The 109,152-nt window shown below is 67.5% G+C and carries 113 protein-coding genes (1 of these 113 only partly in view); 54 read left to right on the top strand and 59 right to left on the bottom strand.

The annotated features are described in order from the left end of the window. The 4 genes in view from RKE40_RS03350 to RKE40_RS03335 are tightly spaced (at most 35 nt apart) and all read right to left on the bottom strand, a layout consistent with a single transcriptional unit that may run on beyond the window. Positions 1–1,765 carry the 5' portion of a hypothetical protein gene (locus tag RKE40_RS03350; RefSeq protein WP_316016823.1) on the bottom strand. 323 nt of this gene lie to the left of the window's left edge, so the window shows 1,765 of its 2,088 coding nt (coding positions 1–1,765); its start codon is at positions 1,763–1,765; its stop codon lies off the left edge, out of view. 35 nt (positions 1,766–1,800) lie between these two features. Further along, positions 1,801–4,623: a DUF4159 domain-containing protein gene (locus tag RKE40_RS03345; protein ID WP_316016949.1), complete on the bottom strand. Its 2,823-nt coding sequence runs from the start codon at positions 4,621–4,623 to the stop codon at positions 1,801–1,803. Positions 4,624–4,639: 16 nt separating this feature from the next. After that, complete coding sequence (locus tag RKE40_RS03340) at positions 4,640–5,554, bottom strand: DUF58 domain-containing protein (RefSeq protein ID WP_316016822.1); 915 nt, start codon at positions 5,552–5,554, stop codon at positions 4,640–4,642. A 10-nt stretch (positions 5,555–5,564) separates the two neighbouring features. Next, positions 5,565–6,593 carry an AAA family ATPase gene (locus RKE40_RS03335; RefSeq protein WP_066471049.1) on the bottom strand — a complete coding sequence of 343 codons (1,029 nt, stop codon included), beginning with the start codon at positions 6,591–6,593 and terminating at the stop codon, positions 5,565–5,567. 184 nt (positions 6,594–6,777) lie between these two features. Here RKE40_RS03335 and RKE40_RS03330 point away from each other — a divergent pair, with 184 nt between their 5' ends. The 4 genes from RKE40_RS03330 to RKE40_RS03315 all read left to right on the top strand — a co-directional run bounded on the left by RKE40_RS03330 (position 6,778) and on the right by RKE40_RS03315 (position 9,610). Then, entirely contained in the window at positions 6,778–7,359 is a 582-nt protein-coding gene (locus RKE40_RS03330) for a DUF1285 domain-containing protein (RefSeq protein ID WP_449248302.1), read from the top strand. After that, complete coding sequence (locus RKE40_RS03325) at positions 7,359–8,036, top strand: CoA pyrophosphatase (RefSeq protein ID WP_316016820.1); 678 nt, start codon at positions 7,359–7,361, stop codon at positions 8,034–8,036. Before RKE40_RS03330 ends, RKE40_RS03325 begins: the two co-directional genes overlap by 1 nt. Before the next feature lie 70 nt (positions 8,037–8,106). Further along, a complete protein-coding gene (locus tag RKE40_RS03320; protein ID WP_316016819.1) occupies positions 8,107–8,373 on the top strand; it encodes a DUF6111 family protein in 267 nt (88 codons plus the stop codon). Then, a complete protein-coding gene (locus RKE40_RS03315; protein ID WP_316016818.1) occupies positions 8,360–9,610 on the top strand; it encodes a CCA tRNA nucleotidyltransferase in 1,251 nt (416 codons plus the stop codon). Before RKE40_RS03320 ends, RKE40_RS03315 begins: the two co-directional genes overlap by 14 nt. Positions 9,611–9,681: 71 nt before the next feature. Here RKE40_RS03315 and hemF read toward each other — a convergent pair whose 3' ends face one another. The 3 genes from hemF to RKE40_RS03300 are packed head-to-tail and all read right to left on the bottom strand — an operon-like array spanning position 9,682 to position 11,600. After that, entirely contained in the window at positions 9,682–10,605 is a 924-nt protein-coding gene (gene hemF, locus RKE40_RS03310; protein ID WP_316016817.1) for an oxygen-dependent coproporphyrinogen oxidase, read from the bottom strand. A gap of 20 nt (positions 10,606–10,625) precedes the next feature. After that, on the bottom strand, positions 10,626–11,096 hold the full coding sequence (locus RKE40_RS03305; RefSeq protein WP_316016816.1) for a tRNA (cytidine(34)-2'-O)-methyltransferase: 471 nt from the start codon (positions 11,094–11,096) through the stop codon (positions 10,626–10,628). Between the two features lie 45 nt (positions 11,097–11,141). Beyond that, entirely contained in the window at positions 11,142–11,600 is a 459-nt protein-coding gene (locus tag RKE40_RS03300) for a RidA family protein (protein ID WP_316016815.1), read from the bottom strand. Positions 11,601–11,877: 277 nt separating this feature from the next. On the opposite strand from RKE40_RS03300, the gene RKE40_RS03295 reads away from it, so the two are divergent. The 9 genes from RKE40_RS03295 (at position 11,878) to RKE40_RS03255 (ending at position 21,531) form a co-directional block, all read left to right on the top strand. After that, positions 11,878–13,743 (top strand): ABC transporter ATP-binding protein, encoded by a 1,866-nt coding sequence (locus RKE40_RS03295; RefSeq protein ID WP_316016814.1) that lies wholly within the window; start codon positions 11,878–11,880, stop codon positions 13,741–13,743. Between the two features lie 194 nt (positions 13,744–13,937). Beyond that, positions 13,938–14,489 carry a ubiquinol-cytochrome c reductase iron-sulfur subunit gene (petA, locus tag RKE40_RS03290; RefSeq protein ID WP_316016813.1) on the top strand — a complete coding sequence of 184 codons (552 nt, stop codon included), beginning with the start codon at positions 13,938–13,940 and terminating at the stop codon, positions 14,487–14,489. Between the two features lie 60 nt (positions 14,490–14,549). Further along, positions 14,550–15,833 (top strand): cytochrome b, encoded by a 1,284-nt coding sequence (locus RKE40_RS03285; RefSeq protein WP_316016812.1) that lies wholly within the window; start codon positions 14,550–14,552, stop codon positions 15,831–15,833. A 13-nt stretch (positions 15,834–15,846) separates the two neighbouring features. Then, the gene (locus RKE40_RS03280) at positions 15,847–16,713 is read left to right on the top strand and encodes a cytochrome c1 (RefSeq protein WP_316016811.1); all 867 of its coding nucleotides are present in this window, start codon (positions 15,847–15,849) and stop codon (positions 16,711–16,713) included. Positions 16,714–16,863: 150 nt separating this feature from the next. Further along, positions 16,864–17,745 carry an S-methyl-5'-thioadenosine phosphorylase gene (locus RKE40_RS03275; RefSeq protein WP_316016810.1) on the top strand — a complete coding sequence of 294 codons (882 nt, stop codon included), beginning with the start codon at positions 16,864–16,866 and terminating at the stop codon, positions 17,743–17,745. A 121-nt stretch (positions 17,746–17,866) separates the two neighbouring features. Beyond that, complete coding sequence (locus tag RKE40_RS03270; RefSeq protein WP_316016809.1) at positions 17,867–18,412, top strand: adenine phosphoribosyltransferase; 546 nt, start codon at positions 17,867–17,869, stop codon at positions 18,410–18,412. Between the two features lie 7 nt (positions 18,413–18,419). Further along, on the top strand, positions 18,420–19,529 hold the full coding sequence (mtnA, locus tag RKE40_RS03265) for an S-methyl-5-thioribose-1-phosphate isomerase (RefSeq protein WP_316016808.1): 1,110 nt from the start codon (positions 18,420–18,422) through the stop codon (positions 19,527–19,529). Continuing rightward, positions 19,526–20,170, top strand: coding sequence for a class II aldolase/adducin family protein (locus RKE40_RS03260; RefSeq protein ID WP_316016807.1), 645 nt, complete (start codon positions 19,526–19,528; stop codon positions 20,168–20,170). The genes mtnA and RKE40_RS03260 overlap by 4 nt, the downstream gene beginning before the upstream one ends. Before the next feature lie 53 nt (positions 20,171–20,223). Then, a complete protein-coding gene (locus RKE40_RS03255; RefSeq protein ID WP_316016806.1) occupies positions 20,224–21,531 on the top strand; it encodes a sensor domain-containing diguanylate cyclase in 1,308 nt (435 codons plus the stop codon). A gap of 102 nt (positions 21,532–21,633) precedes the next feature. Here RKE40_RS03255 and RKE40_RS03250 read toward each other — a convergent pair whose 3' ends face one another. Continuing rightward, the gene (locus RKE40_RS03250; RefSeq protein ID WP_316016805.1) at positions 21,634–22,656 is read right to left on the bottom strand and encodes a MaoC family dehydratase; all 1,023 of its coding nucleotides are present in this window, start codon (positions 22,654–22,656) and stop codon (positions 21,634–21,636) included. A gap of 66 nt (positions 22,657–22,722) precedes the next feature. Next, positions 22,723–23,820: a redox-regulated ATPase YchF gene (gene ychF, locus RKE40_RS03245; protein WP_316016804.1), complete on the bottom strand. Its 1,098-nt coding sequence runs from the start codon at positions 23,818–23,820 to the stop codon at positions 22,723–22,725. Positions 23,821–24,021: 201 nt separating this feature from the next. Between ychF and RKE40_RS03240 the strand changes: the two genes are divergently transcribed. Beyond that, positions 24,022–24,624, top strand: coding sequence for a hypothetical protein (locus RKE40_RS03240; RefSeq protein ID WP_316016803.1), 603 nt, complete (start codon positions 24,022–24,024; stop codon positions 24,622–24,624). Between the two features lie 6 nt (positions 24,625–24,630). Here the strand turns inward: RKE40_RS03240 and pth are convergent, their stop codons facing one another. The 8 genes from pth to RKE40_RS03200 form a co-directional block, all read right to left on the bottom strand. Next, on the bottom strand, positions 24,631–25,242 hold the full coding sequence (gene pth / locus RKE40_RS03235; protein ID WP_316016802.1) for an aminoacyl-tRNA hydrolase: 612 nt from the start codon (positions 25,240–25,242) through the stop codon (positions 24,631–24,633). An 89-nt stretch (positions 25,243–25,331) separates the two neighbouring features. After that, the gene (locus RKE40_RS03230) at positions 25,332–25,940 is read right to left on the bottom strand and encodes a 50S ribosomal protein L25/general stress protein Ctc (RefSeq protein ID WP_316016801.1); all 609 of its coding nucleotides are present in this window, start codon (positions 25,938–25,940) and stop codon (positions 25,332–25,334) included. A 136-nt stretch (positions 25,941–26,076) separates the two neighbouring features. After that, complete coding sequence (locus tag RKE40_RS03225) at positions 26,077–27,927, bottom strand: bifunctional diguanylate cyclase/phosphodiesterase (RefSeq protein WP_316016800.1); 1,851 nt, start codon at positions 27,925–27,927, stop codon at positions 26,077–26,079. Positions 27,928–28,028: 101 nt separating this feature from the next. Continuing rightward, a complete protein-coding gene (locus RKE40_RS03220) occupies positions 28,029–28,592 on the bottom strand; it encodes a VUT family protein (protein WP_316016799.1) in 564 nt (187 codons plus the stop codon). Further along, positions 28,582–29,325 (bottom strand): 7-cyano-7-deazaguanine synthase QueC, encoded by a 744-nt coding sequence (gene queC / locus RKE40_RS03215; protein WP_316016798.1) that lies wholly within the window; start codon positions 29,323–29,325, stop codon positions 28,582–28,584. The genes RKE40_RS03220 and queC overlap by 11 nt, the downstream gene beginning before the upstream one ends. Positions 29,326–29,335: 10 nt before the next feature. Beyond that, entirely contained in the window at positions 29,336–30,280 is a 945-nt protein-coding gene (locus RKE40_RS03210; RefSeq protein ID WP_316016797.1) for a ribose-phosphate pyrophosphokinase, read from the bottom strand. Between the two features lie 184 nt (positions 30,281–30,464). Then, positions 30,465–31,028, bottom strand: a complete 564-nt coding sequence (locus tag RKE40_RS03205) for a hypothetical protein (RefSeq protein ID WP_316016796.1) — start codon at positions 31,026–31,028, stop codon at positions 30,465–30,467. Between the two features lie 202 nt (positions 31,029–31,230). Beyond that, the gene (locus tag RKE40_RS03200; RefSeq protein WP_316016795.1) at positions 31,231–32,382 is read right to left on the bottom strand and encodes a M24 family metallopeptidase; all 1,152 of its coding nucleotides are present in this window, start codon (positions 32,380–32,382) and stop codon (positions 31,231–31,233) included. Positions 32,383–32,560: 178 nt separating this feature from the next. On the opposite strand from RKE40_RS03200, the gene RKE40_RS03195 reads away from it, so the two are divergent. From RKE40_RS03195 to RKE40_RS03170, 6 genes are all read left to right on the top strand, one after another. Continuing rightward, positions 32,561–32,815 carry an accessory factor UbiK family protein gene (locus RKE40_RS03195; RefSeq protein ID WP_316016794.1) on the top strand — a complete coding sequence of 85 codons (255 nt, stop codon included), beginning with the start codon at positions 32,561–32,563 and terminating at the stop codon, positions 32,813–32,815. A 296-nt stretch (positions 32,816–33,111) separates the two neighbouring features. Next, positions 33,112–33,618: a type III secretion system chaperone family protein gene (locus RKE40_RS03190; protein ID WP_066471096.1), complete on the top strand. Its 507-nt coding sequence runs from the start codon at positions 33,112–33,114 to the stop codon at positions 33,616–33,618. A gap of 151 nt (positions 33,619–33,769) precedes the next feature. Then, entirely contained in the window at positions 33,770–34,585 is an 816-nt protein-coding gene (proC, locus tag RKE40_RS03185) for a pyrroline-5-carboxylate reductase (protein WP_316016793.1), read from the top strand. Between the two features lie 65 nt (positions 34,586–34,650). Next, positions 34,651–35,391: a TetR/AcrR family transcriptional regulator gene (locus RKE40_RS03180; protein WP_316016792.1), complete on the top strand. Its 741-nt coding sequence runs from the start codon at positions 34,651–34,653 to the stop codon at positions 35,389–35,391. 103 nt (positions 35,392–35,494) lie between these two features. Continuing rightward, positions 35,495–37,483: a methyl-accepting chemotaxis protein gene (locus tag RKE40_RS03175; protein WP_316016791.1), complete on the top strand. Its 1,989-nt coding sequence runs from the start codon at positions 35,495–35,497 to the stop codon at positions 37,481–37,483. Between the two features lie 2 nt (positions 37,484–37,485). Further along, positions 37,486–37,839: a tRNA-binding protein gene (locus tag RKE40_RS03170; RefSeq protein WP_316016790.1), complete on the top strand. Its 354-nt coding sequence runs from the start codon at positions 37,486–37,488 to the stop codon at positions 37,837–37,839. A gap of 3 nt (positions 37,840–37,842) precedes the next feature. Here RKE40_RS03170 and RKE40_RS03165 read toward each other — a convergent pair whose 3' ends face one another. Next, positions 37,843–38,760 (bottom strand): pyridoxamine 5'-phosphate oxidase family protein, encoded by a 918-nt coding sequence (locus tag RKE40_RS03165; RefSeq protein WP_316016789.1) that lies wholly within the window; start codon positions 38,758–38,760, stop codon positions 37,843–37,845. Positions 38,761–38,765: 5 nt separating this feature from the next. Next, positions 38,766–39,389 (bottom strand): glutathione S-transferase, encoded by a 624-nt coding sequence (locus RKE40_RS03160; RefSeq protein WP_316016788.1) that lies wholly within the window; start codon positions 39,387–39,389, stop codon positions 38,766–38,768. A gap of 68 nt (positions 39,390–39,457) precedes the next feature. On the opposite strand from RKE40_RS03160, the gene RKE40_RS03155 reads away from it, so the two are divergent. Next, positions 39,458–40,393, top strand: a complete 936-nt coding sequence (locus tag RKE40_RS03155) for a LysR family transcriptional regulator (RefSeq protein ID WP_316016948.1) — start codon at positions 39,458–39,460, stop codon at positions 40,391–40,393. Positions 40,394–40,407: 14 nt separating this feature from the next. Here the strand turns inward: RKE40_RS03155 and RKE40_RS03150 are convergent, their stop codons facing one another. Beyond that, positions 40,408–41,331, bottom strand: a complete 924-nt coding sequence (locus RKE40_RS03150) for a transcriptional regulator GcvA (RefSeq protein WP_316016787.1) — start codon at positions 41,329–41,331, stop codon at positions 40,408–40,410. 105 nt (positions 41,332–41,436) lie between these two features. Here RKE40_RS03150 and RKE40_RS03145 point away from each other — a divergent pair, with 105 nt between their 5' ends. After that, on the top strand, positions 41,437–41,661 hold the full coding sequence (locus tag RKE40_RS03145; RefSeq protein WP_316016786.1) for a DUF1127 domain-containing protein: 225 nt from the start codon (positions 41,437–41,439) through the stop codon (positions 41,659–41,661). 86 nt (positions 41,662–41,747) lie between these two features. Here the strand turns inward: RKE40_RS03145 and RKE40_RS03140 are convergent, their stop codons facing one another. From RKE40_RS03140 to RKE40_RS03130, 3 genes are all read right to left on the bottom strand, one after another. Then, a complete protein-coding gene (locus tag RKE40_RS03140; protein ID WP_390893218.1) occupies positions 41,748–43,148 on the bottom strand; it encodes an ATP-binding protein in 1,401 nt (466 codons plus the stop codon). A gap of 53 nt (positions 43,149–43,201) precedes the next feature. After that, positions 43,202–43,930: a response regulator gene (locus RKE40_RS03135; RefSeq protein ID WP_316016947.1), complete on the bottom strand. Its 729-nt coding sequence runs from the start codon at positions 43,928–43,930 to the stop codon at positions 43,202–43,204. Between the two features lie 62 nt (positions 43,931–43,992). Beyond that, the gene (locus RKE40_RS03130; RefSeq protein WP_390893217.1) at positions 43,993–44,511 is read right to left on the bottom strand and encodes a MarR family winged helix-turn-helix transcriptional regulator; all 519 of its coding nucleotides are present in this window, start codon (positions 44,509–44,511) and stop codon (positions 43,993–43,995) included. A gap of 176 nt (positions 44,512–44,687) precedes the next feature. Between RKE40_RS03130 and RKE40_RS03125 the strand changes: the two genes are divergently transcribed. Further along, on the top strand, positions 44,688–45,575 hold the full coding sequence (locus tag RKE40_RS03125; protein WP_316016784.1) for a branched-chain amino acid aminotransferase: 888 nt from the start codon (positions 44,688–44,690) through the stop codon (positions 45,573–45,575). 57 nt (positions 45,576–45,632) lie between these two features. On the opposite strand, the gene RKE40_RS03120 is transcribed toward RKE40_RS03125, so the two are convergent. The 5 genes from RKE40_RS03120 to uvrC form a co-directional block, all read right to left on the bottom strand. Then, a complete protein-coding gene (locus tag RKE40_RS03120) occupies positions 45,633–46,712 on the bottom strand; it encodes a DUF1176 domain-containing protein (protein WP_316016783.1) in 1,080 nt (359 codons plus the stop codon). 2 nt (positions 46,713–46,714) lie between these two features. Continuing rightward, positions 46,715–47,170 carry a molybdenum cofactor biosynthesis protein MoaE gene (locus RKE40_RS03115; RefSeq protein WP_316016782.1) on the bottom strand — a complete coding sequence of 152 codons (456 nt, stop codon included), beginning with the start codon at positions 47,168–47,170 and terminating at the stop codon, positions 46,715–46,717. Positions 47,171–47,332: 162 nt separating this feature from the next. Then, entirely contained in the window at positions 47,333–47,584 is a 252-nt protein-coding gene (moaD, locus tag RKE40_RS03110) for a molybdopterin converting factor subunit 1 (protein ID WP_316016945.1), read from the bottom strand. Positions 47,585–47,607: 23 nt separating this feature from the next. Next, complete coding sequence (gene pgsA, locus RKE40_RS03105; protein ID WP_316016781.1) at positions 47,608–48,219, bottom strand: CDP-diacylglycerol--glycerol-3-phosphate 3-phosphatidyltransferase; 612 nt, start codon at positions 48,217–48,219, stop codon at positions 47,608–47,610. A 138-nt stretch (positions 48,220–48,357) separates the two neighbouring features. Continuing rightward, positions 48,358–50,472 (bottom strand): excinuclease ABC subunit UvrC, encoded by a 2,115-nt coding sequence (gene uvrC, locus RKE40_RS03100; RefSeq protein WP_390893203.1) that lies wholly within the window; start codon positions 50,470–50,472, stop codon positions 48,358–48,360. A gap of 382 nt (positions 50,473–50,854) precedes the next feature. On the opposite strand from uvrC, the gene RKE40_RS03095 reads away from it, so the two are divergent. From RKE40_RS03095 to RKE40_RS03060, 8 genes are all read left to right on the top strand, one after another. Next, positions 50,855–51,064: a cold-shock protein gene (locus RKE40_RS03095; RefSeq protein WP_066471138.1), complete on the top strand. Its 210-nt coding sequence runs from the start codon at positions 50,855–50,857 to the stop codon at positions 51,062–51,064. Positions 51,065–51,205: 141 nt separating this feature from the next. Next, a complete protein-coding gene (gene rpsU, locus RKE40_RS03090) occupies positions 51,206–51,481 on the top strand; it encodes a 30S ribosomal protein S21 (RefSeq protein ID WP_316016780.1) in 276 nt (91 codons plus the stop codon). A 33-nt stretch (positions 51,482–51,514) separates the two neighbouring features. Then, positions 51,515–51,772 (top strand): hypothetical protein, encoded by a 258-nt coding sequence (locus RKE40_RS03085; RefSeq protein WP_316016779.1) that lies wholly within the window; start codon positions 51,515–51,517, stop codon positions 51,770–51,772. A gap of 149 nt (positions 51,773–51,921) precedes the next feature. Further along, complete coding sequence (gene lgt / locus RKE40_RS03080) at positions 51,922–52,764, top strand: prolipoprotein diacylglyceryl transferase (RefSeq protein ID WP_316016778.1); 843 nt, start codon at positions 51,922–51,924, stop codon at positions 52,762–52,764. Next, entirely contained in the window at positions 52,761–53,867 is a 1,107-nt protein-coding gene (locus RKE40_RS03075; RefSeq protein ID WP_316016777.1) for a class I SAM-dependent methyltransferase, read from the top strand. Before lgt ends, RKE40_RS03075 begins: the two co-directional genes overlap by 4 nt. A 17-nt stretch (positions 53,868–53,884) precedes the next feature. Then, positions 53,885–54,649, top strand: coding sequence for a peptidoglycan editing factor PgeF (pgeF, locus tag RKE40_RS03070; protein WP_316016776.1), 765 nt, complete (start codon positions 53,885–53,887; stop codon positions 54,647–54,649). A 100-nt stretch (positions 54,650–54,749) separates the two neighbouring features. Further along, positions 54,750–55,034 (top strand): hypothetical protein, encoded by a 285-nt coding sequence (locus tag RKE40_RS03065; RefSeq protein WP_316016775.1) that lies wholly within the window; start codon positions 54,750–54,752, stop codon positions 55,032–55,034. 155 nt (positions 55,035–55,189) lie between these two features. Continuing rightward, complete coding sequence (locus tag RKE40_RS03060) at positions 55,190–55,819, top strand: 2-hydroxychromene-2-carboxylate isomerase (protein ID WP_316016774.1); 630 nt, start codon at positions 55,190–55,192, stop codon at positions 55,817–55,819. A 13-nt stretch (positions 55,820–55,832) separates the two neighbouring features. Here the strand turns inward: RKE40_RS03060 and RKE40_RS03055 are convergent, their stop codons facing one another. Together RKE40_RS03055 and RKE40_RS03050 are read right to left on the bottom strand one after the other, a co-directional pair. Next, complete coding sequence (locus RKE40_RS03055; RefSeq protein ID WP_316016773.1) at positions 55,833–56,582, bottom strand: SDR family oxidoreductase; 750 nt, start codon at positions 56,580–56,582, stop codon at positions 55,833–55,835. After that, complete coding sequence (locus RKE40_RS03050) at positions 56,572–57,369, bottom strand: glycosyltransferase family 2 protein (protein ID WP_316016772.1); 798 nt, start codon at positions 57,367–57,369, stop codon at positions 56,572–56,574. The genes RKE40_RS03055 and RKE40_RS03050 overlap by 11 nt, the downstream gene beginning before the upstream one ends. 398 nt (positions 57,370–57,767) lie before the next feature. Between RKE40_RS03050 and RKE40_RS03045 the strand changes: the two genes are divergently transcribed. Then, entirely contained in the window at positions 57,768–58,418 is a 651-nt protein-coding gene (locus tag RKE40_RS03045) for an outer membrane protein (protein WP_316016771.1), read from the top strand. Between the two features lie 211 nt (positions 58,419–58,629). On the opposite strand, the gene RKE40_RS03040 is transcribed toward RKE40_RS03045, so the two are convergent. From RKE40_RS03040 to RKE40_RS03005, 8 genes are all read right to left on the bottom strand, one after another. Then, complete coding sequence (locus RKE40_RS03040; protein WP_316016770.1) at positions 58,630–59,235, bottom strand: glutathione S-transferase; 606 nt, start codon at positions 59,233–59,235, stop codon at positions 58,630–58,632. Between the two features lie 35 nt (positions 59,236–59,270). After that, positions 59,271–60,122: a 23S rRNA (adenine(2030)-N(6))-methyltransferase RlmJ gene (locus RKE40_RS03035; protein ID WP_316016769.1), complete on the bottom strand. Its 852-nt coding sequence runs from the start codon at positions 60,120–60,122 to the stop codon at positions 59,271–59,273. Positions 60,123–60,271: 149 nt separating this feature from the next. Then, on the bottom strand, positions 60,272–60,952 hold the full coding sequence (locus RKE40_RS03030; RefSeq protein ID WP_316016768.1) for a ribonuclease T2: 681 nt from the start codon (positions 60,950–60,952) through the stop codon (positions 60,272–60,274). 9 nt (positions 60,953–60,961) lie between these two features. Next, positions 60,962–61,465 (bottom strand): hypothetical protein, encoded by a 504-nt coding sequence (locus RKE40_RS03025; protein WP_316016767.1) that lies wholly within the window; start codon positions 61,463–61,465, stop codon positions 60,962–60,964. Between the two features lie 130 nt (positions 61,466–61,595). Further along, positions 61,596–62,729 carry an iron-containing alcohol dehydrogenase gene (locus RKE40_RS03020; RefSeq protein WP_316016766.1) on the bottom strand — a complete coding sequence of 378 codons (1,134 nt, stop codon included), beginning with the start codon at positions 62,727–62,729 and terminating at the stop codon, positions 61,596–61,598. 179 nt (positions 62,730–62,908) lie between these two features. Further along, positions 62,909–63,820 (bottom strand): DMT family transporter, encoded by a 912-nt coding sequence (locus RKE40_RS03015; protein WP_316016765.1) that lies wholly within the window; start codon positions 63,818–63,820, stop codon positions 62,909–62,911. Positions 63,821–63,993: 173 nt separating this feature from the next. Further along, positions 63,994–65,076 carry an autotransporter family protein gene (locus RKE40_RS03010; RefSeq protein ID WP_316016943.1) on the bottom strand — a complete coding sequence of 361 codons (1,083 nt, stop codon included), beginning with the start codon at positions 65,074–65,076 and terminating at the stop codon, positions 63,994–63,996. Beyond that, positions 65,019–67,604 (bottom strand): beta strand repeat-containing protein, encoded by a 2,586-nt coding sequence (locus tag RKE40_RS03005; RefSeq protein ID WP_316016764.1) that lies wholly within the window; start codon positions 67,602–67,604, stop codon positions 65,019–65,021. The genes RKE40_RS03010 and RKE40_RS03005 overlap by 58 nt, the downstream gene beginning before the upstream one ends. Positions 67,605–68,223: 619 nt before the next feature. Here RKE40_RS03005 and RKE40_RS03000 point away from each other — a divergent pair. The 3 genes from RKE40_RS03000 (at position 68,224) to RKE40_RS02990 (ending at position 70,265) form a co-directional block, all read left to right on the top strand. Then, entirely contained in the window at positions 68,224–69,183 is a 960-nt protein-coding gene (locus RKE40_RS03000) for a helix-turn-helix transcriptional regulator (protein ID WP_316016763.1), read from the top strand. 231 nt (positions 69,184–69,414) lie between these two features. Continuing rightward, the gene (locus RKE40_RS02995; protein ID WP_316016762.1) at positions 69,415–69,723 is read left to right on the top strand and encodes an ArsR/SmtB family transcription factor; all 309 of its coding nucleotides are present in this window, start codon (positions 69,415–69,417) and stop codon (positions 69,721–69,723) included. Beyond that, positions 69,723–70,265 (top strand): SRPBCC family protein, encoded by a 543-nt coding sequence (locus RKE40_RS02990; RefSeq protein WP_316016761.1) that lies wholly within the window; start codon positions 69,723–69,725, stop codon positions 70,263–70,265. Before RKE40_RS02995 ends, RKE40_RS02990 begins: the two co-directional genes overlap by 1 nt. Positions 70,266–70,283: 18 nt before the next feature. Here RKE40_RS02990 and RKE40_RS02985 read toward each other — a convergent pair whose 3' ends face one another. The 4 genes from RKE40_RS02985 to RKE40_RS02970 form a co-directional block, all read right to left on the bottom strand. Beyond that, positions 70,284–70,835 (bottom strand): winged helix DNA-binding protein, encoded by a 552-nt coding sequence (locus tag RKE40_RS02985; RefSeq protein ID WP_316016760.1) that lies wholly within the window; start codon positions 70,833–70,835, stop codon positions 70,284–70,286. A 105-nt stretch (positions 70,836–70,940) separates the two neighbouring features. Then, positions 70,941–71,936: a TRAP transporter substrate-binding protein gene (locus tag RKE40_RS02980; protein ID WP_316016759.1), complete on the bottom strand. Its 996-nt coding sequence runs from the start codon at positions 71,934–71,936 to the stop codon at positions 70,941–70,943. Between the two features lie 41 nt (positions 71,937–71,977). After that, positions 71,978–73,285, bottom strand: a complete 1,308-nt coding sequence (locus RKE40_RS02975; protein ID WP_316016758.1) for a TRAP transporter large permease — start codon at positions 73,283–73,285, stop codon at positions 71,978–71,980. Between the two features lie 3 nt (positions 73,286–73,288). Then, a complete protein-coding gene (locus tag RKE40_RS02970; protein WP_316016757.1) occupies positions 73,289–73,837 on the bottom strand; it encodes a TRAP transporter small permease in 549 nt (182 codons plus the stop codon). A 246-nt stretch (positions 73,838–74,083) separates the two neighbouring features. On the opposite strand from RKE40_RS02970, the gene RKE40_RS02965 reads away from it, so the two are divergent. Both RKE40_RS02965 and RKE40_RS02960 read left to right on the top strand, forming a co-directional pair. Then, positions 74,084–77,683: a hydantoinase B/oxoprolinase family protein gene (locus RKE40_RS02965; protein ID WP_316016756.1), complete on the top strand. Its 3,600-nt coding sequence runs from the start codon at positions 74,084–74,086 to the stop codon at positions 77,681–77,683. Positions 77,684–77,810: 127 nt separating this feature from the next. Then, a complete protein-coding gene (locus RKE40_RS02960) occupies positions 77,811–78,506 on the top strand; it encodes an SDR family oxidoreductase (protein WP_066471190.1) in 696 nt (231 codons plus the stop codon). A 16-nt stretch (positions 78,507–78,522) separates the two neighbouring features. On the opposite strand, the gene RKE40_RS02955 is transcribed toward RKE40_RS02960, so the two are convergent. Then, positions 78,523–79,140: a LysE family translocator gene (locus RKE40_RS02955; protein WP_316016755.1), complete on the bottom strand. Its 618-nt coding sequence runs from the start codon at positions 79,138–79,140 to the stop codon at positions 78,523–78,525. A gap of 94 nt (positions 79,141–79,234) precedes the next feature. On the opposite strand from RKE40_RS02955, the gene RKE40_RS02950 reads away from it, so the two are divergent. From RKE40_RS02950 to RKE40_RS02930, 5 genes are all read left to right on the top strand, one after another. Beyond that, positions 79,235–79,819: a GNAT family N-acetyltransferase gene (locus RKE40_RS02950; protein WP_316016754.1), complete on the top strand. Its 585-nt coding sequence runs from the start codon at positions 79,235–79,237 to the stop codon at positions 79,817–79,819. A gap of 87 nt (positions 79,820–79,906) precedes the next feature. Then, positions 79,907–80,710 carry a 4-hydroxy-tetrahydrodipicolinate reductase gene (gene dapB, locus RKE40_RS02945; RefSeq protein WP_316016753.1) on the top strand — a complete coding sequence of 268 codons (804 nt, stop codon included), beginning with the start codon at positions 79,907–79,909 and terminating at the stop codon, positions 80,708–80,710. A gap of 123 nt (positions 80,711–80,833) precedes the next feature. Continuing rightward, positions 80,834–81,592 (top strand): hypothetical protein, encoded by a 759-nt coding sequence (locus tag RKE40_RS02940; RefSeq protein ID WP_316016752.1) that lies wholly within the window; start codon positions 80,834–80,836, stop codon positions 81,590–81,592. Further along, on the top strand, positions 81,532–82,509 hold the full coding sequence (locus tag RKE40_RS02935) for a methyl-accepting chemotaxis protein (RefSeq protein WP_316016751.1): 978 nt from the start codon (positions 81,532–81,534) through the stop codon (positions 82,507–82,509). The genes RKE40_RS02940 and RKE40_RS02935 overlap by 61 nt, the downstream gene beginning before the upstream one ends. A gap of 69 nt (positions 82,510–82,578) precedes the next feature. Next, positions 82,579–83,670 (top strand): ATP-dependent DNA helicase, encoded by a 1,092-nt coding sequence (locus RKE40_RS02930; protein ID WP_316016750.1) that lies wholly within the window; start codon positions 82,579–82,581, stop codon positions 83,668–83,670. 12 nt (positions 83,671–83,682) lie between these two features. Here the strand turns inward: RKE40_RS02930 and RKE40_RS02925 are convergent, their stop codons facing one another. Next, on the bottom strand, positions 83,683–84,384 hold the full coding sequence (locus RKE40_RS02925) for a GntR family transcriptional regulator (protein WP_316016749.1): 702 nt from the start codon (positions 84,382–84,384) through the stop codon (positions 83,683–83,685). Positions 84,385–84,623: 239 nt separating this feature from the next. On the opposite strand from RKE40_RS02925, the gene RKE40_RS02920 reads away from it, so the two are divergent. Then, on the top strand, positions 84,624–85,604 hold the full coding sequence (locus RKE40_RS02920) for a glycosylasparaginase (RefSeq protein WP_316016748.1): 981 nt from the start codon (positions 84,624–84,626) through the stop codon (positions 85,602–85,604). A gap of 48 nt (positions 85,605–85,652) precedes the next feature. Further along, complete coding sequence (locus tag RKE40_RS02915; protein WP_390893201.1) at positions 85,653–86,423, top strand: transporter substrate-binding domain-containing protein; 771 nt, start codon at positions 85,653–85,655, stop codon at positions 86,421–86,423. Here the strand turns inward: RKE40_RS02915 and RKE40_RS29745 are convergent. From RKE40_RS29745 to RKE40_RS02900, 4 genes are all read right to left on the bottom strand, one after another. Beyond that, positions 86,418–86,597, bottom strand: a complete 180-nt coding sequence (locus RKE40_RS29745) for a hypothetical protein (RefSeq protein WP_390893200.1) — start codon at positions 86,595–86,597, stop codon at positions 86,418–86,420. The two genes, RKE40_RS02915 and RKE40_RS29745, sit on opposite strands and share 6 nt — an antisense overlap. Before the next feature lie 74 nt (positions 86,598–86,671). Continuing rightward, the gene (locus RKE40_RS02910; protein ID WP_316016747.1) at positions 86,672–86,989 is read right to left on the bottom strand and encodes a DMT family transporter; all 318 of its coding nucleotides are present in this window, start codon (positions 86,987–86,989) and stop codon (positions 86,672–86,674) included. A gap of 191 nt (positions 86,990–87,180) precedes the next feature. Beyond that, complete coding sequence (locus RKE40_RS02905; protein ID WP_316016746.1) at positions 87,181–87,936, bottom strand: anti-sigma factor; 756 nt, start codon at positions 87,934–87,936, stop codon at positions 87,181–87,183. Then, positions 87,933–88,496, bottom strand: a complete 564-nt coding sequence (locus RKE40_RS02900; protein ID WP_316016745.1) for a sigma-70 family RNA polymerase sigma factor — start codon at positions 88,494–88,496, stop codon at positions 87,933–87,935. Before RKE40_RS02900 ends, RKE40_RS02905 begins: the two co-directional genes overlap by 4 nt. Before the next feature lie 200 nt (positions 88,497–88,696). Between RKE40_RS02900 and RKE40_RS02895 the strand changes: the two genes are divergently transcribed. Then, positions 88,697–89,485, top strand: coding sequence for a DUF4394 domain-containing protein (locus RKE40_RS02895; RefSeq protein ID WP_316016744.1), 789 nt, complete (start codon positions 88,697–88,699; stop codon positions 89,483–89,485). A gap of 139 nt (positions 89,486–89,624) precedes the next feature. On the opposite strand, the gene leuD is transcribed toward RKE40_RS02895, so the two are convergent. The 5 genes from leuD to RKE40_RS02870 form a co-directional block, all read right to left on the bottom strand. After that, positions 89,625–90,227: a 3-isopropylmalate dehydratase small subunit gene (leuD, locus tag RKE40_RS02890; RefSeq protein ID WP_316016743.1), complete on the bottom strand. Its 603-nt coding sequence runs from the start codon at positions 90,225–90,227 to the stop codon at positions 89,625–89,627. Positions 90,228–90,275: 48 nt separating this feature from the next. Then, entirely contained in the window at positions 90,276–90,734 is a 459-nt protein-coding gene (locus RKE40_RS02885; protein WP_291647300.1) for a metallopeptidase family protein, read from the bottom strand. Continuing rightward, positions 90,734–90,979: a hypothetical protein gene (locus RKE40_RS02880; protein WP_291638809.1), complete on the bottom strand. Its 246-nt coding sequence runs from the start codon at positions 90,977–90,979 to the stop codon at positions 90,734–90,736. Before RKE40_RS02880 ends, RKE40_RS02885 begins: the two co-directional genes overlap by 1 nt. Before the next feature lie 27 nt (positions 90,980–91,006). Continuing rightward, positions 91,007–92,425, bottom strand: a complete 1,419-nt coding sequence (gene leuC, locus RKE40_RS02875) for a 3-isopropylmalate dehydratase large subunit (RefSeq protein ID WP_316016742.1) — start codon at positions 92,423–92,425, stop codon at positions 91,007–91,009. Between the two features lie 91 nt (positions 92,426–92,516). Then, positions 92,517–92,693, bottom strand: a complete 177-nt coding sequence (locus RKE40_RS02870) for a hypothetical protein (RefSeq protein ID WP_316016741.1) — start codon at positions 92,691–92,693, stop codon at positions 92,517–92,519. A 223-nt stretch (positions 92,694–92,916) separates the two neighbouring features. Between RKE40_RS02870 and RKE40_RS02865 the strand changes: the two genes are divergently transcribed. Beyond that, the gene (locus tag RKE40_RS02865) at positions 92,917–93,315 is read left to right on the top strand and encodes a hypothetical protein (protein WP_316016740.1); all 399 of its coding nucleotides are present in this window, start codon (positions 92,917–92,919) and stop codon (positions 93,313–93,315) included. Between the two features lie 144 nt (positions 93,316–93,459). Here RKE40_RS02865 and kynA read toward each other — a convergent pair whose 3' ends face one another. Beyond that, complete coding sequence (gene kynA / locus RKE40_RS02860) at positions 93,460–94,308, bottom strand: tryptophan 2,3-dioxygenase (RefSeq protein ID WP_316016739.1); 849 nt, start codon at positions 94,306–94,308, stop codon at positions 93,460–93,462. 103 nt (positions 94,309–94,411) lie between these two features. Between kynA and RKE40_RS02855 the strand changes: the two genes are divergently transcribed. From RKE40_RS02855 to RKE40_RS02845, 3 genes are all read left to right on the top strand, one after another. Continuing rightward, positions 94,412–95,635 (top strand): aminotransferase class V-fold PLP-dependent enzyme, encoded by a 1,224-nt coding sequence (locus tag RKE40_RS02855; RefSeq protein ID WP_316016738.1) that lies wholly within the window; start codon positions 94,412–94,414, stop codon positions 95,633–95,635. 119 nt (positions 95,636–95,754) lie between these two features. Then, on the top strand, positions 95,755–97,353 hold the full coding sequence (locus RKE40_RS02850) for an AMP-binding protein (RefSeq protein ID WP_316016737.1): 1,599 nt from the start codon (positions 95,755–95,757) through the stop codon (positions 97,351–97,353). 11 nt (positions 97,354–97,364) lie between these two features. Beyond that, positions 97,365–97,616, top strand: coding sequence for an acyl carrier protein (locus tag RKE40_RS02845; protein WP_316016736.1), 252 nt, complete (start codon positions 97,365–97,367; stop codon positions 97,614–97,616). Between the two features lie 12 nt (positions 97,617–97,628). Here the strand turns inward: RKE40_RS02845 and RKE40_RS02840 are convergent, their stop codons facing one another. Further along, positions 97,629–99,155 (bottom strand): hypothetical protein, encoded by a 1,527-nt coding sequence (locus RKE40_RS02840; RefSeq protein WP_316016735.1) that lies wholly within the window; start codon positions 99,153–99,155, stop codon positions 97,629–97,631. Between the two features lie 148 nt (positions 99,156–99,303). Then, positions 99,304–99,699, bottom strand: a complete 396-nt coding sequence (rplS, locus tag RKE40_RS02835) for a 50S ribosomal protein L19 (RefSeq protein ID WP_316016734.1) — start codon at positions 99,697–99,699, stop codon at positions 99,304–99,306. A 214-nt stretch (positions 99,700–99,913) separates the two neighbouring features. Here rplS and RKE40_RS02830 point away from each other — a divergent pair, with 214 nt between their 5' ends. From RKE40_RS02830 to RKE40_RS02815, 4 genes are all read left to right on the top strand, one after another. After that, positions 99,914–100,654 (top strand): sulfite exporter TauE/SafE family protein, encoded by a 741-nt coding sequence (locus RKE40_RS02830; protein ID WP_316016733.1) that lies wholly within the window; start codon positions 99,914–99,916, stop codon positions 100,652–100,654. Positions 100,655–100,760: 106 nt separating this feature from the next. Then, on the top strand, positions 100,761–101,549 hold the full coding sequence (locus RKE40_RS02825) for an SDR family NAD(P)-dependent oxidoreductase (protein ID WP_316016732.1): 789 nt from the start codon (positions 100,761–100,763) through the stop codon (positions 101,547–101,549). Between the two features lie 385 nt (positions 101,550–101,934). Continuing rightward, positions 101,935–104,013, top strand: coding sequence for an elongation factor G (locus tag RKE40_RS02820; protein ID WP_316016731.1), 2,079 nt, complete (start codon positions 101,935–101,937; stop codon positions 104,011–104,013). A gap of 211 nt (positions 104,014–104,224) precedes the next feature. Then, positions 104,225–105,949 carry an AMP-binding protein gene (locus tag RKE40_RS02815; protein WP_316016942.1) on the top strand — a complete coding sequence of 575 codons (1,725 nt, stop codon included), beginning with the start codon at positions 104,225–104,227 and terminating at the stop codon, positions 105,947–105,949. Positions 105,950–105,977: 28 nt separating this feature from the next. Here the strand turns inward: RKE40_RS02815 and RKE40_RS02810 are convergent, their stop codons facing one another. The 3 genes from RKE40_RS02810 to dapF all read right to left on the bottom strand — a co-directional run bounded on the left by RKE40_RS02810 (position 105,978) and on the right by dapF (position 108,791). After that, complete coding sequence (locus RKE40_RS02810; protein WP_316016730.1) at positions 105,978–106,550, bottom strand: hypothetical protein; 573 nt, start codon at positions 106,548–106,550, stop codon at positions 105,978–105,980. 83 nt (positions 106,551–106,633) lie between these two features. Beyond that, complete coding sequence (gene mtaB, locus RKE40_RS02805; RefSeq protein ID WP_316016729.1) at positions 106,634–107,908, bottom strand: tRNA (N(6)-L-threonylcarbamoyladenosine(37)-C(2))-methylthiotransferase MtaB; 1,275 nt, start codon at positions 107,906–107,908, stop codon at positions 106,634–106,636. Between the two features lies 1 nt (position 107,909). Next, a complete protein-coding gene (gene dapF / locus RKE40_RS02800; RefSeq protein ID WP_316016728.1) occupies positions 107,910–108,791 on the bottom strand; it encodes a diaminopimelate epimerase in 882 nt (293 codons plus the stop codon). Between the two features lie 143 nt (positions 108,792–108,934). Here dapF and RKE40_RS02795 point away from each other — a divergent pair. Continuing rightward, positions 108,935–109,152 (top strand): hypothetical protein (locus RKE40_RS02795; protein WP_390893196.1); only part of this gene is annotated, 218 nt, incomplete at its 3' end.

The following is a 109,152-nucleotide window of genomic DNA, read 5'->3' as shown; positions in this document are numbered from 1 at the left end:
GGCCGACGCTGGCGAAGGCGGTGAGATTCTCGGTCGTGACCTTGTGCAGGCCGAATTCGGTGGTCGCGGTGCGGGCGGTGAACAGGCCGGGGCGGCCGGGCTCGAAGGGCACGGTGCGCGTCGAGCCGTCTGGCGCGGTGATCGTCGCGGGAGCCGGCGCATCCCCCAGCGTCTGGCGCTCGATCTCGAGATTGCGGCCGCGGGCGACAGCACGCAGCGCCTCCTCCTCCAGATCGGGCTCCTTCATCAGCCAGTGGCCGAGACGGCGCAACAGGTCGAGATGCGGCCCGCCATCGCGGAAGCCGCGGGCCCAGAGCCAGGCATGGTCGGAGAGGAAGAGGGCGACGCGGCCCTTCTGCTCGCGCGCCAGCATCAGCAGCGGGCGCTCGCCCGGACCGGTCATCACAGCCGAGCCGGTGCGGGCGCGGGCGCCGACCATGCGCAGCCATTCGCCCCAGCGCGGCGGCTCGACCTCGGCGCCCGGCAGGTCGCGGGTGACCGGGTGGCGGCGGCCGGGCTCGCTGACGCGGGCGCGGTAGGCCTCGTCGATGACGCTGCCATCGGGCTGCGCCGGCAGAATCTGGCCGAGCGGCGTGCGCGCGAGCGATTGCGAGCCGGAATATTCCGGGCCGGCGGCGACGAGCAGGGCGCCGCCCTCGCGGACATAGCGGACGATGTTGTCGAAGTAGAGCAGCGGCAGGATCGACTGGTTGGCGTAGCGGTCGAAGATGATCAGGTCGAAATCCTTGATCTTGACCTGGAAGAGCTCGCGCGTCGGGAAGGCGATCAGCGACAGCTCGTTGATCGGCGTGCCGTCCTGCTTCTCCGGCGGGCGCAGGATGGTGAAGTGGACGAGGTCGACATTGGCGTCGGCCTTGAGCAGATTGCGCCAGGTGCGTTCGCCCGGATGCGGCTCGCCGGAGACCAGAAGCACGCGCAGCTTGTCCCTGACGCCCTCGATGGTGATGACGGCGCGGTTGTTGGCGAGCGTCAGCTCGTTGTCGAGCGGCGCGGCCTCGATCTCGACGACGTTCGGCCCACCGCGGTCGATCCTGACCGGCACCTGCACCGTCTGCCCGGCGATGACCTCGCGGCGCGCGATGACCTCGCCGTCGCGGCGCACGGTGAGCGCGGCGCGGCCCGGGCCGCCTTTCTCGACGACGCGCAGGCGGATGTTCTGATCCTTGCCGACGATGCCGAAGCGCGGCGAATCGACCAGCACGATGCGGCGGTCGATCTCGCGCTCGCGGCCGGTGGTCAGAACGTGGAGCGGAGCGCGCAGGCCGAGCGCCTCGGCATTGGCCGGTGCATCATGGGCGAGGCCATCGGTGATCACGATCGCTCCGGCGACACGCTCCGAGGGAACGTCGGCGAGGCTGGAGGCCAGCGCCTCGAACAGCCTTGTGCCGTCGCCGGCGCCCTGCGCGTCCGTGACTTCGACGGTACGCGTCTCGACTCCGCTGACGCCGCGCAGCTGGTTCTCGACCTCGGCCTGGGCGGCCTGCGTCTGCGCCGCGCGGTCGGAAAGCCGGTTCGAGCCGGAGCGGTCGACGACGACGGCGACGACGTCCTTGACCGGCTCGCGCTCCTCGAAGACCAGTGACGGGTCGGCGAGCGCGATGGTCAGCACGGTCAGCGCCAGGGCGCGCAGGATGGCGCTGCGGCCGGCGAGCACCAGCGCCGCGCCGGCGGCTAACGCGGCCAGCACCGCAAGCCCGATCAGCAGCGGCAGCGGCACCAGCGGGGCGAAGGTCAGGCTCCACATCGGCTAGAATTCCAATCCCATGCCGGTCCGCCGCATCACTGCCCCAGCCTTTCCAGCAGGGCCGGGACGTGAACCTGGTCAGCCTTGTAGTTGCCGGTGAGGGCGTACATCACGAGGTTGACGCCGGCGCGCAACGCCATTTCGCGCTGGCGAGGATCGCTGCCCGACATCGGGACGAGCGCTTCGCCACGCCGGCCTACGGCCCAGGCCGCGGCGAGGTCGTTGGAGGTGATGACGATCGGCGAGACGCTGTCGCCGGCGCGGGCCGGGCGCCGGCCATCCTCGCCGGCCGGCGGCAGGATCTCGACCCAGGTCGTGCCGGTGTCGTAGCGACCGACGAAGCCGTCCAGGATGTAGAAGGTCTTGGTCAGGACGTGGTCGCGCGGGATCGGCTCCAGCTCCGGAATGTCCAGGGTCTGGAGCATGCGGCGGAGCTGGTCGCCCTCCGGCGTCGCGCCGCCGCCGGGCCGGGCGCTCATCGCGTCGCGGGTGTCGAAGATCACGAGGCCGCCGCCCTTCATATAGGCTTCGAGCTTGCGCAGGGTCTCGGCGGAAGGGATCGGACGGCCGGCGACGACCGGCCAGTACAGGATCGGGAAGAAGGCGAGCTCGTCGCGGGCGACGTCGACGCCGACCGCCTCGCCGGGTTCGAGGGCGGTGCGGGCGCCGAGCACGATGTTGAGCCCGGCGAGCCCGGCCTTCGACATCTCGTCGACCGATTTGTCGCCGGTGACGACATAGGCGAGGCGCGTCACCGCGCCGGCGGCGAAGAGCTCGCGCGGGATCGGCGGGCGCTGGTCGGCCGGTGCCGCGGGCACCGGCGTGGCGGTGGACTGTGCCCGCAGTCCTTCGGGCGCGGCGAGCAGGCCGAAGCCGAGGGCGAACAGCAGCGCGACCGGCGCGGCGCGGCGGCGCGCGATGTTGAGCCTGCCGCCGAGCCAGAGCGTCGCCAGCGTGTCGGCGACGAGCAGGACGAGCGCCAGCACGAGGAGCAGCGGCCTCATGTCCTTGGCGACCGGTTGGTCGACCGGCAGCAGCGGGGCGCCGAGCGAGGCAAGGTCGAGCGCGGCGAGATTGTCGGCCGGAGCGAGCGTGTTCACGGCCATGGTTCCGTCGCTGGGCCCGTAGATGCCGGGCGGGTGGGCGAGGATGGCGCGGCCGGTGAAGCTGCGCGGCACCGGCTGTGCCGTCACCGGCGGGCTGCGGAAGGCGCCGAGCCCGTCGAGAACCCGGGTCGGCGACAAGGTCTCGATCCTGACATCGCCGGCCTGCGCCTCCGCGGCGTCGGTCCCGGACAGGGCGACGATCTTGCGCAGCATCTCGACGAAGAGGCCCGAGAGCGGCAGGTTCGACCAGGTCGTGTCGGCGGTGACGTGCATCATGGCGAGCATGCCGTCGCCGCGACGTTCGCCGGTGACGACGGGCGTGCCGTCCTCCAGTGCCGCCCAGGTCTTGCGAGCGAGGTCGGGCTCGGGTTCGGCCAGGATCTGGCGGCTGACCCTGATCTCGTCGCTGACCTGCGTGCCGAAGAAGGGGCTCTCGCGGTTGAACGGGGCGAGCTTGCGCGGCGTCTCCCAGGACAGGCCGCCGCCGAGGGTGCGGCCGCCGCGGCGCAGGCGCACCGGCGTCAGCTCGTCGGAAGCCGCGGCGAGGCGTGCACCGGCGAAGCGAAGCAGCACGCCGCCACGCTCGATGAAGGCGTTGACCTTGTCGGCGGTGTCGCGATCGAGCGCGCCGATATCGGCCAGAACCAGCACGGAGAGGTTCTGGGCCAGCAATTCGCCGATCGGATCGGTCGAGCCGGCGCGCGGCTCGCGGATCTCGGCGAAGGGCGAGAGCGCCCGCGAGACATAATAGGTCGGCGAGAGCAGGGGCTGGGCGGTGTCGGCGGTGGTGCCGGAGACGATGCCGACACGGCGGCGCTTGGCGCGGTCGTCGAGCAAAGCGACGGCCCCGGCGCTGCGCTCGCCGACGATCTCGAGCCGGGAGACGGCGTTGCGGACCTCGATCGGCAGCGTCAGCCTGGCCGTGGTCTGCAATTCGGTGGTGCCGAAGACGAAGGGCGCGTCGCCGAGCGGCAGGCCCTTGAGGTCGAGCGCCCTGACCTGGCCACTGGCGGCGGCATTCACGCTCGGACGCAGCACCTTGACGGTGAGCGCGCCGGCGAGGTTCTCCGGCGCTGTCAGAGCGAGCTGATCGGCCGGGCTGGTATGGATCGACAGGCGCCCCGCCGACGCTTCCTGCCGCATCCTTGCGAGGAAGTCGTCATCGCCGCCGAGCCCGAGCCCGTCGGCGATCCAGACGGTTTCGGCCTGCGGCTGGGCGCGCCAGAAGGCTTCGAGCCGCTGGAGATGGGCGCCGCGATCAGGCGCGTGCGGCTGCAGCGAGAACGCACGCAGGCGCTCGACTGCGGCGCGCGGCTCGGACAGCGCGATCTCTGCCGGAGCTTCGGCGAGGCCGACCAGGGCGACGGCGCGACCATCGCGGGCCGCGGCGGCGACCCGGTTCTCGGCAATGGCGAGCCGCTCGGTCCAGTCGGTGGCGGCGCCGAAGCCGTTGTCGATCACCAGCAGCAGCGGCCCGCGCAGGGCGGCGGCGTCGCGCACCGGGTTCCAGACCGGGCCGGCGACGGCGAGAATGGCGAGCGCCGCCACCGCCATGCGCAGCGCCAGCAGCCACCAGGGCGTATGGGCCGGCATTTCGCGCTTGGCGACGAGGTCGCGCATGATCTTCAGCGGCGGGAAGTCGATCCGCCGCGGCCGGGGCGGCGTGACCCGCAAGATCAGCCAGAGCGCGGGCAGCAAAGCGAGCGCGATCAGGGCCAGCGGGGCGGAAAAGGCGATCGGCAGGGATGACAGCATGGCCCGCCCTCCCTCAGCCGCCCGGGCCGCGCGAGGCGGCGATCAGGCTGGCGATGCGCAGCACGCCCTCGCTGGCTGGCCGGTCGGTGCGGTGAAGGGTCAGGGTCCAGCCGGCATGGCGGCAGGCCTCGCGGATGGCGTCGCGATGCGCCTGCAGGCGCTGGCGATACTCCTCGCCCCAGGCGCCGGCATCGCCGACGCGCAGCGACAGCCCGTCCTCGAGATCGAACAGTTCGGCCTGGCCGGAGAAGGGGAAGGTCTCCTCGATCGGATCGACGATCAGGAGGAGGTGGCCCTTGGCGCCGCTGCTCGCCATGGTGGCGATGCGCCTGGCAAGGCCCTCGGCCGGCGTGAGCGCGTCGGTGATCAGGATGGCTTCGGCGAGGCGCGGCAGCGGCTGGTCCGGCGGCAGGTCGGCATCGCCGCCATGCCTGTCGGCGAGGATCGCCTGCGCCAGGGATTCGACGATGCGGCGCGAGGCCAGCGCCCGGGTCAGCCCCATATGGCCGACGCGCTCGCCGCCCTCGACCAGCGCCTCGGCCAGGGCGAAGCCGGCGACGAGGGCGCGGTCGACCTTGCTGGCCAGCGCCAGCGACGAGGAGAAACCCATCGAAGCCGAGCGGTCGATCCACAGCCAGATCGCGTGCGAGGCCTCCCATTCGCGCTCACGCACGAAGAGATGGCCGTCGCGGGCGGAGCGGCGCCAATCGATGCGCGAGGCGGATTCGCCGGCGACCAGCGGCCGGTATTGCCAGAAGGTCTCGCCCGGGCCCGAGCGGCGGCGACCATGGATGCCGTGCACGCTGGCCGAGACCCGGCGCGCCTCGAGGACCAGCCGCGGCAAGCGGGCGGCGAGATCGAGCGAAGCCTTGAGGACCGGCTGGGCCGGCTGGCGTTCGGCCGGTCCGAGGACGCGCGTGCGCAGCATCAGCTTTCCCTCATCCCAGGCGCTCGACCAGCCTGGCGACGACGCTTTCGACGGTCTCGCCATCGGCGCGTGCGGCGAAGGTCAGGGCGATGCGGTGCTTCAGCACCGGCGCCGCCAGGGCCGCGACATCGTCGATCGAGGGCGCGAGGCGGCCTTCGACCAACGCGCGGGCGCGGGCGGCGAGCGTCAGCGCCTGGCTCGCGCGCGGACCCGGCCCCCAGGCGAGCTTGTCGGTGACCGCCTTGTCGCCATCGCCCGGGCGGGCCGAGCGGACGAGGTCGAGAATCGCGTCGACCACCGCCTCGCCGACCGGCAGGCGGCGCACCAGCCGCTGCGTCGACATCAGCGTTTCCGCCGTCATCGCCTGCACCGGCTTGTGCTCGGCGACGCCGGTGGTCTCGAGCAGGATGCGGCGCTCGGCCTCGCGATCGGGATAGTCGACGTCGATCTGGAGCAGGAAGCGGTCGAGCTGGGCCTCGGGCAGCGGATAGGTGCCTTCCTGCTCGATCGGGTTCTGGGTGGCGAGGACATGGAAGGGCGCCGGCAGGTCATGGCTTTCGCCGGCGACGGTGACGTGGTGCTCCTGCATCGCCTGGAGCAGGGCCGACTGGGTGCGCGGCGAGGCGCGGTTGATCTCGTCGGCCATCAGGAGCTGGGCGAAGACCGGGCCGCGGATGAAGCGGAAATGGCGCTTGCCGTCGGCGCTCTCGTCGAGAACCTCGGAGCCGAGAATGTCGGAAGGCATCAGGTCGGGGGTGAACTGCACGCGCCGCGCCGAGAGGCCGAGCACGGTGCCCATCGCCTCGACCAGCTTGGTCTTGGCGAGACCGGGCACGCCGACCAGAAGGCCGTGACCGCCGGCGAGCAGCGTGACCAGCGAGAGGTCGACGACCTTCTGCTGGCCGAAGATCACCTGGCCGATCTCGTCGCGGGCGGCGCCGATGGCGGCAAGGGCCGCCTCGGCCGCCTCGACGACGCCGTCGTCGAGATTGATCGGGGCTCCGGCTTCCTGGGACTGTGCGCGGGCTTGCGCCACCATGGCGATCTCCTTCAGCCTCGCCGCGGCGCGGCCATGACCTGTAATCCGGAACTGTGGCCCCGGGGAGGGACCGGCTCAAGGGGCCTGTGCGTGCCGGTGCACAACACTGCGCTTCACGATTATGTAGAGTTCAAGGCGAGAAAGCGATGCAACCGGCATGCCGCAGGCAGGAAACAGGTCACAGATGAGTGAGACGGGAAGCGCCATGGACCGGCTGCTCGGCGCGTTGGGTAACGGTAAAACGCGCGGCCTGCCGCCGGTAGAGCGCTGGAATCCGCCTTTTTGCGGCGATCTCGACATGCGCATCGCCAGCGACGGCACCTGGTTTTATCTGGGCACGCCGATCGGCCGTCCGGCTCTGGTCAAGCTCTTCTCCTCGGTGCTGTGGCGCGAGGGAGGCGATTACTTTCTCGTGACCCCGGTCGAAAAGGTCGGGATCAAGGTCGAGGATGCGCCGTTCCAGGCGGTCGAGATGGCGGTGTCAGGGGAGGGCGATGGGCGCAGCATCGCCTTCCGCACGCAGGTCGACGAGGTCGTGAATGTCGATGGCGAGCATCCGATTCGGTTCGAGCGCTCAAGCAGTGCTGGGGTGAAGCCCTATGTGCATGTCCGTCGTGATCTCTGGGCGCGGGTGACGCGGGCGCTGACCTACGACCTGCTGGCTCTCGGGGAAGTCCGCGAGGTCGACGGCGCCCGCCAGTTCGGCGTCGCGGTCGCAAGAGCGTTCTACGTCGTCGCGCCGGCGAGCGAGATCGAGGGGCTGTGATGCCGGTTTCCGGACGTTTGCTGCGGCAGGGGCGGGATTGGGATTTCTCCGATATCGCCGATGTGCTGGCAGGAAGGCTGCGCGCCGTGCCTCCGGCTTTCGGCGACCTGATCGCCCGGCCGCGCGGCGACCACGACCTGCAGGAGGAGCCGGTCGAGATCCCCGACGAGGCCGCCGCGATCGAAGCGGCCGTGCTGATCCCGATCGTGCTGCATCCTGGCGAGCCGACCGTGCTGCTGACGCAGCGGGCGACCGCGCTGCGCAACCATTCCGGACAGGTCGCCTTCCCCGGCGGGCGGGTGGACGCAGTCGACGGCTCGCCGCTGATCGCGGCGCTGCGCGAGGCGGAGGAGGAGATCGGGCTGGCGCGCGACAGGGTCAGGACCGTCGGCTATCTCGACGCCTATCTGACCGGAACGGGTTATCGCGTCGTGCCGGTGGTCGGGCTGGTCGAGCCGCCGCTCGCACTGACGATCAATCCGCATGAGGTCGACGAGGCCTTCGAGACCCCGCTCTCCTTCCTGATGGATCCGGCCAACCACCAGCGCCATGCCCGGGAATGGAAGGGGCGACATCGCACCTACTATGCGATGCCGCATGACGGTCACTATATCTGGGGTGCAACGGCCGGGATGATCCGCAATCTTTACGAGCGCCTGGCCATCGGAGAGTTCTGAAGCAGATGATGTCGTTCGAAGACCAGAAGTCAGCGTTCGGCGTCATGCTCGCTGGAATAGGTCACGCCTGATGCTGCGCACGCTGATCGAGGAGTTCCTGCTCTTCGTCCTGCCCTTCTGCCTGTTCGCGGGCTACCTCGTGATCCGGCGGCGCAATCCCTTCGACGTCGAGCACTGGAGCGGCCACCTGTTCTGGCTTTCGGTGGTCGGGCTCGTCCTCGGCATCTCCGCCTTCATCTATGCCGGCATCGTCGCGCCGCGGCACACCGGCGCCTTCGTGCCGCCGCATGTCGAGGGCGGCCAGCTGGTGCCGGGCCAATTCAATGACAAGCCCTGAGCAAGGCCGGCTCGCGCCGTTGCTGGCGCGGGGCGAGGTCGCGGCGCTGATGGCGGCGCTGAACCGGGACGGCGAGGAGGCGCGCATCGTGGGTGGCGCCGTCCGCAATGCGCTGCTCGGCGAAGACGTGGCCGATATCGATATCGCGACGACCGCGCTGCCGGAGGAAACGGTGCGGCGGGCGAAGGCTGCCGGCTTCAAGCCCGTACCGACCGGGATCGAGCATGGGACGATCACCGTCGTGGTCGCCGGCATGCCTTTCGAGGTCACGACGCTGCGCCGCGATGTCGAGACCGATGGCCGACACGCCGTCGTCGCCTTCGGCCGCGATTTCCGGGAGGACGCGCTGCGGCGGGACTTCACCATCAATGCGCTCGGGCTCGATGCCGGAGGGTCGCTGCACGACTATGCCGGGGGGGTGGGCGATCTGGCGGCGCGCCGGGTGCGCTTCATCGGGCAGGCGCGCGAGCGCATCGCCGAGGATTATCTGCGCATACTGCGCTTCTTCCGCTTCCATGCCCGCTATGGCGCGGGCGAGCCGGACAAGGCGGCGCTCGAAGCCTGCACCGAGGGGCGGGCCGGGCTCGAAGGCTTGTCGCGCGAGCGGGTGCGGGCGGAACTGCTGAAGCTGCTCGCCGCCCCGCGCGCCGGCTCGACCTTGCGGGCGATGGCCGGGGCCGGGCTGCTGGTGCCGGTCATCGGCGGCGTGCCGCAGCTCTCGCGCTTCGAGGCGATAGCCGGCGACGGCGAACAGGGTGGTGATCGCGTCCATCCGGATTTCAGGCTGGCAGCCCTGGCGGTCCTGACCCGCGAGGACGCGGCGCGGCTGCGCGAAAAGCTGCGGCTGTCGAACGCCGAGTCAGGGCGGATCGAGGCGATCGCGCTGGCGCTCGAGACTGTTTCAGGGCGCGAAAGCCTGCCTGCCCTCGCCGAACTGCGCGAGACGGCGCACGGTGTCGGGACCGATGCGGTCGCCGCGGCGCTCGTGCTGCTGAACGCCACCGCGGGCGCGGCGCGGGCGGAAGAAGGGCAGACGCTCATCGCCGGCCTCGGCCAGACGCCGCGCTTCCTGCCGAGCGGCAAGGATCTGCTGGCGCTCGGCGTAGCGGCGGGGCCGCTGCTCGGACAGGTGCTGGAGCAGGCGCGGCGCGACTGGATCGCGGCCGGCTGTCCGGCCGGGCGCGACGAGCAGATGGCGCTGGTCGCAAAAGCGGCCGCTATGCTGTCGCCCGCATAAGCTTACCGGTCGCCCGGAGCGCCGCTGCTGCGGTACTCCGGGGCAAAGCCGGCCTCAGCGGCGGGCCGTGATCACGGCCACCGCACCGTCGGCGGCAGCGAGGACAGGATCGAATCGACATTGCCGCCGGTACGCAGGCCGAAGATCGTGCCGCGGTCGTAGAGGAGGTTGAACTCGACATAGCGGCCGCGGCGGACCTGCTGCTCGTGCCGGTCGGCCTCGGTCCAGGGCGTGCCGAGATTGGCGCGCATGATCTTCGGGTAGATGTCGAGGAAGGCCTCGCCCACGGCGCGGGTGAAGGCGAGATCGGCCTCCGGCTCGCCGCTCCAGACATAATCGTAGAAGATGCCGCCGATGCCGCGCGGCTCGCCCCGATGCTTCAGGAAGAAGTACTCGTCGCACCAGGCCTTGAAGCGGGCATAGTCGGCGACGCCGGCATGCGCCTCGCAAGGCGTCCGCATCGCGGCGTGGAAGGCCTGCGCGTCGGGGTCGTCCTGCTCGCGGCGCCGCACCAACACCGGCGTCAGGTCGGCGCCGCCGCCGAACCAGGGCTTGGTCGTGACGACGAAGCGGGTGTTCATGTGCACGGTCGGTGCGTGCGGATTCCACGGATGGGCGATCAGTGAGATGCCGGTGGCGTGAAAGCGCGGATCCTCGGCCGAGCCCGGAATCTGGCCGGCGAATTCCGGCGCGAACGTGCCATGCACGGTCGAGACATGGACGCCGACCTTCTCGAAGACGCGCCCGCTCATCAGCGACATCACGCCGCCACCGCCAGGGGCGCCGTCATGGTTGCGGCGCTGCCAGGGTGTGCGGACGAAGCGGCCGGGCGTCGAGCTCTCGGGCGGGTAGGGGCCCGCCGCATCGTCCTCGATCGCCTCGAAGGCGGCGCAGATGCGGTCACGCAGGCTCTCGAACCAGGCGGCGGCGCGCGGCTTCAGCGCCTCCACGGCGGCGGGGTCGAAGCTCGGGCTCGCAGTCTCTTGCTGTTGCATGTCTTTCTCGTTCGAATGCGTCAGGCGGCCGGGGCTGGATAGCCGCCAAGCTGCCGCAAGGCCTCGCCAACTACCAGCGCGGCGGCGATGGCGACATTGAGCGAACGCAAGCCCGCGCGCATCGGCACATGCACGCTGGCATCTGCCGCCGCCGCGACCTCGGAGGGCACGCCAGCCGATTCGCGCCCGACCAGCACGATGTCGCCGGGCCGGAAGGCGAATGCGCTATGGGCGACGGCGCCGTCCGTCTCGGCCAGGACCAGGCGGTGGCCGGCCTCGCGGCGCCAGCTCTCGAAGGCGCCGAAGGAAATATGCCGTGTGATCGCAGCACGTTCGAGATAATCCATGCCCGAGCGACGGAAATTGCGGTCGGACACGTCGAAGGAGGCCGGCTCGACGATGTCGACGGCGACACCGAGGCAGGCCGCCATGCGGATCATCGTGCCGGCGTTCTGCGGAATGTCGGGCTGGTAGAGGGCGAGGCGCAGCATGGGCGCGTCATCCGCGCTGCGCCTGCCGGCGTCAAGGCATCATGCTCAGGGGCGGACGGCGATGGCGACGATCTCGACCTTCGCATCCAGGGGAAGGCGCGCGACCTCGACCGTGGCGCGTGCCGGCGGGGCGGTCTTGAAATAACTGCCATAGACCCCGTTCATCTTGCCGAAATCGTTGAGGTCCTTCAGGAAAACGTTGGTCGAGACGATATGGTCCATGGTCAGGCCGTCGGCTTCGAGCACGGCCTTGAGGTTTTCCAGCGTCTGCCTCGTCTGGTCCTCGATGCTGGCGTCCTTCATGAACTGCTTGGTCTTCGGATCGATCGCGACCTGCCCGGCGAGAAACACCATGTTCCCGACCTTGATCGCCTGCGAATAGGGGCCGATCGCCTCGGGCGCGTTCGGTGTCGCGATCACCGTCTTGCCCGCGGTCTGGGCGATGGCCTGTGTGGCCAGAAGGAGTGTGCCCGCCAAAGCGAGCGCGGCGTGAAACCTGATCATCGAGCAGACCTCCGGATCGCCGCCTTCATGTACGGCGCGGCCTCATGCTCTGCTGGGTGATGATGCGCGGCAAGCGGGAAACCGGCGCGGCTGCAACTTAAGTCGGGAGTCTTTCGTCGTAGATCCCGCGGCCACTGCAGGGCGGCGCGCTTGCGCCAGGCTGCAGTCTGCTGTCATGGCATGACGGAGCCGCGCTTGCAGGCTCTGGTTGCCGCAAGGCGCACGCACCATATCGGTCACGTAGCCATTGCCTGCCTAGGAGGGCGATTCCACGTCCATGTTCGCCCCGCTGTTCCGGTTCCTCGAAAGCCGCGTCGACGTCTTCGAGCCCTTCGACGAGACCAGGACGCCGCCGCGCGGCGTCTTCCCCTTCATGTGGCACCACATCAAGGGCGTGAAGGGCTGGATGGCGCTGATCATGCTGACCGGCCTCGGCTTTTCCGGCATCGAGGCGGCGATGTATCTGATGGTCGGCTGGTTCGTCGACCTGCTCACCACCCAGTCGCCCGAGACGGTGTTCCGCGAACATGGCTGGCTGCTCGCCGGCGCGGCCTTCCTCGTGGTGGTGGTGCGGCCGCTGGTCTATTTCGCCAACCACGCCATCGTCGACCAGGTCGTGGTCCCGCAGATCACCAACCAGATCCGCTGGCGCAACCATGTCTACACGCTCGGCCACGCGCTCTCCTATTTCCAGAACGACTTCGCCGGCCGGCTCTCTGCCCGGGTGATTCAGGCCGGTCAGGCCATTCGCGGCGCGACCATCGAGGTGATCGACGATCTCTGGTACGCGCTGATCTTCGCCTCGGTGGCGATCGGCTTCTTCGGCTCGACCAGCCTGTGGCTCGCCTTGCCGGTGATCGTCTGGCTCGCGGCCTATGTGACGCTGCTGATCTATTTCGTGCCGCGCGCCAAGAAGCGCTCGGAGGCGAATTCGCTCGGCCGCTCGACCACGACCGGGCGCATCGTCGACGCCTACACCAACATCCTGACGGTCAAGCTCTTCGCCCGCGCCGACGCCGAGCGCTCGGCGGTACGCGATTCGCTGACGCGCTGGAACGATTCCTTCCTCAACCTGTCGCGGCTGATCACCGGCGTCAGCGTCATCCTGCAGACGATGAACAGCCTGCTCGTCGTGGTGACGGCCTGGCTCTGCCTGATGCTGTGGAGCCAGGGCGAAATGACCCCCGGCGCGGTGGCTGCGTCAATCGGTCTCGTCCTGCGCCTCGTGCAGATGTCGACCTGGCTGATCCATCTGGTCCGCGGCATCTTCGAGAACATCGGCTCGGTGCAGGAGAGCATGGAGACGATCGCCAAGCCGCACGATCTCAGCGACGCGCCGGACGCGAAGCCGCTGGCGGTCACCGACGGCGCGGTGCGCTTCGAGCAGGTCCGCTTCAATTACGGTCGCAAGACCGGGCTCTTCGAGGGGCTCGACCTCGACATCCGCCCCGGCGAGAAGGTCGGCCTGGTTGGCCCCTCCGGGGCCGGCAAGTCGACCTTGGTCAACCTCCTGCTGCGGCTCTACCCGCTCGAAAGCGGCCGTATTCTGATCGACGGGCAGGACATCGCCGGCGTCACGCAGGAATCGCTGCGGGCGCAGATCGGCATGGTCACGCAGGACAATTCGCTGCTGCACCGCTCGATCGGCGACAATATCGCCTATGGCCGGATCGGCGCGACGGAAGCCGAAATCGCCGAGGCTGCGCGCCGGGCGGCCGCCCATGAGTTCGTGCTCGGCCTGACCGACCAGGACGGGCGCAAGGGCTTCGAATCGCGGGTCGGCGAGCGCGGCGTCAAGCTTTCGGGCGGACAGCGCCAGCGCATCGCGATCGCGCGCGTGCTGCTCAAGGACGCGCCGATCCTGATACTCGACGAGGCGACCTCCGCGCTCGATTCGGAGGTGGAAGCCGAGATCCAGGCGCAGCTCGCCACGCTGATGGAAGGCAAGACGGTGATCGCGATTGCCCACCGGCTTTCGACGATCGCGGCGCTCGACCGGTTGATCGTGCTCGACAAGGGCAGGATCGTCGACAGTGGCAGCCATGCAGAGCTCGTCGCGCGCGGCGGCCTCTATGCGCGGCTCTGGGCGCACCAGTCCGGCGGCTTCCTGGCGTTGGCGGACAGCGACCAGATTCCGGTCTGAGCCTGCCGCAAGGCCGGGTTGCTGCGCCGCGACAGGCTGCGGCGCGAGCGACAGTAGACTTCATCAAAACTGCATGCCAAAGAGCCCCGAGCCGACAAGCTGCCTCACGGCGGCTGAGGCAGGCGTTCGCATTGCGGACGCCTGACATTTTTGTTTGAGCCGGCAGGGCCGGCGGCCGAGTAGGGAACTGGATCGTGGCGCACGCGACCGAGACGACAGGCACCGAGACCACCCGCCGTGACTTCCTGATGCTGGCGACCGGTGCTGCAGGCATTGTTGGAGCCGGCGCGGTCCTGGTGCCGCTGATCAGCCAGCTCGCCCCTGACGCGCAGACCGTCGCCGCCGGCGCCCCGATTGAGCTCGATCTGGCTCCGATTGCGGAAGGTCAGGCGATCAAGCTGTTCTGGCGCGGCAAGCTGATCTTCGTGCGTCACCGCACCAAGAAGGAAATCGACGAGGCCCGCGCGGTGAACGTCGCGACGCTGCCCGATCCGCAGTCCGACCAGGAGCGCGTCAAGGAAGGCCATGCGCAGTTCCTCGTGGTCTACGGCAACTGCACCCATCTCGGCTGCGTGCCGCTCGGCAATGCGCCGGGCGACCCGAAGGGTGATTACGACGGCTGGTTCTGCCCCTGCCATGGCTCGCACTACGATTCGTCGGGCCGCATCCGCAAGGGACCTGCGCCGCTGAACCTTCCCATTCCGCCCTATGCGTTCATGGCGGACACCAAGATCAAGATCGGCTGAGCCTGAGTAGACGGGCGAAGACGGCATTCAGCGGATTTGAGAGAGCTTGAGGCGAGCAGCATGAGCGGGCACAGCACCTATCAACCGAAGACGGGTATCGAGCGTTGGCTCGACGCGCGCCTGCCGATCGTGCGGCTGATGCACGATTCCGCGGTGTCCTATCCGGTGCCGCGCAACCTTAACTATCTGTGGACCTTCGGCGGCATCCTGATGTTCATGCTGGTGGCGCAGATCATCACCGGCATCGTGCTGGTGATGCACTACACGCCGCACGCCACCATGGCGTTCAACTCCGTCGAGCACATCATGCGCGACGTGAACTACGGTTGGCTGCTGCGCTATCTGCACTCCAACGGCGCCTCGATGTTCTTCGTCGCCGTTTACATCCACATCTTCCGCGGCCTCTATTACGGCTCCTACAAGGCTCCCCGCGAGGTGCTCTGGATCCTCGGCGTCGTCATCTTCCTGCTGATGATGGCCACCGCCTTCATGGGCTACGTTCTGCCCTGGGGTCAGATGTCCTTCTGGGGCGCGACCGTCATCACCAACCTGTTCTCGGCCCTGCCGGTGGTCGGTGAGACGATCGTCACCTTCCTGTGGGGCGGCTACTCGGTCGACAACCCGACGCTGAACCGCTTCTTCTCGCTGCACTACCTGCTGCCGTTCATGATCTTCGGCGTCGTGATCCTGCACGTCTGGGCGCTGCACCATGTCGGCCAGAACAACCCGACCGGCGTCGAGGTGAAGAACGTCGCCAAGGACACGGTTCCGTTTACCCCCTACGCGACGATCAAAGACCTGTTCGGCATGGTCTGCTTCATGTTCGTCTTCGCCTATTTCGTCTTCTACCAGCCGAACTTCATGGGCCACGCCGACAACTACATCCCGGCGAACCCGGCGGCGACGCCTGCGCACATCGTCCCGGAATGGTACTTCCTGCCCTTCTACGCGATCCTGCGCGCCATCCCCGACAAGCTCGGCGGCGTTATCGCCATGGGCGGCGCGATTGCGATCCTCGCTTTCCTGCCCTGGATCGACACCTCCAAGATCAAGTCGATGACCTATCGTCCGATCGCCCGCCAGTTCTTCTGGGCGTTCTTCGTGGTCTGCATCGCGCTCGGCTATCTCGGCGCCATGCCGGCGGAAGGCGGCTACGTCATCGCCTCGCAGATCTTCACCGTTCTCTATTTCGGCTACTTCGTCGCGCTGGCTCTGATCGGCATCTTCGAGCGGCCGCGGCCTCTGCCGGCTTCCATCGCGGACTCGGTGCTGGGCAATCTCCAGGGCGGTTCGGGCGCGCGTCTCGGCGCCGCCACCGCCTCCGCACCGAACGCCAAGGGTTGATGAGACCATGCGCATGATCCCTTTCCGTCTCTCGCTCGCCGCTGGCCTGGCCGTCATGGCCCTGGCCGGCCCGGCCTTCGGCGCCGGTGAGCGCGTCAAGCCGCCGGCCGAGACCTGGTCCTTCTCGGGCCCCTTCGGCAAGTTCGACCAGGCTCAGCTCCAGCGCGGCTTCAAGGTCGTCAAGGAAGTCTGCGCCAGCTGCCATTCGATGAACCTGATCAAGCTGCGCAACCTGTCGCAGCCGGGTGGCCCGGGCTTCACCGCCTCGCAGGTCGCGGCGCTGGCGGCGACCTACACGGTCAAGGACGGCCCGAACGAGTCCGGCGAGATGTTCGACCGGCCGGGCCGTCCGGCGGATGCCTTCCCGGCTCCGTTCCCGAACGAGCAGGCTGCGCGCGCCGCCAGCGGTGGCGCCTATCCGCCGGACCTCTCGGTCCTGGCGAAGGCGCGCACCTATGAGCGCGGCTTCCCCTGGTTCATCTTCGACATCTTCACCCAGTACCAGGAGCAGGGGCCCGACTACATCACGGCCCTGCTGCGCGGCTACACCGAGCCGCCGGCCGGTCACTCGCCGCTGCTGCCGGGCCAGTACTACAACACCTATATGCCCGGCCATCTGATCGCGATGCCGCAGCCGCTCAACGACGGCCAGGTCGAGTATCCGAAGGGGCCGGACGGCAAGCCGCAGGTGCCGGAGACGGTGGCGCAGTACGCCAAGGACGTTTCGGCCTTCATGATGTGGATGGCCGAGCCGCATCTCGAGGCGCGCAAGCGCATCGGCATGCAGGTGATGCTGTTCCTGATCATCTTCGCGGGCCTGCTCTACTACACCAAGAAGAAGGTCTGGTCGCGCCTGCCCGCGCACGCCTCGTCGCACTGAGCTTTGACAGCGTTCGAAATCGAGAGCCCCGGCAACGGGGCTCTTTTCGTTTGCGCAGCCGGCTGTGGACGCCCCTTCTGACGGCCGGTAGCGGTTGCTGCAACGTCACAAACTCCTGATCCTGATCCGGAACGATAACGGAGAACGAGCATGGCTGAAGCGGTTCTGGGGATCATCGGCGGTTCGGGCATCTACGATCTGCCGGGGCTGACCGATCTGCGCGAGGAGCGCATCGAGAGTCCCTGGGGCGAGCCTTCCGACGTGCTGCGCATCGGGCGGATGGGGACGACGAAGATCGTCTTCCTGCCGCGTCACGGCCGCGGCCATGCGATCCCGCCCTCCGAGATCAACTACCGCGCCAATATCGACGTGCTGAAGCGCGCCGGCGTCACCGATCTGGTCTCGCTCTCGGCCTGCGGCTCCTACAAGGCGGAGCTCTATCCCGGCCTGTTCGTACTCGTCGATCAGTTCGTCGACCGCACGGCGGGGCGCCAGAGTTCGTTCTTCGGCCGAGGCTGCGTCGCCCATGTCTCGCTGGCGCACCCGGTCGGCCCGGCCTTGCGGGCGCGGATCGCCGAGGCGGCGACGGCGGAGGAGCTGCCTTTCGTCAATGGCGGCACACTCGTCACCATGGAAGGCCCGCAATTCTCGACCTATGCGGAATCGCTGACCTATAAGGGCCTTGGCTACGACCTGATTGGCATGACGGCGATGCCGGAAGCCAAGCTCGCCCGCGAGGCCGAGATCACCTATGCGACTGTCGCGATGGTGACCGACTACGATTGCTGGCATGAGGAGCATGGCGCGGTCGATGTCGCCTCGGTGATCGCGGTCCTGCATGCGAACGCCGACAAGGCACGCCGGCTGGTGGCGCGGCTCGCAGCCGATTTTCCGGCGGAGCGGGTGCCGTGCCCGGCCGGCTCCCACAACGCGCTCGACTTCGCGCTGGTCACGGCGCCGGAGTTCCGCGATCCCGCTTTGCTCGCCAAGCTCGATGCGGTGGCGGGGCGCGTGCTGAAGCCGTCCAGCTGAGTCGCGCGCCCTGTCGCGGCGCCGGCGATACCGGCAAGTCGAGGGGGAGCGTCGCAAAAGCGGGTTCCCAGTGCTTCGCCTCCTGCTCTAAGAGGGAGCACCGCAGCCGATGGAAGACCTGATGGACCGGCCCTCTTTCTCCGATCTGAAGAACGCGATCCGGACGATACCCGATCATCCGGCGCCGGGAATCCTGTTCCGCGACATCACCACGCTGCTCGGCGATGCGCGGGCCTTCCGTCGTGCGGTCGACGAACTCGTCCAGCCCTTCGCCGGGTTGAAGATCGCCAAGATCGCCGGAATCGAGGCGCGCGGCTTCATTCTCGGCGGTGCGGTGGCGCACCAGCTCTCGGCCGGCTTCGTGCCGGTGCGCAAGAAGGGCAAGCTGCCCTTCCAGACCGTGAGCATGCCTTACTCACTGGAATACGGCAGCGACGAGATCGAGGTTCATAAGGACGCCGTTTCGCCCGGCGAGCGCGTGCTGCTGGTCGACGACCTCGTCGCGACCGGTGGCACGGCGGAGGCGGCGGTCAAGCTGCTTTCCTCGCTCGGAGCCGAGGTCGTCGCCGCGTGCTTCATCGTCGATCTGCCGGATCTCGGCGGTGCCGACAAGGTTCGTCGCCTCGGCGTGCCCGTGCGCACGCTGGTTTCCTTCGAAGGGCATTGAGGTCGGCATGAAGATCGCCGGCAAGGCCTATCGCACGATCTGGCTCGGCGAGGATGGCTGGAGCGTCGTGGTCATCGACCAGACCAGGCTGCCCTTCAGCTTCGAGACGGTCCGGCTCACGCAGGTGCAGGAAGCCGCAGACGCGATCCGCCACATGATCGTGCGGGGGGCGCCGCTGATCGGGGCGACTGCAGCCTATGGCGTGGCGCTCGCCCTGAGGGGCGATGCCTCCGATGCCGCGCTTGAGCGCGCGCTGGCCTTGCTCGGTGCGACGCGCCCGACCGCGGTCAACCTGCATTGGGCGCTGGCGCGGATGCGGGCGCGGCTGATCGAGCTGCCCGAGACGGAGCGCGTCGCTGCCGCCTATGCCGAGGCAGCGGCGATCTGCGACGAGGATGTCGCGCTCTGCCGCGCCATCGGCGAGCACGGCCTCGGGCTGATCCGTACGATCGCTGCGGCCAAGCCTGTCGGCGAGCGAATCAACATCCTGACCCATTGCAATGCCGGCTGGCTCGCAACGGTCGACTGGGGCACGGCGCTGGCGCCGATCTATCTGGCGCACGACGCCGGCATTCCGGTGCATGTCTGGGTCGACGAGACGCGGCCGCGCAATCAGGGCGCGGCGCTGAGCGCCTATGAGCTCGGCGCCCATGGCGTGCCGCACACGGTGATCTCCGACAATGCCGGTGGCCATCTGATGCAGCATGGCGAGGTCGACATGGTGATCGTCGGCACCGACCGGACGACGGCGACCGGCGACGTCGCCAACAAGATCGGCACCTATCTCAAGGCGCTGGCGGCCCATGACAACGGAGTGCCGTTCTATGTCGCGCTGCCGTCGCCGACCATCGACTGGTCGCTCAGCGACGGCCTCGCGGAGATTCCGATCGAGGAGCGCGCCGCCGGCGAGGTCACGCATCTGCGCGGGGTCGGCGAGGATGGCCGCCCGGGCATTTTCCAGGTCACGGCGCCGGGCAGCCCGGCCGCCAACCCGGCCTTCGACGTCACGCCGGCCCGGCTCGTCACCGGCCTCGTCACCGAGCGCGGCGTCGCGCCGGCGAGCTTCGAGGGGCTGAGCCGGCTTTTCCCTGAACTGGCGCAGGAGCGCATGAAATGACCGAGACCGAACTTCGCCAGCAGATCGTCGAGGTGGCGCAGGCGATCGACCGAGCCGGGTTCTGCCCGTCGAAGTCCGGCAATGTCTCGGCGCGCTTCGAAGGCGGCCTGCTGATCACGCCGTCTGGCCTGCCTTATGCGAAGACGAAGCCGCAGGACCTGATCCATCTGACGCTCGATGGCAGCGTGCTCTCGGGTGCCGGAAAGCCCTCCTCGGAATGGCCGTTCCATACCGAGATCTACAAGGCCCGCCCGGACGCGCAGGCGATCGTGCACACGCATTCTCCGCGCGCCACTGCGCTCGCCAGTGCGCGGCGCGGCATTCCCGCCTTCCACTACATGATCGCGCTCTGCGGCGGGGCCGATGTGCGCTGCGCCGAATATGCCACCTTCGGCACGCCGGAACTCGCGGCGAATGCGGTCAAGGGGCTGGAGGGCCGCAAGGCCGTGCTGCTCGCCAATCACGGCGTGATCGCGCTTGGTGGCAGCCTCGCTGGAGCGCACACCATCGTCGCCGAGGTCGAGAATCTGGCCGGGCAGTATCTCGACCTGCTGGCCTCCGGGCTCGAGCCGGTCATCCTCGATGCGGCCGAGATGGAGAGGGTCTCGGCGCGGTTCGCGGGTTACGGAAAGGTAGGTTGATCTTAACGGCGCGTCTTACTGGTTGTTAAGGCCTCTTCTTTAATCAAGGGAGCATGAAGCTCTCGCGCTATCTGCTCGATTCGCTCGACGCCCTCGGTATTGGGGCTTGTGAATACGACGCCGATATGCGGGCCCTGGGCTGGAACAGCACCTTCCTGCAGCTCTTCCCCGAGGATGAAGGCGAGATTTATGTCGGCGAGCCCTATGCCGACAATCTCGTGCGCTTCTATCGCCGCCGCCTGCCGCCCGAGGAACTGCCGGATATCGACCGGCATGTCGCCGAAGGCGTCGCGCGGCATGAGAATCAGACGCAGCCGTTCGAATTCAGCCATCACGGGCGGCGCCTGCGCGCCGCATCCCTGCAGGCTCCGGATGGCGGGCGCGTGCGCCTGTGGCAACGGCTCGATGTCGACAGCCAGGCGGAGACGGCGCCTGAGATGACGCTGCCGCTGATCGACGCGCTTCCCTTCATTCCCGACGGCGCGACGATTCTCGATGCGAATGACCGCATCATCGCCGCCAACAATGCCTTCCGACGTCTCTACGACCTGCCTCGCGGCGCGCCCGTGGTCGGGCGCAAGCTCGACGAGATCATTGCCCGCTGCTGGGCAGGAACCTCGCCCGTGGCTGCCTGGAGGGCGGCGATCAGCAACGGCTTGCGCTATGATGGCGTGCCGTTCGAGATCGAGCTTCCCGGCCAGCGCTGGCTCAGGCTGATCGCGCGGCACAGCGCCGGCGGCCTCAGCTTCTTCACCCATGCCGACATCACCGTGGCCAAGCGCCAGCAGATGGAACTGCTGGAGGCGCAGGAGGCGTTACGCCGGGCCAATGCGGCGCTGGCGGAGCTGGCGGAGACGGACGGGCTGACGGGGCTCGCCAATCGTCGCCGTTTCGTGGCGCGGCTGGCCGATGCTGTCGCTCTCCCGCAAACGCTTTCGCTGATGATGATCGATGCCGACCACTTCAAGTCGATCAATGACCGTTTCGGCCATCTGGTCGGCGATGCCTGCCTGCGCATGATCGGCAAGGTCGTCGCGGACCAGGTCGCGCCGGTCTCGGCGCTCGTCGCGCGGATCGGCGGCGAGGAGTTCGGCGTGCTGCTCGCCGGGGTACGCCTCGAGGCGGCATACGGCATGGCGGCGGCCATTCGCCGCTCGCTCGCCCTTGTGCCCTGGCAGACGCTCCACCCCGATCTGACGGGCGTCACCGTATCGATCGGCCTCTGCGCAGGCGAAGGACCACTGGACGCCACCAGCCTGCATGCACTGGCTGATGACGCGCTCTATGCGGCCAAGCGCAATGGCCGCGATCGCATCGAGACGGCGAGCGGGCCCGCGCTGCCACGGCGCATCGCCGGCTGACTAGAGCATTTCCGCGTTTCTCTGAATCGCCGAAATGCTCTAGCTCTTTGTTTTATCGCATTTTCTTCACGCGAACCGGTGTCCACTTCGCTCGAAAATGCTCTAGGCGTGACGTTCGACGAAGGCGCAGCCCTCGAAGCTGAACACGGTCTCGCCGTTCTGGTTCACGCCCGTGTTGTGGTGGAAGAACAGCCCCCATTGCGGGCGCGAGGCGCTGGCGCGCTTGTCGGCCAGCACCGAGTGATAGGTGATCCGATCGCCCGCATAGACCGGCTTCAGCCAACGCAGGTTCCTGAAGCCGGGGGAGGGGCCGAGGCGGGGCGCGCTGGCGTTTCCGAAGGCGGCCTTGAAGGCAGCCTCCTGGCCGCGCCGATGGACGACCATCGCCGCCATCCAGCCGGCCGCAGTGTGCCAGCCCGAGGCGCAGAGCCCGCCGAACGAGCTCTGGCGAGCCGCGTCCTCATCCATATGGAAGGGCTGCGCGTCGAAGGAGCGGGCGAAGGCGACGATCTCCTCGGCGGTGAAGACGAGGCTGCCGAGCTCATGGCTCTCGCCGACCACGAGATCGTCGAAGAAGCGGGCCGGCGTCGCTGGGCCGGCGGCCGGCTCGACCTCGCTGGTATGCGCCGGCGCGACATAGCTCGGTGAATGCGCCAGCCAGTTGCCGGCAGGAGCCTCGAAGCCCGAGCCGCGGCGGCCGAACATGATCCAGTTGGTCTGCTCCAGCACGGGCTCGCCGCGCTGGTTGAGAAGCTCGAAGCGGAACTTGATCAGGCCCATTTCCGGGCGCGAGCGCGATTCCTTGGTTTCGATGACGGTCCAGCGCAGGCTGACGACGTCGCCCGGCTTGAGGGGCCGCAGCCATTTCACCTCTTCGATGCCGGGTGCGCCCATCGAGGTTGAATCGAGGATGAAGCTTTCGGCGATCAGCCGCATCAGAAGCGCGCAGCTATGCCAGCCCGACGCGATCAGGCCGCCGACGAAGCTCGCCTTGGCGGCCTCCGGATCGGTGTGGAAGTCCTGCGCGTCGAAGCGGCGGGCATAGGCGAGGATGTCCCCCTCCGAGATGGCGAGCGAGCCCCCCTCGACGACCGCGCCCGCGACAAAATCCTCGAAGTACCGCATTGCCTGTGCCCCCTGTCCGGCGCGAGTTGCGAGCGTTCGCCCGTTGGCGGGCGAACGCAAAGCGCGTTAGTTGGCGAAGCGGAAATGCAGCACGTCGCCATCGGCGACGACATATTCCTTGCCTTCGAGCCGGAACTTTCCGGCCTCGCGCGCGCCTGCCTCGCCCTTGTTGGCGATGTAGTCGTCATAGGCGATGGTCTCGGCGCGGATATAGCCCTTCTCGAAATCGGTATGGATCACGCCGGCGGCGGCGGGGCCCTTGGTGCCGTTCTCGATCGTCCAAGCGCGGGCTTCCTTCGGACCGACGGTGAAATAGGTGACGAGGTTGAGCAGAGCGTAGCCGGCGCGGATCACCCGGTTGAGGCCGGGCTCCTCCAGCCCGACCGCGTCGAGATAGTCCTTCTGGTCGGCCTGCGGCAGCACAGCGATCTCGCTCTCGATCTTGGCGGATACGACGACGGCAACCGCGCCTTCCTCGGCGGCTCGCGCCTTGACCAGCTCCGAGAAGGCATTGCCCTTGTCGGCGCTCGCCTCTTCGACATTGCAGACATAGAGCACAGGCTTCGACGAGAGCAGGCCGAGCATGGCGAAGGCCCTGCGCTCCTCGGCGGCGACCTGCACCAGCCGCGCCGGCTTGCCGTCACGCAGCAGTACAAGGCAGCGGTTCATCAGCTCGGCCGCTTCCTTGGCCTCCTTGTCGCCGGACTTCGCCTTCTTCTCCAGCGGCTGGACACGCTTCTCGAGGCTTTCGAGATCGGCGAGCATCAACTCGGTCTCGATCGTCTCGATATCGTCGATCGGCGAGATCTTGCCCTCGACATGGGTGATGTCACCATCCTCGAAGCAGCGCACGACATGGGCGATGGCGTCGCATTCGCGGATATTGGCGAGGAACTGGTTGCCGAGGCCTTCGCCGCGCGAGGCGCCGCGGACCAGTCCGGCGATGTCGACGAAGGTCAGCCGGGTCGGGATGATCTCCTTCGAGCCGGCGATCGCGGCGAGCTTCTCCAGCCGGTCATCGGGCACCGCGACGTCGCCGACATTCGGCTCGATCGTGCAGAAGGGATAGTTCGCCGCCTGGGCCGCCGCGGTCTGCGTCAGCGCGTTGAACAGGGTCGACTTGCCGACATTGGGCAGGCCGACGATACCGCATTTGAAGCCCATTTTCGCTCGCTCATCAGGTCGCGGCCACGCTCCGGCGGCTGCGATACAGCATTTCGGTTCTCGGGGGCGTTATTGGGTGCATGGCAGCAAAAGACAAGATGGCACGCCGGAGACTAGCTCGCGCGAAAGTGCATGGCGGTCGCCGCTGGCGGGGCGCAGGACTGGTCTTATGCCATCTGTCGGCGGCCGGAGATCGGTTCGATGCGCCTCCCTTCGTTTGCCCTCGCCACTGTGCTTGTCAGTTCCGCCGTCTTCGGCGTGGCGGCGCAGACGCAGCAGGTCCGCATCCGCGGCAGCGTCGAGAGAATTGAGGGACAGATGCTGACGGTGAAGACGCCGGACGGCGTAGCTTCCGTCGCTCTGGCGCCGAACTATGCGGTCGGTGCCATCGTCAGGGCGTCGATGGCGGACATCAAGAAGGGCAGCTTCATCGGTGTCGGGGCGCGCACATCGTCAGGAGGCGAGCTTCAGGCGGTGCAGGTCGTCATCTTCCCCGAGGCGATGCGCGGCACCGGCGAGGGGCATCGACCCTGGGCGGTGCTCCCCGAGGCGACGATGACCAACGCCACGGTCGCCGAGACAGTCACGCAGGTCGGGGGCGGCAGCGTCACGCTGACCTATCCCGGCGGCGAGCAGAGGATCGCGATCCCGCCCGAGGCCAACATCGTCATGGCGGCACCAGCGCAGGCGAGCGACCTTACCGCCGGAGCGCAGGTGGCGCTGACGGCGCAGCGGCAGGCGGATGGCGGCCTGACCACCAGCCGTGTCACCGTCGCGCGGGCCGGCGCACAACTTCCGCTCTGAGCCGCGTCAATCCGCCTTCTCGCCGAGGCGCTTCACCGCGCCATGGCCGCGCGCTTCCATGAAAAGGTGCACCTTGTTCTGGAAGCCGGCATCGTCATGGGTGGCGAGGAGGGCGGCATTGTCGGCGCAGGCGCTGCAGAGATCCTCGACCCAGGCTTCCTCGGCTTTGCCGAAATCGTTCAGCACATAGGCGTGGACGAGAGCCTTGTCGCCGGGATGACCGATGCCCATGCGCACACGGCGATACTCGTTGCCGATCGCGGCGGTGGTCGAGCGCAGGCCGTTATGGCCGGCATTGCCTCCGCCGAGCTTGATCCGCAGCTTGGCGGGAGCGAGGTCGAGTTCGTCATGGAAGACGATCACGTCCGCCGGCGCGACCTTGAAGAAGCGTGCCGCCTCGCCGATGGCCCGGCCGGATTCGTTCATATAGGTCTGCGGCTTGAGCAGGAGCACCTTCTCGTTGCCGATCGTCGCCTCGCAGGCCTGGCCCTGGAATCGCACGCGCCAGGGCGCGGCGCGGCAGGCGCGCGCGATCGCCTCGACCGCCATGAAGCCGATATTGTGGCGGTTGCGCGCATAGCGCGTGCCCGGATTGCCGAGGCCGGCGAAGATCAGCATTCCTGCTCTCCAGCATCTGCCAAAAAGAAAACGGCCGGGCGAGCCCGGCCGTCTGACGGTAGTCGCACCGTATGGCGAAAGGGCCCTGATCAGGCCTTGGCGGCTTCCGCCTCGGCAGCTTCCGGCTCGGCATCGACCGTCGGCGGCAGGATCGTGACCAGCGTGAGGTTGTCACGCGAGGTCAGCGAAACGCCGGCCGGCAGCTTGATGTCGTTGCTGTGCAGGGTATCGCCGACCTCAAGGCCAGCGACCGAGACTTCGAGGAATTCCGGGATGCTCTCGGGAGCGACGTCGATCTCGACGGTGTGCTCGACGATCTGCATGGTGCCGCCGCTCTTCAGGCCGGGGGACGATTCCTGGCCGACGACGTGCACGGGGACCTGGACCTTGATGGTCTGGCCGGCGGCGACGCGCAGGAAGTCGACGTGCAGCGGGGTGTCCTTGACCGGGTCGAGCTGGTAGTCGCGCGGGATGACACGGGTCTTCTTGCCGTCCACCTCGATCTCGAGCAGCGTGGTCAGGAAGTGGCCCGCATAGATCATCAGGCGGGTCTGGTTGGCGTTGAGCGCGATGGCCTGCGGGGCTTCGCCGGCGCCGTAGATCACGGCGGGGGTGAGGCCCTCACGACGAACTGCCCGGGCGGCCCCCTTGCCGACCTGAGCGCGCGCCGAAGCCTGGATCTGCTTCACAGCGGTCATTGGTGTTGTCCTTGCTTTCAAATGACAAGGCCGCCTGGTGGCGGCCGTCTCGGTTCGCGCTCCTGCCTCCAAGGGTGTCAGTGGAGCGCAGGCAGGCTCATAGGCGAAATATCCGCCGATCTCAAGCCCGGCCGCCTCAGGCCGCGGTTGCGGCCTGCGCATCCGGCTGCGCCGCCGGTCCGCGTTGGCGCAGGTCCTGGATGAAGCTGGCGACGCCGGCGGCGGGTATGGCGCGCGAGTAGAGATAGCCCTGGCCGAAAACGCAGCCCATGGCGCGCAGCCGCGCGAGCTGCTCGGCGGTCTCGATGCCCTCGGCGACGATCTTGACGCCGAGCCGGTTGGCGATCCCGACCAGCGCCTCGACGATGACGTTGCTGCGGGCGCCGGCCTCGATGCCGCCGATGAAGGAGCGGTCGATCTTGATGATGTCGACCGGGAAGTCGAGCAGATGGGTCAGCGAGGCGAATCCGGTGCCGAAATCGTCGAGCGCCACCTGGATGCCGCGCTCGCGCAGCGCTTCCATGGTTCGGGCGACGCCGTCGCGGCGGCCGCCCATGATGACCTGCTCGGTGATCTCGACGACGAGGCGCTCAAGCGGGAGCTGGGCGCGCTCGAAAACCCGGGAGATGCGCTGGACGAGGTCGCCCTTCTGGAAATCGGCGGTGGTGAAGTTGATGCCGACATGCCGGAGCTCAAGTCCGCCGCTCTGCCATTGCGCCATGTCGGCGGCGACGGCCGCGAGCATCTGCCCCGAGATTCGGTAGGCGACCTTGGGATCGAGCATCGCCTCGTGGAACTCGCCGGCGGCGACGATGCGGCCATCGTCGAGCCGCATCCGGGCCAGCGCCTCGACGCCGGCGAGCTCGCCGGTGTCGAGGCGGATGATCGGCTGATAATGCGGCAGCACGCGCCCGCTGCCGAGGGCGTCGTCGACGGTCTGGACGATCTGGACGCGCCGCATCATCGAGGTGCGAAGCCCGTACTTGAAGCGGACATACCGGCCGCGCCGGGTCTCCTTGGCGTGATACAGCGCGAAATCGGCGTTCTGCCGCAAGGTGACGCTATCGGTGCCGTCGGCTCCGGCCAGGGCGGCTCCGATCGTGACGCTCGGGATGATGGTGTTGCCGTCATGATCGAAAGGGGCGGGCATCGCGGCAAGGATGGCTGTCGCCGCCGCGCGCAGCTGCGGCGCCTGGCCGCAATCCGGCAGCAGGACGGCGAACTCGTCGCCGCCGATCCGGAAGGCGGTACCGGTACCCGCGACCTCCGCCAGCCGCGCCGCGACGGTCTCGATCAGGCGGTCGCCGGTGGCGTGACCCATCGTGTCGTTGACCGCCTTGAGATGGTCGATGTCGATCAGCAGCAGGCCGAAGCAGGGCTCGGCCCTGGCGGTCATGCGGGCGATGGCGTCGTTGAACTGCGCCCGGTTCGGCAGGCGGGTCAGCGCGTCGAAATAGGCGAGCTGATGGTTGCGCGTCCTGACCTCGTCATGCTCGATCGCGATGGCGCAGAGATGGACGCAGGTCGCGACGATGCGGCGCTCGAGCGCGTCCGGGCCGCGCTTGCGGCGATAATAGAAGGCGAAGCTGCCGACCACGCGGCCGTCGCGCGCCTTGATCGGGCTCGACCAGCAGGCCAGCAGGCCAAGCGGCAGCACCAGCCCTTCATAACCCTGCCAGAGCGGATCGCTGGCGATGTCGGTCACCTCGACGGCACTGCCGCGATGGATCGCGGTCCCGCAGGAGCCGACGCGCGGTCCGCATGACACGCCGCGCAGGGCCGCGGCGTAGCTCGGCGGCAGGCTGGGGGCCGCCAGCGGCTGGAGGGTGCTTTCCGCATCGACGGCGACGACGGAGCAGACGACCTCGGGGGCGATGGCTTCGACCCGCAGGCACAGCGAGGTCATGATCGCCGCCAGCGGCTCGCCGCGCGCGATCGCCTCCAGGGTTGCGTTCTGCAGGGACTGGAGACGTTCGACGGAGTCCAAACAAGCCTCGAGGCAGCAACAAGCACATTTCCGCGATCATGCCCCAAGGGCATGAACCTACGGTTGCGCCGTTGTCTCGAATTGTTCGGAAAACTACCGCTTCAGGCCGGCATCAGGCCGAGGCGCTCGTCGCGCCGCCGCAGCCAGAACATCAGCGGCAGCGCCAGCAGCACCATCCAGGCCTTGCCGATGATCTGGCCCGTCAGGAAGTCCAGGCTGCCGAAGGCCAGTTGCAGGAAGACGATGCTGTCGACGACGAGCCCCATGATGCTGGAGGCGGCGACCGCGGCAACGAAATGATTGCGCTGCAAGGGCGTATAGACGGCGAAGTCGGTGAGCTCCGACAGCAGGAAGGCCGCCATCGAGGCAATGACGATGGCGGGTGGGGCGAGCAGACCGGAGAGAAGCGCACCGGCGGCAATCGCGATCAGCGCCGCCTTGGCGCCGAGCCGGCGCTGGACGATGTCGCGCAGCACGAGCGCGAGCCCGACCATCAGCACGCCGCTCGGTGCCATGATGCCGGGAGCGACCGGGACGAGACAGGGGCCGTTCGGCGCGCAGACAGTGCCGGCATTGCCGATCAGCCAATTGGCCGCCGGAATGCTCAAGCCGAAGAGGACGAGGGCGATCAGTCCCTCGATGCGCCGTTGCCGGTCAGTCGTCATAATTCGGTCCGCTGTCACCTGGCGCGGCCTCGAAGGCCGCGAAACCTTTCGAACGCAAGTCGCATGCCGGGCAGTGGCCGCAGCCATAGCCCCAGGCGTGGCGCCTGCTCCGGTCGCCGAGATAGCAGCTATGGGTATCCTCGACCACCAGGTCGAGCAGGGGCTGGCCGCCCAGCCGGCGGGCAAGGGCGAAGGTCTGCGCCTTGTCGCGCCACATCAGCGGCGTGTGCAGCACCAGCCTGCGGTCGAGCCCGAGGCCGAGCGCGACCTGCATCGCCTTGATGGTGTCGTCCCGGCAGTCGGGATAGCCGGAATAGTCGGTCTCGCAGACGCCGAGAACGATGTGCCTGCAATCGCGGCGATAGGCGAGGGCGGCGGCGAAGGAGAGGAAGATCAGGTTGCGGCCGGGAACGAAGGTCGTCGGCAGGCCGCTCTCGGCGAAGGCGATCTCGCTCTCGCTGGTCAGGGCGGTGTCCGAGATATTACCCAGCGTCGTCAGATCGAGCAGATGGTCGGGGCCGAGGCGCTCGGCATAGGCCGTAGCGAGCGCAGGCAGCTTGTCTCTGATCGTCAGCCGGGCTTCGAGCTCGATGCGATGGCGCTGGCCATAGTCGAAGCCGACCGTCTCGACGCCGGAAAAGCGCTGCAGCGCCCAGGCGAGGGCGACGGTCGAATCCTGGCCGCCGGAAAAGAGGACGAGGGCTCGGTCGCCGCCGGGCGTCGGGGCCGCCATTGCGGGCCCGTCAGTCGAACAGGCTGGAGACGCTCGATTCGCTCGCGGTGCGCTCGATCGCCTCGCCCATCAGATTGGCGATGGAGATGACCCGGATGTTGCGTGCGACCTTCACCGCCTCGGTCGGCATGATCGAATCGGTGATCACCAGTTCCTTGAGCTTGGAATTGGCGATGCGCGCCACGGCGCCGCCAGAGAGCACGCCATGGGTGATGTAGGCGTAGACTTCCTTGGCACCCTGCGCGAGCAGCGCCTCGGCGGCGTTCACCAACGTGCCGCCAGAATCGACGATGTCGTCGAGCAGGATGCAGGAGCGGCCTTCGACCGTGCCGATGATGTTCATCACCTCCGACTCGCCCGGCCGGTCGCGACGCTTGTCGACGATGGCGAGCGGCGCGTCGATGCGCTTGGCGAGGGCGCGGGCGCGCACGACGCCGCCGACGTCCGGCGAGACGACCATGGCGTTCTTCCAGTCGAGCCGGTCCTTGATGTCGCGGGCCATCAGCGGAGCGCCGAACAGGTTGTCGGTCGGGATGTCGAAGAAGCCCTGGATCTGGCCGGCATGCAGGTCGAGCGTCAGCACGCGGTCGACACCGGCATGGGTGATCAGGTTGGCGACGAGCTTGGCCGAGATCGGCGTGCGGCCGGAGGCACGGCGGTCCTGCCGGGCATAGCCGAAATAGGGAATCACCGCCGTGATGCGCCGCGCCGAGGAACGGCGCAGGGCGTCGGTGATGATCAGCAGCTCCATCAGGTGGTCGTTGGTCGGGAACGAGGTCGACTGGATGACGAAGACATCCTGGCCGCGAACGTTCTCCTGGATCTCGACGAAGACCTCCATGTCGGCGAAGCGCCGGACGGAAGCCTTGGCGAGGGGGATGCCGAGCGAGGCGCAGATGGCCTCAGCCAGCGGCCGGTTGGAGTTACCGGCGACGACTTTGATGGAGGAGTTCATGCCGGGCGCACCGTGAGGACTGGCAGTCCAAGCCGCGAGGGGCCGGCTTGGTTCGAACGGCTCTTAACAGCGGCGCGACGGTGAGTCGACCGCTGCACTGCAACAGAACTGCAACAGAATCGTGGAAAAGCCGTGACCGGGCAGGTTGCCGATAGGTCAGTTCGGCCGGTCCCGCCGCCGCTTGCTAGAGGCGCTTGGCGCCGCCCGCCGAAGCTGCCTTGGCCGTCGTCGACTTGCCCTCGGCCGCCTTGCCCTTGGCATCGGGCTTGGCCTCCGCCTGCGGCGCCGTAGTCAGGAAGCCGGCGATCGCATCCATCGAATCGGAGGCCGCCTTGGCGACGATGGTCTGGTCGATGCCTGCCCAGGGATCACCGCCGCTGCTGCGGCGACCAAGGCTCTCGCCCTGGACACGCTGCGCGCGCTTCTTGGTCTCGTCGTAGACGTCCCAGACGAAGGCGAGCGAGGTCTGGCCGTCCTCGGTCGGCTGCGCGGTCAGATAGCCGCGGACGCGGAACCGGGCCGGCTTGTCGCCGGGGACGATCTCCATCTTGCGCTCCGCCGCAGCTTCGCCGAGCAGCCCGGCGAAGGCGGCCGTGACCTGGTCCGGCGCACCCGAAATGCTCTGCACCGAGACGGGCACGCCGGGAGCGTCGACCCGAGGTCGCGCAGCGGTGGTGGTCTCCTGGCAGCCCGCAAGTGCAAGCGCAACGAGCGACCCCAGAAGGGGTGCGTAAGTACGAATCGGCATGTTGCCTCCCGCCCTGTTTGTTGTCGGGCTCGGATTGCTTGGTCTTCCCTGCGGCGTCCGTTCTAGATCATGTCGTGCGAAAGTGAAATGCGCTTTCGATGTGCAAGACTAACCGGCTCTTCATCAAACTCCTTGACGCGCTGGCGATTCAGCGTTGCGGGAAGCGCAGGCGGCCTCTCCGGCATGGCTGGCGCGCATCGGATCAACGCAAGGCCAGATGGAGATCGGGCAGGTTCAGCGCCTCGGCGCCGTCCTCCCCGACGAGATAGGTCCGCCCCAGGCACATGGCGGTCTCGCTTTCCGAATCCATCAGGATCATGTGGGCGAACATCACCATCCCGGGCTCCAGCACCCAGTCATTGCCTTCGTAGAACATCGGCCAGTCCATCCAGGACGGGGTGAACTTGGCGCCGAGCGAGTAGCCGCACGCATTGAGCCGGTGGCCCGACAGGCCATGGGCGTCGAAGCTGCGTGCATGGGCGGCGAAGACATCGCCGGCGGTGTTGCCGGGCTTCAGGGCGGCCTCGCAGGCGAGCAGCGCGTCCTTCGCCGCCTCGTGATAATGCAGGTGCAACGGACGCGGCTTGCCGATGACGACGGTACGCATGATCGCAGCGTGGTAGTGCCGGTCCGCGCCGGCGAATTCGAGCGTGATCTGGTCGTCGGGTTCGAGTTTGCGGCGGCCGCTCTTGTAGCGGCAGAGCAGCGCATCGCGACCCGAGCCGATGATGAACTCGTTGCCGGGATAGTCGCCGCCGCCGGAGAAGATCGCATTGTGCTGGGCGGCGAGGATCTCGCCCTCGTCGGCGCCGGCACGGATCAGGTCGAGCGCCGCCTTGTCGGCCGCGTCGGACAAGGAAGCGGCGCGGCGGACATGGACGATCTCCTCCACCGACTTCACCGCTCTCAGGCGCGTCACCAAAAGGGAGGCGTCGACGAGTTCGGCGATGCCGGAGAAGGCAGCCTCGAGCTTGCGGCCATTGGCGGCGACGAGACCGTAGGATTCGAACTCGACGCCGATGCGCTTGCCGGCGAGCCCCATGTTGCGCGCCAATTCCAGCAGGTCGCGGGCGGGGTTGGCGTCGCGGCCGTCCTTCCAGATCCGGATGTCGGAGAGATTGGAGGTGTGCTGGGCCTGGCGCAGATCGGCCGAGCGGGTCAGCAGCGCCATCGTGCCGTCCGCCTTCACCACGAGGCACTGGAAGAAACAAAAGCCGAAAGTGTCGTAGCCGCTGAGCCAGAACATCGATTCCTGCTGGAACAGGAAGGCGGCGTCGAGCCGCTCGCGCGCCATGGCGGCGAGCAGGGCGTGACGGCGGCGGGCGAACTCGGCGGAGGAAAAATGCAGGGCCATGGCGAAGGACCGTCCGGCGTTGCGATGCATCAGGGATAGCGTGCTGGGGTCGCCAAGGCGAGAAGGGCGCGGCCGTGACGAAAGCGTCGAGCAGGCGCATGCGCGATTGCGCCTCGCGCGCTCCTTCGCCATATCTCCGGTTCAAGGCGCACAGGGCGCCGCAGCGCCGGAGGCCGCCATGGTCAGCACCAGCAACCGCATCCTCGACGACATCGCCCGTCTGGCCACCGACGCGGCCGGGGCGGCACAGGGCGTGCGCCGCGAGGTCGAGACCGTGGTCAAGACCCAGATCGAGCGGTTGCTGCGCGATATGGACGTGGTCACCCGTGAGGAATTCGAGGCGGTGCGCGAGATGGCGCTCTTGGCGCGCGAGGAGAACGACAAGCTCGCCGCCCGCCTCGCCGCGCTCGAGGGCAAGTCCGCGAAGGAGTGAACGGCTCCCCTCGCATGGACTCGCGCTGTGGACAGCGCCGCGAGGGGATTGAGCCGGCGGTCGAATCCGCCGAGCTTGGATAGCGTGTTGGGCACGTTGACCGCCTGCGCTATCGTCGATGAAGAGAGGTGATTCGTCGGCAGGCTTCGTCTCGCGAAGCTTTCCGATGATCCGGCGGCCGCTCGCGGCCGTTCAGTCGGGTTGTGTGCCTTACGCTTTTCCCAGTCGCCGTGTTCCTGTTCTCAAACGCGTCGGACCTGCTTTGCGGGCAGGGCGCCGGCAGTTGGACCCTGGGCATGATGGACCTTGATCTGGATGCCGAGAGCGATCGGCCTTCCAATCCTCTCGACCTGATTGAACGCCTTGCCTCCCTCAACCATTGGAGCTTCGACCGCGACAGCGACGATGAGCTCTCGGTCGCCGTCACCGGCGGCTGGGCGGATTACCACGTCGCGATCACCTGGCTCTCGGAAGTCGAGTCGATCCATGTCGCCTGTGCCTTCGACCTGAGGGTGCCGGATCGCCGCCGGTCCGAAGTCCTGAATCTGGTGAGCCTGGTCAACGAGCAGCTCTGGCTCGGCCATTTCGACCTGTGGAGCAATGAGAACGTGGTGATGTACCGCCATGCGCTCCTGCTCTCGGGCGGGGCGGAGCCGACCGAGGAACAGGCTGCCGGGATGATCAAGGCCGCGATCGACGCCTGCGAGCGCTATTTCCAGGCGTTCCAGTTCGTCGTCTGGGCCGGGAAGAGCGCCCGCGAGGGCCTCGAGGGCGCGCTGCTGGAGACGGTCGGCGAAGCTTGAGCGGCCTGCCGGCGGCCGCGATCGGGCTTGACCCGGCACCCCCCATGCGCGTCATGGTCGGGCTTGACCCGACCATCTCATGCCAGAGATTCTCGGGTCTCCGCTTCGCTGCGCCCGAGGATGACGCGCAGCATCGACAAGAGAGACGCCCATGTCCAGCCAGCTTCCGCAATCCCTCGTGCTCGTCGGGGCCGGCAAAATGGGCGGCGCCATGCTCGAAGGCTGGCTCCGCATCGGCATGGCAGGACCGGGGATCACCCTGGTCGATCCGCATATCAGCGAGGCCATGTCGGCGCTCGCCGCCGAAAAGGGCATGGCGGTCAACCCGCCGAAGGTCGCTGCCGCCGAAGTGGTGGTGTTGGCGACCAAGCCGCAGATGCTCGACACCGCCGCCCCTGCCGTCCAGGCGCTGATCGGCCCGCGCACCCTCCTGATCTCGATCCTCGCCGGCAAGACGCTCGGCGATCTCGCCCAGCGCCTGCCCAATGCCGGGGCGATCGTGCGGGCCATGCCGAACCTGCCGGCCTCGGTGCAGCGCGGCGTCACCGCCGCCGCCGCCGGGCCCGGCGTCAGCGCCGCCCAGCGGGAGATGGCCGACGCGCTGCTCGGCAGCATCGGCAAGGTCGAATGGTTGGCCGATGAGGGGCTGATCGACGCCGTCACCGCGGTCTCGGGTTCCGGCCCGGCCTATGTCTTCCATCTGGTCGAAGCGCTCGCCGCCGCGGGTGCGGCCGCCGGCCTGCCGGCCGATCTGGCGGGGCGGCTGGCGCGGGCGACGGTCGAGGGCGCCGGCGAAATGCTGTTCCAGTCGGATCTGGCGCCGGGAACGCTGCGCCAGAACGTGACTTCGCCGGGCGGTACGACCGCCGCCGCGCTCGAAGTGCTGATGGCCGAGGACGGCATGCCGCTGCTGATGCGGCGCGCCGTTGCTGCCGCCAAACGTCGCGCCGAAGAGCTTTCCGGCTGAGCGGCCTTTCAACCGGCGCCCGCGAGGCCTAGATTCAAGGTATCAGCAGGCGACAGGAGAAACCGATGGCACGCAAGCCCGCTTCCCCCAAAGCCGAGCCGGCTGCCGCGAAACCGGCGGCGCCGAAGCCCGATCCGCGCCGCGCCGTGGTCGATGCGCTGTTCCGGCTCGCGGCCAATCGCTCCTGGGACGAGATCGAATTGCCCGAGATCGCACGTGAGGCCGGGCTCTCCCTTGCCGAGATGCGTGGCCTGTTCCCCTCAAAGCTCGCCATTCTCGGCGGGCTCGGGCGCATCGCCGACGATGCGGTGCTGGCGGGCAATTCCGACGATCTGATGGAGGAAAGCTACATGGAGCGCGTCTTCGACCTGGTGATGCGCCGGCTCGACGCGCTGGCGCCCTACAAGGCCGGGCTGCGCGCCGTGATGCCGGCGCTGCGGCGTGACCCGATGGCGCTGGCGGCTCTCGGCCGCAACGCCGTGAATTCCTGGCGTTACATGCTGGCCTCCGCCGGGATCCCGACCGAGGACAGTCTTGGCGGCGTCAGGGTGCGTGGCGCCGTGCTGCTGATGAGCCGGGTCGCCGAGACCTGGCTCGAGGATGACGAGCCGGAGCTGTCGCGGACCATGGCGAAGCTCGATCGCGAGCTGAAATCCGCCGGTCGGATCATGGCGCGCGTCGAGGATGTGCACCGGCTGACGGCGCCGCTGCGCGGCCTTGCGCGGGCGCTGTGCGGCGGCAGGCGGGAGAGCCGCCGCGAGCGGCTGCGCAACGAGGATGGTGACGGCTACGCGGCGGCGATCTGAGGCGCCGCGCCGAGCGGCCGGGATCGTGGCCAAACCGTGGCAGTGTTAAGCGGCCTTTAGCGATTTCTCGCAACTGTGCGGACCTCACCTTCGAGGTCCGCCAATGTCATTTCTGAAGAAGATCGCCTCCCTGTCGATCGGCCGCTCGTTCGGGCTGGTCGCGATCCTGGCCGCCGGTATCGGCGTCGCCAGTGTTGCCGTGACGCTGAACCAGGCCCGCATCGACATGATGGACCTGAAGCGTTCGGAGGTGAAGGACATCGTAGAGGCGGCCGCGTCGACCGTGAACGCCTATGTGGCACGGGTTGAGAAGGGCGAGCTCAAGGAGGCCGAGGCTCAGAAGCTGGCGCTCGACGCCATCGCCAATGCCCGCTTCGACAACGGCAACTACCTGTTCGTGGTGCGCTTCGACGGCGTCAACATTGCCCATGCCAGCCCGAACCTTGTCGGTACGGACATGATGGCGTTCAAGGACGCCAATGGCCGGTTCTTCGTCAAGGACATGGTCGAGCTCGGCAAGACCAAGGGCTCGGGCTTCGTCGACTATTTCTGGCTGAGGAGCGGCGACAAGCAGCCCTCGCTGAAGATTTCCTATGTCGCCGCCGTGCCGAAATGGCAGTGGGCGATCGGAACCGGCATGCATGCCGACAGCGTCGATGTGGCCTTCGCCGGGCTGGTCCAGGACGTCGCCATCGTGCTCGTGCCGCTCGCGCTGCTGATGTTCGGGCTGGTCTTCTATCTGAGCCGCCGTGCCTCGCGCATGCTCGCCGGGCTCTCGGAGAACATGGGCGCGCTCGCCGCCGGCGATCTCCGGGTCGCCATCGACCATCAGGAGCGCCAGGACGAGGTCGGCAACATGGCGCGTGCGCTGGTCGTCTTCCGCGATGCCGCCCTGGCGAAGCAGCAGGTCGAGGCCGAGAAGGCCCAGGCCGAAGCCGAAGCGAGCGATCAGCGCCGCGCTGCCGATACGCAGCGCAACCTCAACGAGGCGCAGCGCAGCGAGGAGGCGCAGAAGCAAGCCGTTGTCGTCGAGGCGCTCGGCGCGGGTCTCGAGCATCTGACCGCGGGCGATCTGACCTATCGTATCGATGCCGTCTTCAGCGGCGAGTACGCCAAGCTGAAGCAGGACTTCAACACGGCCATCGCCCATCTCGAAGAGACGATGCGCCAGATCGCGACCAACACCGAGAGCATGAAGGCGGGTGCCGGCGAGATCAGCCAGGCGGCCGACGATCTCGCCAGCCGCACCGAGCAGCAGGCCTCCTCGGTGGAGGAGACCGCGACCGCGCTCGACCAGCTCACCGCGACGGTGCGCCAGACCGCCGAGGGCGCGCGCCAAGCCAGCCAGGCGACCACCCAGGTCAAGGGCGAGGCCGAGCAGTCCGGCCAGATCGTCCGCGAGGCCGTCGCCGCGATGGGCGGCATCGAGAAGTCCTCCGAGGAGATCTCGCAGATCGTCGGCGTGATCGACGAGATCGCCTTTCAGACCAATCTGCTGGCGCTCAATGCCAGCGTCGAGGCGGCCCGCGCCGGCGATGCCGGCAAGGGTTTTGCCGTCGTCGCCTCCGAGGTGCGTGCGCTCGCCCAGCGTTCGGCCGACGCCGCCAAGGAGATCAAGGGGCTGATCACCGCCTCCACGATCGAGGTCGAGAAGGGCGTGGCGCTGGTCGGCCAGACCGGCAAGGCGCTCGAGCGCATGTCCGGGGAGATCACCCGCGCCACCTCGCTCGTCGCCGAGATCGCCTCGGCTGCCGGGGAGCAGGCGACTGGGCTGCAGGAGGTCAACACCGCCGTCAACGAGATGGACCAGGCGACGCAGCAGAACGCGGCGATGGCCGAGCAGTCGACTGCCGCCTCGCAGGCGCTGGCGCAGGAGGCCGACCGCCTCGCCGCGCTGGTCTCGCGCTTCAAGCTCGGCGGCGACGTCACCGCGCTGAAAGCCATGGCCGCCCGGATGGCGCAGGTCGCGAACGCTTCGACCGCTCCCGCGCCGCGCCCGGCGCGCGCCGCCGCCCCGGTCGCCAGCAATGGCCATGCGGCGCCGCGCAAGCCGGTTCTCGCCAGCAATGATCGCGGCTGGGAGGAGTTTTGAGCGTGTCTTCCGAGCCTGCCGCGCCGATCGGCTTTGAGGATTTCCTCAAGGTCGATATCCGGGTCGGCACCATCGTCGAGGCCGAGCCCTATCCCGAAGCGCGCAAGCCTTCGATCAAGCTCGTCATCGACTTCGGCGGCATGATCGGCCGCAAGAAATCATCGGCGCAGATCACCCGGCATTACCGGCCCGAGGACCTCCCGGGCCGGCAGGTGCTGGCGGTGGTGAATTTCCCGCCGCGCCAGATCGGCAAGTTCATGTCGGAAGTGCTGACCCTCGGCATTCCCGATGGTGATGGCGAGGTGGTGCTGATCGCTCCGGGGCTTCCGGTGCCGAATGGTGGGCGGTTGTACTGAGCGTCAGCCGGCGGCGGCTGCCGCTGGTCGCCAGACCCCTGTCGCGAGTGTCGTCGGAGCTGGTTCCGCGACGGACCAGCGCAGCGGCAGCGCCGCGCGGCGCCTCCAGCCGCGCTGGCTGCGGAAGTGCCAGAGCCGCTGCGCTCCGGCGATTTCGGCGAGCTCTTGCCCGCCCCAGAGGATCTCGGTCTCGCCCTGGAGCTGGAGCACATCGCCGCTCGAAAAATCGATGAAGAGCAGGCTCGCGGCTGGTTCGAGCAGCAGGTTTCCGAGCGTGTTGAAGTAGCTGTTTCCAGCGAAATCGGGGACGGTCAGGCAGTCGCCCGCGACGGCGACGAATCCCGGCCGGCCGCCGCGATGCGAGATGTCGACGCCGCCCGCCGCAGCGCTGGCGATGAACAAGGTGTCGGAGCGCAGGATCAGGGCACGAGCCTCTGTGTCGAGGCCTGCGAATGCCTCGGCCGGGGCGGTGACGGCGGGAACCCGTGCCGGTTCGCGGCTCTGGATGTATTTGGCGCAGTTGCCGAAGCTCTCGCTGACCTCAACCGTCAGGCCAGCATCGGCGAGCGCGCTGATCGTGCCATTGGCGCGGTTGCGCCGGCGCGTGCGGAAATCCAGCCCGAGCAGGCCTATCGGCGCCCCGGCCGCGAAGGCCGTGATGGCCGGGTCGTGCGGCGAAGGCCGCGCTGCGATCGAAAGCTCGGTCGGCGACGGGCTGGCGACGAAGCCTGCTTCGCCGGTCAGCACGGTCGCGATCGGGTGGCCTGCCGTGTCGAGCCCGGCGGCGAAGAGGTAAGGCAGCAGGGCGAAGAACTCCCGGTGCTGGTCCGGCATGAAGCTGCGGATGCCGGCGCCGCGCGAGCTTTGTCCGGCAAGCGCCTGCGCCTTCAGCTCGCCTTGGTGGAAGGGCTGCCCGTCCATCGCGGTCAGCCTCTTGCCGGAATCGGCGAGCGCGGCATCGGCTTGAAGAAGGGCAGGGCTTCGACGCGGGCGAGCCAAGCGCCTATTGCGGGGAACCTATCGAGCGGAATGCCGCCCTCGGGGGCGTGCGCGACATAGGAATAGCAGGCGAGGTCGGCGAGCGTCGGATGTTCGGCAGCGAGGAAGCTTCGCTGCTGGAGATGATCTTCCATGAAGCCGAGGAGGCGGGTCGCGATGCGCTCCGCCCGCACCGGCTCGTCGGGAAAGTTGAACTGGGCGATCATCCGCGCGGCGGCGGGGCCATGCATCACCTCGCCGGCTGCGATCGAGAGCCAGCGCTGCATATGCGCCGCCGTCACGGGCTCGTCCGGCATCCAGGCGCTCTGCGGCGCATAGCGCCGGACCAGATAGACCATGATCGCATTGCTGTCGGCGAGAGTGAGGTCGCCATCCTGCAGGACCGGGATCTGGCCGAGCGGGTTGAGGGTGCGAAAGGCCTCCGCCCGACGAATTTCCGCCGGCGCGGGCACGAAGTCGAACTCCAGCCCGAGCGCGCGCAGGAGGAGTTCGACCCGGTGGGTGTGACCGGAGAGAGCGGTACCGTGCAGGACGATGCGGGAGCCGGACATGGGAACCTCGTTGTTGTCCGGCAAATCTGATTGTTTCGCGCAGCGGTCGAAAGACGGTATGGTCGCAAATCAGAATTCCATCAGGGGCAACGAAGCTGGACCGTCTTGACGAGCTTTCGATCTTCGTCGCGATCATCGACACCGGCAGTCTCGCTGGAGCGGCAAGACAGCTCCGGCGTTCTCGTCCGGCGGTGACGCGTGCGCTTGCCGCTCTCGAAAGGCGCGCGGGCGTCAGCCTGATCGCGCGCACCACCCGGCAATTGATGGCGACGGAAGCCGGCCGCGAGCTGGCGGCATCGGCGCGGCGGATCCTGTCGGAGTATGATGTATCGCTGTCGGGTGTCGCCGGTGCGCCGGTGCGCGGGCTGCTGCGGATCACGGCGCCGCTCGCCTTCGGCCGACGCCATGTCGCGCCGATCGTCGCCGAATTCCTCGACCTCTATCCCGAGGTCCAGGTCGAACTGACCCTGTCCGACCGCAATCTCGACCTGATCGAGGAGGGGCTCGATCTTGCGGTCCGGATCGGGGCACTGCCGAGTTCGCGGCTGGTCGCCCGCAAGGTCGGCGAGGTCAGGCGGGTGCTGGTCGGTGCGCCGGATTATCTCGAACGCCGCGGTGTCCCGCAGCGCCCGTCCGATCTCGCCGGGCATGACACCATCGCCAGCATCGCCGCCGGCCAGACCCTGATCTGGCGATTTGCCGGCAGTGGCCGCGAGGCCGGCGTGACGATCACGCCGCGGCTGATCGTCAACGAAGTCGAGTCGGTGCTGATCGCGGCCCGCTCGGGGCGCGGCCTGGCGCGGGCGCTGTCCTATCAGGTCGCGCCGGATCTCGCGGAGGGCACGCTGGTCCGGCTGCTGCGCGAATGGGAGCCGCCGGCCGCGCCGGTTCAGCTCGTCGTCCCGGGCGGCCAGCATCTGGCGCCGAAGGTCCGCGCCTTTCTCGACCATGCGGCGGCGCGGCTGCAGCATTTGCCGGTGATCCGGCCGGAAGTCGGCGGCTGAAGCCACTGCGGCTTTCAGAGCTGCTCGTTATGGGCCCTGGCCTCGTCGCGGATCCAGTTGCGAAACGCCGCGATCGCCGGCCGGTCTGCCGACGCTTCCGGGCAGACCAGATAATATTGATGCGGGCTCCTGACCTGATGGGGAAAGGGGCGGACGAGACGGCCCGCATCCTGATAGTCGCCGATCAGGACGCTGGTTGCGAGCGCGACTCCCTGGCCCGAGGCGGCCGCCTGCAAGGCCAGGAAGGTGTGGGAGAAGCGCGGGCCCTGGCTGGCATCGACATCGTCGACCCCGGCCAGAGCGAGCCAACGCGGCCAGGTGATGTAGTCGGGGATGCCTTCCGCCGCCTCGTGCAGCAAGGTGTGATGGCGAAGGTCGGACGGGTCGCGCAGGGGGCGCAGCGGGTCGTTGAGCAGCGCGGCGCTGCAGACCGGAAAGAAGTGCTCTTCCATCAGCAGGTCCGAGCGCAGGCCGGGATAGACGCCCTGGCCGAAGCGGATCGCGACGTCGACATCCTCGCGGCCGAAATCGGTGAGGTTCACCGAAATCGAGATCCGCACTTCGAGCTCGGGATGGCGCTCCTTCAGCGAACCCAGCCTGGGGATCAGCCAGCTCAAGGCGAAGCTCGGCATGGTGCTGACCGTCAGCACGGTGGAGGCGTCGGGTCGCATCGCCTGCGCGGTGGCTTCGTTGAGCTGGTCGAGCAGGCCCGAGATCGCGGCGGCGTAGCGCTCGCCGAGGCCGGTCAGCGCCACGCCCTTGCTCGGCAGGCGGATGAACAGAGGGCGCCGCAGCCAGCTCTCCAACGCCCGGACCTGTTGGCCGATCGCGCTGGCGGTGACCGCGAGCTCCTCGCCAGCCCGCTCGAAGTTGAGATGTCGGGCCGCCGCCTCGAAGGCACGCAGCGAGGTCAAGGGCGGAAGCTGGCGACGGGACATTGGCTGGCCAAGTTCAGCTTGGGCGGAAGCCAAGAACTTCTCATTTGCTCGGCTTGGCCGCAAGGCGCAGATTCACAGGCATAATCTCCATGAGAGGAGGCCGCCATGCCGGCCAGGACCGCCACAGAAAATCTATCCCAGCTCGCTGAGAAGCACGCCGCCGCGGGCATTTCCGGCCTGCTGCTGCGCTTCGAGGACTGGCTCGCCATGCGGGCAAGCGCGCGGGCTCTCTACCGCATGGACGATCAGGCGCTTTCCGACCTCGCCTTGTCGCAAAGCGATGTAGAGCGGGTGAATCGGTCGGCGCGCAAGGCGCCCTGGCGCCAGTAAGCCGTCTGCAGCGCACAAGGACAACCAGCCCCGGGGAGCGCAGCTCGTCCCGGGGCTTAGGTGTATTCGCCGGAGAATCCGCTGCCTCAAACCGGCAGGCGCACCGTCGCGCGCAGGCCGCCGAGCGGCGATTCTCCCAGGATGATGTCGCCGCCATGCGAGCGGGCGATGTCGCGGGCGATGGCGAGGCCGAGGCCGGTGCCGCCGCCATCGACATTACGGGCCTCGTCCAGGCGGAAGAACGGCTTGAACACGTCCTCACGGAGTTCCGGCGCGATGCCCGGCCCGTCATCGTCGACCATGACGATGAGGTAGCGCGCATCATGCGTGGCGCGGATGGCGATGCGGTCGCCGAAACGGGCCGCGTTGGATACCAGATTGGTCAGCAGCCGGCGGACGGCATCGGGGCGAACGACGACGAGCGGGTCGCCGACGACCGTAAGCTCGGTCTGGTGGCCCTGGCGCTCGGCATCGGCCTTGAGATGTTCCAGCAGCGAGCGGATGTCGGTCTCGACCGGCGATTCGCCGGCATCACCGCGCGCGAAGGCGAGGTAATCCTCGAGCATGCGGCTCATCTCGTCGACATCCTTCTCGATCGCCTCCAGGTCGGGCGATCTTTCAAGCAGCGCGAGGGAGAGCTTGAAGCGGGTCAGGATGGTGCGCAGATCGTGGCTGACGCCGTTCAGCATCATGGTGCGCTCGCCGATCGAGCGTTCGACGCGGCGCTTCATCTCGATGAAGGCATTGCCGGCGCGGCGAACCTCGCGCGCGCCTCGCGGGCGGAAATCGGCGTCGCGCCCCTTGCCGAAGGCCTCGGCCGCGTCGGCGAGCCGCAGGATCGGCCGGATCTGGTTGCGCAGGAACAGCACCGCGATGGTCAACAGGATCAGCGAGGTGCCCGTCATCCAGAGCAGGAAGATGTGGCTGTTGGAGGCATAGGCCTGGCTGCGCCGGGTCAGGACGCGCATCACATCCTTGCCGAGCTTGATGCGGATCTCGATCAGGCTGGAGCGGCCGACGGTGTCGAGCCAGAAAGGCCGTTTCACCTGCTGGCTGAGCTCGGTCGAGAGCGCGCTGTCGAGCAATGAGAAAAAGGGGCGGGGCCCCGGTGCCGGCAGGTCGGTATCGGGCAGAATGTCGACGTCGAGGCCGAGCCGCTCCTGGGCGATGCGCGAGAGCAGGGCGGCGTCCTTGTCCTGGGGGTAGCTCTCATAGACGTCGATCAGGGCGGCGATATCCTGGGATACCGCCGCTGAGAGCCGCTGCGTCACGGTCTGCCAGTGGCGCTCCATGAAGACATAGGCGATGACCGATTGCAGCAAGACCACCGGCGCGATGACGATGACCAGGGCGCGCGGATAGAGCCCCTTGGGCATGATCCGGCTGATCGCCCGCGCCGGGCGCTTCTGCAGGCGCTTGAGCGGCGCGAACAGCGTGGCGCCGATCCGCGCCAGCACGGCGCCCACCGGACGCAGCCAGGCACCAATTCTCGCCGCGAGCGGGAGAAGGCGGCGCCGGAGAGAGGCGTCGGCCATGATCTTCAGCCCCGGTCGATGACGAGGCGGTAGCCGACGCCGCGAACGGTCTGGAGGTAGAGCGGGTCGGCCGGGTCGCGCTCGATCTTGCGGCGCAGGCGGTTGATCTGGACGTCGATGGTCCGGTCGTTGGCGGCGGACCCCTGATTGGCGAGCTGCTCGCGCGGCACATGTTCTCCGGCCCGCTCGGCAAGCACGGTCAGGATTTCGCGCTCGCGCTCGGTGAGGCGGATCGATTCCTCGCCCTGGCGGAGTTCGCCGCGGGCGAGGCCGAAGACGAATGGGCCGAAGCGGACATAGTCGGGCCGGGGCGGCGCTGGCGGCGGTTCGGGCTGGGCGGTGCGCTTGAGGATGTTGCCGAGGCGCAGGATGAGCTCGCGCGGCTCGAACGGCTTGGCGAGATAGTCATCGACGCCGATTTCCAGCCCGTTGATGCGGTCGCCGCTCTCGGTCCGGGCCGTCAGCATCAGGATCGGGATCTCCGAGCCGGCGCGCAGACGCCGGGCGAAGTCGAAGCCGTTCTCGCCCGGCATCATGATGTCGAGCACCATGGCGTCGAAGACGAGATGGCCGAGCCGGGTATCGGCTTCGGCGGCGTTGGCTGCAGTGGTGACGCGGTAGCCGTGATCGCCGAGGAAACGGGCCAGCAGGTCGCGCAGGCGGCGGTCGTCGTCGACCACCAGGATATGTGGGGCCTCGTCCGGAATCGGTTTGCGCTGGCCGCTCGGCGCCATCATCCCCGTCCCCTCGATTCTGTCGGAGCTCCGCTCATGCTCCTTTCGAGTAGCACGAAGCGTCAGGTCGACCCAGCCAGATGCGCCATCACGCTGCGCCGCGCAGCAGGATCGATCAGGCCGGCGAGATAGCGCGTGATGATCGGGGCGGTTTCGGGGCCCGCCGCTTCGAGTGCGCGCCCGATGCGCCTTGCCTGCAACTCGGCGAGGCGTATGGCGAGCTCGCGGCCCGCCTCGGTGGCGTGCAGTTTGCGCTGGCGCTTGTCACGGGTGCCGGGGCGCTGCTCGACAAAGCCGGTCTCGACCAGTTCCTTCAGCACGCGATTGAGGCTCTGCTTGGTGATCTGCAGGATGTCGAGCAGCTCGGCGATGGTCATGCCGGGGCGGCGCTGGACGAAGTGCAGCACGCGGTGATGGGCGCGGCCGAAGCCGTAATCGGCGAGGATGCGGTCGGGATCGCCGACGAAGTCGCGATAGGCGAAGAAGAACAGCTCGATCAGGTCGTAGGGCACCGGCTGGCTCGACGCCTCGGATGTGGCCGGAGAGACGGGATTCGGGGTGGGCGTGCTCACGTTCGTGATCTCTTTTTATGTCAGCCTTGTTGACATATCTCAGACGTAAGATTACCGGTCAAGCACGCGGAGCGACCGATTATGTCGCAAGCGCCGGTCTCGGCGTAGTTTTGATACCGCGCTTGCACCCGCTTTCGCCTTGTGGCGATGTCGGCTGCAAGAAAAGGATCAGGAGGATCTGTACCATGTCAGTCATTCCTTTCGACCAGCGCGACGGCGTCATCTGGTTCGACGGCAAGCTCGTGCCGTGGAAGGAAGCCAAGGTGCACGTACTCACCCATGGGCTGCATTACGGATCCTGCATTTTCGAGGGCGAGCGCGCATATGACGGCGTGATCTACAAGTGCACCGAGCACTCGCAGCGCCTCCAGAAGTCGGCCGAGATCATGGATTTCACGATCCCCTATTCGATCGCCGAGCTCGATGCCGCCAAGTATCTCTGCCTCAAGGAGAACGGCCTGCGCGACGCCTATGTCCGCCCGGTCGCCTGGCGCGGCTCGGAGATGATGGCGGTTTCCGGCCTGAACAACGCGATCCATACCGCGATCGCGGTCTGGGAGTGGCCGAGCATGTTCGACATGGCGCAGAAGCTGAAGGGCGTGCGCCTCGACGTCGCGGCCTATCGCCGGCCCGACCCGGCCTGCGCCCCGGTGCACGCCAAGGCCGCCGGCCTCTACATGATCGCGACGCTCTCCAAGCATAAGGCGGAGCGTGCCGGCTATGCCGACGCGATGATGCTCGACTGGGAAGGCAATGTCGCCGAGTGTACCGGCGCCAACATCTTCTTCATCAAGGACGGCGTGATCCACACCCCGACCGCCGACCGCTTCCTGAACGGCATCACCCGCCAGTCGGTGATCGAGCTGTGCAAGAAGCGCGGCTTCGAGGTGGTCGAGCGCCGCATCCGGCCGGAGGAGCTGGAAGGCTTCTCCGAGTGCTTCATCACCGGTTCCGCCGCCGAGGTGACGCTGGTCTCCGAGATCGGTCCCTACAACTTCGTCACCGGCAATATGGGCAAGGTGATCATGGAAGACTATTCGGACGAGGTCCGGCCGAAGTCCAAGGCGGCCTGAGACCGGCCTGCATGTCCGATTGAACTCGTCCCGGGCAGCTCGGCTGCCCGGGACTTTTCATTTCGTGACCTTCACATCGCTGCGGAAGAGGACCAGCCAGTCGTCCGACGGTATCTGGCGGCATTCGCCCATCGTGCTGAGCGTCGTGAGCGCGAAGTCGGAGCCGGTCCAGGCGTAGGTGCCGGAGCCGCCGCAATCGCCGATGCCGCGGCCCTTGGCGAAATAGCCGAGCTGGCCGTCCTTCGGGGTGTAGTCCGAATTGATCAGCACGTTGTTGTCGTTGCCGGCGAAAGCGACCTTTCGAGCGCCGGCCACCGCATCGCCCGTGACCAGCCAATAACCGGTGAGGATATTGTAGGCGCCGGCGCCGCAGTAGAGCCCGACCAGCCTGCGCCCGCCATCGAGCGGCCAGACCCGGTCGGGATTGTAGCGGGCGCCTTCGTCATCCTGCTCGCAGGCGTCCGGATCGCTCGTCTTCAGGTGCTTGCGCAGGGCCGCGGCCAGTGTCTTCGCCGCGCCGTCGGCCAGCGCCGGCCCGGTCGCCCTGGCGGTGATCACCGGCAGGGCCGGCGGCGACGGTACGGTGCTCGCGGCAGCGGGGCCCTTGCGGACCAGCGCCGTCGTCGTGTTGAGCCGGCCCTGCTGCTCGTCGATCCAGAGCATGGCCGCGACCGAGCCGGCGAGCGAGATCGCGTAGCTCTTCCCGGCCAGGGACGCCGAGAGCTTCGTCGCCTTGCGCGCCGCGGCAATCAGCGCCGCGGCGTCGGCTTCCGAAAATACGATGCGGGCGGTCTCGGCGTCTTCGACCGTGGCGGCCAGCGGCTTGCCGCCGGAGGGGAAGGGCGCGCCGTCGAGCTTGAGGCCGATCGCGAGCGGCGCCTTGAGCTTCTCACCCGTCAGCTTGAGCGACAGGGAGACGGCGCCGTCAGGGCCGGCGGGCCTTTCGAGCCTGAGGTAGCCCACGGTCTCGGCGGTCTCATCGGGCAGCGAGAGCGCCGTGCAGCTGCGAAGGTTGTCGCAGCCGGCGATCCAGTCGCGGAAGGTCTTGCCCTGGCTCTGCGCCGATGCCGGAGCCGTCGCGGCCATGAGGATCGCACCCCAGAGCGGGACCAGCCTCGCCACCAATCCCCTGCCCATCGTCAGCTCCAGCGTTCCGCCGCCTTGTCGTCGACTTCTTTGGCCTCGACCCAGCCGCCAAGCGTGCCATCGGCGAGGTGCTCGCGCTTCCAGAAGGGCGCGCGGGTCTTGAGATAGTCCATCAGGAAATCGGCGGCCTCGAAGGCCTCGCGGCGATGGCTCGATGCGGCGATCACCAGGACGATCTGCTCGCCCGGTCTGATCAGGCCGAAGCGGTGGATCGCGACGAGGCCGGAGAGCGGCCAGCGCGCCGCAGCCTCCGCGGCGACGCGCGCGATCTCGGCCTCGGCCATCCCGGGATAGTGCTCCAGCTCGAGCGCGGCGAGGCGGCCGCTCTCATCGCGGCAAAGCCCGGTAAAGCTGACGACGGCGCCGATATTGGCGTTGCCGCGGGCGAGCGCCGCGACCTCGGCGCCGAGGTCGAAATCCTCGCGCTGGATGCGGACGATCGGAGTCATCACGCAAGCTCCGAAAGAAAGCGTCGGTTTTCCCGAACAGTCATCCCGGCCGAAGCGAAGCGGAGAGCCGGGATCCATGCCTGAACCGTTCCGGAATGGGTCCCGGGTCTCCCTACGGTCGCCCGGGATGACCAGAAAAGTTCACTCACGCTCAAAGAACTCTCACCCACCGGTCATCGGCGGGAAGAAGGCGATCTCGCGGGCGCCGGCGATCGAGGCGGCCGGCTTGGCATGGGTGTGGTCGATGGCGGCGCGCACGATCGCCTCGTTCTCGAAGGCGAGCTCATAGCCCTCGCCGCGGGTCTTCAGCCAGCGCACCAGCTCGGCGACGGTTCCCGTGCCCGGCGGTGGCGTGACGATCTCGTCGGCGAGGCCGACGCGCTCGCGCACCCAGGCGAAGTAGACCAGCTTCAGCGATTGGGTGGCAACGTGCTGGTTCATGGCGCGCGCTCATCCATGGCGACGAGGTGCCGGATGCCGGCGTTGAGATAGTCCCAGCCGGTATAGATCGTCAGCAGGGCGGCGACCCAGAGCATGACGATGCCGATCTGCGTGTTGTGGGGCAGGACCTGATCGCCCGCCGGACCGACGACGAGGAAGCCGAGCGCGAAGAGCTGCGCCGCGGTCTTCCATTTCGCGACCTTGCTGACGGGGACGCTGACCTTGAGGTCGGCGAGGAATTCGCGCAGGCCAGAAACCAGAATCTCGCGGCAGAGGATGACGATCGCCGCCCAGATCGACCAACCGTGAATAGTGTCGGTATGGACGAGCATTAGCAGGAGCGCGCAGACCAGCAGCTTGTCGGCGATGGGGTCGAGCATGCGGCCGATCGCCGATTGCTGGCTCCAGGCGCGGGCGAGCCAGCCGTCGAGATAGTCGGTAACGGCCGCCGCGACATAGATCGCCAGGGCCGCCCAGCGGGCCCAGTCGTCGCGCGGCCAGAACAGCAGCGCCACCAGCGCCGGAATCGCAGCGATCCGGCCATAGGTCAGTAGGTTTGGCAGCGACCAGGGGCCGCGTCGCCGGATAGCGTCAGGAAGAATCGTCACGAAGGATACCAAGCCGCGCGTTTGCGACAGCGTCAACACGCAACACGGTGATTGCATGGCGAAGCTGCGTTGCGAAATCGGCAGGTCGCCGATGGAGCAGGTTCGCGGGGCGTGCGAGCGAACCTGCCGCAACGACCTTCAGCGGTCGTGAAAATGATCGTGAACGGCCTTCGCGGTCGCCGCGTTGACGCCGGGCGTCCTCATCAGGTCGTCGAGCTTGGCGCGCTGGATCGCCTTGACCGTGCCGAAATGTAGCAGGAGCGCGCGCTTGCGGGCGGGGCCGATGCCGGGAATCTCGTCGAGCGGGTTCTTGGTGATGTCGCGCTTGCGCTTGGCGCGGTGCGTGCCGATGGCGAAGCGGTGGGCTTCGTCGCGCAGGCGCTGGATGAAATAAAGCGCCGGGTCGCGCGGCGGCAGCTTGAACGGCTCGCGTCCCACCATGAAGAAGGTCTCGCGCATGGCGTTGCGATCCTCGCCCTTGGCGATCGCGACGAGCGCAATGTCGCTGGCGCCGCATTCGGCCATGATCTTGCGCGCCGCTTCGAACTGTCCCTTGCCGCCGTCGACGATGACGAGATCGGGCCGAGAGGGGAAGGGTGCCTCGTCGCTGGCCAGTTCGGGTGGCGTCAACCCGACAAGTTCCGATGCGCCTTCGGCAGTGATGGCAGCGGGAGAGGGACTTGAGGCCTCCGCGCCTTCCTCAACGGCATCAGGCAGGCCGCGTGCATTCGTCGGTGTCGGCTCCTGCGTCTCGGTCGCCGCTCCCCCCTCCTTCGCCAGCCGCGAGAAGCGCCGCTTCAGCACCTCGCGCATCATGCCGAAATCGTCGCCGGCGATGGTGTCGCTGGAGATGTTGAAGGTGCGGTAATGGCTCTTCATGAAGCCGTCCCTGCCGGCGACGACCATGCCGCCGACGGCGTTCGTGCCCATGATGTGCGAGTTGTCGTAGACTTCGACGCGGCGCGGCGCCCGCTCCATGCCGAAGGCGGCGCCGAGCGCATTGAGCAGGCTCTGCTGGCCGGCATTGTCGGCGAGCTTGCGGGCGAGCGCCTCATGCGCGTTCTTCTGGGCATGGGCGACGAGATCGCGCCGCTCGCCGCGCTTGGGCGCCGCGAGTTCGACCTTGCGGCCGGCGCGGGCGCAGAGCGCCTCGGCGATGAGGTCGGCCTCGGGCAGATCATGCGAGACCAGCACCAGCCGCGGCGGCGGCTTATCGTCGTAGAACTGGGTGACGACCGAGGCCAGCACCTCTGCAGGGCTCAGGCTCTTGTCGGCGCGCGGGAAGAGGGCGCGGTTGCCCCAGTTCTGCTTGTTGCGGAAGAAGAAGATCTCGACGCAGAACTGCCCAGCCTGCTCGTCGATGGCGAAGACATCGGCTTCCTCGACCCCTTGCGTATTGATGTCCTGCCCGGCCTGCACGGCCGAGAGCGCCGCCAGCCGGTCGCGATAGCGCGCCGCCTTCTCGAATTCGAGCTCCTCGGCCGCCGCCTGCATGCGTTCCGACAGGAGCTGCTTCACCGCCGAGGAACGGCCGGAGAGGAAGGCGCGGGCCTGGTCGGCCAGGGCCTGGTAGTCGGTGTGCGAGATCTCCCCGGTGCAGGGGCCGGAGCAGCGCTTGATCTGGAAGAGCAGGCAGGGCCGTGTGCGGTTCTCGTAATAGCTGTCCGAGCAGGAGCGGAGGAGAAACGCCTTCTGCAGCGCGTCGATGGTGCGCTCCACCGCCCAGACCGAGGCGAAGGGGCCGAAATAATCGCCCTTGCGCTGCCGCGAGCCGCGGTGCTTGGCGATCTGCGGGGCCGGATGGTCGCCGGACAGGAAGATGTAGGGGAAGGATTTGTCGTCGCGCAGCAGCACGTTGTAGCGCGGCCGAAGCTGCTTGATCAGGTTCGATTCGAGCAGCAGCGCCTCGGTTTCGGTGCCAGTGGTGACGAACTCCATGTTCGCGGTCTCGGCGATCATGCGCGCGACCGCATTGGTATGCGCCATGCCGCGGGCATAGGCCGTGACCCGGTTCTTCAGGCTCTTGGCCTTGCCGACATAGAGCACCTCGCCGGCGCGATCGAACATCCGGTAGACGCCCGGCCGGTTCGGCAGGTGCCTCGCGAACTCGGCGATCACCTCGATGCCCGCCTTGAGCGCGCCCGGCGCTGCCTCGCCGAGATCGAGCGCAGGCTCCGCGGGGAGGGCGGTTTCCTCCTCCAGCTCGATCTCTTCCTCGGGCAGGTCTGGGCGTTCGCGATTCATGGGCTGCATGTAGGATGTCGCAGGCGCTTCGTCATGTCAGGAGCGGCTTCGTTCCTGCTCGACGCGCCCGACGTCTGGTCCGCGCCGGTTAACCTGTCACTCGCACGCTTGAATTGCACTGTATTCAGGCCGGCGGAGCGACCGTTTTCCGTTGATGTGATCGAGATTCCATAGACCGCCTGCGAAGGATGCCACGAGGTGATCTGATCCATTTTTGAATTTTTAATTGACAAAAGCGTTTCTGGATTCCATATCTATGTCTCGATATTAGGCCGAACGACTTGGCCTCGGTGCTCGTGAATGCGCCGCGCTGACGATCTTCCTCCTCTGTTCGAAATCGCCGCTGCACTAATTCGTGCGGCTTCATCAAGCACGACTGTAGGAGGCTCCCATGAGCTCGGGTTCGGTCAAGTGGTTCAACGCCACCAAGGGTTTTGGTTTCATTCAGCCGGATGACGGCGGTCAGGACGTCTTCGTCCATATCAGCGCCGTCGAGCGGGCAGGCATGCGCGATCTGCGCGATGGCCAGAAGATCAGCTACGAGCTGGTGCAGGACAAGCGCTCCGGCAAGATGTCGGCGGATAATCTGCGCGCCGAATGAAAGCCCGCTGCTACGGGGCAAGCGATCTGAAAGGCGACCACGGATGTACTGGCGCCATCACGTAACGCTCTGAAGCAAGGGCTATCGAGGGGTCGGGACATCAAGCCCGGCCCTTTTGCTTTTTTGAAGAGAGGATGTCCGATGCAGGTTCTTGTGCGCGACAACAATGTCGATCAGGCGCTTCGCGTCCTGAAGAAGAGGATGCAGCGCGAAGGCGTGTTTCGGGAAATGAAGCAGCGCCGATCCTATGAAAAGCCGTCGGAGCGGCGCGTCCGCGAGCGCGCCGATGCCATCCGGCGTGCAAGGAAGGCGGCTCGCAAGCAGGCGCAGCGCGACGGCCTGTTGCCCGCGCCGAAGCGTAAGCCACCGCTCGGCAGAACGCCCCGGCCCGGCATGCCGCCCGTCCCGACGAACTGACGCGCGTCCGGCGCCAGCTGAAGAGAGGTTGCCATGTCGAGCCGCAACATGAAGCTGGAAGATGCCAAGGCCCGCGCGCAGGTCGCCTTCGAGAAAACCGAGCAGCGCAAGCGCGATGCCTCGCAGGTCTGGCAGGCGATCGAGGACGAAGCCCTCCAGGTACGCCTTAAGACGGAACGCCTGAAGGCGCTGCGTCTCGCCAAGGAAGCGAGCGAGGCCGAAGCCAAGGCCAAGCTGCCGGAGCCGAGCGAAGCGAAGCCGGTCCGCCGTCGTCGGACCAAGGATAACTGACCGCGGTTCGACGATTCCGGGCTGCCGTGGCCGGAGCGCAGGCTGAGCCTGCCGATGCGGTCGCCGGCGGGAGAGCGGTGCGCATTTCCGCTTGACCGCGCCCTGTCAGCGTTCGACATCACGCGCAACGCCCCCCGGATTGCCTGCCCATGCCCGTCTTCGTCCTTCCCTTCCCGGTGATCGATCCGGTCGCGCTCCAGATCGGGCCGCTCGCGATCAAATGGTACGGACTTGCCTATGTCGCCGGGCTGCTCGGCGGCTGGTGGTATGCCCGCAAGCTGGTGATGGCCGACGGGCTGTGGGGTGGTCGCGCTCGGCCCGGGGCCGACCAGCTCGACGACATGCTGCTCTTCGTCGCGCTCGGCGTCGTGCTCGGCGGGCGCCTCGGCTTCGTCCTGTTCTACGATCTCGAACGCTATCTCGCCCGGCCGCAGGACATCATCGCAGTCTGGCAAGGCGGGATGTCCTTCCATGGCGGGCTGATCGGGGCCGCGACCGGCCTCGTCCTCTTCGCCCGCCGGCGCGGCGTGCCGGTGCTCAGCGTCTTCGATCTCTCGGCCGCGGTGGTGCCGATCGGCCTGTTCCTTGGCCGCATCGCCAACTTCATCAATGCCGAGCTCTGGGGCCGGCCGGCGCCGGACGTGCCCTGGGCGATGGTATTCCCCCATGCCGGGCCGGTGCCACGCCATCCCAGCCAGCTTTACGAGGCCTTTGGCGAGGGGCTGGTGCTCTTTCTCCTGCTCGCTCTCATCGTGCGGGCTGGCGGGTTCAAGAGGCCGGGCCTCGTCGCCGGCGTGTTCGGCATGGGCTATGCAGTGGCGCGCATCGTCGCCGAATTCTTCCGCGAGCCCGATCCGCAGCTCGGCTTCCTGTTCGGGACGGGCAGCGGTGCCGGTGGCGGCCTGACCATGGGCATGCTGCTGTCGATCCCGCTCTTCCTGGCGGGGCTCGCCCTGGTCCTGCGCGCCCGGCGGGGACCGGCGCAATCGTGACGCCGCTGGCGCAGGAGCTCGCCCGGCTGATCCGTGACGAGGGACCCCTCAGCCTCTCCCGCTACATGGCGCTCTGCCTCGGCCATCCCAGCCATGGCTACTACATGAAGCAGGACCCGTTCGGCGCGGAGGGCGATTTCACCACGGCGCCGGAGATCAGCCAGATCTTCGGCGAACTGGTCGGGCTCTGGGTCGCGACGGTCTGGCGGATGATGGGCGAGCCGGCGGCGTTCCGCCTCGTCGAGCTCGGACCAGGACGTGGCACGCTGATGCAGGACATGCTGCGGGCGGGCAGGGTCGTGCCGGGCTTTCGCGAGGCACTGACTGTCCATCTCGTCGAAACCAGTCCGGTGCTGCGCGAGCGGCAGAAGGCGACGCCGGCGGCGAGCGGCGTCGCGCCGCACTGGCATGAGCGGCTCGACCAGGCGCTCGAAGGCCCGGCGATCGTCGTCGCCAACGAATTCCTCGATGCGCTGCCGCTCGACCAGTTCGTGCTGACGCCCGAAGGCTGGCGCGAACGGCTGGTCGGCCTCGACGGCGAGGGGCGCTTCGTCTTCGGCCTGTCTGCCGAGCCCGAAAGGCAGATCGCGCGCGCAGCCCCGCAAGGCGCCGTGCTGGAGCAGCCGCTTGCGGCGCTGGAGACGGTCGCGACGGTCGCGCGCCATGTCGCGGCGGACGGCGGCGCGGGCTTGTTCATCGATTACGGAGCGGCCCAGACCGGCTTCGGCGATACGCTCCAGGCGGTGCGTCGGCATGGCTTCGTCGATCCGCTGGCCGAGCCCGGCGATGCCGACCTGACCGTGCATGTCGATTTCGCGCGCATGGCGCAGGCTGGGTTGGCGGCCGGCGCGACGGCGCACGGCCCGGCAACGCAGCGCGATTTTCTGCTGGCACTGGGGCTGGAGCAGCGCGTCGCAGCGCTGTCGCGGCGGGCGACGCCGGAGCAGGCGCACACGCTCGCGACGGGCGCGAACCGGCTGGTCGAGGCCGGCACCGCTACCGATATGGGGCAGCTCTTCAAGGTGCTGGCACTGGCCGACCCGCGCCTGCCGCTTCTGCCCGGATTTGACCTTCATCGCCTGCCAGAGCAGGCCGCCCCCTGAATCGGAGCCGGAAAGCGATGTTCATCACCTCTCCCGACCTCGCCGGCGAAACCGGCATCCGGCACGCCTTCTTCACGCGCGAGGGTGGAATCTCGACCGGGATCTACGCTTCTTTGAACGGCGGTGTCGGCTCGCAGGACGACCAGGCTCATGTCGCCGAGAACCGGGCGCGCATGGCCGCCCATCTCGGCGTCGACCGCGACAAGCTCGTCAGCGTCTACCAGGTGCACTCGCCTGACGTGGCGGTGGTGACCGGTCCCTGGCCGGGGGAGCGCCCGAAGGCCGACGCGATGGTGACGATCGCACATGGCGTCGCGCTCGGCGTTTCCAGCGCCGATTGCGGGCCGATCCTGTTCGCCGACAGCGAGGCGGGGGTCATCGGCGCGGCCCACTCCGGCTGGAAGGGTGCTTTCGGCGGCGTCGTCGGCGCGACCGTGACGGCGATGGAGAAGCTCGGCGCGCGGCGCGAGCGCATCGTCGCGGTGCTCGGCCCGACGATCAGTGCCGCGGCCTATGAGGTCGGGCCGGAGTTCATCGAGCGCTTCAAGGCCGAGAACGCGACCTATTCGCGCTTCTTCCACGCTTCCGAGCGTCCGGCTCATGCGATGTTCGACCTGCCGGCCTTCATCGCCCACCGCGCCCAGGAGGCGGGAATCGGCCGCTTCATCGATCTCGCTCTGTGCACCTATGGCGACGAGTCCAGATTCTACAGCTATCGGCGCACGACCCATCGCCAGGAGGCCGATTACGGCCGGCTGATCTCGGCGATCGCGCTGGGCTGATCCTCGCTAGCCTGCCCTTGCGTCATCTTTTGTTGCTTGCGGGACGGGACGGAGTCATCCTTCCGCGGTCATCCACCATCAACATGGCTGCGGGGGACGCATGGAACAGATCCTGATGAACCTGGTCGCCGGCGTGATCGGCGGCAATGCGGCCGGCAAGGCTTCGCCGACCTTCGATCTCGGTACCATCGGCAACACGATCGCTGGTCTTGTCGGCGGCGGCGTGCTCGGCCAGCTGGTTCCGATCGTGCTGCCGGCGATCACCGCGGCGGCGGCAGGCGGCAATCTCAGCATTGGCGGCATCCTCGCCAACCTGATCAGCGGCGGTGCCGGCGGCGCGATCCTGACCGCGATCATCGGCGCGGTGAAGAACAAGGCCGCCTGAGGCGCGCAAAGCCGGAAAGCGCTCGTCGTCGCCGAAGGCTCGGACGCTGCTGCTCAGCCCGTTCACGCGATACGCGCATGAGCATTCGCGCCGGAACGACTTGTCGCGGCGCATCGCTAGAGGGCAATCTCTCGCGCCTTGCGTGGAGACCGGCGATGCAGCGACAGATCGACTATTACTTCTCCCTCCTTTCGCCCTGGACCTATCTCGGGCACGAGCTTTTCCTGTCGATCGCCGCGCGCCATGGCTGCGCCGTCAACTATCTTCCGGTGCCGCTGCGTTTGGTCTTCGACGAGACCGGCGGCCTGCCGCTGCCCAAGCGCCACCCCGTACGTCAGCGCTACCGCATCCTCGAACTGCAGCGCTGGCGGGAGCGGCGGGGCAAGCCTCTCAATCTGTTCCCACGCCATTTCCCGCTCGATATCGCGCTGGCGGATCGGGCGTTGATCGCCGCGACGCTCGCCGGCAAGGACCCCGGTGCTTTCATGGAGCGCGTGCTGGCTGGTGTCTGGGCGCAGGAGCTGGACCTCTCGCAGCGGGCGCTGGTGATCGAGCTGGCCGAAGCTTCCGGGCTCGACGGCGAGGCGCTGGTCGGCCAGGCCGAATCGGAGGCGGTGGCGGCGCGCTATGCCGCGTCGAGCGAGGCGGCGGTCAAGGCGGGCGTCTTCGGCGCGCCGAGCTATGTCCTCGGCGGCGAGGTGTTCTGGGGCCAGGACCGGCTCGAGCTGCTCGATGACGCGCTGGCGAGCGGCCGGGCGTCCTACAGCACCGAGGCCAAGGCCTGAGCGCTCCGCGCCGTCAATCGACGATATCGGGCGTGCGCCAGGAAAGGTGCTGGCCGGCGTCGACCGCGATCATCTGCCCGGTGATCGCTTCGGCACGGGCGAGATAGAGCACCGCGTCGGCGATCTCGCGCGATTCGACCTTGCGGTTCAGCACGGTGCCAGCCGCCTCGGTGGCGAGGGCGGTTTCGCCGCCATGGGAATTGGCGAAGGTCGGGCCGGGACCGACGGCGTTGACGCGGATGCGCGGGGCGAGCGACTGCGCCATGGTCGTCGTCGCCGCCAGCAGCGCCGCCTTGGTCAGGGTGTAGGAATAGTATTGCGGCGTCAGCTTCCAGACGCGCTGGTCGATGATGTTGACGATCGCGCCTTTCCGATCAGCCGGAAGCCGGTTGGCCATCGCCCCGGCGAGGACAGAGGGCGCGCGCAGGTTGGTCGAGAACTGCCGGTTCCAGCGCAGCACCTCGAGGGAGCGGACATCGTCGACGAGGAAGCTCGAAGCGTTGTTGACCAGCAGTGTCACCGGGCCGAACGGCGCCTCCGCTGCCGCCGGCAGGCCGTCGGTGGAGGCGGCGTCGGCCAGATCGGCCGTGACGACGGCCGCCTGGCCGCCCTTTTCGCGAATCTGCGCGGCGAGCTCCTCGGCCTCGCTGCGGGACTGATTGCAGTGAATCACGACCGCATAGCCCGCTTCCGCCAGGCGCTCGACAATGGCGCGGCCGATGCGTCGCGCCCCACCGGTGACGAGTGCGACTTCAGCGGCCATCATGATCTCCCTCACGGCGTTCGCCGCGGCGCTGGAGCCGGCGCTCCCAGTGCTTGGCGACGCGCAGATAGCGATAGAATGCGTAGTTCATGGCCGTCATGAAGCCGTAGACACCGCGCAGCGCGTGACGGCGGCCGATATAGGCCTTGAAGAAATTGCCGGGGAACTCCAGCGCCAGCCGCAAGGCCGAGAGCGTCGCGCCGCGCTGATCGAGGTCGTCGGCCTGGGCGTCGCTATAGGAATTGAGCTTGGCGATCTGCTCGCCGAGCGAACGCACGGAATAGTGGTGGATCGTGCCCTTCAGCCGGCCGACCCGGGTTCCGGGCTGAAGTTCGACCCTGTCATGCACCGGGGAGGGCGAGTAGCGCCCCTTGTCGCTGCGATAAAGGCGAACCGGCGTCAGGGCGTAGGCAAAGCGGTGCGGTGCGCCCTCGCCGGGGAACATCTCGGCGATGCGCAGCTTGTAGGCTTCCTCGGGGGGCTCCCCCGCGGCGAACAGGGCGGCGATCTCGTCCACGAGCTCGGGAGGCGCAACCTCGTCCGCGTCGAGATTGAGCAGCCAGCGATGGCGGCACTGGTCCTCGGCGAAGCGCTTCTGCTGGCCGTAGCCCGGCCAGGGGTTCTCGATGACGCGCGCGCCGAATCCGGCGGCAACGGCCTGCGTGCCATCGGTCGAGCCGGAATCGACCACCACGATGTCGTCGCTCAGCGAGCGCACCGCCGCGATGGTCCGGCCGATCCGGTCGGCTTCGTCGCGGGCAATGATGAAAATCGAGAGAGGCGGCACGCAAGACGTCTCGGTGGCGGGCGGGAATGTCGGCTAAAGCATGGGGCGAGGGAGCCTGCAAGCAGCCGGGCCGGCGGGGCCCCGAGAGGTGGGCCTGCGAGGAGCGCGGGAACCGAATTCAGATTGCGGCGTTAATGTGTTCGCGTCGTCCAGTCATAGATTTGGCGGCTGCCGATACGTTACCGTTTGATTCACCATTCATGCTATCTTAACAATCACTAACCGAAGTTGATCAATATGCCTTTATGGTTCCGCATTCTGCCGCAATTTCGCCGCGGTCTGGCAAGCAGTTGTGTTTTCGCAGCAACAGACACGGCCAGCGAATACCCCTATAACGGGGATATCGAAATCACCGTCGGTCCAGCGCCGGCCCCAGTGACGACACCAAGGAGTATACTATGAAGAAGTTTCTGCTCTCGGGCGTTGCGGCCCTTGGCCTCATCGCCGCCGGCGCTGCCTCCGCTGCCGACCTGCCGAGCCGCAAGGGCCCGGTCGTTGCTCCGGTCTACGTTCCGGTCTTCACCTGGACCGGCTTCTACGTCGGTGCCAACGCCGGCTACGGCTGGGGTAACGTGAACCTCAACGGCTGGGCCAACAACATCGGCGACCTCGACGGCTTCGTCGGCGGTGGCCAGGTCGGCTACAACTACCAGATCGGCCAGTTCGTGGTCGGCCTCGAAGCGGACATCCAGGGCGCCGATCTCGGCACCGGCCGCGACGTCTTCGGTGACAGCGTCAAGACCGAGTACTTCGGCACCGTCCGCGCTCGCGTCGGCGTCGCCTTCGACCGGTTCCTGCCCTACGTCACCGGTGGTTGGGCCTACGGCAACGTCAAGACCTCGATCCCGGGTCTGGCCTTCTCGTCCGACCGCACCCACACCGGCGGCTGGGCTGTCGGCGCGGGCGTCGAGTACGCCTTCACCAACAACCTGATCGGCGGCGTCGAGTACCTCTACGTCGACCTCGGCGAGAAGAACATCGCTGGCTTCGGCACCAAGGTCGGCACCGACTTCTCGGTCGTCCGCGCCCGCCTCAGCTACAAGTTCTGATTTCTCCTCCCGGAGATGGAACGAGACCCGGTGGCTTCGGCCACCGGGTTTTTCTTTGCCCGGAGCTTGGCCGCCGTGAAGCTTTTCGCAGCCTTGTCTTGCCCGGACATTGCACAAAAGGCCGCCCCTCAGGAGCGGCCTTGTTCGGAACTGCAATCGGATAGACGGGGGCGTAGCGCCCTGAACCGTCTGGCCGGCTGTGAGGCTACCGTCAGCCCTTGAAGCGTGTCGCCTCGAAGGCCGGCACCTTTGCAGCGAAGGCATCGAGCCAGGCGACGAGACGCGGATGCGCTGCGCGCCATTTGCCTTCATGGCGCAGGTCGAGATAGCCGAGCGCGCAGGCAAGCGCGATTTCGCCGATTCGCGGGCGGTCGGCAAAGGCCGGCGGCTCGGCTTCGAGCGTAGCTAGCGCCCGGTCGATCTTGCCCTGCTGGTTCTCGACCCAGCCGGCGTGGCGCATCTCGGCCGTCCTGAAGCGGACTTCGTAGACCTGGAGCAAGGCTGCGTCGCAGATGCCGTCGGCGAGCGCCTGCAGCCGCAATTGCGCGAAGCGTTCCGCGCCGGCCGGGATGATCCGCCAGCCGCCGGCAAGATGGTCGAGATAGTCGACGATGACCCGCGAATCGAACAGGCTCGACCCGTCCTCGAGGACAAGGGTCGGGATCTTGCCGAGCGGGTTCTGCCTACGCAGAGGGTCGGCGGGGTTGGTGGTGTCGGCCACCACGATCTCGATCTTGTCCGTGAGACCGAGCTCGATCATGGAAATCTTGACCTTGCGGCCAAAGGGCGAGGCGGGGGAGGAACGCAAGGTCAGCATGGCAAGGCTCTCGTGCTCGCTGCGAATCGGAACGATCAGCCGTCGGGGCGGATCGCCTCGCATCGATAGCGCGGCCGCGGGCCTTGCGCGAGGCGCTCGCACAGCGCCGGCAGCAGGATTTCCGCTTCCTGCGCCAGCAGCCAGGGCGGATTGACGACCAGCAGCCCGGTCGCGCCGAGACCTCCCGCTGCTTCAGGGCGGTCGACATCGATCTCGAGCCTGAGCAGGCGGCCAATGCCGGCGTTCGAAATTGCCGATACAAGGCCATCCACGGCGCGCCGATCCTTGATCGGATACCAGAGCGCGTAGGTGCCGGTTGGCCATTTACGCCAGGCGGCGACGAAGGCGTCGGCGAGCGTCGCGAACTCGTCCTTCTCCTCGAAAGGCGGATCGATCAGAACCAGGCCGCGCCGTTCCTTTGGCGGCACATTGGCGCCGAGGGCGACCCAGCCGTCGATGGCCAGCGCCTTGCAACGCGAGTCGCTTCCGATTGCCTGGACCAGCTTGCGGTAGGTGTTCTCGTGCAGCTCGGCGGCGATCAAGCGATCGTCGGCGCGCATCGCCTGACGGCAGAGCCAAGGCGAGCCGGGATAGGCGTCGGCACCGTAGAGAGCTCGAGCGGCCGCCACTGCCTTGCGCCAGGGGGCGAGCAGTTCCTCCACCGCCGGGGCGAGAAGGGACTGGTCGAGCCGTGCCACGCCGTCGCGCCATTCATGTGTGCGCAGGGCCTCGTCCGAGCCGAGATCGTAACGCCCGGCGCCGGCGTGGGTATCGATGATGCGATAAGGCTTATCCTTGCCGTTGAGATGCGTGAGGATACGCATCAGCATGACGTGCTTCAGGATGTCGGCGAAGTTGCCGGCGTGAAAGCCGTGACGGTAGTTCATGCAGCGGTCTTAGAGCATTTCCTTGAAACGCGGAAATGCTCTAATCCCTTGTTTTATCGGATTTTCTTCAAGCTGACCGCTGACGGCTCTGCTTGAGCATGCCCGGGCCCGATCTCGCTCCGGCTGATATCGGCCGTGGCAGCTGGGGCTCAGGGACTGGCGTTGACCTTGAAGTCCGGCGCCCGGCAGCCGGAGCGGTCGACTTCCTGGCAGGTGCGGAAGCTCCGCAGGTCCCGGGTGAAGCAGATCCGCACTTCCTGGAGCACGCCGCGGCGGCAGGCGACCGACATCATGTCGGTGCGCAGCCCGGGATTGGCGGCAACGAAGGCGCGTTCGAGATCCATCGGCGTCCAGATCTGCTCGCGGCCGCTGTCGCGCAGGGGAGGCGGGATCACGATCTTCTCGCGGGCGCGGCGAACATCGGCGAAATAGTCGCTCGGGCTCGAGCCGGTGCAGGTGCCGTGCTTGCGCCATTGATAGCGGGCGAGCCCCTCGGATGGGAACAGCCCCTCGGCTTCCGACATCGCCATTCGTGAAGGGCTGCGCCCGGACGGGCCGCAATCGGTCGGATAGCCGCGCTCGTTCTGCGGCCAGAGCCCGTGCACGACGAAGCCGAGATTGGCGCCGGGCGCGCATTGCTCGCGCGCCCGCCCGCGGCCGCCATCCTCCAACTCGCAAAAGCCCGGCGACCAGGAGAGGGCGAGCACATAGAAATCGAAATCGCCGGGCGCACCGCCACGGCTATGCTGCGCCTGCGCCTGCGCCGGAGCGCCGAAGGCAACAAGACCGAGCAGCGCCAGCGATGACAGCCAGGCGCGTGAAAGCTTCATGCGCCGATGTTACCGCTCGGGGCCGGGGCGCGCCATCTGGCAGCCGGGGGCGTAGGAGCGGTGACGGTCGAGCCCGTCGACGCACCAGTTGACGTTCCAGGTCCAGCCGAACAGGCCGAGGTTCTCACGCACGGAGTAGTCGACCCGGCGCAGGACGCCGTCATTGGTCATGACGCGCGCGGTGCAGAATCGGCGCGGGATGAAGTCCGCACCCCAGGGGCGCCAGGCGATCGGCCGGACATGGTCGAAGCTGACAACCCGCAGCGGCCCCCAGAACTTGGCTTCGCGCGAATTGAACCAGCTTGTGATCTCGCCCAGCACCGCCGGGTCCTCGCAGGCTGGCAGGTTGCCGTACATCGGGATGATGCGCTCTTCGGCGCGGTCGGCCGGGTCGACATAGCGGCCGCCCGAGCGATAGGCCGGGTCGCCATAGACTTCACCTCCTGCCTGCGCCGGCAGGGCAGCGAGGCAGAGCGTGGCGGCAAGGGCCGAGAGGAGCGAAACGCGGCGCATGGGCGGCCTTCGGAAAAAGGGACTGAATCCGTTGCGCTACGATGGCGACGAGCCCCGTTCCGGTCAAGGCGACGGTTGCGTTTCGGGCGCAAACCGTCGCGGATTGTGACTTTCCTATCGCGCTTTCCGGTCAGCCGAAGGACTCTTCCAGCATGGTCTCATAGTCCGCGGCGCTGGCGGCGCGCGGATTGCTTGCGCTGGAATGATCCTTCACCGCGGCCTCGGCGATGGCGGGCAGGACCTCGCGCGGCACGCCCATCGCCGAGAGCGAGGCCGGCATGCCGAGCCTTGCGGTGAGACCGGCGATCCATTCGGCGAGATCGGCATCGGCGGAGAGGCCGAGTGTACGACGAATCTCGGCGTACTTGCCCTTGGCCGAGGGCTCGTTGAAACGCAGTACGGCAGGCAACAGCACGGCGTTCAGCGTGCCGTGATGCAGCGAGACCTGCTTCAACCCGCCGAGCGGGTGGGAGAGGGCGTGCACGGCGCCGAGCCCCTTCTGGAAGGTGAGGCCGCCCTGCAGGGCCGCCATCAGCATTTCCTTGCGTGCCTCGCGGTCGGAGCCGTCGACGACGGCGCGTTCGATATGGCCGACCGCGCGCTTCAACCCGTCCAGCGCGATCGCCTCGGCGACCGGGTTGTCGCGCGGGCTGAGATAGGTCTCGATGCAATGGGTGATCGCGTCCATGCCGGTCGCGGCGGTGAGCCAGGCCGGCAGGCCGAGCGTCAGCTCGGGATCGCAGATAGCGAGCTTCGGGATCAGGTGGGGCGAGATGAAGCCGAGCTTGCGGCCGTCGTCCAGCGTGATCAGGGCAGCGCGGCCGACCTCGCTGCCGGTGCCGGCCGTGGTCGGGATGGCGATGACCGGCGCGACCTTGGCGGTGATCTTCGGGATGCCGCCGAGGATCGCGGCATAGGTTTCGAGCGGACCGTCATGGCCGGCGAGCAGTGCGACGCCCTTGGCGAGATCGATCGGCGAACCGCCGCCGATAGCGATAAGCCCGTCGCAATCATGCTCGCGATAGACGGCGAGCGCGGCAAGGACGGCTTCCTCGGTCGGGTTGGTTGGGGTCTCCGCGAAAAGCGCGGCATTGCCGAGGACAGGCGAGACGGCGCGCAGGCGCCCGATCAGATCGGTGGCCGCGAGGCCGCGGTCGGTGACGATCAGCGGACGGGAGATGCCGAACTGGGCGAGGCCGTCGGCAACCGCCTTCAATTCGCCGAAGCCGAACTGCACCGTCGTCAGATAGGAGATCGTCGCCATCATCGTTCCTCGCCTGCGCCCGGCTCTGCGGCCGGGCCGGAGACTTGTCGCGCGTCCGCGCCGACGATACCAGCCCCGCAGCCCCGACCTCGACGCAGGACACCCCGGCAGGGAGCGGGACGATCGCCGGACGGCCGAACCGGCAGCGGGCTGCTAGCGACCGCCGATGGGGAGCGCGCTCAGTTCTGTTCGATCGTGACGCGGTCCTTGGCGGCTGCCTCGGACAGCGCGTTTCCGGCCCGCCTTTCGAGCACGAGCAAAGCGAGGCCGGCGGCGATGATGAGGGCGGCGCCGAACAGCATGGTCGGCGTCGGCCAGTCGCCGAAGACGAACCAGCCGAACACCAGCGCCCAGACGATCAGCGTGTACTGGTAGGGCACGACGACCGAGGCCTCGGCGAGCTTCAGCGAGCGCGTGACGCACAGATGCGCGACCATGGCGATGATGCCGAGCAGGCCGAGCAGGCCGAGATCGGCGAGGGTCGGTGTCACCCAGCCGGTAGGCAGCAGCACGAGGCCCATCACCAGCGCGCCGAGAGTCTGCCAGAAGACCAGGGTGACGTCGGGCGTGCCGCGCAATTGCCGGCCGGTAATCATCATCGCGGCAAACGAGAAGCTGCCGACCAGCGCAATGATCGCCGGCAGCGACAGGCTCTGCCCGGAGGGGTTGAGCGCGATCGCGACGCCGACGAAGCCCGCGGCCACCGCGAGCCAGCGGCCGGCATCGACCCGTTCGCCGAGGAGCAGCGCCGCCAGCACCACGGCCCAGACCGGCGCGGCCAGCCAGAGCGTCATCGTGTCGGCGAGAGGCAGATAGGAGACTGCCCAATAGAAGAGCGCGACTTCGCAGGAGCCGAGCGTGACGCGCAGCAGCTGCAGGCCGGGCCGCTCCGGGCGCAGCGTGCGGCCTACGCCCTGCTTCACCACGAAGGGGATGATCACCAGGAGCGCGGCTGCCGAACGCAGGAGCAGGACCTGGCCGACCGTATAGGTCGCGACCAGCCATTTCCCCATCACGTCGTTGAGCGAGAACAGCAGGATGCCCAGCAGCATCATGGCGATACCGGCGAGCGTGGTGTTGCGGCTGGGCATGGCGATCTTTTGGGCAGGGCGGGAGCCGGTTCCATCGCCCGTTGCCGACGCCGAGGCAAGTCGCCCGACGCAAGGGGAGGCCGCGTCCCGCACAAGGCCGTATCGCCGTCGGTATCGCGCTGACAGATGTCGCTCGGAGATGGCGGACCGAGCGCGAGCCAGTGAGCGATTTCCTACCAGGTCACCTTGAGACCCAGGCGCCCATCATAGGCGTGGGATCGTCCATTGAAGCCGACCGAGTAGCCTGCGGATGCGTAGACCGCCGTGTTGCGGGAGGTTTGCGCGTCGATGCCGACCTTCACCTCGCCCCAGGTTCCACCGAGGTCCGAACCGAACGGGATGAACCCGGTCGCGGAGGAGAACGAGGCCTTCGGCTCGCCCAGGAACTCGTTCCAGACGCTCGCCTTGAGCCAGGCCGTCAGCATGCGAGGCCTTGCCGCCCGTTCCTCGAGTTCCCAGCCCTTGGCGAGGCGGGCGCCGACCCGGCCGGCAAGCGACTGTCCGTCGGAGAAGCGCACCAGCGCCGCGCCGTCGGATGCGGAGCCGTTCGAGAGGGTCTGGTAGACGAGCTGAGCCTGCGGCTCGATGATCCAGCCGCCCCCGAGCGCGATCGGATAACCGCCTTCGAGCGACGCGCCGAAGCCGAAACTGTCCTTGCTAAGCGAGAAGCCGCGGCGGGAGTCGGCCTTGGCATCATACCAGGTGCCCTGGAGGACGCCGTCGAGGTACCAGCCCGAAGGGCCGAAATGGGTCCAGTACCCACCGATCGAATAGGCGTCGATCGTGTTGCGGCCGGCTCGGAAGCCGTTGAAATGGGTGACGTCGCCCTCGATCCGCCCGATGGCAGCATAGATGCCGGCATGGTCGCGCGAGCCGTCGGCATTGATGCCGCGATAGAGATCGAGCCCCGCCTGCAGGCCGTAAAGGTCGTAGTCGAAATTGGGGCCGTTGCGATAGACGCCCCACGGGCCGCCATCGCGGTTGCCATGGGTGGCGATGATGCGTGCCCAGCCCAGAGAGGCGAAGCTGCGGCTGGCGGCGATCTCGCGATCCGGCAAGCGCACGACCGTGGTGCAGCGGTTGTTCCGGGCTGGATCCGCGCACCAGATGGTTCGCTCTTCGGTCAAGGCCGGCGGCTCCTGCGGCCGCAATTCGCCGACCCGCTCATGCAGGCTGTCCAGCAAGGTCCGGCCATAGATCAGCTGCATTGCCGGAAGCGCCGCGTAGAGAGAGGTCTCCTGGCGGTAATTGGGGATCGCTGGGGACGGTGTTGGCGTGGGGGAGGGCCCGGCCCGGGATCAGGCGTAGGCGTGGGAGTAGGGGTCGGATCCGGGCCGGGGCCCGGTCCCGGCGGAACAGGTATCGGGATCAGATCGGAACGCAGATACCAGCTCTGCGGGCTGGAGGCGTCCCGGCTCGAACGGAATAGCGTGTATTCGTATGGCCCTGCCACCACCGGGCCGGCCAACGCGAAGGCTCCGAAGGTCGTCGTGGCGCCGTTGATGGCATTCACGACGACGATGCCGTTGCCGGTGGTCAATGCGCCCGGGCCGCCGGCATTGGCGACTCTCAGGAACGATGAACCGCTCGCCGTGCCGCCGTTGACGACAAGTCTGTCGGATGCGGCGCCATCGCCCGCCAGATAGGTGTTGATCGCGAGGGTGCCGCCGAGGCCTCCATAGTTGGGGGTCGTCAACGTCGTACCGGGGGGCGTGCCGGTGCCCATATTGATCAGACCGGCATTGGTGACGCCTGCGACGGTCTGGCTGTTCCCGTTCAGGGCAAGCACGCCGGTGCTTGCTACGGAAACCGCGGAATTCGGGCTGAGAGTATTGACGTTCCCTGCGCTCAGCACGCCGGAATTGACGTTGGTCGCGCCGCTATAGGTGTTGGCGGCACTGATGAAGATCATGGTGCCACTACCATTCTGGTTCACGATGCCGGTGCCCGAGATGGCCCCCGCGAAGGTCACGGTGTCCGAGCGGTTGAAGCTCAGTGTGCCGTTATTGGTTACGTTCCCAAGGATCGCGCCGGAGGTGCCGCCGTTGCCGAGCTGGAGCGTGCCGGCCGCGATCGTCGTGCCGCCGGAATAGGTGTTGTCGGCGGTGAGGATCGTGACGCCTGTGCCGATCTGATTGAGCTGGCCGGTGCCGGAGATCAGGCCGGGGAAAGTCACGCTGTCCGAGCGGTTGAAGGCCAGCGTGCCATTGTTGGTCACATTGCCGAGGATCGCGCCGGAGGTGCCGCCGTTGCCGAGCTGGAGGGTGCCGGTCGCGATCGCCGTGCCGCCGGAATAGGTGTTGTTGGCGGTGAGGATCGTCGTTCCTGTGCCGATCTGATTGACCTGGCCGGTGCCGGAGATAAGGCCGGGGAAGGTCACGCTGTCCGAGCGGTTGAAGGCCAACGTTCCATTGTTGGTCACGTTCCCGAGGATCGCGCCCGTGGTGCCGCCGTTTCCGAGCTGGAGGGTGCCGGCCGTGATCGTGGTGCCGCCGGAATAGGTGTTGTTGGCGGTCAGGATCGTGGTGCCCGCTCCGACCTGATTGACCTGGCCGGTGCCGGAGATCAGGCCGGGGAAGGTCACGCTGTCCGAGCGGTTGAAGATCAGTGTCCCGTTGTTCGCCACGTTCCCGAGGATCGAGCCGGAGGTGCCACCGTTTCCGAGCTGGAGCGTCGCGGCGGGATGAATGGTGGTGCCACCGGTATAGGTGTTCGTCGCGATCAGGGTCGTCGCGCCGGCACGAGCATCGACCCTGCCTGCTCCGGTTGCGCCCGGCGCAAACTGATATGTGCCGCTCAGGTCGGTGTGATTGAAAACCAGTACGCCCGCCGTTCCGAGCGTCAGGTTCGGGCCTGCTCCGCTGAGCGTCAATGTTCCGGGAGCAGCCGCTGCGTCTGTCGCCGCAGCGCCGATATTGATGGCGCCTTGAGATCCGCTGTTGGCTGCGACCGTTGCGCTCGCAGCGCTGACGACGCCGCTGTTCGAGATCGTCAGCGAGCCGGTGCCCGTATTGCCGATCGTCAGGGCACCGGAATTGTTCCAGGCCGACCCGGCGCCATCGACCTTGACCGCCCCGTTCGCCCCCGCATTAGTGCCGACGGTCCCGATCGCGCTGGAAACGACGCCGCCAGTCGTGATGTTCAGCTGGCCGTTTCCGATGAAGCCGACCGTCAGATCGCTCGTGGCGACCAGTTGCGAGCCGGTCCCGCTGACGTTGACGATACCACTGCCGGTGCTGTCGTAGCCAATGAAGCCCTGTCCGGTCGAGACCCTGCCACTATCCGCGATGTTCAGCGTGCCGGCGCCGGTTTGCCCCACGCGCAGGAAGCCGGTGGTCGTCCATTGCGATCCGGCGCCGCTCACCGTCACCGAGCCGGTGCTGTTGAGAGCGACGCCGACATAGCTGTTCGTCGTGCTCGAGACATGCCCGCCATTGGTTATGCTCAGCGCCCCGGAGCCGGAGAAGCCGACAGAGATGCCGGCGCTGTTGTTCCATTGCGCGCCGGTGCCGCTGACGGTAGCGGTGCCTATGCCGGTGGTCTGGCGGCCGATGAAGCCCGATCCATTCGAGACGATGCCGCCGGCCCCGATATGCAGCGTGCCGGTGCTGAGGTTGCCGACAGTGAGTGCCCCGGCAATATTCCAAGGCGAACTCTGACTGCCCGGAACCGTGACCACCATTCCGCCGTCGATCGTCTGGGACAGCGCAGGGAGGGCCACGAACAGCGCCAGGATTGAAGCGCCATAGAGGCTCTTTCGGATGCCGATGCCTGTGTGCAGCAAGGGAGCTCTCGTTGTCGTGCCGGCTGATGAAGCAGGTGCGGAGGCTGGCTGTGTGAGAAGGCAGGCCGCGTGAATAGTCCAGCAACTCGGCGTTGTCCGCCAAGTTTCGCCAGAGTTTTCTACGATGTCTGCGTATACGCTAGGCCTAGTCTACTCGTCTCAACGGTAGGCCGCGGGAAGAGCAAGGCGAATCCAGACGCTGTCTCTCGCGCATGGAAGATGATGCGCACTTCTGCGGTTCATGGCAACGTGCTTCCAGGCGTTCTTGGTTAACGATCTGGGTGCCGCATTTCGGCTCGTCGGCGCTCGCTGTCTCATCGTTTCCCGCACGTTCTCGGCTCAGATCGTGCTGCGCGACTGCTTGCGGGATCAGCGCATCTCGTCCAGTGGCCTCGAAGAGGTCTTGGCACGGACCTTCCAAGATCACCGCACTGCACATGGCTTTTCAGAGAAGCGGCTGCCGATCGGGTCGCGGTTTTTGGGTGGGGTCTTGCGGCCTTTGGGTAGATCGGCGGTGCCGCGCTCGCCTAAGCGCCTCGCGCCTCTGCGATGATCACAATTGAGGCAAGTCAATGCAGCAAGCTGGCGCCGTGCCATCAAGGCGCGGGATCGAGCGGCGATGGAACATTTTCGCTTTTCCACCGACGATGTCGGTGTAGATCAGGCGCTGGCGTACTGGGCAGACGGCGTCCTTCCGCAATTGGAGGCGCAACTCGTCGATGCCGATCGCCGGGGCTTTACCTGTTCTCTGTCGGGGAGACGACGTGCCGAGCTCGCGATCGGCAATGTGGCCATCGCCAGCTATTCGGGCGTTTGGCGTGAAAACGCCCGTCTCATCGGCTGCACGGATTCCGCGCGGGTATTCCGTGTGCATCAGGGGCTCCTTCATCTGCAGGACCGCTCGGGCAGCACATGGCAGGTGAAGCCGGGCGAGGCGTTCATTTCCGGCCCCGACGCCTTGATCAGTTACGCGATCGCGCCCGTCGCCGCCGGCGGCGTCGCGATGATCGCCGACATGACGACCATTCCCCTGAAGCAACTCCAGAAGTATGGAGCGCTGATCTCGCGCGACCTTGCGCACCATCTGGCGATCAACTCCAGGACGGCGCTATTCAATCACTATGTCGACACGCTGCGTTCCGAACAGACGCAGGATGTCGATCTGAAAAGGCTGATTCACAATTTTACCGAGCTCACGGCCATTACGCTGACCGGGGAAGGGGACGCGATCGACAGCACGCCCGGGCTCGACGCGCATTTCGCGCGTGCAGCGAGATTGATCCGGGACAGGTTTCGCGACGGAAATCTCACTGCTGCGAAGGCGGCCAAGCTGCTCGGGCTGAGTGAGCGGGCGCTGTTCAAGGCATTCGAGCTACGCGAAAGGAGCTTTCACCAGATGCTCGTCGACGAGCGGCTGGTTTTCTCGGCGCGGCGCCTGCGCGCGTCGGATGAGAACGTGACTTCTATCGCCTACGAAGCCGGATTTGAGAGTGTTTCGACCTTCAACCGGAATTTCCGGTTCCGTTTCGGCATGTCACCCACCGATTATCGCGCCTCGATAGGCGTGCTTTGCGTCTAGAGGCCTCTGCGTTCCTAGGGGCCTGTTGGCCCCGGTCTGAACTTCGAGCTTTCCGGGCGATATGTGCCGGCGCCGCCGTGTTGGGGCGGCCATCATCGTCTTCGCTTATCGCAGCCCCAAAGCCAGTCCCGAATGCGAGCGGAAGCCGCGTCACCGCTAAACTGTGCAGCCTAATATTTTCGTATTGACTTAATTAAGTGATATCGAAATTATTGGGACATGGACAGGTTCATGGCCCTCGCAGACCCGACGCGCCGCCGCATCATCGAGATGCTGGGCGAGGGGGCGCTTGCGGCCGGCGAGATCACGGCGCGCTTCGAGGTCAGCGCGCCGGCGATCTCGCAGCATCTCAAGGTGCTGAAGGCGGCCGGCCTGGTGACGGTCGAGGTCAGCGGTCAGCGCCGGATCTATCGGCTCGATCCCGAGGGGCTGGAGGCATTCGAGGCCTGGGTCCGGCAGGTGCGCGGCTTCTGGAACGCCTCGCTCGGCCGGCTGGAGCAGGAACTGGCAAAACCCGAGAAGGACGAGGGAGTGGCGTGATGAACGAGTATGGGGTTGTTCTGGAAAGCGGCGCGGTGCGTTTCGAGCGTGTCCTGCCGGGGCCGCTGGAGCGGGTCTGGGCCTACATCACCGAGTCCGGCAAGCGCGGGACCTGGCTGGCCTCGGGCGAGATCGAGCCGCGGGTCGGCGGTAAGGCCGAACTGCTGTTCAAGCACTCGGAGATCACCGACGAGGCGCCGCCCGAGCGCTATCGCGAGGTGCATGAGAAGGGTTGGCTCAGCCACGGCACGGTGACGCGCTACGAGCCGCAGCGGGCGATCGCCTTCACCTGGCCGGGCGAGGGGCAAGCGACATCGGAGGTAACGTTCGAGCTCGCGCCGGAAGGCGAACGGGTCAGGCTCGTGGTGACGCATCGCAAGCTGGCCGACAAGGCCGAGATGACCAGCGTCTCCGGCGGCTGGCACATGCATCTCGGCATCCTCGAGGACCGGCTGACCGGCGCGCCGCCGCGCGGCTTCTGGTCGAGGCTCGGCGGGCTCGAGGCGGAGTACGCTGCGCGCTACGCCGAGGCGGCGAAGTAAGGCTCTGCCGGGGAGAGCCTAAAGGCTCGCCGCAGCGCGCGTCGCCTGGTCGTACTGGCCGGAGAGCGAGCGCATCACGGCCGCGATCTCGGAGAGGCGCGCCGGGTCGATGCCCGTCGCCAGCACCGATTTCACCAACAGTTGCTCGCGGACCTGGGCATAGCGCCGGCACGCCTCCTCGCCGGCGGGGGTCACCGCGGCGGTCTTTTCCTTGCCCTTGCGCCCGCCCTTGATCAGGCCGAGGCGCTCGAGCTTCTTGAGCGCGTAGTTCACGACATGCGTGTCCTCGATATTGAGGATCAGGCAGATGTCGGCGAGGCGCTTGGGCTTGCCGCGATGGTTGACGTTGTGCAGCACCAGCACGTCCATCGGGGTTAGATCGGGAATGCCCGCCGCCGTCATGCCGCGCAGCATCCAGCGATGGAAGGCGTGCACGGTCATGCTGAGCGCGAACTCGAACTCCGAAAGGGCCGGCATCGCGCCCGAGGCCAGATGGCCGGAGGAGACAATCGGGCCGAGCAGCGAGGCCGCGAGCTTCGTATCGGGCGGGGTGGCGTCGGGATCTTGCATCGCGCGGTCATCCTTGGCGGCGAGGTCCCTCGCAAGCGGGGCCTCGTCATGTCGTGGGCCGGTGTGCATAGCCGCCCGCGCGCGAGCGGGCGGCTATGCGTGGCGTCACATCTTCTTGTAGGCGTCGATGATCGCCTGGCCGTCGGCACCGGCCTTCTTCAGCCAGTCTGCGGTCAGGGTGTCGCCGGCCTTCTTGAAGCCGGAGGCGAGCGCTTCGCTCGGCTTCTGGACCTTCATGCCCTTCGACTTGAGCTGGTCGAGATACCAGTTGGTCTTCTCTTCCCAAAGCTTCCAGCCGCGTGCCTCGGCATCGGCCGACGCCTTGAGGATCGCGTCCTGCGTCGCCTTGTCGAGGGCGGCGAAGGCGGCCTTGTTGACGAAGGTGGCGTTCTTCGGGATCCAGGCCTGGACGTCGTAGAAATGGCTCAGCGTCTCCCAGGCCTTGGAATCGTAGCCGGTGCCGCCGGAGGACATGAAGGAGTTGACGACGCCGGTCGCCAGCGCCTGCGGCAGTTCGGCCGCCTGGATCGTCACCGACTGCATGCCGAGGATCTCGCCGAGGCGGGTGGTGCCGACATTATAGGCCCGCCATTTCAGGCCCTTCATGTCGTCGGTCGAGTTCAGGTCCTTCTTGGCGTAGACGCCCTGCGGCGCCCAGGGGACCATGAACAACAGCTTGATGCCCTGGCTGTCGAGCTTCTTCTCGACCGCCGCCTTCGAGGCGGCATAGAGCTTCTTGGAATCCGCGAAGGAGGTGGCGAGGAAGGGCACGACGTCGATGCCGAAGACCGGATCCTCGTTCTCGTGGATCGACATCAGCACTTCGCCCATCTGGGCCTGGCCGGTCTGAACGGCGCGCTTGATTTCGGGCGCCTTGAACAGGGAGGCGTTGGCGTGGACGGTGACCGAGAGCTTGCCACCGGTTCCCGCCTCGACGTCCTTGGCGAAGGTGACGAGGTTCTCGGTGTGGGGATTGTCGCCCGGATAGGCCGCCGGCAGGTTCCATTTCGTCTGCGCCAGCGCGCCGGTCGCCGCGAATGAAAGGCTGGCGGCGGCGACGCCTGCGACCAGCAGACCCCTGATGAAATCGATACGCTTCATGGTGTTCTCCGTTCCCTCTTGGTTGTGATTGTCGTTGCGCATCATTTCGGAAAGGCGAGTTCGGGCAGATACATCACGATCTGCGGGAAGATCGTAATGATCGCCACGGCGGCGACCAGCAGAAAAAAGAAGGGCAGGGCGGCGAGCGCCACCGTGTTGGAATCCTTGCCGGACATGGTCTGGAGGACGAAGAGGTTGAAGCCGACGGGCGGCGAAACCTCGGCCATCTCGACGATCAGCACCAGGAAGATGCCGAACCAGACGAGGTCGAAGCCGGCGGCCTTGATCATCGGGATGACGATCGCGGTGGTCAGCACGATCATCGAGATGCCGTCGAGTGCGGCGCCGAGGATGATGTACATCACGGTCAGCGCGGCGATCAGCGCGTAAGGCGAGAGGTGCAGCGAGTCGACCCAGGCGGCCAGCGCCAGCGGGATGCCGGTATAGGCCATCGAAGTCGACATGAAGGAGGCGCCGGCGAGGATCAGCATGATCATGCAGGTGATCCGGGTCGTGCCCATCACGCTCTGCCAGAAGGCTTCCCTGGTGAGCGAGCCCGACCACCAGGCGATGCCGAAGGAGCCGAGCACGCCCCAGGCGGCGCATTCGGTCGCCGTCGCCCAACCCAGCAGCAGCGACAGGAAGACCAGCGCGATCAACAGCATGCAGGGAATCAGGTTGGCGGATTCCCTGAGCTTCTCGCGCAGCGGCATCTTCGGCTCGGGCGGCGGCGCCTTGTCCGGATGCATGAGGTGCCAGACCGCGATGTAGCCGGAATAGAGCGCCATCACGAGCAGGCCGGGCAGGAAGCCGGCGAGGAAGACCTGGATGATCGAGACGTTGGCCGCCACCGCATAGACCACCATGGTGATCGATGGCGGGATCAGGATGCCGAGCGTGCCGGCGCCGGCGAGCGAGCCGAGGGCGAGCTTCTCGTTGTAGCCGCGCTTCTTCAACTCCGGCAGGGCGATCTTGGCGACGGTCGCGCAGGTCGCCGCCGACGAGCCGGAAACCGAGCCGAAGATGCCGCAGGCCAGCACGTTGACGTGCATCAGCCGGCCCGGGAGCCAGTTCAGCCAGGGGGCGAGGCCGCGGAACATCTCTTCCGAAAGCCGGGTGCGGTAGAGGATCTCGCCCATCCAGATGAAGAGCGGCAGGGCGGCGAGCGTCCAGGAGGCGCTGTTGCCCCAGATGGTCGTGGCGAGCACGGAGCCGGCCGGGATGCCGCCGGCGACGAACTGCATCGCCACCCAGCCGCAGGCCATCAGCGAGATCGCGATCCAGACGCCGCCGGCCAGCAGCACCGCCAGCAGGCCGAGCAGCAGCGCGGAGATTTCGATCATGGACATGGCTCAGACCCCGCTCTGCATGGCGCGCTCGACGATCTCCTCGTCGGATTGCGGGGGAGGCTTCTCGTAGCGCGGTTCGTTACCGCGCAGCACGACATGGATGAACTCGTCGAGCATGGCGATGAACAGGATGACCAGCCCGCCCGAAAAACCGAGCTGCGGGATCCACATCGGCATGGCGACCACGCCGCCGGCGACGTCGTTGAAGGCATAGGACTGCCAGGTCATCACCGAGGCGTGCCAGGCGAAGAAGCCGGTGAAGCCGAGGCCGAGCACCAGGGAGAAAGTCTCGAACAGCCAGCGCTTGCGGCCCTTGAAGCGGTCGATCAAGAGGCCGACCCGGATCATCTCGCCGGATTTAAAGGTGTGGGCGAGGCCGAGAAAGGCCATCGCGGCCATGCACCAGGAGGTGAAGTCGTCGCCGGCGGGAATGTTGAAGCCGACCTCGCGGCCGAGCGAGAGCCCCATCATCAGAACGAGAATGGCGATCAGGAAGCAGCCGGCGGCGTAGCCGGCGAAGAGGTAGAGCTTGTCGAGCGCCGTGCGGATCATCTGGCGCTCCGCTGCGCCGGGACAGGCTGAGCCATGCGGACGGCGTCGAAGCGCCGGCGCTCTCCGGGCCAGAAGGTCAGGGCCGATCCCGTCATTGCTCTCTCCCTTGTCCCGGCCGGCCTGGCCCCTCAGCCATGTTCCGGTCACAATTGCGATCGTAGCCGCCGAATTCGACTTGTCAATTTTTCATCGACGATTTATCGATGAAATGTAATCCAAATCTCTGTCGTCACTTGGGAGGGTGCGATGACCGCGAGCCGTTGGGATTTCTGGATCGACCGTGGCGGCACCTTCACCGACGTGATCGGCCGTGATCTGCATGGCAAGCTTCATGCCAGGAAGCTGCTCTCGGAGAACCCCGGCGCCTATCGCGACGCAGCCGTGCAGGGCATTCGCGATCATCTCGGATTGAAGGCCGGCCAGCCGATCCCCGAGGCGCTGGTCGGCGAGGTCAGGATGGGCACCACGGTCGCGACCAACGCGCTGCTGGAGCGCAAGGGCGACCGCACGCTGCTCGTCACAACGAAGGGTTTTCGCGATGCGCTGCGCATCGGCTACCAGGCGCGGCCCGACATCTTCGCCAAGGAGATCATCAAGCCGGAGCAGCTCTACGAGGCGGTGGTCGAGGTCGATGAGCGGGTCCTGGCCGACGGGGCCGTCGAGCGGGCGCCCGACGAGACGGCGATCCGCGCGGCCCTGCAAGGGCAGTACGATGCCGGCTTCCGCGCCGTCGCCATCGTCTTCATGCACGCCTATCGCTATCCGGCGCATGAGCAGGTCGCGGCGCGTATCGCCCGCGAGATCGGCTTTCCCCAGGTTTCGGTCAGCCATGAGGTTTCGCCGCTGATCAAGCTCGTCGGGCGCGGCGACACCGCCGTCGTCGATGCCTATCTCTCGCCGATCCTCGGGCGCTATGTCGCGCAGGTCTCGGAAGAGCTCGACATCGCCCGCACCGGCGCGCGGCTGATGTTCATGATGTCTTCGGGCGGGCTCACCGCCGCCGAGCTCTTCCAGGGCAAGGATGCGATCCTGTCGGGACCGGCCGGCGGCGTCGTCGGCCTCGCCGAGACCGGTCGCTCGGCCGGCTTCGACAAGGTGATCGGCTTCGACATGGGCGGCACCTCGACCGACGTCGCCCATTTTGACGGCGAGTATGAGCGCGCCTTCGAGACCGAGGTCGCAGGGGTGCGCATGCGCGCGCCGATGATGCTGATCCATACGGTCGCCGCCGGTGGCGGCTCGATCCTGCATTTCGACGGCGCTCGCTTCCGCGTCGGCCCGGATTCCGCCGGCGCCAATCCGGGACCTGCGGCCTATCGCCGTGGCGGCCCGCTCGCCGTGACCGACGCGAACGTCATGGTCGGCAAGCTGATCCCCTCCTATTTCCCGGCGATCTTCGGCCCGAAGCAGGATGCGCCACTCGACGTCGAGACGGTGCGCACCAAGTTCGCGACGCTGGCAGCACAGGTCGGTGACGGCCGCTCGCCCGAGGAGGTCGCCGACGGCTTCATCCAGATCGCCGTTGCCAACATGGCCGAGGCGATCAAGAAGATCTCGGTGCAGCGCGGCTACGACATCACCCGCTATGCGCTGAACTCCTTCGGCGGCGCGGGCGGCCAGCATGCCTGTCTCGTCGCCGACGCGCTCGGCATCAAGACCGTGCTGCTGCACCCGTTCTCCGGCCTGCTCTCTGCCTATGGCATGGGCCTTGCCGAGATCCGGGCGACGCGAACGGCTGCGCTCGATGTTCCGCTCGATGGCGAGGCGAAGGCGGCGATCGCAACCATCGCCGAGCGGCTCGGCGCCGAGACGACGGCCGAGGTCGCAGGCCAGGGCGTGCCGGCCGGTGACATCGCCATCCATGTCCGCGCCCATATCCGCTATGCCGGCACCGACACCGCGATCGCGACTCCGTTCGGCAGCCGCGCCGAGATGCAGGAGGCCTTCCAGAACGCCCATCGCGCGCGCTTCGGCTTCATCGACGAGACCAAGGCGCTCGTCGTCGAGGCGGTCGAGGTCGAGGCGGTCGGAGGCGGCGCGAAGTTCGAGGAGCCGTCGGCCAGCGAAGCGGCCGGCGAGCCGGCTGTCGCCGAGCGTACCCGCCTGTTCTCGAAGGGGCAGTGGCATGACGCGGCGATCGTGCGGCGCGAGGCGCTGGCACGGGGACAATCGGTCGCCGGGCCGGCCATCATCATCGAGCCGAACCAGACCGTGGTGGTCGAAGAGGGCTGGAGCGCCAAGCTCACGGCCAAGAACCATCTCGTCCTCGTGCGCAGCAAGGCGCTGATCCAGCAGGCGGCGATCGGCACCAAAGCCGATCCAGTCATGCTCGAGATCTTCAACAACCTGTTCATGTCGATCGCCGAGCAGATGGGCGTGACGCTGCAGAACACCGCCTATTCCGTGAACATCAAGGAGCGGCTCGACTTCTCCTGCGCGGTCTTCGACCAGACCGGTGCGCTCGTCGCCAATGCGCCGCATATGCCCGTGCATCTCGGCTCGATGGACCGCTCGGTCGAGACGGTGATCTCGAACAACCCGGTGATCCGGCCGGGCGATGTCTACTGCCTGAACGCGCCCTATAATGGCGGCACGCACCTGCCGGATATCACGATCTGCACGCCGGTCTTCGACGCGCAGGACAAGGACATCCTGTTCTGGGTGGCGAGCCGCGGCCACCACGCCGATGTCGGCGGCACCGCACCGGGCTCGATGTCGCCGCTGGCGACGAACATCGAGGAAGAGGGCGTCTATATCGACAACTTCAAGATCGTCGATCAGGGACGCTTCTGCGAGGAGGAACTGGTCAAGCTCTTGACCGGGGCGCGCTACCCCGTGCGCAACGTCGTCCAGAACGTCAACGACCTGAAGGCGCAGATCGCCGCCAACGAAAAGGGCGTGGCGGAGCTGAAGAAGATGATCCGCTCCTTCGGCCTCGACGTGGTGCAGGCCTATATGGGCCATGTCCAGGACAATGCCGCCGAAAGCGTCGCGCGGCTGCTCGCCAAGCTCCACGATTGCGAGTTCACCTATCCGATGGACCAGGGCTGCGCGATCAAGGTGAAGATCACCGTCGACCGCGAGAAGCGCGAGGCGACGGTCGACTTCACCGGCACCTCCCCGCAGCGCGAGGACAATTTCAACGCCCCGGCGCCGGTCACCCGCGCCGCCGTGCTCTATGTCTTCCGCGTCATGGTCGACGATGCGATCCCGATGAATGCCGGCTGCCTGCGGCCGATCAAGGTGATCGTGCCGGAAGGTTCGATGCTGGCGCCGCGCTATCCGGCCGCCGTGGTCGCCGGCAATGTCGAGGTTTCGCAGGCGGTGACGAACACGCTGTTCGGTGCGCTGAAGGCGATGTCGTGCTCGCAGGGCACGATGAACAACCTGACCTTCGGCAACGATCAGTACCAGTATTACGAGACGATCTGCTCGGGCTCGCCGGCCGGGCCGGGCTTCAACGGCACGTCGGGTGTGCATGTCCACATGACGAATTCGCGCCTGACCGATCCGGAGATCCTGGAGACGCGCTTCCCGGTCGTGCTCGAGGATTTCCACATCCGCGCCGGCTCGGGCGGCAAGGGCGAATGGAATGCCGGCGACGGCACCAGCCGCACCATCCGTTTCCGCAAGAGCATGGACTGCGCCATCCTCGCCTCGCATCGCAAGGTCAGGCCGTTCGGCATGAAGGGCGGCGAGCCCGGCGAGCTCGGGCGGACGCTGGTGCGCCGGCTTTCGGGCGAGGTCGAGGAGCTGAAGCCCTCGGACCAGACCTTCCTGCAGGCCGGCGAGGCCGTGACGGTGCTGACGCCGACGGCGGGGGGGTATGGAAAGCGCAAGGGCTGAGACATAGCTCTTCGCCTGTCGTCACTGCGAGTGCGGCGAAGCAATCCGGGATTGCGCTTTGTCCCCTTGGATTGCCTCGCCAGCTGAAGTCTCCTCGCAAGGACGCCTGCGCCAAGGAGACCTGAGCATGTCGCAGACCTGGATGATCACCGGCGCCAATCGCGGCATCGGCCTCGCGCTGACGATGGAGTTACTGCGACGGGGCGATCATGTGATCGCCGCCGCGCGCGATCCCTGGGGCGGGGCGCTGGCCGAGCTCGCGGGCGTGCATGTCGGGGAATTGACCCCCCTCGAGCTCGACGTGACCTCAGACGAGAGCGTCGCCGCTGCCAAGCGGGCGCTCGCCGGGCGGCCGCTCGACGTCCTCGTCAACAATGCCGGGCTCTATGGCCCACGCGACCGCCAATCGGCCTTCGAGATGGATTTCGACGCCTGGCGCGAGGTCTTCGAGGTCAATGTCTATGCGCCGTTGCGGGTGGCGCAGGCCTTCCTGCCTAATATCGAGGCCGGCAGTGGGCGAAAGATCGCGACGATCTCCAGCCGGATGGGCTCGCTCGGCGGCAACCCGTCCGGTGCCATCGCCTATCGATCCTCGAAGACCGCGGTGAACATGGTGATGGTCGCCTTCGGCAATGCGGTGCGCGCGAGCGAGATCGCGGTGCTGCTGTTCCATCCCGGCTGGGTGCAGACCGACATGGGCGGCGGCGGGGCCGATATCCCGGCGACCGAGAGCGCCGCCGGACTGATCGAGACCATCGACGCCTCCGGCATGGCCGAGACCAACAGCTTCCGAACCTGGAAGGGCGAGACGATCCCCTGGTAGGCGGTGCCGCTGGATCTCAGTTGCCGCGGGTCGAGGCGAGCCAGAGCCCGCCGCCGATCAGGAAGCCGCCGCTGAACCTGGAGAGCAGGCGCACGCGCCGCTGCGACAGGAAGCGGCCGGCCCGGCCGGAGAGCACGGCATAGGCGCCGTCGCTGACCGCCGCGAACAGCATCGTAGTCGCGCCCATGATCGCGATCTGTGTGGCGTAGTCGCGCGTCGGATCGAGGAATTGCGGGAAGAAGGCGCCGAAGAAGAGCAGGGTCTTCGGGTTGCTCAGCGCGACCAGCAAGCCCTGCAGGAAGAAGCCGCCGCGCGGCGGGCGCGCTTCGGCCGCACCTTCGGCGGCCTCGCCGGCGCTGCGGTACATCTTCCATCCCAGCCAGATCAGATAAGCGGCGCCCGCGAGCCGCACCCAATCGAACCAGTGGCCCATCGCTGCGATCACCGAGCTGAGGCCGATGCCGACGATCGCTATCATGATGGCGAGGCCGGCCTGCGTTCCTGCCATGTTGAGAAGCCCGGCGCGGCTACCATGCCTGAGACTGTTGGCGATGATCAGCGTCACGGTCGGCCCGGGCACGATGATGATGACCAGGCAGGCGAGGAGATAGGCGGCGAAGAGTTCGAGTGACATGGGTGAAGCCTCCCGAGGCTTGGCGGCCGCCTTGGAGGCGACGCTCCATTCCTCGCCTGTTTGCGGAAGCCTGTCGAGAGAGGGGAGAAGACGCGTGGCGAGCACCGGGTTTCACGTCGTCCCGCTGACGCCGGAGCTCTGGCCGGCGCTGGAGGAACTCTTCGGGCCGCAGGGGCCGTGCTATGGCTGCTGGTGCAATCATTTCCGCATGGCGCCGAAGCTGCGCAAGCCCTTGCTCGGCGAGGGCGCGCGGCAATTGTTCGAACAGCGCGTCAAGCAGGGGCCGCCGCCCGGCGTGCTCGCCTTCCTTGGCGATGTCCCTGTCGGCTGGCTGCAGATCGGCCCGCGCGCGCATGTGCCCGAATGGAACAACCCGCGCCGTGCCTCGACGCCGCTACCCGATGCGCCGGCGCAGGACGAGCGCAACTGGGCGGCCTCCTGCTTCTTCGTACGCAAGGGTTTTCGCAGCCAGGGCGTCACCGGCGCGTTGCTCGACGGCGGCATCGACTTTGCGCGCCGCAGCGGCGCCCGGCTGCTCGAAGCCGCGCCGATGGCGAACGATACGAAGCGCAGTGGCGAGGGGCTCTATGTCGGGCCCGAAAGCGTGTTCCGGCGCGCCGGTTTCGCGGAGGTCGCGCGCCATAAGGAGGGGCGACCGCTGATGCGGCTCGTGCTCTAGCCAAGCTCTCCTCTGGTCGGCGCCGATGGACCTTGCCGGGGCGCTCGCCTAATTCTGGCTCGTTTCCAATCCTGCGAGGAGCCGCCCATGATCCGCATCACGCTTGCCGGCTGCACCGGCTGGGTCGGCATGGCGCTCGTCGCCGCGATCATGGCTGCGCCCGATCTCGAACTGGTCGCGGGCGTCTCGCGCCAGGCGGCCGGGCGCGACCTCGGCGAGGCTGCGGAGCTTCCGGCGAACGGACTGCCGGTCTTCGCGACGGTCGCGGAGGCGCTTAGCGTGCCGAGCGACGTGCTGATCGACTACACCAAGCCGGACAGCGTGAAGGGCAATGTGCTCGCCGCCATCGCGGCGGGGCGGCATGTCGTGGTCGGCGCTTCCGGCATGTCCGGCGAGGACTATGCCGAGATCGCCGAAGCGGCGGAGAATGCCGGCGTCGGCGTGCTCGCCGCCGGGAACTTCTCGATCACCGCCACCCTGCTGCGGCGCTTCGCCCGCGAGGCGGTGAAATACGTGCCGGATGTCGAGATCATCGACTATGCCTCGCCTTCCAAGCCCGATACGCCTTCCGGCACGGGGCGAGAGCTCGCTGAGACGCTCGCCGCCGAGCGCATGGCCGGGACCTCGCTGCCGGTTTCCGAACTCGGAGGCGTGCGCGAGACGCGCGGCGGGGCGATCGGTGCACCGCATCCGGTGCAGGTGCATTCGCTGCGCATGCCAGGCTTCGTGCTCTCCTGCGAGGCGGTGTTCGGCCTCGCCGATGAGCGGCTGGTGATCAGGCATGATGCGGGCACCTCGGCCGCGCCCTATGTCGGCGGCACCTTGCTGGCGGCGCGTCGTGTCGGCGAGCAAATCGGCCTGCGCCGTGGGCTCGACAGCCTGATGGTATGAACTGCCACTAATCCCGTCGATTTTAGAAAAATATCGTTCTTTCAAATACTTAGCTGGCTTCATTAAGGATCTGTTCGTTCGCAGCTGGGAGAAGAGCCGCGTTGGGCATGACGGTGAGGCGGGATGCGGCGGTTCGGTTTGACGGCGAAGATCACCTTGCTCTTCGCCCTGTTCGGAATCGCGGCGGCCCTGGGGCTGGCGAGCGCGCTGGGCGGCCTCGCTTCGGTGCATCAGATCGATCGCGAAGCCTTCAGCGGCCTCCAGCTCGCCAACCGCGCCTCGCTGCTGTCGAGCCGGGTGGCGCAGGCCTCCCTGCTGAGCCGGTTCGATGACGGCGCCGGCCCGAAGCAGGTCGAGGAGGCGATCGATGGGCTCGACGCGGCCGTCGAGCTGGTCGATGCCGCCCGCGCCAGCCTGATTTCGGCCCTGCCGCCTGCGCTGCTGCAGGCCCATCCGACGCTCGATGCGCGCATCCGGACCTTCATCGACTTCCAGCGCGATATCGTCGACATCGGTCGTCGCGTCTCGGCCAAGGCTGCGCTGATCGAGGCGACGGCGGACGCGGCGAGGGACAATGTCCGCGAGATCATCAGCGTCACCGCAACGATCCGCGACGATCTCGACCGGCAGGCGGGGCAGGCGGCCTCGCGCGCCGAGGCGCTGGCACAGCAGGTCAGGCAGCGGGTGATCCTGATCGCCGTCGGCCTGCTGCTCGGCGGCGGGGCGCTCGCCATCGCCCTGCTGCGCGCGCATCTGACCCGGCCGCTGCGCGAGCTGATGGCGGCGATCGAGGCGACCATGGCCAGCGACGAGACATCGAAGTGCCGCATCGGCGCCGGCGCGACGAGATCGGCGAGCTCGCCCGCACGGTGCGGACGCTGAGCGAGGCGCGCGCCACGCTGGTGACGCGCGATGCCGAGGCGGAGCAGGCGCAGGCGCATCAGGCGCGCCGCACCGAGGAACTGCACCGCATCGCCGAGGAGTTCGAGACACGGATCGGCAGTCTGCTCGCCGACATTGCCGGGTTGAGCGAGGGCCTGCGTGCGGCACTCGGCGATTCCGCTGTCCAGGCCGAGCAGATCTCGCAGAGCGGCGGCGCCGCCGCAGGGGCGGTGATCGACGCGGCTGAGGAGGCGAACCGGATCTCGGACGCTGCCCTGCGGCTCGAGGATGTGGTCGAGCAGATCAACCACGAGGTCCGGCGCGTCTCGCAGACCGCGACCGAAGCGACGCGCGACGCTGCCGGCACGGCGAGCCTGGTCGGCCGACTGACCGACAATGCCGGGCAGATCCGCGATGTCGTCGCGCTGATCGAGGCGATCGCACGCCAGACGAACCTCCTGGCGCTGAACGCCACGATTGAGGCGGCACGGGCCGGCGCGCATGGCCGGGGCTTTGCCGTGGTGGCGGGCGAGGTCAAGGCGCTGGCGGCGCAGACGGCGGACGCCACTGCCCAGGTTGCGGCGCGCATCGCGGCGGTCGACGAGGCCCTGTCCCAGGCGGCGACCGCGATTTCCGGCATCGTCACGCGCGTCGGAGCCGTCGAGCAGACCAGCACCGAGATTTCCAGCATGGTCGCCTCGCATAGCGGCCTGCTGCAGAATCTCGGCGAGACCATCGCCCGCATCTCGGAGGTGACGCGCGCCGGCGTCGAGGCGATGACGACGATCGTCGAGGCCAATTCGCTCAGCGTGAGCCGCGCCGAGCAGGGCGCGAGCGGCGCAAAACGGCTGGACGAGCGCATCGGCTCGCTTCAGGTCGAGGCGAACCAGTTCGCGCGGCGCCTGCGCTCTGCGTGATCGGCACTTGCCGTAAAGCTGCGACTCGCGGCCATTGGGCGCCATGCCCGCAACAGAACGCTTCCCACGATGAACTGGTCGCCGCAGCAGGACGACGCGCTCCGCGCCGTCGCCGACTGGCTGAAGGGCGGCTCGCCGCAGCTCTTCCGCCTGTTCGGCTATGCCGGCACCGGCAAGACGACGCTCGCCCGGCATATCGCCGAGGATGTCGACGGCACGGTCGTCTTCGCCGCCTTCACCGGCAAGGCGGCCCTCGTGCTGCGCAACAAGGGCTGCGAGGGCGCGCAGACCATCCACTCACTGATCTATCGCTCGCGCGGGGTCGACGAGGAGAGTCCGACCTTCGTGCTCAATCGCGAGAGCGTCGCGGCCAAGGCCAAGCTGATCATCATCGACGAATGCTCGATGGTCGACGAGGAACTCGGCCGAGACCTGCTCTCCTTCGGCACGAAGGTGCTGGTGCTCGGCGATCCCGCGCAGTTGCCGCCGGTCAAGGGCGGCGGCTTCTTCACGGAGCATGAGCCGGACATTATGCTGACCGAGGTGCACCGCCAGGCGGCCGACAACCCGATCGTGCGGATGTCGATGATCGTGCGCGAGGGCGGGCGGCTCGAGGTCGGAGAATACGGCGAGAGCCGGGTGATCCGGCGCGATCAGATCACGCCCGAGATCGTGCTCTCGGCCGGGCAGGTGCTGGTCGGCCTGAACAAGACGCGTCGGGGCTACAATGCCCGGATGCGGCAGCTGATGGGGCACAGCTCGAACGTGCCTGTCGTGGGCGAGAAGCTGGTCTGCCTGCGCAACGACAAGAGCAAGGGGCTGCTCAATGGCGGTGCCTGGATCGTGCAGGAGTTGAAGACCTCGAAGAAGGGTCTCGTCACCATGCGGGTGACGCCGGAGGACGATACCGGCGGCAAGCCGGTCAAAGTCTCAGTGCTGCCGAACTTCTTCGACGGTACCGAGGAAGAGGTGCCCTGGGAGCTGAGGCGCCACACCGACGAATTCACCTTCGGCTACGCGCTCACGGTGCACAAGGCGCAGGGCTCGCAATGGGACGATGTCGTGCTGTTCGACGAGGCCTACGCCTTCCGCGAGCACCGGGCGCGCTGGCTCTATACCGGGCTGACGCGCGCGGCCGAGACGATCACGGTGGTGGTGTAGCGGCTGGTGCGTTCAAGTGCGGCCGGCGTCGCCCTCCTGCCGCCGCAGCGCCTTCAGCCGGCTGATCAGATGGCGGGCGCCCATCAGGATGTGCTGTTCCAGATGCTCCGTCGCGCGTGCGACGTCGCCCTGCCGGCAGAGGTCGAGTAGGATGCGGTGCTCGCGGTTCATCTTCTCGCGCGAGCCGGTCAGCCTGATCGGCAGCGGAAAATGCCGATAGGCGTTGAGATAGAGCTTGCGGACCAGCGCCAGGGTCTGGGGGCGGTTGGCCGGCGCGTAGAGCGTCGCGTGAAAATCCCAGTTGAGGTTCGACCAGTTCTCGTCGCGCCGGTCTTCGACCATCTGGGCGAATAGCGCCTCGGCCTTCTGGTAGTGCTGCTCGGAGAGCAGCGGCATCGACTGTTCCAGCAGCCAGGTCTCGAGCCGGGCCCGGATCTCGTAGACCTCCTCGAGATCGTCGATCGACAGGCTGGAGACGACCGCGCCCTTGTGGGATTGCATGGTCACCAGCCCTTCGGCCTCGAGCTGGTGCAGCGCCTCGCGGATCGGAACGCGGCTGACGCCGAACTCGGCCGCCAGCTTCTCCTGCCGCAGCAGCGACGCCTCCGGCAGGGCCCCGGACAGGATCTGCTCGCGCAACAGGTCGACGACCCGGCCGGTGGTCGTGACGCGATGCAGCGTCATGGTCTTCTCAGGGCTGGTCGCTGTTGTCATCGCCTGATTTCTGGATTCCCCGCCTCTGCGGCTCACCCTGTTCCTGCCGCAAAACCGGCCATCATTCAATCCGATGGCCCGGCGGAGGCAACCTTCCTGATATTATTGGATCCGATCATCGATCGATCATTACCCACGATGGGCCATGATTTGGCCATTCACAGCCCGTTGCGGATGAGGTCAGCTTCCATTAGAGAAAAATTGGATTCAATATTCAAAGCATTCGGAAGGCGCCTGCGATGATCGCGATCAGCAACAATGAGGGGGCCAGCGGCATCGGCGCGACGGCGCACAAGCTCCTCGGCGGTGCCGGGGCGCTGGACGCGATCGAGGCCGGGGTGCGGCTGGTCGAGGCCGATGAGAGCGTCCGGACGGTCGGGCGCGGCGGCTGGCCGAACCTGCTCGGCGAGGTCGAGCTCGACGCCTCCGTGATGGACGGCTCGACCCTGCGGACCGGCTCGATCGGGGCGCTGAGCGGCTATCTGCACCCGATCAGCATCGCGCGGCAGGTGCTGGAGCGGCTGCCGCATGAGCTCCTGGTCGGGGAGGGGGCACGGCGCTTCGCCGCCGAGATCGGCGCCGAGGCCGGCGATCTCCTGATGCCGCATGCCCGCACGGCCTGGGCGCGCTGGTTCGCGGAGGAGGTCGACGAGGCGCAGCGCGCCGCCTGGCCCGACGTGCCGATGGCCGAGCTCTGCAAGCAGGCGATCGACCCCGAGATCGGCCGCGACACCACCGTCTTCCTGGCGCAGGACATGGCCGGGAACATCGGAGCCGGGACGAGTACCTCCGGCTGGGGCTGGAAATATCCCGGCCGCCTCGGCGACAGCCCGATCATCGGCGCCGGTTCCTATGCCGATACCCGCTACGGTGCCTGCGCCTGCACCGGCGTCGGCGAGATGAGCATCCGGGCCGGCACCTCCCGCGCGGTGGTGCTCTACATGAAGATGGGCATGAGCGTGGAGGAGGCGGTCCACGAGGCCGTCGCGGACATGCGCAGCCTGAAGGGCGGCCTGATCGGGCGAGTGACGATCCATGCCATCGACACCGCCGGCGGCCACAAGGTCGTCGCCGTCAACGGCCTGCCGGAGAACCATTACTGGCTCTGGCGGGAGGGCGAGGCCGAGCCTGCCAGCCATCCAGCCGAAATCATCGCGGTCAGCGAGGATGCCGCGCCCAAGCCGACCGCCCATCGCCGCTATGAGCGCATGGGTCTCTGAAAGCCGAGTTCGGCTCGACCACGATCAACCGCAGGAGGAGGAAGCTCGATGACCCGGATTGGAAGGACCGCGCTGCTGGCGCTGGCTGGCTCGCTGCTGATCAGCAGCGGCGCCCTGGCGCAGACGACGCTGGCGAAGGTCAAGGAGCGCGGCCAGTTGCTCTGCGGCACCAGCACCGGCATCGCCGGATTCAGCCTCGCCGACGGGCAGGGCAACTGGTCTGGGCTCGACGTCGATGTCTGCCGGGCCTTGGCGGCGGCGATCTTCGACGATCCGAACAAGGTCAACTTCATTCCGCTCGCCAGCAAGGACCGGCTGGTCGCGCTGCAGAGCGGCGAGATCGACGTGCTGCCGCGGACCACGACCTGGACGCTCAGCCGCGACGCAGGCCAGGGCCTCGATTTCACGGCGGTGAATTACTATGACGGCCAGGGTTTCCAGCTGCGCAAGAAGGCCGGCATCAAGTCGGTCAAGGAGCTGGACGGCGCCTCGATCTGCACCGTGCAGGGCACCACGAACGAGCTGAACCTCGCCGACCATCCTGCTCCCGGAGGTGATCTCGAAGGAGCCGATCGGCCCCTATGTCCGCCAGGGCGACGACCAGTGGTTCGACATCGTGCGCTGGACCGTCTTCGCGATGATCAATGCCGAGGAGTTCGGCGTGACCTCCGCCAATGTCGGGGAGATGCTGAAATCCGACAATCCGGAGATCCAGCGCCTGCTCGGCGTCGGCACGAAGCTCGGCGAAGGGCTAGGGCTGACGGCCGACTGGGCGGCCAGGATCGTCCGCCATGTCGGCAATTACGGCGAATCCTATGAGCGCAATCTCGGCTCCGGCAGCCGCATCAACCTGCCGCGCGGCCTGAACAATCTCTGGTCGAAGGGCGGCATCCAGTTCGCGCCGCCGATCCGCTGATCAGCGACGACCACCATCGCCCGGATGCGCTGCCGCTCCGGGCGTGGGCACACCAATAAGGCGAAGGCGGCGCTCATGGCGAGCACCGCCTTTCGCAGAACGACTGCCTGGTGGCTCTAGCGTGTACGCCGCGAGGCCAGGCCGGCCGGTGTCAGTGCGCCGACATCTTCATCATCACCAGGCCAGAGACGATGAGGCCGGCGGCGGCGAGACGCATCGGGGTTGCGGCCTCGCCGAGCACGAACACGCCGACGAGGAAGGCGCCGACCGCGCCGATGCCGGTCCAGATCGTGTAGGCGGTGCCGAGCGGCAGGCTGCGCATCGCAATCGCAAGCAGGGCGAAACTGCCGATCATGGTGACGATGGTGATGGCCGTCGGCGTGATCTTGGTGAAGCCGTCCGACTGCTTCATGAAAAACGCCCAGACGATTTCGAGTACGCCGGCGACGAGGAGGTAGACCCAGGCCATTTCTCTTCTCCCATGGAGACAGGCCGGGTCGTCCCGGCAAATCTGCCCATCATGGGGGAGGTCGTCCTCGCCTGTTTATGTTGCACTGCGGTAGCGGATTTTCAAGGCCGAACCCGCGGGTTCCGGAGAAATCGGCCCTCTTTCCGGCTGATTTCGCCCATTCCGCTGCCAGGGCTTGCGCTGTGGCTGTCTCACAGTCTCTGCGCCGTCGTCCCCTTGGCGATGATCGGGCCGGTCGGACGGCCGGTCGGCGAGCCGCTTGCCGGCTCCAGCGTGATCTCGAAGAGCTGGTCCTTGCCGAGCGGCAGGTTGTCGAGACGTAGCGGCGTGGTGCGGGCGCGGTCGATCAGGCCGACGGAGCGCGGGCCGACGGAGCGGTCCCAGAGCGTCCAGATCTCCAGAGCCTTGCCGGCGGGAACGTCGATCGATTGCAGCGGCAGCATCTCGACGCGGCCATCGGCATAGGTGTTCACCACGGCGGCGGCGATGCTGGTATCTGTCATCAGCACCGCGACCATCACCGGCTGGCGCCGTGCGCGGTCGAGTGCGCCGACGAGGCCGATCGCGAGCAGCAGGGTCGCGAGCGCTCCGGCGAAGGCGGCACCACGCCAGACGAACAGGCTGTTCCACCAATCGGCAAAGCGGCTGCGCGGCGTCGAAGCCGCACCGGCGGTCATGGGTGCCGCCGCGGCGCCTGTCACAAGGCCGGCGATCCCGGCCTCGATCCGGCTCCAGAGATCGGCGGGAGGGGCAATCGGCGTCGCCGTCGCGTCGACCTCGGCGAGATGGCCGCGCCAGGATTCAACAGCGCCCGCGAAGTCGGGGTCGTCGGCTTGGCGGCGCTCGGCGGCGGCGAACTCGGCGCCTTCGATCAGGCCCAGCACATATTCGCCGGCCAGTGCATCGCGTTCGGCAGGGGGAAGGGGAGCTTCGGCGGAGGCGCTCATCCGAGGCACTCCTTGAGCGAGATCAGCGAGCGACGGATCCAGGATTTCACCGTGCCCATTGGCATTTTCAGGCGGTCGGCGATTTCGCCATGAGTCAGCCCCTGGACGAAGGCGAGCAGGACGAGGCTGCGCTTTTGCGGGGGCAGGGTCTCCAGGCAGGCGCGGAGCGCGCTGGCGTCCGAGAGCTTTGACATCACCGTTTCCGGATCGTCCTCCTCGCTCGGTGTTTCCTCGGCGAGCGGGGCGTCGCGCGTCTCGGTCCGCCTTTCGTCGCGCAGGATCGAGAGCGAGCGGTTGCGCAGGATCGCGTAGATCCAGGTCAGGCCGGCGCCGCGTTCGGGGTCGAAGCGGGCGGCGTGGCGCCAGATCAGCACGAAAGCGTCCTGCACGGCTTCCTCCGCCAGAGCGCGGCGCTTCAGCAGACGTTGCGCCACCCCCAGCATACGCGCCGACTCGGCGTCGTAGATGCGCCGCAACGCCGATTTGTCGCCGGAGGCACAGGCCAGCAACGCCTGCTCAATCTCGCCCATCCCGCGCGCTGGCACGGCGCCCGTCGCCATCCTCGTCTCCTCGTCGGCGGCGCGGACCGTCGGGCGCGCGCCAGTGCGATTCTACACGGCAATCCGGCCTCCGGATGCAGCCCGGGCTTTTATTTCTTGCGGCGCATCCGCCGGAGCACGCTGGCGCTACCCCTCCTGACGGGCACGCTCAGGCGGCTTCGTCCAGGCATCGAGACCCGATGCGAACCGGAGGAAAGACCATGCGCCACACCCGAGCCCTGCTTCTCACCTCGACCGTTCTCGCAGCGGCCTTCGCGCCGCTGGCGGTGCAGGCCGCCATGCTCGCTGCTCTATCCGGCGACGACACGCTGACGATGATCGACACCACGACCCAGAAGGCCGGCAAGTCGATCAAGGTGACCGGCATCAACGGCAAGATCGCCGGTATCGATGTCCGCCCCGCCGACGGCATGCTCTATGCGCTGGCGACGGACGGGACGATCTACACGGTCGACAAGGCCGGCAAGGCGACGATGAAGTCGAAGATGGACACGGTGCTGGCCGCCAGCGCGATGGCGACGGTCGACTTCAATCCTGCGGCCGACCGGCTGCGCGTGATCGGCTCGGACGGCACCAATCTTCGGGTCAATGTCGAGGACGGCAAGACCACTGTCGACGGCAAGCTGAAATTCGCCGAGACCGACATGCACAAGGGCGAAGCGCCGATGGTGGTCGCCGGCGCCTACAGCAATTCGGTCAAGGGGACCAAGGAGACGGCGCTCTACGACATCGATGGCAAGATCGGCGGACTGCTCAAGCAGGCACCGCCGAATGACGGCGTGCTCGGCGCGATCGGCAAGCTCGGCGTTGCCGCAAAATCGGTCGCCTTTGACATCGAAACCGCCTCCGACGGCAGCAATACCGGTTGGCTGCTGGCCGATGGCGCCCTGCACAAGGTCGATCTTTCGACGGGCAAGGCGGCGATGGTGGGCAAGGTCAGCGGCCTCGACGGCACGGTGCGCGATATTGCAGCGCTGCCGGCGATGTGAGCGCTAGGGCCGGATCCGATCAGATTGAATCCATTTGATCGGAACGGGCTCTGGGGGGCAGAAGCGGAAAGGGCCGCCGCCTCGCGAAAGACGGCGGCCCTTTCTCAAGGGGAGCCTGCCCGGCGGCCCAATGCCCGGATCACGCCCAGGCGCGGGCCTTGAGCTTCTCTTCATAGGCGTCGATCTTCGTCGCCTTTTCCATGGTCAGGCCGATATCGTCGAGGCCGTTGAGCAGGCAGTGCTTGCGGAACGGGTCGATCTCGAAGGTCACGGTGCCGCCATCGGGGCCCTTGATGGTCTGGGTCTCAAGATCGATGGTCAGCGTCGCATTGGAGCCGCGATCGGCGTCGTCGAACAGCTTGTCGAGGTCCTCCTGCGAGACCTTGATCGGCAGGATGCCGTTCTTGAAGCAGTTGTTGTAGAAGATGTCGGCGAAGCTGGTGGAGATCACGCAGCGGATGCCGAAGTCGAGCAGGGCCCAGGGGGCGTGTTCGCGCGACGAGCCGCAGCCGAAATTGTCGCCGGCGACAAGGATCTCCGACTTGCGATAGGCCGGCTGGTTGAGAACGAAGTCCGGGTTCTCGGAGCCGTCCTCCTTGTAGCGCATCTCCGAGAACAGCGCGGTGCCGAGGCCGGTGCGCTTGATCGTCTTCAGATACTGCTTGGGGATGATCATGTCGGTGTCGACATTGATCACCTTCAGCGGGGCAGGGGTCGAGGTCAGGGTGGTGAAGGGCTGCATGGGCTTTGTCTCCTGAATGCTGTGGGGAAGGCGGCTTGCGGCGGCAGGTCAGCCGGCCGCCCGCTCGATCGCTTCCATGTCGTCGTCGTCGAAGCCGAAATGGTGGCCGATCTCGTGCACCAGGACATGGGTCACGATCGCCCCCAGGCTCTCGTCATGCTCCGCCCAGTAATCGAGGATCGGGCGGCGGTAGAGATGGATGGTGTTGGGCATCTGCCCTGTCTGCGGCGCATAGCCCTGCTGCGGCAGGCCGACGCCGGAGAACAGGCCGAGCAGGTCGAACGGGCTCTCCGCCTCGAGCTCCTTCAGGACATCGTCCTCGGGAAACTCGGTGACGTTGATGATCAGGTCGGCGCAGAGCTTGCGGAAATCCTCGGGCAGGCGGTCATACGCCGCCTGCGCAAGGATCTCGAACTCGGCGCCGGACGGTGCGCGCACGCCGTCCCAGTCGAGGCCTTGCGAGCTTTCCGCCGGGGCGGATGCCTTGATCGAGGGAACGCTTGCCATCACCAGATCTTCAATTGGTATCCGAGCCACCAGGACAGGCCGATGAAGGCGATCAGGGAGAGCCCGCGGCCGATACGACGGCCCCAGAGCTCGATCTTGTCGCCTTCCGGCGCGTCCTTGCCGGAGAAGTGGTCGGCGGCGCGGCCCATGGACGAACCGAGGAAGCTCTCGGATTCGCGCTTGACGCGATCCAGGGCTTCCTTGGCCTCGCCGGCGCGGGCGGCTTCGCGGGGATCGGTGCTCATGACGTCCTCCCGCGACCGCTTCGCGCCTCAGCCCAGCGTGCGCACGTCGACGAAATGGCCGGCCAGCGCCGCCGCCGCCGCCATGGCGGGGGAGACGAGGTGGGTGCGGCCGCGATAGCCTTGCCGGCCCTCGAAATTGCGGTTCGAGGTCGACGCGGCGCGCTGGCCGGGCTTGAGCTGGTCGGGGTTCATGCCGAGGCACATCGAGCAGCCCGGCTCGCGCCACTCGAAGCCGGCGGCGATCAGGATCTTGTCGATGCCTTCGGCCTCGGCCTGCTGCTTCACCAGGCCCGAGCCCGGCACCACCATGGCGTAGTCCAGGCTCGCATGGATCTTCTTGCCCTCGACGATCTTGGCGACGGCGCGCAGATCCTCGATCCGGCCATTGGTGCAGGAGCCGATCCAGATCACGTCGAGCGGGATCTCGGTCATCTTGGTGCCGGCGGTCAGGCCCATATATTCGAGCGCCCGCTTCTTCGAGGCGCGCTTGACTTCGTCGGCGATCTGCTCGGGATCGGGCACGTTGCCGGCGACCGAGATCACGTCCTCGGGGCTGGTGCCCCAGGAGACGATCGGCGGCAGGTTGTTGGCGTCGAGCTTGACGATGCGGTCGAAATGCGCGCCCTCGTCGGTGCGCAGCGTCTCCCAGTAGCGCACGGCCTCGTCCCAGGCGGCGCCCTGCGGCGCCCGTGGCCGGCCCTTGAGATAGGCGAAGGCCTTCTCGTCGGGGGCGACCATGCCGGCGCGCGCGCCGCCCTCGATCGCCATGTTGCAGACGGTCATCCGTCCTTCCATGGTGAGGGCGCGGATGGCGTCGCCGGCATATTCGATCACCGAGCCGGTGCCGCCGGCGGTGCCGATCTCGCCGATGATGGCGAGGGTGATGTCCTTGGCGGTGACGCCCTTGGCCAGGGTGCCGTCCACCTGGACGAGCATGTTCTTGGCCTTCTTCTGGATCAGCGTCTGGGTCGCCAGCACATGCTCGACCTCGGAGGTGCCGATGCCGTGCGCCAGCGCGCCGAAGGCGCCATGCGTCGAGGTGTGGCTGTCGCCGCAGACGATGGTCGTGCCGGGCAGGGTGAAGCCCTGCTCGGGGCCGACGATGTGGACGATGCCCTGGCGGACGTCGAGCTCGTCAAAGTACTCGACGCCGAAATCCTTCGCGTTCTTGGCCAGCGCCTCGACCTGGATGCGGCTCTCTTCTTCGGCGATGCCGGCCTTGCGGTCGGTCGTCGGGATGTTGTGGTCGACGACGGCGAGCGTCTTGGTGGGAGCGTGGACCTTGCGGCCGGTCATACGCAGGCCCTCGAAGGCCTGCGGGCTGGTGACCTCATGGACGAGGTGCCGGTCGATGTAGAGCAGGCAGGTCCCGTCATCCTGGCGGTCGACGACGTGGTCCTCGAAAATCTTGTCGTAAAGCGTGGTCGGGGCTTTGGTCGCAGTCATTGGCTTCGTGCCTTCGGTATGGAAATCGAATTAAGCGGCCGGGCGGGCCGAGGCGCGTGCAGAGGGCCTGTCGCCGGCCGGACGGCCGGTCTCAGGCCCGGCTAAGGCCGGCTGCGAGCGAAGCGGTGAAGCGGCCGAAGAAGCGCCAGGGCAGGCGGGCGTGATCATGCAACGCGGCAAAGCCCTGCGTCGTCGGGAAGCGGCGCGGATTCAGCGTGCGGCGCATCACGCGCCGGCAACCGTCCTGAATGTGCGGCTTCTTGTTCATGGCGTGGTTCTATCAGTTCCAATCTGCGGCGGCAACGCGAAGCGCTCGCAGAGCGCCCTTGCGGCAGCCGCGCACTGGCTTGAAGCGAGCGTACCGGATGCGATCGCCCCGGCTTGCCTCGTTCACGCCCGAAAACTGCTTCCTCATGCGGGCGAACATGGTTTATCGGCTCCGCGGTGTTCCGCAGCGACAGGCTACGGGTCGGAAATGGCAGGATGACGAGATGGCGCGGTTCTTTCCCTTCATGCTGCTGGCGGTCGTCGCCTATGGCGTCGCGGTCGCCGCCATGGGTGTGCCGCTTTCGCAGGAGCTGCTTAATCTGCGGCTGCCTTCCGGTTCGGTCTTCACCCTGACGATGAGCGAACTCCTGCTCGCGATCTCGACGGTCGTGCTGTTCTTCGAGATCATGAACGCGACCAGCGCCAAGTCGAGCTCGATCTTCAATCACGGCCTCTCGCTGGTACTGTTCATCGCCTGCGGGCTGATCTTCCTGTTCGTGCCGGGCTTCGGCACCGGCACTTTCCTGATCATCACGCTGATGTCGCTGGTCGACGTCGTCGCCGGCTATTCGATCAGCATCCTGACGGCACGGCGCGACATGACCTTCGGCAATCAGGAGTAGGGTCCCGCTGGCCCACCGGCCCTCATCCTGAGGAGCGCCGGTAGGCGCGTCTCGAAGGATGATCCAGGAAATGCCGGAGCTTCCTGAAGCATCCTTCGAGACGGCCGCTGCGCGGCCTCCTCAGGATGAGGGCTGAAGAGGCTTCTAAAGCTCGCTGCGCAGCTCCCAGAGCTCGGGAAAGAAGGAGCGTTCCAGCGCCGTCCTCAGGAATTTCACGCCGCTCGAGCCGCCGGTGCCCGGCTTGAAGCCAATGATGCGCTCGACCGTCTTCATGTGGCGGAAGCGCCATTGCTGGAACTGGTCCTCGACATCGACGAGTTCCTCGGCGAGCTCGTAGAGGTCGAAATAGCGGTGGGTGTCGCGGTAGACCGTGAGCCAGGCCGCTCGGACTGCCGGGTTAGAGACATGCGGCTGGCGCCAGTCGCGCTCCAGGCATTCGGCCGGAATGGGCAGGCCGTGCCGCGCGAGCAGCCGCAAGGCCTCGTCATAGAGGCTCGGTGCCGCCAGCAGCGCTTCGAGATGGGCGTGATGCGCTTTGTGATGCTGGTGCATCGCCAGCATGCGCGGATCCTTGGCGCCGAGGCGGAATTCGAGGGCGCGGTACTGGTAGGACTGGAAGCCCGAGGATTGGCCGAGCGCGTCGCGAAAGGCGAGATAGTCGGCCGGCGTCATGGTCGAGAGCACGTCCCAGGCGCTGATCAGCTGTGCCTGGATGCGCGAGACCCGCGCCAGCGACTTGAAGGCCGGCTGCAATTCGTCATTGCGGAGCGCGGCAATGGCGCCGTCGAGTTCATGGGTCGCGAGCTTGAGCCAGAGTTCCTGGACCTGGTGGATGGTGATGAAGAGCAGTTCGTCGGGGGCGTCGCTCAGCGGCTTCTGCGCTGCGAGCAGGAGGTCGAGGCCGAGATAGGAGCCGTAGTCCATGCGGTCCTTGAAATCGGTCGTCATGCCGGGTTCGATCCGGCTGCCCGTGCTGCCTGTATTGCCTGCCATCACGGCCTCCTTGCCTGCGGTCCGGCGCCTTGACGCAAGGTGGCTACCGGATATTTTAAGTTTAAAGTATTTCGGCGGGCGAACAAGCTGCGGCGAGGTTGCGATGACGGTTTCCGGTGAGATTGCCGTGGGAGCGAAGACGGAGATCGGTGCGCCGCCCTTCGACCTGTCGGCGGAGTTCTCGCGCTTTCGCCAGAACTGGCCGGAGCGGCTGCATTTCGCGGCGCACAGCCATCATTTCTGGCCGGACGCGACGCGCGCAGCGCAATTGCGCTGCTGGGACGATGCGGCAAGGCTGGTCGACGGCAAATGGGAAGCGGTGCTCGGCCCGGCCTGGCAGCGCGTCGCGCAGGGCATCGCAAAGCACCTGAACCTGCCGGGCATCGACGGGCTTGTGCCGGCGAACAATACCCACGAGTTCGTCAACCGGCTGCTCTCCTGCCTGCCGCGCGAGCGCAAGGCCCGCATCCTGACCAGCGATGCCGAGTTCCATTCCTTCCGTCGGCAGGTGGAGCGGCTCGCCGAAGACGGGCTGGTCGAGCTCGTCTCGGTGCCGGCCGAGCCCTTTGCGACCTTGCCCGAGCGGCTGGTCGCAGCGGCAAGAGCCGATGCCGGCATCGACATGGTGTTCGTCAGCCAGGTCCATTTCAATTCCGGCTTCGCGCTGACGGATCTGGAGGCGCTGGTCGAGGGCATCTCGGCGCCCGGCCGCCTCGTCGTCATCGACGGCTATCACGGCTTCCTGGCGCGGCCGACCGATCTCTCCGCCGTTGCCGACAAGGCCTTCTACATCGCCGGCGGCTACAAATACGCGATGTCGGGCGAGGGCGCGTGCTTCATGCACTGCCCGCCGGGTTTCGGCATGCGGCCGCGCGACACGGGCTGGTATGCTTCCTTCGGTGCGCTGGCCGGCCCGCAGGGCGAGGTCGGCTATGCCGAGAATGGCTGGCGCTTCATGGGCGCGACCTTCGATCCTTCAGGCCTCTATCGGATGGGCGCGGTTCTCGACTGGCTCGACGGCCATGAACTCGACGCCGGCAGGATCCATGGCCATGCGCTGGCCCTGCAGGCGATCGTTGCCGACGGGCTGGCGCGGAGGCCTTGCGGCGTGCTCACGCCGGAAAACCTGGTCGTGCCGCTGAGCGAGCCGGCACGCGGCAATTTCCTGACCTTCCGCCATGCCGACGCGGCCCTCTGGCATGAGAAGCTAAGGCAGGCCGGCGTCACCGTCGACCTGCGCGGAGACCGGCTGCGCCTTGGCTTCGGGCTCTACCAGAATGCGGCTGACGTAGAGATGCTGCTAGGGCGGCTTGCGCGCCTTCCCTAGAGAAAATCGCCGGAAACCGCGACGAGTTTTCAACGGTTGCGTTTGTGAGCGTCTCGTTAACGCTCGCAACACGTGTCCGCCCTATGCTATGGCGCTCACCGCGCGCATCGGGAGGCATCGTGCCGGAACAAGACTTCAACCTCGCCTTGCCTTTCGCGCGGCAGACGGTTTTTTCCCCTGAGAGCGTCATGCTCGCGGTCGCCGGGCGCGAATATACCTATGGACAGCTAGGGCAGGAGGTCGCGCATCTCGCCGGCGCGCTGGTGCCCCGCCTGCGGTCGCGCCGGGTCGGCATCCTGGCGACACGCAGTCTCGAGGCCTATGTCGGCATCCTGGCCGCCTGCTGGGCCGGCGCCGCCTATGTGCCGCTCAACCTGAAATGGCCCGAGGAGCGGCTGGTCGCCCTGTTGCAGGCGCTGGAGCTCGATGCCCTCGTCGTCGACGAGAATGGCGCGGCGCTGCTGACGCCGGCGGTGCTGGAAGCGGCTCCGGATCTCGTCGTGCTGCCGGCCGGGCTGGCGAAGGAGGCGGCGCGGCCGGGCCAGGCGGTGATCGAGCGGACCGCGCTCGACACGGCGCCACTGCCGGGGCCTGCGCAGGTGCGGGCCGATGCGGTCGGCTACATCATCTTCACCTCGGGCACGACCGGCATGCCGAAAGGCGTGATGATCTCGGCCGGCTCGCTCGACCATTACATCGCCCAGAGCCGGTTCTGGACGCGCTACACCGCGGATGACCGGATCGGCGAGGCCTGTGACGTCACCTTCGACCTGACGGTCCATAATCTCTTCCTCTGCGTCGAAGCCGGCGCTTCGCTGCATGTCATGTCGCAGCTGGAGCTGATGGCGCCGGCCCGCTTCATTCGCAGCCATGAACTGACCGTCTGGATGTCGGTGCCGACCGTGATCGGCCTGATGCGCAAGAGCGGCGCCCTCAAGCCCGGCGTGTTTCCCAGCCTGCGCATGTCGATCTTCTGCGGCGAGCCGCTGCCGGTGGAGGCGGCGCAGGCCTGGGCGGCGGCGGCGCCGAACGGCCGCGTCGAGAACATCTATGGGCCGACCGAATGCACGGTGGTCTGCATGCGGCAGACGCTGACCGAGCCGCCGGTGGTGACGCCTTCGCGCGGCATCCTCGCGATCGGCGAGCCCTATCCGACCATGGCGGTGGCGATCCTCGACGAAAAGCAGCAGCCGGTTGCGCCGGGCATGCCGGGCGAGATCGCGCTCTGCGGGCCGCAGGTCGGGCTCGGCTATTTCGGCCAGCCCGAGCTGACCGCCGACCGCTTCCGCCTGCTCGACGGGCGGCGCTGGTACCTGACCGGCGATCTCGGCAGCTGCGATGCTGACGGCGTCTTCCATCATCTCGGACGTGTCGACAACCAGGTGAAGGTCAAGGGCAACCGGATCGAGCTCGAGGAGGTCGACATGCATCTGCGCCGCGCCGCCGGCAGCGAGCTCGTTGCCACCGTCGCCTGGCCGGTCGCCTATGGTTCCGCCGAAGGGCTGGTCAGCTTCGTCGCCGGCAGTGAGCGCGAGCCGGAGGCGATCCGCGAGGCGATGCTGGAGAGCCTGCCGCGCTACATGGTGCCGGGTGCGGTCCACCCGCTCGAAGCGCTACCGCAGAACGTCAACGGCAAGGTCGACCGGCGGGCGCTGGTGGCGTTGCTGGAAAGTGGCCGCATGGCCGAAGCCGCGACGGCGCCTGAAACCGTCGCCTGAAGGAGAGATATGTGACCAAGGTTTCGGCTGTCGCCATCGTCAGGGAGACCGTGCTCGCTATGCTGGCCGAGCGCGGCCATCGCGGCACCATCTCCGACCATGATTCGCTGTTCTTCAGCGGCAAGCTCGATTCGATGGCGGCGACGGAAGTACTGATGCTGCTCGAGCGCGAGATCGGTATCGATCTCGCGGATGCGGATTTCGACATCACCCAGCTCGACACGCTGGCGCAGATCGAGGCCCTGATCGGCGAGCACGCCTGACGCCGGCAGCGCTCAGATGCCGAAGAGATGGAGCAGGAAGTCGGTCCGCTCCGCCAGCCCGAGATGGCCGCTCTCATCGGCGAAGATCTGCACCACTGCGAAGAAGCTGATGACGACGAGCCGCGGCGTGACCTCGTAGCGCCAGAAGCCGTCCTCCGGTTTTGGCTTGCGCTTGCGCAGCTGCGAGAGGATCAGCGCCAGGGTCAGCAGGGCCGCGTAGAAGACATAGCTTTCGAAGCGCATGATGGCGCCGAGAAACCCATGCTCGGCCACGAGATGGACCTGCGAGATCACCGTGAAGAGCAGGTTGCCGACGAAGGCCGCGCAGAAGGTAGCGAAGGCGATGCGCAGGCGCGGGTGCGCCTTGAACCAGCGCGCAAAGGCCGGATAGAAGAAGAAATCCAGCAACAACTCTTTGAAATAGAAGAGGTATCGGTTCCAGAACTCGGCGATGCTGCGGGCGCTCAGCGGCCGCGCCGTGTTGCGGGGGATGCCGTAGCCGGCCATGCGGACGATCGCGACGAAGACATGGGCGAAGGCGGCGGTCGCCAGCACCGTCAGGATGAAGTTCTTGGCGACGATCAGCCAGCCGGCCGTCGCGGCCGGCGGCTCGCCCTGCGCCGTCATCGTCAGCGCCTCGTTCAGCGTCGGCCAGTCGGCGACATCGTAGAAGGTGGCGGAGAGCAGCGTGTGCAGCCCGGCGAGGATTGAGGCCCAGACGGCGAGCTTCAGTGCCCGCAGCCGGGTTGCGGCGAGCTCCGCTTTGGTCTTCGCCTCGAAGGTCGCGAGATAGGTCAGCGTCTTGAACGGAATCGATGGCCCACCCCAGAACGGGCGCATGAAGCCGAGATAGAACGGCAGGGGGCGTTCGATCCGGCCGCGCTGGTCGACGAAGGCATAGGACAGGAAGAAGAACGAAGCCGCGTAGATGACGATGAAGGTCCAGAGCGTCGCATAGGCCGGCGTCTCAGGCTCGAGCAGGCCGGTCGCGGCGATGCAGGCGGCGAGGACCGCGAACTGGGTCAGGACCGGCCGGCGGGCGAGCAGGCTGGCGCGATAGCGCCGCTGCAACCGCAAGGCGAGGCCGCAGAACAGCAGGAAGCCCATGGCGATCGGCGCCTGCCAGGCGAGATGCGGCAGCTCGACTAGTTCCGGCGTAGCCTCGCGCAGCTTCTCCGCGAAGTCCTGCTGCTGCTGGCTCCGGAACGGCCGGAGCACAATGTAGAGCAGCCCGGAAGCGGCCATGACGAGGAGGCGGCGAGCCGGGAACAGGGCGCAGCCGAGCAGGGTGAGACCCACCAGCGCCACGGCAGAGAGCGAGATCTGGAAGCTAAGCGCGAGCGCAGCGAAGAACGCCGCATGCAGCAGGATCATGCCGATCGGGGTTGCGACGAAGGCGAGCGCGGCTTCGTTTCGGTCGAGGCCGAGCCAGGCCCTATGCCAGGCCGGCTGCGCGAGCTTCAGGCGTGCGGCCGAAAAGGGGGCACATCGCGGTTGCCCGTCCGATGCGCCATCGCCATGTCTTGCCGTGTCCTGCACCAGCCGTCCCGCCCGCTCCAGACCTGTGCGGCGTTTAGACGGCTTTCCTCAAATTTCCGTTGCTCGGCGGCTGCAAAACGCAAAACGCGGCCCCGAGAGGCCGCGTTCCGGAAAACTTGCTGGTGGCAGCGCTTGCTTGCCGCCGTTCTTACTTCGCGCCGTTCTTGCCGTTCTTGGCCGGCTTGGCCTCGACGCGCTCGGCGATGCGGGCCGACTTGCCGCGACGATCGCGCAGGTAATACAGCTTGGCGCGGCGAACCTTGCCCTTGCGGACGACCTTGATGGAGTCGAGGTTCGGCGAATAAAGCGGGAAGACGCGCTCGACGCCCTCGCCATAGGAAATCTTGCGGACGGTGAAGCTCTCGTTGAGGCCGCCGCCATTGCGGGCGATGCAGACGCCTTCATAGGCCTGAACGCGGCTGCGCTCGCCTTCCTTGACCTTGACGTTGACCTGCACGGTGTCGCCGGGCTGGAAATGCGGGATTTCCTTGCCTTCGGCGAGCTTGGCGATCTGCTCCTGGTCGATCTGCTCGATGATGTTCATGGTTCTCTCCATGGCCGTTGTCGCGTGTGTTCACGCGGGCGTTACGGCGCGCTGTTTTCAGTTGAGAGCCGGGCCATACAGCAGCGCGACAGGTTTGTCGAGACGGTGCCGACGTCGCGGCCGAAATCGCCGAGGCGTATCGCGGGGCTTGCGCGTCAATAGCAGAATCGGCTGCGGTGAGCCATCGGCGAGGCGGCGACGAGGGCAAGGCGCGGTGGCGGATATCCTGACCTTTGCCTCCCTGTTCACCCTGCTCGTCGGGCTGGCGGCCGGCGTCGTCGGCGGGGTGGTCGGAACCGGCTCTTCGATCATGCTCCTGCCCGTGCTGGTCTGGTCCTTCGGGCCGAAGCAGGCGGTGCCGATCATGGCGGTCGCCGCGGTGATGGCGAATCTCGCGCGCGTGCTGGCCTGGTGGCGCGAGGTCGACTGGCGTGCCTTCCTGGCCTACGGCCTGCCTGGCATCCCGGCTGCGATGCTGGGCGCGAGCACGCTGCTGCGCCTGCCGCCGGCGCTGATCGATGTCGGGCTCGGCCTGTTCTTCCTCGCGATGATCCCCGGCCGGCGCTGGCTGGAGGCGAAGCGGATCAGGCTTTCGCTCTGGCAGCTCGGACTGGCGGGAGCCGCGATCGGCTTCCTGACCGGGCTCGTGCTCTCGACCGGGCCGCTCAGCATTCCCGCCTTCATGGCCTATGGGCTGACAAAGGGCGCGCTGCTCTCGACCGAGGCCGCGACTTCGCTGTTCATCTACATCACCAAGGTCGCGACCTTCCGCTCGCTGGGCGCGATGCCGCTTGCCATCCTGGCCAAGGGCCTGATCGTCGGCGCGTCGCTGATGGTCGGCACTTTCGCCGGCAAGGCGCTGGTGATGCGCATGGACCGGGCGACCTTCCAGCTCCTGCTCGACGGCATGATGCTGTTCTCCGGCCTGTTCCTGATCGCCGCCGCATTCCGCTGATCGTGGCGCGGCGTTGATCGCAGCGGGGCCTGCCGGCAAGCGCGCTTCCGACCGGCGGGCGGGGGCTGTATGGAAGGCGACAGCAAGTCGCCGGGAGTCATGCGCAATGTCGGAAAGCTCGATCAGGACCGTTCTCGTCACCGGCGCCGCGCGCGGCATCGGGCTGGCGACGGTCAAGCGATTCCTCGCCGACAACTGGCGCGTCGCGCTGCTCGACATCGACGCGCACGGCCTTGGCGAGGCGATGGCGGAACTCGATGCGCCGACGGTGACGCTGTCGCTGGTCTGCGACGTTGCCGACCCCGTCGGCGTGGCTGCCGCGGTCGATGAGGCGGTCGAGCGCTTCGGGCGGCTCGACGCGCTCGTCAACAATGCCGGGACGGCGGTCTTCAAGCCGCTGCTCGAGACCACGCATCAGGAATGGCAGCGCGTGCTCGACGTCAACCTGACCGGGCCGTTCCTGACGACCCAGGCAGCCGCTCCGGCGATGGCCGACAATGGCGGTGGCGCCGTCGTCAACATCACCTCGATCTCGGGCCTGCGGGCATCGACGCTGCGCGTTGCCTACGGCACCAGCAAGGCGGCGCTCGCCCATCTCACCAAGCAGCAAGCGGCCGAGCTCGCCGGACTCGGCATTCGGGTCAATGCGGTCGCTCCCGGTCCGGTCGAGACCGCCATGGCCAAGGCGGTGCACTCGCCGGAGATCCGCGCCGACTATCACGATGCGATCCCGCTCGCCCGCTACGGGCTGGAGGAGGAACTCGCCGAGGCGATCTTCTTCCTGTGCAGCGACAAGGCGAGCTACATCACCGGCCAGGTGCTCGCCGTGGATGGCGGCTTCGACGCGGTCGGCATCGGCCTGCCGACCCTGCGCGGCCAGCGCCGCAATCGCTGAGCGTAAATAAGCGGGGTCGTTCCGGACAAGCAGCGAAGCTGCGCAGATCCGGGACCCATGCCTGAGCCTTCATCGATGGTGCTCAGGCATGGGTCCCGGATCTGCCTTCGGTCGCCCGGGACGACGCGCGCGCTGATCGGCGAGAGAAAAGTCCGGCAGGGGGTCGGCAGGTCAAAAAGCGCGACAACATTCCCCTTGCACCGGCCCGCATTCGGCGCGAACCTTTCTCCCGACATCCCTCTTCGACGGCCGCCCGACCCTGTCGGGCCCGAGCGACCGCCGCCTCACCGGCGTGGGCGCTTTCCGTTCCCGCCGGTCTTCCGCCGCCGGGAGCGAGGCCCGCAGCCTTGGCGTCCCCATGCGGCCAGAACCGAAGGAGGACGATATGGCTGCGATTTCCGCCAATGGAGGAAGCCCGTCCGGCGTCAGAGGCAAGGGGCCACGATGCGTCGCCATCGTCGGTCCCTTCCAGAGCGGCAAGACAAGCCTGTTCGAGAGCATATTGGAGCGCTGCGGCGCCGTTTCGCGCGCCGGATCGGTCAAGACACGCAACAGTGTCGGCGACGCCTCGGCCGAGGCCCGCGCCCATCAGATGAGCACCGAGCCGAATGTCGCCACCGTCAGCTTTCTCGGCGAGCGCTTCACCTTCATCGACTGTCCCGGCTCGGTCGAATTCCTGCACGAGATGCGCCATGTCCTGACGGCGGTCGATGCCGCGGTCGTGGTCTGCGAGGCCGATGACCGCAAGGCTCCCGCGCTGGAACTGGTGCTGCGCGAGCTCGAGGAAGCCGACATTCCGCGCTTCCTCTTCCTCAACAAGATCGACACGGCGACGCGCCGGGTGCGCGAGACGCTCGCGCTGCTGCAGCGCGCCTCGCGCACGCCGCTACTGCTCCGGCAGATCCCGATCTGGCGCAACGGCATCGCGGTCGGCTTCATCGACCTCGCTCTGGAACGCGCCTTCGTCTATCGCGAGCATGCGCCGAGCGAGGTGGTGCCGCTTGCCGCCGAGGAGGTCGAGCGCGAGCGCGACGCCCGCTTCTCGATGCTCGAGAAGCTCGCCGACTACGACGATACCCTGATGGAGGATCTGCTCGGCGATATCGAGCCGCCGCGCGACCTGATCTTCGACGATCTCGCCCGCGAACTCAGGGAGCGGCACGTCGTGCCGGTGCTGATCGGCGCGGCCGAGCGCGGCAACGGCGTGACGCGCTTGCTCAAGGCGCTGCGCCACGAGGCACCGGGGCTCGACGCGACCCGCGGCCGCATCGGCGTCGTCGACAGCGGCGCGCCGCTCGGGCTGGTGATGAAGACCTGGCATTCCGGCCAGGGCGGCAAGCTCTCGCTCGCCCGGGTGCTGCGCGGCCGGCTCTCCGAGGGCGACACGGTGACGTCCTCGGCCGGCATCGAGGCGCGGATCGGCGGCGTGCTCGAATTGAAGGGGCCAGAGCAGTTGCGCCAGCCGGTCGCCGAGGAGGGCGAGGTCGCGGCGTTCTCGCGGCTGGAGGGCGTGCGCACCGGCGATGCGATCGCAGCGGGCAAGGTCAGGCCGGACGCGATCAGCGCGGTCGTGCCGCCCGAGCCGGTGCATGCGCTGGCGGTGACCGTGAAGGAGCGCAAGGACGATGTCCGGCTGGCGGCGGCGCTGGCCCGGCTGATCGAGGAGGATACCGGGCTCAGCCTGCAGCATCTCTCCGAGTTCAGCGAGATGCGGTTGTCGGGGCAGGGCGAGATGCATCTGCGCGTCGCGCTGGAGCGGCTCTCCGGCCGCTATGGCGTCGCGGTCGAGAGTGCGGCGACCGAGATCGGCTACCGCGAGAGCATTCGCGGCAAGGCGAGCGCCCGCGGCCGGCACCGCAAGCAGAGCGGCGGCCATGGTCAGTTCGGCGATGTCGTGCTGGAGATCGCGCCGCTCCCGCGCGGCGAGGGCATCCGCTTCGTCGACAAGATCACCGGCGGCGTCGTGCCACGCCAGTACATCTCCTCGGTCGAGGCGGGCGTGCGCGATTTCTGCCAGCGCGGGCCGCTCGGCTTTCCGCTGGTCGACATCGAGGTGACCCTGACCGACGGCTCCTATCATACCGTCGATTCCTCGGACATGGCCTTCCGGCAGGCGGCGCGGATCGCGATGAGCGAGGCCTGTCCGCAGGCGAAGCCGGTGCTGCTGGAGCCGATTCTCGCGGTCGAGATCGTGATTCCCTCGGACGCGATGTCGCGTGCCTCGGCGCTGGTCTCGGCCCGACGCGGCCAGATCCTCGGCTATGATGCGCGGCCTGGCTGGCGGGGCTGGGACCAGATCAATGCCCAGGTGCCCGAGGCGGAGATGGGCGGGCTGATCGTCGAGCTGCGCTCGGCGACTTCCGGGGTCGGCTCGTTCAGCGCCCGCTTCGATCATCTCTCCGAACTCGCCGGCAAGCCGGCGGACGCCGTCGTGGCGGCGCAGGCGATGGCCCAGGCACGATAACCGGGTTGCGACGGATAGGTTCATATGTAAACTTTTTTGTGCGGAAGCGCGGCGGGTGCTTGCACCCGCCGCGAGCATTTCGCACTGTAGTGCAAGCCATGAGACGAGACGGGCTTTCGCCGGGCGAGGTGTCCAGGCGGATCGTCTCCGGCGAGCTTCGACGGCCCGGCAACAGGGCGCGAGGCGCTAAGGGAGGACGACGATGAACGCGATGACCGCCGCGGACACCACTCCGGACCCGCGGCCCTGGCTGGCCCATTATCCGGCCGCCGTACCTGCAGAGATCGATCCGGCCGCGCCCGGAACCCTGGCGGAGCTGATCCGCTCGGCCTGCGAGCTCTACGCGCAGCGCAATGCCTTCGAGAGCTTCGGCAAGAACCTGACCTATGCCGAGATCGGCCGTGCGGCGCGGGCCTTCTGCGCCTGGCTGCAGGCGCAGGGCTTCCAGAAGGGCGACCGCATCGCCCTGATGATGCCGAACATCCTGGCCTATCCGGCAACCATCTTCGGCGCGCTGCTCGGCGGCTACACCGTCGTCAACGTCAACCCGCTCTACACGGCGCGCGAACTGACGCATCAGCTGACCGATTCAGGCGCCCGCGCGCTGGTGGTGATCGAGAACTTCGCCCATGTCGTCGAGGAGGCGCGGCCGAACCTGAAGCTCGACGCCATCGTCGTCGCGACGGCCGGCGACCTGATGGGCTTCAAGGGCAGCATCGTCAATTTCGTCGCCCGCAAGATCAAGAAGGTGGTGAAGCCCTTCACCCTGCCGGGCTCGTTCCAGCTCAAGGCTATCCTGGCGGGTCCCGCCACCATGGCGCCGGTCACCGTGGTGCCCGACGACATCGCCTTCCTACAATACACTGGCGGCACGACCGGCGTCGCCAAGGGCGCGATGCTGACCCATCGCAATGTCGCCGCCAATGTCGAGCAGGCGCGGCTCTGGCTGGGCTGGGCGGTCGAGCCGCCGCTCGGGCGCAGCGACTACCAGCACGTCATGGTCACGGCGCTGCCGCTCTACCACATTTTCGCGCTGACCTGCTGCTGCATGTTCATGCTCAGGATCGGCGCTAAGGGGCTGCTGATCGCCAATCCGCGCGACATAGCCGGCTTCGTCAAGACGCTGAAATCGAGCCGCTTCACGCTCTTCTCCGGGGTGAATACGCTTTACAACGCGCTCGGCAACCATCCTGACATCGGCCAGGTCGACTTCTCGGAGCTGCGCTTCTCCGTCGCCGGCGGCATGGCGACCCAGGCGATCGTCGCCAAGCGCTGGCGTGAGGTGACCGGCAAGCCGATCATCGAGGGCTACGGGCTGTCCGAGACTTCGCCGATGGCCTCGGTCAATCGCCCTGACATCAACGAGTTTACCGGCACGATCGGCTTCCCGCTGCCATCGACCGACATTGCGATCCGTGACGCCGACGGCAACGAGACTCCGCTGGGCGAGCCTGGCGAGATCTGCATCCGCGGACCGCAGGTGATGGCGGGCTACTGGAAGCGGCCGGACGAGACCGCCAAGGTGATGACGCCGGACGGTTTCTTCCGCTCGGGCGATATCGGCATCATGCTGCCCGACGGACAGGTCAAGATCGTGGACCGGATGAAGGACATGATCCTGGTCTCCGGCTTCAACGTCTATCCCAACGAGGTCGAGGACGTGCTCGCTGCCCATCCCGGCGTGCTCGAGGCGGCGGTGATCGGCCTGCCCGACGAGCATTCCGGCGAGGCCGTCGCGGCATTCGTGGTGAAGAAGGATCCGGCGCTGACAGCCGACGCCCTGCGCGCCTTCTGCAAGGACAGCCTGACCGGCTACAAGGTGCCGAGGCAGATCATCTTCCGCGATACCCTGCCGAAGACCAATGTCGGCAAGGTGCTGCGCCGGGCCTTGCGCGAGGAAGTCGCCGCGAGCGCAGCCAGCGCGACGAAAGGCTGAGGCGAGGTGCCTCAGCCCTGAGCGCCGCTCATTCCGGCGCGTGGATCGTCGCCCGCAGCGCCTTGAGCTGCGCCAGCGAGGAGGCGAGTCCGGCCTTGTCAGTGACGCAGATCAGGGCGGTGCGTCCCTTCGGCGTCTCCAGGGTCGAGGTGAACATACGGACGTTCTCGGCATTGGGGCCGGTCTTCGGCGTTACGACCAGCTCGATGCCGTTGAAGCCCTGATGCTCGAAGAGCTTGAGGTCGGAGACAGTGCCGATCGTCTCGAACATGTCGCGATAGAGCTGCTGCCATTCCGGCTTGGCCATCTGCGCGTTGATGATCTCACGGTTGAGCTGGGCGTTCTGGGCAGCGGGCTTGAAGCCGAGCGTGCAGAGCCGGCCATCGGCGTTGGCCGCCTTGGGCGTTCCGGTGGTCGAATCGATGTCGATGGTCACGTCGAATTGCGGATGCGGCCTGCCGGCCTTGCCGACGAAAGGCTTCGGCGGCGAGACGGACAGGTTCGTGGCCGGGTCGCCATAGGACTGGGCGCCGGCCGCGGTGCAGGCAAAGGCGAGCGGCAGCGCGGCGAGGAGGGCGGTCTTGCGGAAGCGATGGATCATGGCGTGAGGCTTAGGTCCAGATTGCGACATGGGCGAGACGTCTGCGCTATACGGCGTTGCATGACGGGGAAGCGGGCGGCGCGTCAAGCCGCGAGCAGCGCCTTGTCGCCGCAGGAACGGGGCGTGACCTCGACGATCTGCCCGGCCGGGACGCTGTGCCCGAAGCGGACAAGGGTGAAATCCTCGGCCCGGCCGCTATCGCCGCGCTCGGTCAGTATGGCGAGCTTGCGGCCGATCCGGGCCTTGAGGTGACGCTGATGGGCCGACTGCGCCGCCTCGCGCAGGCGCTGGGCCCGCTCGCGCACGATCTCGCCGGGAAGCTGCGGCATGCGCGCCGCCGGCGTGCCCGGTCGGGCCGAGAACGGGAAGCTGTGGACATAGGAAAGGCCGCAGTCCTCGATCAAAGCGAGGGTGCGGGAGAACATCGCCTCGTCCTCGGTCGGGAAGCCGGCGATCAGGTCCGCGCCGAAGACGATGTCCGGCCGCAAGGCCCGCACCTCCGCGCAGAAGCGCACGGCATCGGCCCGGCCATGGCGGCGTTTCATGCGCTTCAGGATGAGGTCGTCGCCCGATTGCAGGGAGAGATGGAGATGCGGCATCAGTCGCGGCTCGGAGGCGATCAGATCGCGCAGCTCGTCGTCGATCTCGACGGCGTCGAGCGAGGAGAGGCGCAGGCGGGGCAGGTCGGGGAGTGCCGCCAGCAGGGCGCGGACGAGGCTGCCGAGCGAAGGAGCGTCAGCCCGTTCGCGGCCATAGCTGGTCAAATCGACGCCTGTCAGCACGATCTCGCGGGCGCCTTCGGTGACAAGTGCCTGCCCCTGCGCGATCACGTCCTCGACGGCGGAGGAGCGGGCATTGCCGCGGCCGAGCGGGATGACGCAGAAGGTGCAGCGATGGTCGCAGCCGTTCTGGACCTGCAGGAAGCCGCGGGTGTGATTGGCGAGGGCGCGGGTGCGTTGAGGTGCGGCGCCGCGCGCCAGCATGATGTCGCCGACCTGCAGCTTGTCCTCCGCCGGGCGGTCGCCACCGCCGCGCAGGCTGTTGGAAGCGGCGAGCCGGCGCCAGTTCTTCGCTTCCAGCTTCTCGGCATTGCCGAGCACCGCAGCGACTTCGGGCATGGTCGCGAAGCGGCCTGGCTCGATCTGCGCCGCGCAGCCTGAGACGATCACCGGCCGTTCGGGCCGTTCGCGCCGGAGCCGGCGGATCGCCTGGCTGGCCTGGCGGACTGCCTCGGCGGTGACGGCGCAGCTGTTGACAATAGCGATGTCGCGCAGGCCCGCCGCCTCGGCCTGCGCCTGCATCGCCTCGCTCTCGACGAGGTTGAGGCGGCAGCCGAAGGTGAGGGTTTCGACCGGCATCTCAGGCCGCGGCGAAGAGCGCCGGCTCCAGCACGCCTTCGCGCTCCAGCTCGACCGGGCCGGTCATCAGGACATGGCCGTCGCTCTCGCGCCATTCGATGACGAGATCGCCGCCGGGCAGGCTGACGGTGGCCTTGCGGTCGCTGAACTCGCGCCGGACGGCGGCGACCAGCGCCGCGCAGGCGCCGGAGCCGCAGGCGCGGGTGATGCCGGCGCCGCGTTCCCAGACGCGCAGCACGATATGGTCGGGCGCCTTGACCGCGGCTAGGCTGATATTGGCACGGTCGGGAAAGATCGGATGGTTCTCGAGCAACGGGCCGATCTGCTCGAGATTGAAGCGATAGGGATCGTCGACGAAGAAGACGGCGTGCGGATTGCCCATGCTGACGGCGCCCGGCGTGTGCAGGACCGGGGCGTCGATCGGGCCGATCTGCAATTCGAAGCCGCTGGTGTCGTGGAAGGGCTCGGCGAGCGGGATCTCGTCCCAGGCGAGACGCGGCTTGCCCATGTCGACGGTAAAGACGAGGTCGGAGAGGCGCCTGGCTGGCAGCAGGCCGCCCTTGGTCTCGAGCGTGAGCGTCTTTCTCGCCGGATCGCCCATCTCGGGGTCGGCCATCATCGCCCAGGCCACGCAGCGCGTGCCGTTGCCGCAGGCACCGGCCTCGGAGCCGTCGGTGTTGTAGATGCGGACGAAGGCGTCGGTTCCCGGCGTCCTGGGATCGTGCAGGACCATCAACTGGTCGAAATGCATGCCCGGCGCGGCGGCGATGGCACGCGCCTCCGCTTCCGATGCGACTGACTTGGTGCCGCGCAGGTCGAGCACGGTGATCTCGTTGCCGAGGCCGTTCATTCTGAGGAACCGGCGATGCGCGAGAGCGTTCATATCGTCACATGTCCATGATGATGCGGCTCTATGACTGAGACGCCGAAAAAACGCCACCCTGTGAGGCTCTTGTCTGCGCATGCGAACAGCGTAGCTTGCGGCGCAACGACGCGATTCGGTCGTGTCAGGTCGGGACTATCGGGATGCGACACTCCAACCTGTGCATGATCGCCCTGGCGGCCGGCCTTGCGGTTCCCGTAGCCGCGTCGGCCCAGACCAGGGTCGCGCCCCCGGCGAGCGTCGAAAGCGCGCCGCTCGCACCCCCGGCAGGCCAGGCGACCACGGGTCAGGCGACGCCCGTGCAGAGCGCGCCGTCGACACAGGCGCTGCCGGGGCAGGCGCCGACCGGCCAGGCCCAGGC

Source organism: Allobosea rubneri (assembly GCF_032464875.1).
GTDB classification, from domain to species: domain Bacteria; phylum Pseudomonadota; class Alphaproteobacteria; order Rhizobiales; family Beijerinckiaceae; genus Allobosea; species Allobosea rubneri.
Note: the sequence above shows the minus strand (reverse complement) of the source record. Positions and strands in the feature narration are given on the sequence as shown.

Coding starts and splice junctions, on each gene's coding strand:
- RKE40_RS03020 (WP_316016766.1), bottom strand. CDS start 62,729: ATGGCGACGATCTCCTATCTGACGACGGTGCAGTTCGGCTTCGGCGAA.
- RKE40_RS03300 (WP_316016815.1), bottom strand. CDS start 11,600: ATGATCAGGTTTCACGCCGCGCTCGCTTTGGCGGGCACACTCCTTCTG.
- RKE40_RS02880 (WP_291638809.1), bottom strand. CDS start 90,979: ATGAGCACCGATCCCCGCGAAGCCGCCCGCGCCGGCGAGGCCAAGGAA.
- leuD (WP_316016743.1), bottom strand. CDS start 90,227: ATGCAGCCCTTCACCACCCTGACCTCGACCCCTGCCCCGCTGAAGGTG.
- RKE40_RS03055 (WP_316016773.1), bottom strand. CDS start 56,582: ATGGCCGCTGAAGTCGCACTCGTCACCGGTGGGGCGCGACGCATCGGC.
- RKE40_RS03330 (WP_449248302.1), top strand. CDS start 6,778: ATGAGTGAGACGGGAAGCGCCATGGACCGGCTGCTCGGCGCGTTGGGT.
- RKE40_RS02900 (WP_316016745.1), bottom strand. CDS start 88,496: ATGGCGACGGGCGCCGTGCCAGCGCGCGGGATGGGCGAGATTGAGCAG.
- RKE40_RS03230 (WP_316016801.1), bottom strand. CDS start 25,940: ATGACCGCTGTGAAGCAGATCCAGGCTTCGGCGCGCGCTCAGGTCGGC.
- RKE40_RS03255 (WP_316016806.1), top strand. CDS start 20,224: ATGAAGCTCTCGCGCTATCTGCTCGATTCGCTCGACGCCCTCGGTATT.
- RKE40_RS29745 (WP_390893200.1), bottom strand. CDS start 86,597: ATGAGCGCCGCCTTCGCCTTATTGGTGTGCCCACGCCCGGAGCGGCAG.
- RKE40_RS02810 (WP_316016730.1), bottom strand. CDS start 106,550: ATGATCCATCGCTTCCGCAAGACCGCCCTCCTCGCCGCGCTGCCGCTC.
- RKE40_RS03280 (WP_316016811.1), top strand. CDS start 15,847: ATGATCCCTTTCCGTCTCTCGCTCGCCGCTGGCCTGGCCGTCATGGCC.
- RKE40_RS03040 (WP_316016770.1), bottom strand. CDS start 59,235: ATGCTGACCTTGCGTTCCTCCCCCGCCTCGCCCTTTGGCCGCAAGGTC.
- leuC (WP_316016742.1), bottom strand. CDS start 92,425: ATGACTGCGACCAAAGCCCCGACCACGCTTTACGACAAGATTTTCGAG.
- RKE40_RS03085 (WP_316016779.1), top strand. CDS start 51,515: ATGTCGAGCCGCAACATGAAGCTGGAAGATGCCAAGGCCCGCGCGCAG.
- RKE40_RS03205 (WP_316016796.1), bottom strand. CDS start 31,028: ATGCCGATTCGTACTTACGCACCCCTTCTGGGGTCGCTCGTTGCGCTT.
- RKE40_RS03190 (WP_066471096.1), top strand. CDS start 33,112: ATGATGGACCTTGATCTGGATGCCGAGAGCGATCGGCCTTCCAATCCT.
- RKE40_RS03135 (WP_316016947.1), bottom strand. CDS start 43,930: ATGGCGCCGAGCGGCCAGCGCAAACCGATTCCGGACGAGGCCCCACAT.
- RKE40_RS03320 (WP_316016819.1), top strand. CDS start 8,107: ATGCTGCGCACGCTGATCGAGGAGTTCCTGCTCTTCGTCCTGCCCTTC.
- RKE40_RS03095 (WP_066471138.1), top strand. CDS start 50,855: ATGAGCTCGGGTTCGGTCAAGTGGTTCAACGCCACCAAGGGTTTTGGT.
- RKE40_RS03035 (WP_316016769.1), bottom strand. CDS start 60,122: ATGAACTACCGTCACGGCTTTCACGCCGGCAACTTCGCCGACATCCTG.
- RKE40_RS03015 (WP_316016765.1), bottom strand. CDS start 63,820: ATGCCCAGCCGCAACACCACGCTCGCCGGTATCGCCATGATGCTGCTG.
- RKE40_RS03340 (WP_316016822.1), bottom strand. CDS start 5,554: ATGCTGCGCACGCGCGTCCTCGGACCGGCCGAACGCCAGCCGGCCCAG.
- dapB (WP_316016753.1), top strand. CDS start 79,907: ATGATCCGCATCACGCTTGCCGGCTGCACCGGCTGGGTCGGCATGGCG.
- RKE40_RS02985 (WP_316016760.1), bottom strand. CDS start 70,835: ATGCAAGATCCCGACGCCACCCCGCCCGATACGAAGCTCGCGGCCTCG.
- RKE40_RS03220 (WP_316016799.1), bottom strand. CDS start 28,592: ATGACGACTGACCGGCAACGGCGCATCGAGGGACTGATCGCCCTCGTC.
- RKE40_RS02955 (WP_316016755.1), bottom strand. CDS start 79,140: ATGTCACTCGAACTCTTCGCCGCCTATCTCCTCGCCTGCCTGGTCATC.
- pgeF (WP_316016776.1), top strand. CDS start 53,885: ATGTTCATCACCTCTCCCGACCTCGCCGGCGAAACCGGCATCCGGCAC.
- RKE40_RS03285 (WP_316016812.1), top strand. CDS start 14,550: ATGAGCGGGCACAGCACCTATCAACCGAAGACGGGTATCGAGCGTTGG.
- RKE40_RS02905 (WP_316016746.1), bottom strand. CDS start 87,936: ATGAGCGCCTCCGCCGAAGCTCCCCTTCCCCCTGCCGAACGCGATGCA.
- dapF (WP_316016728.1), bottom strand. CDS start 108,791: ATGAACGCTCTCGCGCATCGCCGGTTCCTCAGAATGAACGGCCTCGGC.
- RKE40_RS02970 (WP_316016757.1), bottom strand. CDS start 73,837: ATGATCCGCACGGCGCTCGACAAGCTCTACCTCTTCGCCGGCTACGCC.
- RKE40_RS03305 (WP_316016816.1), bottom strand. CDS start 11,096: ATGCTGCGCCTCGCCCTCTACCAGCCCGACATTCCGCAGAACGCCGGC.
- RKE40_RS03125 (WP_316016784.1), top strand. CDS start 44,688: ATGTCAGTCATTCCTTTCGACCAGCGCGACGGCGTCATCTGGTTCGAC.
- RKE40_RS03025 (WP_316016767.1), bottom strand. CDS start 61,465: ATGCGCCGCGTTTCGCTCCTCTCGGCCCTTGCCGCCACGCTCTGCCTC.
- RKE40_RS02855 (WP_316016738.1), top strand. CDS start 94,412: ATGACGGTTTCCGGTGAGATTGCCGTGGGAGCGAAGACGGAGATCGGT.
- RKE40_RS03275 (WP_316016810.1), top strand. CDS start 16,864: ATGGCTGAAGCGGTTCTGGGGATCATCGGCGGTTCGGGCATCTACGAT.
- proC (WP_316016793.1), top strand. CDS start 33,770: ATGTCCAGCCAGCTTCCGCAATCCCTCGTGCTCGTCGGGGCCGGCAAA.
- RKE40_RS03270 (WP_316016809.1), top strand. CDS start 17,867: ATGGACCGGCCCTCTTTCTCCGATCTGAAGAACGCGATCCGGACGATA.
- RKE40_RS02925 (WP_316016749.1), bottom strand. CDS start 84,384: ATGACAACAGCGACCAGCCCTGAGAAGACCATGACGCTGCATCGCGTC.
- RKE40_RS02895 (WP_316016744.1), top strand. CDS start 88,697: ATGCGCCACACCCGAGCCCTGCTTCTCACCTCGACCGTTCTCGCAGCG.
- uvrC (WP_390893203.1), bottom strand. CDS start 50,472: ATGCAGCCCATGAATCGCGAACGCCCAGACCTGCCCGAGGAAGAGATC.
- RKE40_RS02965 (WP_316016756.1), top strand. CDS start 74,084: ATGACCGCGAGCCGTTGGGATTTCTGGATCGACCGTGGCGGCACCTTC.
- queC (WP_316016798.1), bottom strand. CDS start 29,325: ATGGCGGCCCCGACGCCCGGCGGCGACCGAGCCCTCGTCCTCTTTTCC.
- RKE40_RS02885 (WP_291647300.1), bottom strand. CDS start 90,734: ATGGCAAGCGTTCCCTCGATCAAGGCATCCGCCCCGGCGGAAAGCTCG.
- RKE40_RS02960 (WP_066471190.1), top strand. CDS start 77,811: ATGTCGCAGACCTGGATGATCACCGGCGCCAATCGCGGCATCGGCCTC.
- RKE40_RS03315 (WP_316016818.1), top strand. CDS start 8,360: ATGACAAGCCCTGAGCAAGGCCGGCTCGCGCCGTTGCTGGCGCGGGGC.
- RKE40_RS03045 (WP_316016771.1), top strand. CDS start 57,768: ATGAAGAAGTTTCTGCTCTCGGGCGTTGCGGCCCTTGGCCTCATCGCC.
- RKE40_RS03065 (WP_316016775.1), top strand. CDS start 54,750: ATGGAACAGATCCTGATGAACCTGGTCGCCGGCGTGATCGGCGGCAAT.
- pth (WP_316016802.1), bottom strand. CDS start 25,242: ATGCTGATCTTCGCCGGCCTCGGCAATCCGGGCACGCGCTATGCGCGC.
- RKE40_RS03180 (WP_316016792.1), top strand. CDS start 34,651: ATGGCACGCAAGCCCGCTTCCCCCAAAGCCGAGCCGGCTGCCGCGAAA.
- RKE40_RS03335 (WP_066471049.1), bottom strand. CDS start 6,593: ATGGTGGCGCAAGCCCGCGCACAGTCCCAGGAAGCCGGAGCCCCGATC.
- rplS (WP_316016734.1), bottom strand. CDS start 99,699: ATGAACATCATCGAGCAGATCGACCAGGAGCAGATCGCCAAGCTCGCC.
- RKE40_RS03060 (WP_316016774.1), top strand. CDS start 55,190: ATGCAGCGACAGATCGACTATTACTTCTCCCTCCTTTCGCCCTGGACC.
- RKE40_RS03210 (WP_316016797.1), bottom strand. CDS start 30,280: ATGAACTCCTCCATCAAAGTCGTCGCCGGTAACTCCAACCGGCCGCTG.
- RKE40_RS03150 (WP_316016787.1), bottom strand. CDS start 41,331: ATGTCCCGTCGCCAGCTTCCGCCCTTGACCTCGCTGCGTGCCTTCGAG.
- RKE40_RS03030 (WP_316016768.1), bottom strand. CDS start 60,952: ATGAAGCTTTCACGCGCCTGGCTGTCATCGCTGGCGCTGCTCGGTCTT.
- mtnA (WP_316016808.1), top strand. CDS start 18,420: ATGAAGATCGCCGGCAAGGCCTATCGCACGATCTGGCTCGGCGAGGAT.
- RKE40_RS02995 (WP_316016762.1), top strand. CDS start 69,415: ATGGCCCTCGCAGACCCGACGCGCCGCCGCATCATCGAGATGCTGGGC.
- mtaB (WP_316016729.1), bottom strand. CDS start 107,908: ATGCCGGTCGAAACCCTCACCTTCGGCTGCCGCCTCAACCTCGTCGAG.
- RKE40_RS03115 (WP_316016782.1), bottom strand. CDS start 47,170: ATGACTCCGATCGTCCGCATCCAGCGCGAGGATTTCGACCTCGGCGCC.
- RKE40_RS02915 (WP_390893201.1), top strand. CDS start 85,653: ATGACCCGGATTGGAAGGACCGCGCTGCTGGCGCTGGCTGGCTCGCTG.
- RKE40_RS03000 (WP_316016763.1), top strand. CDS start 68,224: ATGGAACATTTTCGCTTTTCCACCGACGATGTCGGTGTAGATCAGGCG.
- RKE40_RS03175 (WP_316016791.1), top strand. CDS start 35,495: ATGTCATTTCTGAAGAAGATCGCCTCCCTGTCGATCGGCCGCTCGTTC.
- RKE40_RS02865 (WP_316016740.1), top strand. CDS start 92,917: ATGGCGCGGTTCTTTCCCTTCATGCTGCTGGCGGTCGTCGCCTATGGC.
- RKE40_RS03195 (WP_316016794.1), top strand. CDS start 32,561: ATGGTCAGCACCAGCAACCGCATCCTCGACGACATCGCCCGTCTGGCC.
- lgt (WP_316016778.1), top strand. CDS start 51,922: ATGCCCGTCTTCGTCCTTCCCTTCCCGGTGATCGATCCGGTCGCGCTC.
- ychF (WP_316016804.1), bottom strand. CDS start 23,820: ATGGGCTTCAAATGCGGTATCGTCGGCCTGCCCAATGTCGGCAAGTCG.
- RKE40_RS02820 (WP_316016731.1), top strand. CDS start 101,935: ATGGCTGCGATTTCCGCCAATGGAGGAAGCCCGTCCGGCGTCAGAGGC.
- RKE40_RS03250 (WP_316016805.1), bottom strand. CDS start 22,656: ATGCGGTACTTCGAGGATTTTGTCGCGGGCGCGGTCGTCGAGGGGGGC.
- RKE40_RS02825 (WP_316016732.1), top strand. CDS start 100,761: ATGTCGGAAAGCTCGATCAGGACCGTTCTCGTCACCGGCGCCGCGCGC.
- RKE40_RS03120 (WP_316016783.1), bottom strand. CDS start 46,712: ATGGGCAGGGGATTGGTGGCGAGGCTGGTCCCGCTCTGGGGTGCGATC.
- RKE40_RS02870 (WP_316016741.1), bottom strand. CDS start 92,693: ATGAACAAGAAGCCGCACATTCAGGACGGTTGCCGGCGCGTGATGCGC.
- rpsU (WP_316016780.1), top strand. CDS start 51,206: ATGCAGGTTCTTGTGCGCGACAACAATGTCGATCAGGCGCTTCGCGTC.
- RKE40_RS02930 (WP_316016750.1), top strand. CDS start 82,579: ATGAACTGGTCGCCGCAGCAGGACGACGCGCTCCGCGCCGTCGCCGAC.
- kynA (WP_316016739.1), bottom strand. CDS start 94,308: ATGGCAGGCAATACAGGCAGCACGGGCAGCCGGATCGAACCCGGCATG.
- RKE40_RS03200 (WP_316016795.1), bottom strand. CDS start 32,382: ATGGCCCTGCATTTTTCCTCCGCCGAGTTCGCCCGCCGCCGTCACGCC.
- RKE40_RS03240 (WP_316016803.1), top strand. CDS start 24,022: ATGCGCCTCCCTTCGTTTGCCCTCGCCACTGTGCTTGTCAGTTCCGCC.
- RKE40_RS02980 (WP_316016759.1), bottom strand. CDS start 71,936: ATGAAGCGTATCGATTTCATCAGGGGTCTGCTGGTCGCAGGCGTCGCC.
- RKE40_RS02975 (WP_316016758.1), bottom strand. CDS start 73,285: ATGTCCATGATCGAAATCTCCGCGCTGCTGCTCGGCCTGCTGGCGGTG.
- RKE40_RS03165 (WP_316016789.1), bottom strand. CDS start 38,760: ATGGACGGGCAGCCCTTCCACCAAGGCGAGCTGAAGGCGCAGGCGCTT.
- RKE40_RS03145 (WP_316016786.1), top strand. CDS start 41,437: ATGCCGGCCAGGACCGCCACAGAAAATCTATCCCAGCTCGCTGAGAAG.
- hemF (WP_316016817.1), bottom strand. CDS start 10,605: ATGCAACAGCAAGAGACTGCGAGCCCGAGCTTCGACCCCGCCGCCGTG.
- RKE40_RS02920 (WP_316016748.1), top strand. CDS start 84,624: ATGATCGCGATCAGCAACAATGAGGGGGCCAGCGGCATCGGCGCGACG.
- RKE40_RS03260 (WP_316016807.1), top strand. CDS start 19,526: ATGACCGAGACCGAACTTCGCCAGCAGATCGTCGAGGTGGCGCAGGCG.
- RKE40_RS03325 (WP_316016820.1), top strand. CDS start 7,359: ATGCCGGTTTCCGGACGTTTGCTGCGGCAGGGGCGGGATTGGGATTTC.
- RKE40_RS02990 (WP_316016761.1), top strand. CDS start 69,723: ATGAACGAGTATGGGGTTGTTCTGGAAAGCGGCGCGGTGCGTTTCGAG.
- RKE40_RS03295 (WP_316016814.1), top strand. CDS start 11,878: ATGTTCGCCCCGCTGTTCCGGTTCCTCGAAAGCCGCGTCGACGTCTTC.
- RKE40_RS02940 (WP_316016752.1), top strand. CDS start 80,834: ATGCGGCGGTTCGGTTTGACGGCGAAGATCACCTTGCTCTTCGCCCTG.
- RKE40_RS02815 (WP_316016942.1), top strand. CDS start 104,225: ATGACCGCCGCGGACACCACTCCGGACCCGCGGCCCTGGCTGGCCCAT.
- RKE40_RS03160 (WP_316016788.1), bottom strand. CDS start 39,389: ATGTCCGGCTCCCGCATCGTCCTGCACGGTACCGCTCTCTCCGGTCAC.
- RKE40_RS02910 (WP_316016747.1), bottom strand. CDS start 86,989: ATGGCCTGGGTCTACCTCCTCGTCGCCGGCGTACTCGAAATCGTCTGG.